Source organism: Microbacterium enclense, from assembly GCA_038182865.1.
GTDB classification, from domain to species: Bacteria; Actinomycetota; Actinomycetes; order Actinomycetales; family Microbacteriaceae; genus Microbacterium; species Microbacterium enclense_B.
The window spans coordinates 2910975-3026317 of the sequence record CP116226.1 but is presented as its reverse complement, the minus strand read 5'-3'; the positions used below and the strand labels follow the sequence as shown (position 1 = coordinate 3026317).

The following is a 115343-nucleotide window of genomic DNA, read 5'->3' as shown; positions in this document are numbered from 1 at the left end:
GCGACCACCTGGATGCCGACTCCCCAGACGAGAGTGGCGTCGCCGAGCCGCGCTTGGATGCGGGCCACCAGCAACGACACGACCGCGAAAACCACGGCGAAGGGCAGGAGGGCGAGCCCGGCCTCGAGCGAGGTCAACCCGCCGCCGTCCTCCACTGCGCGGGGGAAGACGTAGAGGATCGCCGAGTACCCCGTGAAGAACAGCGCCGCCGCGAGCAGTCCCAGCTGCAGCGGACGCAAGCGCAGCACGCTCGGTGGAAGCAGCGGCACGCGTCCGGCGCGCTCCACGGCATCCTGGTGCCGCCACATCGCCCACAGGGCGACGCCGGCGAGGACCACGGCCGCCCACACAGGCCACGCCCACCCGAGCGCGGGACCGAAGGTCAGCGCGACGGAGGCCGACAGGATGCCGACGGCCAAGGCCGCGGTCCCGACCAGGTCGATCGCGACCACCTCGTGCGCGCGGCTCCGGGGAGCCAGGGGCGCCAGCACGATCGCCGCCACGGCGACGAGCGCCACGACGACGAACACCGCGCGCCAGCCCGGCACGGGCCCGAACGACGTGGAGGCCAGCGCGCCGCCGGCGACCTGGCCGACCGCCGCACCGATGCCGCCGCTCGCCCCGAACGCGGCGATGGCCCGCGTGCGGGCCGCTCCGTTCGACGTCGCTTGGATGGTGCCGAGCACCTGCGGGGTGCACAGCGCCGCTCCGACGCCCTGGACGATGCGGGCCGCGATGAGTGTCGCCATGGACGGCGCGAGAGCACACGCGACGGCGGAGAGGAGGAAGAGTCCCATGCCCACGACGAACAAACGGTGCCGGCCGAACCGGTCACCGAGGCGTCCCCCCAGAATGAGCAGCACGGCGAAGGGGATGCCGTACCCGGCGACGACGAGTTCGAGCGTCACATCGTCGGCTCCGAACTGCGCGCGCAGCGTCGGGAGCGAGACCGTGACCGCGTTGAACGCGAAGGTGCCGACACCCGGGCCGAGGAGGAACCCCAGGTATCGCCAGGTCGGGACCACCGCGGATGCAGGCACCGCGAGGGGCACCGGCGCCGTGCCGGTGGCGGGGGTGAGCGAGGTCGTCATGGTGCCATGATGCGCGGGCTGTCATCCTGGTACCAGGAGTGTCGTCATCCTGGTACTGACAGCACTCCCCACGCCACGATCGATGTCGGCGGGTCGTCCTAAGCTCGGGCCAGGAGGGATGCCATGACCGGATCAGACGACGTGCGCGCGGAGTTCGCTGCTTTTCTGCGCAGTCGACGAGCGCGCCTGCGCCCCACCGACGTCGGTCTTCCCGAAGGCTCACGCCGCCGGGTCGCGGGACTGCGTCGAGAAGAGGTGGCGCAACTCGCCGGTGTCGGGCTCACCTGGTACACCTGGCTCGAGCAGGGACGGCCGATCGCGGCATCCGCGCAGGTGGTGTCGGCCATCGCCCGCGCTCTCCAGTTGAGCGACGACGAACGCGATCACCTCTTCGCCCTCGCCGACCTCCCTGTTCCCGATCGCGCGGCCCGCGCCTGCGTGGAGAAGGCTCATCTCGACCTGTTGACCAAACTGGCGCCCTACCCCGCCGCGGTCCAGACCTCGCGCTTCGACATCCGCGCGTACAACCGCGCCTACCGCTACCTCTTCGACGACCTCGACGAGATGCCCGTCGAGCGGCGCAACTGCGCTGTCCTGCTGTTCACCGACCCCACCTGGCAGCGCGCCCACGTCGACCTCGACCATGCGCAGCGCCGCATCGCTGCGCGCCTGCGCGCCGCGTACGGCCGGCACCACGACGAGCCGCTGTGGCAGCAGTTCGTCGCCGATCTCGAGAAGGCGTCACCGCGTTTCGGGGAGCTGTGGCGTCTGGGCGACGTGGGCAGCGAACGCGCCGCGACAAAGCACCTGGTCAATGCCCACGTCGGCGAACTCAACCTCGAGATGAGCAGCCTGTGGATCGGTGAGGGCCTCGACGCACGCGTCGTCTGGTTCGCTCCGACGGATGCCATGACGGCGGCGCGCTTGGAACGACTGGCGGCGCTCCAGCCCGACGAGGCACCGGTCAGCGCCGTCGCCTGACCACCGGGACCCCGGTCGCAAGACGCCGGCTCTGCCCCGGGGCGCAGCTCACCCGAGCGGCTTGAGCTCGAGTGTCTCGGCCGTCGTCTGGGAGGTCACCGTGGCGAACGAGGCGTACCCGTCCGCTGTGGCACGCTCCAGAAGCGCCTTCAGGTTCTTCGGACGCTGCTCCAGACGCACGCGCGCGCCGTCGGCGACGAGTCCCGCCTTCAGCCGCAGCAGCTGCGCGAGCGAGACCTCGCGATCGTGCACCAGCACGACGGAACGGTCGCCGTCGTCAGCGGCATCCTGAAGCAGGTCGACGATGCGCTCGAAGCCGATCGAGAAGCCGACAGCCGGGACGTCCTGCCCGAGGAATCGGCCGATCATGCCGTCGTAGCGGCCGCCGCCGCCGAGCGAGTAGTCGACGCGGGGGTGGGCAAGCTCGAAGATCGTGCCCGTGTAGTAGCCCATGCCGCGTACGAGGAAGGGATCGAACACGAGGGGTGCATCGGCTCCACGGGCGGCGGCGACGGTCTCCCCGAGCGCCACGAGGTCGGCGACGACGGCGTCGGGGATGCCGTTGGGCAGCGCCGCACGAATCCCTGCGTCGTCGAACGACGGCGTGCTCGCGGGCCGACCGAGGTACGCGGCGAAGGCGTCGACGGCCTCCGCATCCGTTCCGCGGTCGCGAAGCTCGGCGACGACGCCCGACGGCCCGATCTTGTCGAGCTTGTCGATCGTGATGAGCACACCGGGGCGCTCGTCGGGGGCGAAGCCGAACACGTCGAGCATGGCGTCGAGCACGCGGCGGTCGTTCACGCGGATCGACCCGCCGTCGAGTCCGAGCGCGTCGAGCACGTCCAGGCTCGCGGTCATCAGCTCGGCCTCGGCCCGCGCGGACGCATCGCCGATGATGTCGATGTCGCACTGCACGAACTGGCGGTAACGACCCTTCTGCGGGCGCTCGGCGCGCCACACCGGGGCCATCTGGATGGCACGGAACACGGTCGGCAACTGCGCACGGTTCGTCGCGTAGAAGCGGGCGAGCGGGACGGTCAGGTCGTACCGCAGTCCGAGGTCGGCCAGAGCGGCCGGGTCGTCGGCCGCGGCGCGGATCGCCTCGGCATCCATTCCGCGCTTGAGGATGCTGAACGAGAGCTTCTCGTTGTCGCCGCCGAGACCGGCGTGCAGACGCGAGTACTCCTCCATGACCGGTGTCTCGATCTCGTCGAATCCGTGCGCGCGGTAGCGCTCACGGATGACGGCGAGCACGCGCTCGCGACGGGCCTTGTCTGCGGGGAGGAAGTCGCGCATGCCGCGCGGCGGGTTCACGGATGCCACGACTCCATTGTTCCAGGGTCGCGCCGGTGCTCCGGTGCGGAGCTCGGCCCCGTTCGCGAATCGCGCGTGATGTCGACGAGCGTCAGGCCTCTGCGGCCCGCACCTCGGCACGGAGGGTGCGGAGGCGCTCGCGCAGGGCGCGCTCCGCGTCCCACCCGCGCGCTCGGGCGAGCTGGACCAGCGTCAGCAGCGCGTCACCGAGCTCGGTCTCGGTCTCGGGATCGGCCAACCGGTGCGACCCCGCGGACACCCCCACCTGCGCGGCCTTGCCGACGAGCTTCTGCGCCAGAGCCAGCGCGGGCATGTGATCACTCACCCCGTCGAGCACGCTGGTGCGCGTGTTCTTCTCGGCGGCCTTGGCCGCATTCCAGTGCACGAGGACTTCCTCGGGAGTGGAGGCCACGGCGCCGGCGAACACGTGCGGATGCCGCCGCACCATCTTCTCCGTCAGCCCCCGCGCGACGTCGTCGATGTCGAAGGGCTCCACCGGATCGCCCGCGGCGATCTCGGCGTGGAAAAGGACCTGCCACAGCAGATCGCCCAGTTCCTCCCGCAGGTCGGCGCGCGACCCCGTCTCCACCGCGTCGATGACCTCGGCACTTTCCTCCACGAGGTACGGCACGAGATCGCGATGGTCGATCGTCTGCGTCCAGACGCAGCGCTCGCGCACCGCGCGCATGGTCTCTGCAGCCTGTCGCAGCGCGTCATCGGTCACGGCGGTCTCCCTCCGCGGGCCCGGCGGCTCCGCTGTCCCGAGTATCCCCCGCGCCGATGGGCGACGAGGCGGGGGCGGGCCGAACTCCGGAAAATCTCGGATGCCACGAGGCAAGGACCGCAAGAATCCGTGGCGAGCGCGCGTTCGAGGGGCGAAAAGTCAGGAGTTCCGCCCGCGACGCGCGATCGAACATGTACCACCCGTGGCGCCGCGTCATTCGCGCGTCACATGACGCCGATAATCTGGGGCGTGTGCGAGAACTGACCCCGACCGAGGCGATCGACCTCGTGGGCCGCTTCGAAGCCGGCCAAGAGCTGCCCGAACAGATGCGCGCCGATGTGCGCCTGCTCGGGTCGCTCCTCGGCCGCGTGCTTCAAGAGAGCGGCTCCCCCGGACTGTATGACGACGTCGAGCGGCTGCGCACGGCGACGATCCAGGCCTACACCGACGAGACGCCCGAGGCGTTCGAGAGAGCCGCGGCGATCGCCGACAGTTTCTCGATCGAGCGGGCCGACGAGGTGGCTCGGGCGTTCACCGCGTACTTCCACCTGGTGAATCTCGTCGAGGAGCACCAGCGCGTGCGGGTTCTCCGTGAGCGCGGCGACCGCCCCTCGCGCGCGGGGACCCCCGACACCATCGCGACGGCGTTCGAACGCCTGTCGGGCGAGGTCGGCGAAGAGACCGCGCTCGCGCGCCTGCAGGCGCTGCGCTTCCACCCGGTCTTCACCGCGCACCCCACCGAGGCCCGTCGCCGCGCGATCTCGACGAGCATCCGCCGCCTGTCCGAGCTCCTGGGTGAGCTCGACGCCGCGGGCGACAACGCCGGTGAGACCCGTCGCACCGAGCGGCGCATGCTGGAGGAGATCGACACCCTCTGGCGCACCGCCCCGCTGCGTCGCGAGAAGCCGTCCCCGGTCGACGAGGTGCGCTCGGTCATGGCGGTGTTCGACGAGACGCTCTACACCGCCGTCCCGCGCGTGTATCGGCGCATCGACGACATCCTCCAGGGCGAGAACGCCGGATCCCGCGCCCCGATCGTGAAGCCGTTCGTCCGCGTCGGCTCCTGGGTCGGCGGCGACCGCGACGGCAATCCCTTCGTCACGGCATCCGTCACCCGCAAGGCCGCGGCGATCGCGAGCGAGCACGTCCTGCTCGGGCTCGAGCGCACGACGCAGCGCGTGGGTCGAGGGCTGACGCTGGATGCCGAGACCACCCCGCCCAGTGACACGCTCGTCGCGCTGTGGCACCGCCTGCGGGCGGCCGACGAAGACGCCGCCGCCGAGATCGCAGAGCGTTCGCCCGACGAGCCGCACCGCCGCATCATGCTGCTGCTGGCGCGCAAGATCGCCGCGACCCGTTCGCGCAATGCCGACCTGGCCTACCGCGATCCGGAGCACCTGCTCGCCGACCTGCGCACCGTGCAGGACTCCCTGGTCGCGGCCGGTGCCGCGCGCCAGGCCTACGGCGCCCTGCAGCGTCTGGTGTGGCAGGTTGAGACCTACGGCTTCCACCTGACCGAGCTCGAGGTTCGTCAGCACTCGGCGGTCCACCGCAAGGTGCTCGAGGAGCTCCGTGGCGGCGGAGAACGCAGCGAGCTCACCGACGAGGTCCTCGAGGTCTTCCGCTCGATCGCCTACGTGCAGGAGCGCTTCGGCCCGCGCGCCGCCGGCCGCTACATCGTGTCGTTCACGCAGTCCGCCGAAGACCTCGCGAACGTGCACGAGCTGGCCTCGTTCGCCATGGGACCGGGCGAGGCGCCGCCGGTGCTCGACGTGATCCCGCTCTTCGAGACCTTCGCCGATCTCCAGGCGGCCCCCGGCATCCTCGCCGAGATCGTCACGCACCCCTCGTTCGTCAGCCGACTGGATGCCACCGGCCGACGCCTCGAAGTCATGCTCGGCTACTCCGACTCGTCGAAGGACGTCGGACCTGTCGCTGCCAACCTGGCGCTGTACGAGGCTCAGGCGAAGATCTCGACCTGGGCCGAGGCCGAGGGTATCGAGCTGACGCTCTTCCACGGTCGCGGCGGCGCGCTCGGCCGCGGTGGTGGTCCCGCCAACTCCGCGATCCTCGCTCAGCCTCCGCACTCGGTCGACGGTCGATTCAAGCTCACCGAGCAGGGCGAGGTCATCTTCGCCCGCTACGGCGATCCCGACATCGCGATGCGCCACATCGACCAGGTCGCAGCGGCGGTGCTCACGGCATCCTCGCCCTCGATCGAGTGCCGCAACCGCGGGGCTGCCGAAGCGTTCGCCGATGTCGCGAGCACGATGGACGTCGCCTCGCGCGAACGCTTCTTCGCGCTCGTGAAGGCGCCGGGCTTCGCGCCGTGGTTCGCGACGGTCACCCCGATGGAAGAGCTCGGACACCTCGCCCTCGGCTCGCGTCCCGCGCGTCGCGGTCTGTCGGTCGAGTCGCTCGAGGACCTTCGCGCGATCCCGTGGGTGTTCTCATGGACGCAGGCCCGTATCAACCTCGCCGGCTGGTTCGGCCTGGGCACGGCCCTCGACGCCGTCGGCGACGAGCAGCGCCTGCGTGACGGGTACGAGCAGTGGCCGCTGTTCCGCACGATGATCGACAACGTCGCGATGAGCCTGGCGAAGGCCGATGAGCGCATCGCCCGCCGCTACCTGGCCCTCGGCGACCGCGACGACCTGGCGCAGCTCGTGATGGACGAGATGCTCCTCACGCGCTCGTGGGTCGAGCGGATCACCGGCGGCGGGCTGCTGGGCAACAAGCCCGTGCTCCAGCGCGCGGTGAAGATGCGCAGCCCGTACGTCGATGCTCTGTCCCTCCTGCAGCTGCGGGCGCTGCGCGCCCTGCGCGACGCGTCGTCGGAGTCGGAGACCCCGGATGCCGAGCACCAGCGCCTGCTGTTGCTGTCGGTGAGCGGCGTGGCGGCGGGTCTGCAGAACACCGGCTGAGCGGCATCCATGCCTGGTGGCGCGCCGGCACCTTCGGGGGTCGGCGCGCCGCCGTCTGTCGGTCGTCCCGTGTGGGCCGGTGTGCCGCCGTGCGGAGTTCCGCCCCGACACGCCGCCACCCCACGCCCCCGCACGGCGTGCCGGCCGGAGACTCCGCACGACGGCGCCGCCGTGCGTGCGAGACTCCCGGATGCCACCGAGTCGGCGAAGGCCACGCCTCGGTCGAGACGGCGGTCGTCGGTGTGCCGCGCGAAGGTCCGGCCCGCCGGGAGGCATCGGAGTCAGCCCGCGAGCAGGACCGCCTCACGCAGCCCGAATGCGGCGACGAAGCCGACGGCGATCGACAGGTGCGCCCGTCGCGTGACGACCAACAGGATGCCGGTCACCAGGGCCCCGAGAGCAGCGGCGCCGCCGTAGACACTGTCGGTCACGAGCACCGGCGTGTGTCCGAGCAAGATGTCGCGGACCACTCCCCCGCCCGTCGCGGCGACCACGCCCACGACGACCACCACCCAGAGGCTCGCGCCGTGCGCGAAGGCCTTCTGCGCGCCGATGACCGCGAACAGAGCGAGCCCGACGCCGTCGAGCGTCAGCAGCACCGTCGACGGCACCTCGTCGACGAGCCGCAACAGCACGAACGTCGCACCGGAGGCCGCGAACGCCACGATGATCCGACTCGACGACCGCAGCGCCGCCGGCGGCAGATCGCCCAACAACACGTCGCGGAGCATCCCGCCGACGACGGCGGTCACGAAGCCGACCACGAGCACACCGAGGAGATCGAAACCCGCGTGCGCGGCGAGCGCCGCGCCTTCGACGCCGCGCACGGCCGTGGCGAGGATGTCCAGAGCCGCGAAGGCGCGGGCTCCCAACGAGGGTCGTCCGGGAAGGGGCCGAGGGGCGGTCCCCACGACGCGGACGGTGAGCGTCACGTGATCCTCGGCAGCGACCAACCCCACACCACGGCCCCCAGGCGCAGCGCGAAGGTCACGGCGAAGCCGACCCCGAGCGCCAGTCGCGGACGCCGGGTCGTCACGAGGAGGATCCCGGTGAGGACCGCGCCCGCCGCGGCTGCCGAGCCGTAGATGCTCTCCGACAGCACATACGGGGTGCGCGCCAGCAGGACGTCGCGGATGACCCCGCCGCCCGTCGCGGCGAGCGTGCCGAGGATCGTCACGACCCAGAGGTTGGCTCCCGAGGCGCTCGCCTTCTGGGCACCGATCACCGCGAAGAGCGCGAGGCCCACGGCATCCAGGATCTCCACCGGCAGCTGCGGGAACGCGTCGACGATCTCGATGAACACGAACGCCGCGAGAGCACCGGCCAGCCCCGCGACGATGCGGCTCGGAGTACGCAGGGCCGCGGGCGGAAGGTCACCGAGCAGCACATCGCGCAGGACGCCTCCGGCCAGCGCCACGATAAGACCGACCACGATCACCCCGAGGAGATCGAAGCCGGCGTGCGCGGCCGCCGCCGCTCCCTCGAGACCGAACAACGCGGTGGCCGCGATGTCGAGGGCATCGAAGGCGCGAGCACCCACGGAGGGGCGATCCGGAGCCCGGTGCTCGCGCGCGACGTCGGTCATGCGCTCATTCTGGCAGCGGCGAGGGCGTCTCCCGCGCACCGGTGATCGACCGGGGCGCCCGGTCAGCCCCGCTCGACAACAGCCCGGGCGGCTCGCTGTCCGACCACGCCCGCGCGGACCGAGAAGCCGATCAGCAGGGCCACCCCGACGAGCACGGTGACGGCGATCACGGGCTCCTGCGCCGGAGGGGGCACGAGCAGCGCCGCCCAGGGCATGACGGCGGTCGCGGCCGCGCCGATCCCCGCGCGTCGAAGGTCGGCGGCGCCCGCGTGGTGCGCGGCGATCCAGGCGTCGTCGGACGCCCGCGTCGTCGCCGTGCGGATGCCGATCATGTCGTTGCGCCGAAGTGTGCCCGCCGCGGCCCGCCGCGCCGTCCAGAGCGACACGGCGGTCACGGCGAGCATCGCGACGGTGACGGTGACGAGCGCCCCGATCATGACATTCCTCCCCTCACGCCGACGCGGTCTCAGCTGTCTTCTCGACCGGCAGCGGCCACAGCGCGTCGAGCAGCTGACGCACCCACGCGATGAGGTTCGCGTCGTCGGCATCCTGCGGGAGAGGCACCACCATGGCGTCTCCGCTCGCGACGAGCTTCGCCTTCGGATAAAGGCGTTGCAGGCGCACCCGCATCGAATCGGGGAGGTTCGCGGGGGCGATCCGGAGGTTCGAGCCCATCGCGACGACGTCGGCCAACCCGGCCTGGGCAGCACGGCGCCGAAGACGCGCGACGGCGATGAGCCCCTCCACCTCGGCGGGCGGCTCGCCGTAGCGGTCTCGGAGCTCTTCGACGATGAGGTCGATCGCGTCGTCCCGGGCCGTGGCGGATGCCGCGGCCGACAGCTTCTGGTACGCCTCGAGGCGCAGTCGCTCACTGTCGATATAGAAATCGGGCAGGCGGGCATCGACCGGCAGCTCGAGGCGCAGCTCGGTGGGACCGTCGACGTCTTCGCCGCGGAACGTCGATACGGCCTCACCGATCATGCGCAGATACAGGTCGAAGCCCACGCCGGCGATGTGGCCGGCCTGTTCGGCGCCGAGGAGGTTGCCCGCGCCGCGGAGTTCGAGGTCTTTCAGCGCGACCTGCATGCCGGAGCCGAGGTCGTTGTTGACGGCGATCGTCTCGAGGCGGTCGGCTGCGGTCTCCGACAGCGGCTTCATCTCGTCGTACAGGAAGTACGCGTACGCGCGGTCGCGTCCGCGCCCCACGCGCCCGCGGAGCTGGTGCAGCTGCGACAGGCCGTACTTGTCGGCGCGGTCGATGATGATCGTGTTGGCGTTGGAGATGTCGAGGCCGGTCTCGATGATCGTCGTCGACACGAGCACGTCGGCGCGGCGCTCCCAGAAGTCGTCGACGACCTGCTCGAGAGCGTGCTCGCCCATCTGTCCGTGCGCGACGACGATGCGCGCCTCGGGGACGAGCTCGGCGAGGTGGGCGGCGACGCGCTGGATCGACGACACCCGGTTGTGCACGTAGAAGATCTGGCCCTCGCGCAACAGCTCACGGCGGATCGCCGCGGCGATCTGCTTGTCGTTGCGCGGGCCGACGTAGCTGAGGATCGGATGCCGGTCCTCGGGCGGCGTGGCCAGTGTCGACATCTCGCGGATACCGGTGACCGCCATCTCGAGCGTGCGCGGAATGGGCGTCGCGCTCATGGCGAGGATGTCGACGTTCGTCTTGAGCTTCTTCAGCTGGTCCTTGTGCTCGACACCGAAACGCTGTTCCTCGTCGATGATCATGAGCCCGAGGTCTTTGAAGACGACTTTCTCGGTCAGGATGCGGTGCGTCCCGATGACCATGTCGACGGTGCCGTCGGTGAGGCCCGCGAGCGTCGCCTTCGCCTCTTTGTCGGTCTGGAAGCGCGAGAGCGGGCGCACCGTCACGGGGAAGCCCGCGAAGCGCTCGGCGAACGTCTCGAGGTGCTGCTTGACGAGCAATGTCGTAGGCACGAGCATCGCGACCTGCTTGCCGTCCTGGATCGCCTTGAAGGCGGCGCGCACGGCGACCTCGGTCTTGCCGAAGCCCACGTCGCCCGACAGCAGTCGGTCCATCGGGATCGGCTTCTCCATGTCGGCCTTGATCTCGTCGATCGTCTGCAGCTGATCCTGCGTCTCGGCGAACGGAAAGGCCTCTTCGAGCTCGCGCTGCCACGGGGTGTCGGGGCCGAAGGCGTATCCCTTGGATGCCATGCGCGCCGAATACAGCTTCACCAGCTCGACCGCGATGTCGCGGACGGCCTTGCGCGCGCGCCCCTTCGCGGCCGCCCAGTCGCTCCCGCCCATCTTCGACAGGGTCGGGGCCTCTCCACCGACGTACTTCGACAGCAGATCGAGCTGGTCGGTGGGGACGAAGAGCTTGTCGCCCGGGTAGCCGCGCTTGGCGGGCGCGTACTCGAGGACGAGGTACTCCTTCGTCGTCTTCACGGCGTTGCGCCCGCCGCTGGACACCTCGCGCTGCGTGAGCTCGATGAACTTGCCGATGCCGTGCGTGGCGTGGACGACGACGTCGCCCGGCTTCAGCTGCAGCGGATCGACGACGTTGCGCCGACGCGAGGCGAGCTTCTTCACACCTCGGGTGTCACTGCCGACGGAGCGCCCGTAGAACTCGGTCTCGGTGATGACGGCGAAGCGCGCCTCGGTCAGCTCGAAACCGCGCTCGAGCGGGGCGCAGACGACGTGGGCGACGCCCGGCTCGGGCGGCGTGCGCACGTCGTCGACGCGCCGCGCCGCGATCCCGCGCTCGGCGAGGACGTCTCTCGCGCGGTCGACGAGACCGGGACCGGATGCCGTGACGACCACCGACCAGCCGTCGGCGAGCAACTGCCCCACGTGCGCGGTGGCGCCGTCGACGTTGCCCTGGAACGACGGGACGGGGTCGGCCTTGACGCGGTGCGCGGAGTCGTCGCCGATGACGAGCCCCTCGTCCTCGGCATCCGCCGCTCCAGAGTCGAAGGCGCTGAGCTGCCACCACACTCCTCCGCGGCCGCTGGCCTTCTCGTGCAGGTCGTGGAGGGTGACGAAGTCGCCCGACTCGAGGTCGACCGGGGTGTCGGCGCCGGCGGTGGCGGCCGACCACGCGGCTTCGAGGAACTCGCGGTTGGTGTCGCCCAGCGTGGTCGCGCGTGCGAGCGAGCGCTCCGGATCGACGAGCGAGACGGCGCTGCCCCCCGGCAGATAGTCGACGAGGGTGATGAGATCGTCGACGAGCACGGGGATGAGCGACTCCATCCCCTCGGCGGGGATTCCCTCCGCCATCTTCTCCAGCAGCTGCCGGAGTCCGGGGTAGTCGTCGCGCAGTTCGGCTGCGCGCGCGCGCACCTCGGGGGTCAGCAGCAGCTCCCGGCTGGGGACGAGCGTGACGGAGCCGACCTCTCCCGGCAGCGAACGCTGGTCGGCGACCGAGAACGCGCGGATCTGGTCGACTTCGTCGCCGAAGAACTCGACACGGTACGGGTGATCGGCCACCGGTGGGAAGACATCGAGGATGCCGCCGCGCACGGCGAACTCTCCCCGACGCGACACCATGTCGACCCGGTGATACGCCAACTCGACGAGACGAGTGGTCACCACCTCGAGTTCGTGCCCGCGGCCACCCACGGTGAGCTCGACGGGCGTGACGTCGCCCAGGCCGGGGGCGAGCGGCTGCAGAGCGCTGCGAACCGACGCCGTGACCACCAGCGGAGCCTCGCCGTCCCACGCCGCGATCCGGCGGAGCACGTCGAGGCGGCGTCCGACCGTCTCGGGACTCGGGCTCAACCGCTCGTGCGGGAGCGTCTCCCACGCGGGGAAGTGCAGGACCTGCGCTCCGGGGAGAACGGCGTCCAGAGCCGGCCCCAGCGACTCGGCGCGTCGACCGGTCGGGGCGATCACCAGCACGGCACCGGGGTCGCCGCCCGCACGGCGACGCTCGATGAGGCCCGCGATGACAGGGGCATCGAGCCCGTCGACGAGGGAGAGAGACAGATCGACGGATGCCGCGGAGGCGGCCTCACGATACGACTCAGCCTGCTCGAGGGCGCGCACGATCCCGGGAACTGTCACTCGGGAAAGTGTACGCGGGGCCACCGACACGGGCTTCGGCGTCGCGGGTCTCGTAGAGTGCGGATATGTCTTCGCCGTTCGCCGCCCCCTACGCCGCCCCCGCGGCCGGGACGCTTCTGGCCCCGCCGTCTCCGGCGAAGAAGCGACGCCCGCTGGGCACCTTCGCTCTCGTGTCCGGCATCCTCGCCGCAATCCTCGCCCCCGCGGTGGCCGGTTTCGCTGCCTTCCGCGTGGGACGAGGTGCGGGGGCCGGCATCGTCGCCCAGGGTGGACAGAACATCGACCTGCGCGTGCTCTCCCCGGTGCGCGACCTCGTCCTCGTGGTGGAAGTCGCCTTCTGGTCGGGCACGGTACTCGGCATCACCGCACTCGTGCTCGGCATCATCGCCACCGCGCGCAACGCCGGTCGCCCGATGGGCATCGTGGCCATCGTGCTCGCGGCCCTCGGTCCGGTCATCTTCGGGGTGCTCGCGGGGATCGCGGTGATCGCCGGAGCCGGAACCGTCGCGGGTCCCGCCGGAACCGTGGTCTGAGCGCGCTACCGGGTTTGCGCCCGAACGTCCAGCTCCCTCACAGAGAAGCCGCGACGTCCCTATACTCGCGGCCACGGGACGGTTCCGTCCCACGATCGAAGGAGTACCCGTGAGCAACACCACGCCGCCCCCCGAGCCGTACAACCCTCCGCCCGCGACGCGAGCCGATGCCGCCGCCTCATCGGGGTACCCCGCTCCCGCCGGATATCAGCCCCCGGCCGCCGCGCCGGTGAAGAACTCGAACCGTCTCGGCCTCATCGCCTTCGTAATCGCTCTCGCGGCCATCGTGATCGGCTCGATCATCGCCTTCATCGGCGGTATGCAGAGTGGCGCGCTCGTGTAGTACGCCACGACGAACGGCACCACCACTCAGCTGGACCCGTCGACGCTCACCGCGGCCCAGCAGCAATCGGCGGCGGCGGCCGGTCTGCTGTCGGTCGTCGGCTTCCTCGTCTTCGGCGTCCTCGGCCTGTGGGCGTTCATCCAGGGCATCATCGCCGCCGCGAAGAACCGCGGGCGCGGATGGGGCATCACGGCGATCGTGCTCGCCGTCCTCGGCGGCGTCGTGGTCGCGATCGTGTTCGGTATCGGCGCCACCGCGGGGGCCGCCCCGTACCTCGACACCGTCGGCTGACACCTCTCCACGACGACAGCCCCGGCCGAACGGTCGGGGCTGTCGCGGTCTCGGCGGTGTGCGACGACTCAGGTGCGCGGGGCGTGAAAACGCTGCTGGGCGGCGACGAGCCCGTCTTCGATGAGCAGCTCGACCGCGTCCGCGGCATCCGAGATCAGGATGGGAAGCGTCTGACGCTCGGTCGCGCCGAACGGATCGAGCACCCAATCCGCCGGGTCCTGGCGTCCCACGGGGCGGCCGATCCCCACCCGCACACGCGGGAAGTCCGCCGTGCCGAGGGCCTTGGCGACATCGCGCACACCGTTGTGCCCGCCGTGTCCGCCGCCGGTCTTCAGCTTGACGGTGTCGAAAGGGATGTCGAGTTCGTCGTGCACGACCACGATGCGCTCAGGGTCCACCCCATAGAACCGGGCCAGGCCCGCCGTCGGCCCCCCGGAGACGTTCATGAAGCTGTTGGGCTTGGCGAGCACGAGCTTCGCTCCGCCCGGCCGCACCCACGACTCCGCGACGCGCGCGTTCGCCTTGTGCGCGCGGAAGCCCTCGCGGCGGCGTGAGGCGAGCTCGTCGACGACCATCTGGCCGATGTTGTGCCGAGTCGCCTCGTAGCGCGGCCCCGGGTTGCCGAGCCCGACGATCACCCACGTGTCTGCCATGGCATCCATCCTCTCGGATCCCGACGCGGACCCGTGCTCAGAAAAAACGAGGGGGCGCGGATGATCGCGCCCCCTCGTCGACAGGCTGTGCTCAGCCCGTCCGGTGTCAGTTGTCGCCGGCCTCGGCCTCTTCGGACTGCTCCTCGGCGACCTCGGCGTCGGCCTCGGCGATCTCTTCCTCGGCGGCGAGGGTGTCCAGCGGCACGGAGACGCCCACGATGAGGGTCTCGGGCTCGGTGACCAGGCTCGCGCCGGCGGGGAGCTTCAGGTCGGCAGCGGTGATCTGCGTGCCGTCCTCGGCGCCCTCGACATCGACCTCGACGGTCTGGGGGATGTGCGTGGCCTCGACCTCGAGCGACACCGAGGTGGCGTCGAGCATCGCGATGGTGCCGGAGAAGGGCTCGCCGACGACGACGACGGGAACGTCGACCTGGACCTTCTCGCCCTTCTTCACGACGATGAGGTCGATGTGCTCGATGATCTGACGCACGGGGTCCTTCTGCACGTCCTTGACCAGGACGAGCTGGCTCTTCCCTGCGATGTCGAGGTCGAGCAGCGCGTTGGCGCGACGGATGAGCAGCGCGGTCTGGTGACCGGGCAGCGCGACGTGCTGGGGCTCGGTGCCGTGGCCGTAGATCACGGCGGGGATCTTGCCCGCGGCGCGCAGGCGTCGGGCGAAGCCCTTGCCGAAGTTCTCGCGGAGCTCCGCGACGACCTTGTTGTCTTCCGACATGTTCTTCTCCTCGCGGGCGCGCGGCCCGCAGCTTGGGGGCGGGACACGGCCCGCACCGATGTGGTCTGGATTCGACTCGAACGCGAGCGCGTGAGGAAAGCCGGGAGCCTGCATCACCGCGTCGATCACGGATGCCCCGTGCACCCGCTGGGTGCCGACGACGCATCCCTCGCCGAAGTTCACCGGAAGTCTACCAGCGCAGGAGCTTCCCCACGACCCGCCCGCGTCGAGGGGCTCCGGCGCTCCCCGGTAGGATGGGAAGCCCACCGACCCGAAGGATCATCATGGACAGCGGCTTCTTCTCCCACGTCGTGCTCTGGGTCATCGGCGGCATCGCCCTCGTCGGTGGCATCGGGGCGATCGGCGCCCTCTTCTCCATGGGTCGCAACGCGAACTACAAGAAGCACTGACCCCACCGTCGCGGCGGTTCAGCGCGTCGGTGTCCGCAACCGCAGGTCTCCCACCGCGACCTCGACCGTGACTCCGGGACGGATCGGGGATGCCGAGAACGGCGCACCCATCATGATCACGTCCCCCGGACCCAGCGTCGTCCACCTCGTCACGTAGGCGAGGCACGCGCGCATCGACATCGGGTACCGCCCCGACGACGTGTCGGCCACCGTCTCCCCGTCGACGATCAACCGCAGGGACACGTCGTCGTCGAGGTCGATCGACGTGTCGATCCACGGGCCGAGCGGGGTGTACCCCGCCCCCGACTTCGATTCGAAGTTGCGCGGATCCGCCACCGCCCGATCGGGGCTCGACAGATCGTTGACCGCGGTGATCCCGAGAACGTACTCGTGCGCCGTGTCGGCGGTCAGTCCGATGGTGTCTCGCCCGATCACGACGGCCACCTCCGCCTCGGCGACCGTCGTCCCGGCGTCGCGCCGGAGCGACACCGCCTGGTCGGGGCCGGTGACCGTGCGCGGGCTCTTCAGCCACGCCTGCACGGGCGACGGGTGCCCGGGGCCGTTCTGGGCGATCCCCACGACGACCGTGGGGACGCACGGCGCCAGGAGCGTCCCCTGCACCGCGCCACCGGCATCCGCCGGCTCCGTTCCGCGCGCGAACGCGACATACGGGTCGTCGATCGGAATGAGGGCACCACCGTCGAGACGGACGGTGCGCGTCCCCTGGGGCGTCTGCACGCGGGCGATGCGGGTCATCGGATGGTCCGGACCGTGACGGTCGTGGCATCCACGCCCTCGCCCGCCTCGTCGCGCGAGACCTTGATCGCGTCGTCGGTGCGCGTCAGGTCGCGGCGCACGGTCTCGGGCACGAGGAAGGTCGACGCGGTGGTGATGAGCGCCAGGGTTCCCATGTAGATCGCCAGCAGGAGCCAGTTCGCCCCGGACACGGCGATGATGTACGCCCCGAGCACACCGGCCAGGCCACCGGCCAGCACGGCCGAGATCTCGCGAGCCATGGCCACGCCGAGATAGCGGTGACGGTTGCCGAACAGCTCGGGGAGCATCGCGCACTGGGGTCCGAGCATGGAGTTGACGGCGACGCCGATGCCGATCGCGATCACGGCGATCGTGATCGGATAGCTCCCGAGCGAGATGAGCCACCACGCCGGGAACGTGAAGACGAGCATGAACAGCGCACCCGCGCGGTACACGGTGCGCCGCCCCATCCGGTCGGACAGCGCGCCGGTCAGCGGCACGGAGAAGATGCCGATGAGCGAACCGAGCGTGACCCCCCACGTGAGGAGACTGCGGTCGGCCTGGCCGCCCACGGAGGCCACGAAGAACGTCAGCGCGAGCGTGTTGAACATGTACGACCCGCCGTTCTCGGCCATGCGCAGACCGATGCCGACGATGATGCCCGGCAGGCCCCGCGTGAAGATGTCGCGGACCGGGCGCTCGGCGATCTGCTCGCTCTTCTCGAGCTCGATGAAGGTGGGCGTCTCACGCAGACGCATGCGGATGAACAGCGCGAGCAGGATGAGCACGAACGACGCGAGGAACGGCACGCGCCAACCCCAGCTGAGCAGCTGCTCCTCGGGCAGCAGGGAGATCAGGCTGAACACGACGGCGGCGAGCAGCGTGCCCGCCTGGATGCCGATGAAGGGCAGCGCGGAGAAGAAGCCGCGCCGCTTGACGGGGGCGTACTCGGCCATGAGGACCGTCGCGCCGGCCTGCTCGGCACCGGCGCCGAAGCCCTGCAGCAAGCGCATGACCACGAGCAGGATCGGCGCGAGGATGCCGACCGCCTCATACGTGGGCAGCAGACCGATCGCGGTCGACGCCCCGCCCATCAGCAGGATCGTGATGACGAGGACCCACTTGCGACCGAGCTTGTCGCCGAGGACGCCGAAGAAGAGTCCGCCGAACGGGCGCGCGAGGAAGCCGACGCCATAGGTTGCGAAAGCCGCGACGGTGGCGAGGGCCGGGTTGTCCTGCGAGAAGAACAGGACATTGAAGATCAGCGCCGTCGACAGCCCGTAGAGCGCGAAGTCGAAGTACTCCAGCGCGCTGCCGATGCTCGAGGCGAGGGTCGCGCGGCGCAGATTCGCGGCGTACTCGGGGTCATCCGTCGGCTGCGGCGTCGGTGTGGATGAAGTGGTCACGGCCATCTCCTTCGATCGGCTGGTGTCTGACGACACGGCGACTGTACCAACCCTGTGGACACAGTTCAATATGTTGAACAGCATTCGCACGGGCGTCCGGCTGTCGCCACGCACGTCGTGGGCGCGACCCGACGGCGGGGGCACCAGACGCCCCCGGGAACGCCGAAAGGCGCCTCGCCCTCGCGAGAGGGCGGGGCGGCACCACGGGCCGCGAGCTCAGGCCGAGCGCGTCGCGCTGAAGGGATTCGTCAGGGCGGCGGCGGCCTCGCGGAGCGCGACGCCGACCCGCTCTCTGCGCTCCGGCGTGGCCTCCGCCACCGGGATGCCCACGCCGAGAGCGAGTTGCGGGTCACCGGGGGCCCACCCCTCCAGGGGTACGGCGACGCCGACGATGCCGCGGAACGACTCCTCTTCGTCGACCGACCACCCCCGCTCTCGAGCGGCGGCCAGTTTCGCGATCACGGCCTCGACGTCGATCGTGCTCTTCTCGGTGAGTTGCGGGAGAGCACGAGCGCGGGACAGGAGCGAACGGACGGTCTCGTCGTCGTGGGTCATGAGCAGCGCACGACCCGTGGCCGAGAGGGCGGCTGGCAACCGAGAGCCGAGAGGAGTCCCCAAGCGGACCGACAGGGAGCCCTCGTGACGCGCGAGGTACAAAGCATCGGTGTCGTCGAGCACCGCGACCTGCACGAGCTCGCTCGAGAGCACCGGCGATGCCTCGCACACGGCGTAGAACTCACGGACCTGGTTGAACTGTGCCGCGAACGCCCCGCCGAGCTCCGCCGTCCGGATACCGAGGCGGTATCCGAGCGGAACGCGCTGGATCATCCGCTCTGCTTCGAGGGAGAGGCAGAGGTTCGCGGTCGACGACTTCGCCACCCCGAGGCCGGACGCGAGCTCCGTCAGCGTGAGCGCGCGGCCCGCCTCCGCCAGCAGGCCGAGAAGCCGGATGCTCCGACCGACCGCCGGAGCCGGATCACGCGCGAGCGCACCCGCGTCCTCATCGCTCATCGAGACTCCCGTCGTGGCGGCGTCGCTCGCAGCGTCATCCGCGGCGACGTATCAGTAGAACTCGACCGTATCGACAACGGCGCGCATCGGCGCGCCATCGAGCAGGCGCGTGGCGTTCTCGGCGAAGCGCCGCGCGATCCGCTCTTCCTCTTTGCTGCTGAGGGCCGCCGTGTGCGGACTGACGAGGACGTGCGGATGCCGCCACAGCGGTGAGTCCACGGGCAGCGGCTCGACCTCGAACACATCGAGGGCCGCGAACGAGACACGGCCGTCGTCGAGGGCCACCACGAGGGCGTTCTCGTCGATCACGGTCCCGCGGCCCACGCTCGCGAGGATCACCCCGGGCCTGACCGCCGCAAGGATCCCGGCGTCGATGAGGTGATGGGTCTGATCGGTTCCGGGGAGCGTGACGACGATGGCATCCACCTCCGCGACGGCCTCCGCCAGCTGATGGAGCGGGATGAGACGGTCGACACCCTCGACGGGCGCTCCGGACCGCGTCGTCCCCCACACCTCGGCACCGAGCGCCTGAAACCGGCGCGCGCACTCCGCGCCGATTCCACCCAGACCCACGACGAGCACCGTCATCTCGTCGATCTGGCGCATCTCCCAGCGGTCGGTCCACCGCTTCTCCGCCTGCTGACGCGCGAGCCGCGGCAGGCCTTTCGCGCCCGCGAGCACACCCAACACCGCGAACTCGGCCAGCGGTCCCCCGTGCACGCCCGCGCTCGTGGTGAAGACGATGCGCTCGAGGGCGTCGCCGTCGAGGCCCGCCGCCTTGATCTGTCCGCCGCCTCCGGCAGCGGTCGTCATGACCCAACGCAGACCCGGGTTCGCGCCGACAGTGCGCGCGAGCGCTGCCGGGTCGACGTCCGGGATACCGAAGAGCGCCTGGGCGGAGTCGACCATCTCGTCGAACGCCCGCTGCTCATCGGCCGTGCGTTCGTACGCGGGGTCTCCCGACCAGTCGGCCGGCCCCCTCATCGGCGGCGTGAGCGCGGCGTCCCGGACCAGCTCGATGCGGGGCTCGAGGCGCTCGATCAGTCGACAATGCTCCTCGCGGAGGGGAACCGCGACCACCGCGCGTAGGCTCTTCTGCGTCGACATCCTCGTCCATCCCTTCGTCGCGATCGGGCGCATCTCTCGCGCTCGATCAGCGTGCGTATGTTCACAATAGTGAACCCTGTTCAACCTGTTGTCCAGCCGGTACCATGGTGTCATGACTGCGCTCGATGACGAGAACACCTTCTCCCCCGACCGCCTCGGTGTGTGGGGCCTCGGCGCCATGGGCGAACCGATGGCTCGGCACCTGCTCGCCGCACGCGAGAGTCTCGTGGTCCACGCTCGCCGCGAACGCCCCGCCCTGATCGAGGCCGGAGCGCGGTGGGCGACCTCGGCTCGCGACCTCGGAGCCGAAACCGACGCCGTGCTGGTGATGCTGCCCGACCTCCCGCAATTGGAGGAGCACCTCGAGAGACCCGACGGCCTTCTCGCGGGGATCGCGGAGCGCCCCTACCTGCTCATGATCGGCTCGACCTCATCACCGGTGGGCGTGCGCGAGCTGGCGGATCGCCTGCCCGAGAACATCCGGGTCGTCGACTGTCCCGTGTCGGGTGGGGAGGACGGCGCCACGGCCGGACGACTGTCGATCATGCTCGGCGGCTCCCCCGCCGACACCGACCTCGCGGCGAGCCTCCTCGCCCCGTGCGGAACGCCCGTGCGCCTGGGCCCGCTGGGCGCCGGCGAGGTCGCCAAAGCGTGCAATCAGCTCGTCGTCGCCTCCACGATCCTCGCCCTCGGCGAGGCGACCGAACTCGCAGCGCGCTCGGGCGTCGACCCCGCCGCCCTCTGGGACCTCCTCGGCGGCGGCTATGCCGGATCACGCCTGCTCGAGAGCCGGCGCCAGCGCCTCGTCACGGGCGATGACTCCCCGAGCGGCGTCGCCGAGTACATGGTCAAGGACCTGCGCTTCGCGTCCGACGTCGCCGCGTCCACGCACACGCGTCCGGCGCTCCTGCCGGCACTGCGCTCCGCGTTCGACGAGATCGTCGCGCGCGGGCTGGGCGGCCGCGACATCGCGGTCACGCGGCGCTTCACGGCGGAGCGCAGCTCCGCACCCGAGTCGGCCTGACCCGCGTCACTCCGCCGAGACCGCCGCCGCCATCGCCTGGCCCGCTTCGCGCACGATGAGCCGCATCGCCTGAGCCGCCTCGTCCGGACGGCCCGCGGCGATCGCGAAGGCGACGTCCTGATGCCAGCGCACCGCGTGCGGATTCGCGTCGTGCGGCATGAGCTCGTGCCGCGTGCGCCCGACCAGCACCGACTCCACGACGGCCCCGAGCGCGGCGAACATCGCGTTCCCGGATGCCGCCAGCAGCGTGCGATGGAAGCGCACATCCGCCGCGAGGTACTCGGCGCCGTCGGCGTCGCGCTCGGTGCGTGCCATCTCCATCACGGCGGCCACGAGCGTCTGCCGCTGCGCGTCGCTGGCGTGGGACGCGGCAGCCCGTGCCGCCAGCGGCTCGATCGCGCCGCGCAGTTCGCTCAGCTCGCGCAGCTGGGCGTCGCGACCCGGGCCCGCCAGGCGCCACGCGATGATCTCCGGTGCGTACACGTTCCACGCCGCCGACGGCAGCACCTCGACGCCGGTCTTGCGCTGCACGCGCACGAGCCCGAGGGCCTGCAGCACGCGCACCGCCTCTCGACCCGCGCCGCGCGACGAGCCTTCCGACAGATCCGCCGTGACCAGTCGCGATCCCGGCGGCAGCTCTCCGGCCACGATGGCGGATCCGACGCGCTCGACCAGGGCGTCGTGCAGCGACGCCGTCGCCACACGCTCCCTCGTCATGCCTCGATGATGGCAGACATCAGGGCGACGTTTCACGATATTCGTCGTGCACGATCCGGCATCCTGTGGTTTTATGTACGACAAATAACCCCACGGCATTGCTGCCGCTCGCCGGAACAAGGACGCTCATGGCCCTCTCCCCCCTCCCCTCCAGGTCGGTGCTCGCCGCCGCGGAGACCGCATCGACCGCCCCCGCCGGGCAGTTGATCACCGCCGCCCTCATCGGCATCGCGCTCATCGTGGTTCTCATCACGTGGGGAAAGCTTCACCCCTTCCTCGCGCTGACCATCGGCGGGTTCACGACGGGCGTCGTCGCCGGCATGCCCATCGCCACCGCCGTGACCAGCTTCACCGGGGGATTCGGCTCGACGATGGGCGGCGTCGGCATCCTGATCGCGCTCGGAGCGATCTACGGGAAGCTGCTCGCCGACTCCGGCGGTGCCGACCGCATCGTCGACACCCTCGTCGCCCGTGCCACACCGCGCTCGCTGCCCTGGGTCATGGGACTGATCGGCGCCATCATCGGCCTGCCGATGTTCTTCGAGGTCGGTCTGGTCCTCCTGGTTCCCGTCATCATCCTCGTCGCGCGCCGGTCGGGCGTCTCGCTGATGAAGATCGCCATCCCGACCCTCGCGGGCCTCTCCGCGATGCACGGCCTCGTCCCGCCGCACCCCGGGCCCCTCGCCGCCATCGACGCCCTGGATGCCAACCTCGGCCTCACCCTCGCCTTCGGCGTGGTCATCGCGATTCCCGCCGTCATCATCGCCGGCCCGCTGTTCGCTCCCATCGCCGCCCGCTGGGCACCGGTCCCCGTGCCCGACCTGTTCGTCTCGGCCGAGGAGAAGGGCGAGGAGCCCGCTCGCCGCCCCTCGTTCGCCGCGACACTCTGCAGCATCCTGCTCCCCGTCGCCCTGATGCTCCTGAAGGCCGTCGCCGACATCGTCGCGCCGGGCTCGACCGACGCGTGGAAGGTCGTCGTCGACTTCCTCGGTCTGCCCATCATCGCGCTGCTGCTGGCCGTGCTCGTCGGCTTCGTCGTTCTCGGCCGGGGTGCGGGCTTCGACCGCGCCAAGCTGACGAGCGTCGTCGGCTCCTCGCTCGGGCCGATCGCCGGCATCCTCCTCATCGTGGGTGCGGGCGGCGGCTTCAAGCAGGTGCTCGTCGACACGGGCATCGGAAAGGTGATCGCCGATCTCGTCGCGGGCTCGAGCGTCTCCGTGCTGCTGCTGGCCTGGCTCGTCGCCGTCGTCATCCGCGTGGCCACGGGATCGGCGACGGTCGCCACCATCACCGCGGCCGGCATCCTCCAGCCGCTCACCGAGACGCTGGACGCCCCGATGACCGCGCTGCTCGTGCTCGCCATCGGTGCCGGGTCGGTGTTCCTCAGCCACGTCAACGACGCCGGCTTCTGGCTCATCAAGGAGTACTTCGGCCTGAACATCCCGCAGACCCTGAAAACATGGACGGTGCTGGAGTGCGTGATCTCCGTCACGGGCCTGGCCGGCGTCCTCGTCATCAGCGCGTTCGTCTGACCCAACGAAGGGAACCCCGACATGACATCTGCCCCGCTGGCATCGGCCCACGTCGAGGCGGAGAACTCCGCCGAACCTGCGGCATCCCCACCCATCCTCGTGTTCATGGGTCCCGCCGGGACCGGTAAGTCCACCGTGGCCGGCATGCTCGCCGGGCGTCTGGGGTGGGACTTCCAGGAGGGCGACGACCTGCACCCGGCCGAGAACGTCGCGAAGATGGCCTCCGGACACGCGCTGAACGACGACGATCGCTGGCCCTGGCTCGACCGTGTCGCCGCGTGGATCGACGGGCAGATCGCCGCCGGGCGCCCGGGCATCATCACGTGCTCGGCCCTCCGGCGCCGCTACCGCGACGTGCTGCGCCGCGACGATGTCACCTTCGTCCTTCTCATGGGCGATCCCGCCCTCGTGCTGGAACGCCTGCTGCGCCGCCAGGGGCACTACATGCCCCCGTCGCTGCTCACCTCGCAGTTCGAGACCCTCGAGATCCCGGATGCCGATGAGCAGGCGATCCGGGTAGACCTGGACCTGACCCCCCAGGAGCAGGTGCAGGAGGTCGTCGACCGCCTGCACCTCTCCCCCGCCTGAAACACGCGGGACCCGAGCCGATAAAGTGGCATCGGCAGCCCCAACGTGCGCCCTCACCCCCATTTCTCGCAGCCGATCTACGGAGCACTCAATGACGTCGACCCCCTCTCCGACCGGACCCTCGACCGACCAGGACCAGGCCCCGCACAAGGCCGCACAGGTGCACGAGGGTGCGCCCGGCATCGAAGAGGTCGAGCGCCCCACCGCCGAGGCGGACTCCCGCCCGGAGGGCGAGGGCGACGCCCGCGCGAACATCGGCGTCGTCGGGCTCGCGGTGATGGGCTCGAACCTGGCCCGCAATCTCGCCAGCCGCGAGGGCAACACCGTGGCCGTCTTCAACCGCAGCGCCGACAAGACCGAACACCTCGTCGAGACGCATCCCGAGGCGAACTTCGTCCCCTCCTTCTCCTACGAGGATTTCGCGGCGTCGCTGTCGGTCCCGCGCACCGCCATCATCATGGTCAAGGCCGGCCGACCCACCGACTTCGTCATCGACGAGCTCGTGAAGGTCTTCGAGCCCGGCGACATCATCGTCGACGGCGGCAACGCCCTGTTCACCGACACCATCCGCCGCGAGAAGGCCGTGCGCGACACCGGCATCAACTACGTCGGCATGGGTGTCTCCGGCGGCGAGGAGGGAGCCCTCCTCGGCCCTTCGCTCATGCCCGGAGGCTCGGACGAGTCGTGGATCACGCTCGGCCCGATCCTCAAGACCATCGCCGCCGTCGCCGAGGGCGAGCCCTGCGTGACGCACGTCGGCCACGACGGTGCCGGCCACTTCGTCAAGATGGTGCACAACGGCATCGAGTACGCCGACATGCAGCTCATCGCCGAGGCGTACGATCTCATCCGCCAGGCCACCGGCAAGACGCCCGCCGAGATCGCCAACGTGTTCGCCGAGTGGAACCGCGGCGAGTTGGAGTCGTACCTCATCGAGATCACCGCCGAGGTGCTGCGTCAGGTCGACGCCGAGACCGGCAAGCCGCTCGTCGACGTCATCCTCGACCAGGCCGGCGCCAAGGGCACCGGGGCGTGGACCGTGCAGACCGCTCTCGACCTGGGCGTTCCCGTCTCCGGCATCGCTGAGGCCACCTTCGCCCGTTCGCTGTCGAGCCACCCCGAGCAGCGCTCGGTCTCGCGCGACCTGCCCGGCCCCGACGACACCCTCGGTGTCGAGCACCTCACCGGTGAAGACGCCGACGCGTTCATCGAGCAGGTGCGCCTGGCCCTCTACGCGTCCAAGATCGTCGCGTACAGCCAGGGATTCGACGAGATCCGCGCGGGAGCCGCGCAGTACGGCTGGAACATCGACCTCGGTGCGGTGTCGAAGATCTGGCGCGGCGGCTGCATCATCCGCGCGCAGTTCCTGAACCGCATCGCGGAAGCCTACGATGCCGAGCCCGAGCTGCCCGTGCTGCTGACGGCACCGTACTTCGTCGAAGCCCTCGGGCGCGCGCAGGCGTCGTGGCGCAACATCGTGGCCCTCGCCGCCGCCGCCGGCATCCCGGCCCCGGCCTTCAGCTCGTCGCTGGCGTACTACGACGGCCTGCGTGCCGAGCGTCTGCCCGCGGCCCTCATCCAGGGTCAGCGCGACTTCTTCGGCGCCCACACCTACCGCCGCATCGACAAGGAGGGGACGTTCCACACCCTCTGGTCGGGCGACCGCACCGAGATCGAGGCCGAAGACACCCACTGAGGGTCAAGGGTCATCGAGCGCCGGAGCGCACCTTGACGACGCGGCGACGGGCTCTGCTCGTCGCCGCGTCGTGCGTGTATGCGTTGGGTGTGTGGTGGATGACACTGCGCCCGTCGATCTACGACGACGGGGTGGGTGGCATCCTGAACGCCGTCCTCCGCGGCCTTCGCGCGTGGCCTCCCACCGCGTGGATCACCTTCGACGTGGTGGAGTTCACCGCGAACGTGGCGATGTTCCTCCCCCTCGGCCTCCTCGCGATCGCCTGGGGAGGCCGGTGGTGGCACGGCGTCCTGATGGGCGCGCTCGTGAGCGCGACCATCGAGACGGTGCAATTGCTCTTCCTGCCGACGCGGGTCGCCGACGTCCGCGACGTCGTCGCGAACACGCTCGGCGCGGTCATCGGTGTGGCGATCGCGGGGGCTGTCAGCCGGCGACGATCCCGCTCTCAGGATTCCCATAACTCACGCCATAGAAAGCTCATAGATACGAGCGCACAATGAGTTCCATGACCGCGACCGCCGCCGCCCCCGCCTTCACCCGCCCCGACGGGAGCGCTCTGCGCGTGCTCGTCGTCGATGACGAGCAGATGCTCACCGACCTCCTGTCGATGGCGCTGCGGATGGAGGGGTGGGACGTGCGCACCGCGGGCTCGGGGTTCGACGCCCTGCAGGCCGCGCGCGATTTCGAACCGGATGCCATGGTGCTCGACATCATGATGCCCGACCTCGACGGCATGGCGGTCCTGCAGCGCCTGCGCCACTCGGGCAACGACGTGCCCGTGCTGTTCCTCACCGCGAAGGATGCCGTCGCCGACCGGGTCGCGGGTCTCACCGCCGGCGGTGACGACTACGTGACCAAGCCGTTCAGCCTCGAAGAGGTCGTGGCGCGCCTGCGTGGCCTCATGCGCCGCGCGGGCACCGCGCTGACGCGCGACTCCGAGCCGATCCTGCGGGTGGGCGACCTGTCGTTGAACGAGGACAGCCACGAGGTCGTGCGCGCGGGTCAGGAGATCGAGCTCACGGCGACGGAGTTCGAACTGCTACGCTTCCTCATGCGCAACCAGCGACGCGTGGTGTCGAAGGCGCAGATCCTCGACCGCGTCTGGAACTACGATTTCGGAGGCCGCTCGAGCGTCGTCGAGCTGTACATCTCGTACCTGCGCAAGAAGATCGACGCCGGTCACGAACCGCTCATCCACACCGTCCGCGGCGTCGGCTACATGATCAAAGCCCCGCAGTGACGATCCCTCCGCGGCCGGCTCCCCCGGCGGCGCCGCCCACCGACCCGACGAGGCCCGCCGACGTGGCATCCGGTCGCCGTCTGCGACGGCCGTGGAGTCTGCAAGCGCGACTGATGGCCACCGTCATCGGCATGGTCGCGTTCATCCTGATCATGATCGGCGTCTCCACCAGCGCGATCCTCAGCCAGGTGCTGCTGAACAACCTCGACGCGCAGGTCACCGACGTCGCCTCGGTGGCGCAACAGCGCATCTCGTTCCAGAGCACCGCGCAGCAGGTGCTGGATGCGGGCCCGTTCGACAACGGCACACTCTTGGTCATGAGCGCACGGCTCAACGGCCCGACCGGGGCGGTCGTCGACAACGGCACCTCTCGGGCCCTGGCATCCGACGAGATCGCACAGATCGTCGAGAGCCTGCGATCCTCGAACCCGAACGCGCGCACAGTGGAACTGCCGAATCTCGGCGAGTACCTCGTGAAGCCGTACTCATCCGGCGGCGATGACGTGCTGATCGTCGGGCTGCCCCTGTCCCAGGTCACCGGAACGATCGGGGCGATCCTCACCACCGTCGCCCTCGTCACCACGGGCGGACTCCTGCTTCTCGCCGTCGTGATCGCCCTCGTCATCCGTCTCGGCCTGCGGCCGCTGAAAGCCGTCGCCGAGACCGCCACACGGGTGGCCTCCATCCGCATGGATCAGGGCGACGTATCGATCACCGAGCGCGTGCCCGCCGAGCAGGTCGACGATCACACCGAGATCGGCCAGGTGGGTGCCGCCCTCAACACCCTCCTCGACCGCGTCGACGCGTCACTGTCCGCTCGCCAGCGCAATGAAGAGCTGATGCGTCGTTTCGTGGCGGATGCCAGCCATGAGCTGCGTACTCCCCTGGCATCCATCCGCGGTTTCTCGGAACTGTCCCTGCGTGCCATGCGTCAGGCGCACGACGACGAGTCGCGCCAGCGCACCACGATGGCCGTGGAGACCACCGAGCAGTCGCTCGAGCGGATCCAGGCGCAGTCGATCCGCATGACCACCCTGGTCGAGGACCTGCTCCTGCTCGCGCGACTCGACGAGGGGCAAGAGCTCGTCTACGGCACCGTCGATCTCACCCGGCTCGCCGTCGAGGCGGTGGGCGACGCCCGGCCCGCAGGTCCGGACCACGCGTGGAAGATCGATGTCGACGACCACCCCGTCGAACTGGCCGGCGATGCGTCACGGCTCCATCAGGTGGTCGCGAACCTCCTCGCGAACGCGCGCACGCACACCCCTCCCGGAAGCGAGGTGACCGTCTCCGTGGCCCGCGAAGGCGACGACGCGGTGCTCCGCGTGCACGACAACGGTCCCGGAGTCGACCCCGCCGTGGCTGCTCAGCTCTTCGAGCGCTTCGCCCGTGCCGACCGTTCGCGCGACCGGAAGACGGGCGGCACGGGGCTGGGCCTGTCGATCGCGCGCGCGATCGTGGAGGCGCACCGCGGCACCATCAGCGTGCGGAGCGAGCCCGGCGACACGACCTTCGAGGTGCGGCTTCCCGCGAAACCCGCCGATCCCACGCCACACGGGAGTGCCGAATGGACATGAAGATCGAGCTCATCCCGCAGCCTGTCGCCGACGTCCGCGACCTGGGTGGTGTCGCCTTCGCGTCGTTCCGCGACCCCGACGGCAATACGTGGGAGCTGCAGGAGATCCGCCGCTGAGCGGTCAGGTGAGGAAGACCGCCGCGTAGACACTGATCAGCGCCGCCCCGAAGACCAGGGCGAACAGGACGTGCATCCATCGCTGCCGGTTCAGGAGCGCGACGTACTCGCGGAGGAACGCGCTCGGCACGAAGTAGGCCGCGGTCCGGGCCCCGACGACGCGTGCGCCGGGGAAGGTGACCCGCGCCAGGAGGGCCGCGCGCAGCACGTGAAAGTCGCTCGTCACGATCAGCACCGGCCCCGTGACCCCCAGCTCGTCGATGATCGGACGCGAGAACTCGAGGTTCTCGCGCGTGTTGCGCGAGCGTGTCTCCGGCCGCACCAGGGCGTCCGGGATGCCGCGATCGCGGAGGTAGAGCGCCATCGCCTCACCCTCGGACCGGGGTTCGTCCGGACCCTGACCGCCGGACGGGACGAGCACCGGGGTGCCGCCGCCGGAAGCGTCGGTCTTCCGCCAGGCGGCGATCGCCCGTTCGAGACGTCCCCGTAGCAACGGCGGCACCTCGCCGCGGATGAGTCCCGAGCCCAGGACGATGATCGCGCGCGGGCGTCGCGGCACGGGGAGCGCGGCGTACAGCAGCGACGACAACAGGAAGGCGACGAACGCCGCCGCCGCGTACCCCGCGAGCAGGACGAGGACAGCGGCAACGAAGAAGCCGCCCAGCCCACCCCACGCGAGCAGTGACAGCAGGGCGATCGGGAAGACCAGCAGGCCGATGCCGGCGAGAAGCGACAGCAGGTTCGCCAGGCTCCGTCCCTCGTGCCGCAGCATCGTCACGCCGTTCGCGATGAGGAACACGGCCAGAACGAGCACGATCACCGGAACCGCGGCGGCGATGACGACCAGTGTCACCGCCGCAGCACGGGGATCGGACTGCACGAGCAGCTGCAGTCCGCCGAGCAGGGCGAAGACCACCGCGGCGACGAGCAGCGTCCCCTCGCGCAGTTGGGCGCGCTGCCGGGTGCGCGCCACGACGAAGGCGACGACGAGCAGAGCGGCGAAAGCCAGAAGGAGCATGTCGGCGACGCTATCCCGCCGCGCACGTCCCGCCCGGCACCGCGCGGGACCCGCCAGCCCTCTTCACACGCGACCTCACCCGCGTCGCCTCAATAGCCCGCGAAGGCGTCTGTCGTGAGCGACTTCGCGGTGGCGAGCGCCGGAGCGAGTGTCGAGATGAGGCGCGGCGGCCCCGACACGTACGCGGCGCGCTGCGCGATGTCGGGAACCGCGCGCAGCAGACCCTCGGCATCCACGCGATCGGGTCCCGCCCACGTCCACCCGGCCGGCAGATCCCGCGGCTCGTCCGGCGAGAAGACGACGACAGGGATGCCGCTGGCCGCGATGTCGTCGCGGAAGGCCAACTCCGCCGGATCGGACACGACGTACACCAGGACGGCGTCACGCCGTTGGCGGGTGGCGATCAGGTGACGCAGCTGCGAGACGAAGGGGGTCACCCCGATGCCCGCGGCGACCAGGAGCACCGGTGCGGTCGGGCGCGAGGGCAGGATGAAGTCGCCCCAGACGCCTGTCACGGCCAGCGTCGTCCCGGGGTCGACGGCCGCGAGGGCTTTCTTGTACGACGACTGCGAGCCGTCTTTGAACGCGATGCGCACCTCGGGCAGGTCCTCCGGTGCGGAGACGATCGAGAACTCGCGGCGCGTGCCGCGCGCATCGGGGCGGCGGTGCGGCACGTCGAGCTCGAGATACTGCCCCGGCGAGAACGAGAAGGGCCGCGACGCGTGGAACGTCAGTTCGCGCACGGTCGGCGTGAGGTCACGACGAGCCTCGACGCGCAGCCGGACCGCGGCCCGCAGGCAGAAGAGGAACGCCACGAGGTTGCCGAAGAGCAGCGCACGCTCCTGACCGAGGGTGATCGCACCGACCGCGATCGGCCAGCCCGCCAAGACACCCACCACGATCGCCACGACGTACTGCTGCACGCGCCGCGGGGGCAGGGTCAGAGGCTCGGACAGCATGAAGGCGCCGAGGAACAGGAAGGGCGACGAGAAGGCGACCTGCAACAGCACGGTCGGGACGTCGACGGGGAAGCCCGCCGACTGGAACTGGATCGTCGTCCGGATGAAGGCCACCGTCATCGCCACGACCCAGAAGGTCGCGACGATCGGAAGCTTGTCGGTGCGCAGCAGCAGGAGGACACCGAGCACGAGCACCGGGCCCGCCATCCACGGCGACCCGACCCACCAGGCGGACGAACCCAGGTCGGGTGCCCAGACGCTCACGATGGTCAGCACCGCCGCTCCCGTCGCGGCCGGGTTGAAGACATGACGTCCCCGCCACGCGAGGACGTACTTCGAGACGGATGCCACGACGCCCGCCAGCACGAGACCGACGAGACCGAGCGGCTCCAGCGTGGGCCGCAGGACGAACAGCAGGATGGCCGCGGTGATCAGGGAGGATTCCAGGCGGCGTGGTATCCGGAGCAGGCTCTGGGCGGCGAGATCCGTCGCCGCGCACGCCGCCGCGAGGACGACGGCGCTCACGACGATCTCGAGCGGCTGCGGACCGATCTGTCCCGCGAACGACAGCACGATCGCGATGACGGCGAGCAGACCCAGCGACGACATCACCAGGCGGTACATCGAGACGCGGCCGATCAGGCCGAGGACACGGGTCGAGCCCGCGGTGAGCGTGGCGCTCATGAAGTTCCCTTCCGAGGGTGGGGCGACGGGGTCACGCGAAGATCTCCCCGGCGAATCCGGGCGACCACTCCACGCGACCGTCCGTGGACATGCGGACCCAGTGCGCATTCCAGGAGGCCGCGAGTTCGGGTCCCCCGTCGAAGAACAGGGCGGTGGCGAGCGCGTCCGCACGCATCGCGGTGTCGGCCACGGCCCAGGTCGCGGCGAACGCGCGCACCGGAGCACCGGTGCGGGCATCGAGGACGTGGTGCAGGCCGTCCCCCCAGGCGCGGCGATTGATCGCCGAGGCGCACAGGGCACCGTCCGTCACGGTGACGACGCCGATCGCTCGGGTCGCGTCGTACGGGTGTTCGAGGGCGACGCGCACGGCTGCGCCGCGCAGCGCCATGTCACCCGATGCATCGACGACGATGTCGCCGTCGACGTGGTGCCGGAGCGTGTCGAGCACGAGATCCACGAGACGCCCCTTGCCCACCGCCCCGACATCGATCGTGACCGGTCGAGCCACGGCGAGCCGACCGTCACTCCACGTGAGGGTCTCGCGCCACGGCGGCACCGGCGCGGGGTCGCCCGACGGGACGAGACTCACGCGAGCGTCGTAGCCGAGACGGGCGAGGGCCTCACCGATCAGGGGGTTCACCGCCCCGGCCGTCGCCGCGTCGAGCTCGTCGTACAGCGAGAGCATCGCGTCGGCGTCGCTCGGTACGGGGACGGATGCCACGCGGCCCTCCGCGAGCGCCGAGACCGGGGAGTCGCCACGAAAGCGCGACCACTCGCGGTCGAAGCGCTCGACGACGCTCCACACCGCGTCGCGGGCGACCGAGTTCAGCGCGGACGCCGTCTCGATCGCCCACGACGTGCCGATCGCGTCGAAGGTCCAGGTCGGACCCGCGGCGAGCGGGGCGGTCATGACTCTCAGGCCTTGGCCTCGGTCTTGATGGTGTCGACGGCCTTGTTGAAGCCACCGCTGGTCAGCGACGAGCCCGCGACCTTGCTCACCGAGATCTCGTCGAGCTTCTTGCCCACGACCTCGTCCTTGATGCCGCCGATGAACTCGCTCTGGTAGCGCCGGGACTCGGCCGCCTGGGGGTCTCCGGTCACGGTCACGTCGGTGACGGTGTCACCGGCAACGGTGAGGGTGACGTCGACGGTCTCGACGCTCTCGGGGGTGGCGTACTGGCCCGTCGCCTCGTAGGTGCCGTCCTTGTACGTGCCCGACGCACTCGAACCGCCGGTGGCGGTGGTCGAGCTGGGCGCCGAGGTCGCCGCCGGAGCGGACGCGCTCTCGGCGGGAGCGGCGGCGTCGGTGGTCGCGCCGCCGGAGCACCCGGCCAGGGTCACGATGCCGGCGACGCCCAGCAGGGCGGTGCCGATGCGGACGGGACGGGGTACGGCTGTGGTGCGGATCATGAGGGTCCTCCTTCGGTCGTGCCTCGCGGCTCGTTCGTGCTCACGGTAGAGACACGACCTTGACGTCTCCCCGGTTCATTCTTTTGTGTCGGCTGTGCGAAGCACGTCGTTCCACGTGGACCGTCGCGCGGAGTTCTCGGCCGACACGCCGAGCCCGCGGCATCCCGAACCGGCGTGTCGGGCACGAACTCCGCACGATGGCACAACCCGGCGAGCCGCCCCGCGCGGTCTCGGGCCGGAAACCCCGCCCGGCCCGCGGTAGAACCCCACCCGACCCGACGGCACCACCCCCACCGTCGCGCGGAGTTCTCGGCCGGCACGCCGCCCCGCGGCATCCCGAACCGGCGTGTCGGGCACGAACTCCGCACGACGGCACAACCCGGCGAGCCGCCCCGCGCGGTCTCGGGCCGGAAACCCCGCCCGGCCCGCGGCAGAACCCAACCCGGCGAGCCGCCCCGGAAACGAGCTCAGCCGCCGCTTGAGGGCGACGGCTGAGAAGCGGGCGCCGGGTTACGCGTCGCCGCCGAACATGCTCGTGACCGAGCCGTCTTCGAAGACCTCGTGGACCGCGCGCGCGAGCAGCGGCGCGATCGGCAGGACCGTGAGGCCCGGGAAGCGGCGCTCGGGCGGAAGCGGCACGGTGTCGGTCACGACGACCTCGTCGATCGCGGGGTCCTGGAGCCGCTCGCTCGCCGGGTCGCTGAAGATCGCGTGCGTCGCCGCGACGATGACCTTGCGGGCGCCGCTCGCCTTGAGGGCCTGCGCGGCCTTCTGGATCGTTCCGCCGGTGTCGATCATGTCATCGACGAGCAGACACGTGCGGCCCTTCACGTCACCGACGATCTCGTGCACGGACACCTGGTTGGCGACCTTCGGATCGCGACGCTTGTGGATGATGGCCAGGGGTGCGCCGAGGCTGTCCGACCAGGTGTCGGCCACGCGCACGCGGCCCATGTCGGGCGAGACGACCGTGAGGGTCTCGCGGTCCTCGCCGTTGAGGCCCTGCTCGAAGTGCTCGAGCAGCACGGGCTTGGCGAAGAGGTGGTCGACGGGACCGTCGAAGAAGCCCTGGATCTGGGCGGCGTGCAGGTCGACGCTCATGATGCGGTCGGCGCCGGCCGTCTTCAACAGGTCGGCGACGAGGCGGGCGCTGATGGGCTCGCGACCGCGGCCCTTCTTGTCCTGGCGCGAGTACGGGTAGTACGGCGCGACGACGGTGATGCGCTTGGCCGAGGCGCGCTTGAGGGCATCGAGCATGATGAGCAGCTCCATGAGCCACTCGTTGACCGGCGGGCCGAACGACTGCACGACGAAGACGTCGCACCCGCGGATGGAGACCTCGAAACGCGTGTAGATCTCGCCCGAGGCGAAGGTGCGGTGCTCGGTCGGCGCGAGCTCGGTGCCGAGGTGCTCGGCGACCTGGGCGGCCAGCTCGGGGTGCGAGCGGCCGGACGCGACGACGAGGCGCTTCTTGGTCTTGGCGACGAGCCCGGGGGCGATGCCGTTGTCGCGGTCGAGGTCTACACGATTCTTCTTACGAGCCATCGGCCGCTTCCTGTTCAGCCCGAGCCCGCGCGGCCACATCGGCCGCTGCCGTACCCGGTCGGTTCTTCTCGACCCACCCCTCGATGTTGCGCTGGGGTGCCACGCTCAGGGCCAGTGCGCCGGGCGGGACATCCTTGCGGATGACTGCGCCGGCACCCGTCTTGGCGCCGTCTCCAATCGTAACCGGCGCGACGAAGACGTTGTGCGAGCCGCTGTGCACTTCGTCGCCGATCACGGTGCGGTGCTTGATGAGGTCGTCGTAGTTGGCGGTGATGGCGCCCGCGCCGAGGTTGACGCCCCGGCCGATGTCGGTGTCGCCGATGTATGACAGGTGCGGGACCTTGCTGCCCTCGCCGATCGAGGAGTTCTTCACCTCGACGAACGTGCCCACCTTGCCGTTCACGCCGACGCGGGCGTTGGCACGGAGGTAGGCGAACGGTCCGACGGTGGCGCCGGCTTCGACGACGGCCAGCGTCGCGTCGGCGCGGGTGATGGTGGCATCCTCCCCCACCTCGCAGTCGACGAGGCTCGTGTCGGGGCCGATCGTGGCACCCGACGCGATGACGGTGGCGCCGCGCACGTGCGTGTTGGGCAGGATCGTGACGTCGGGAGCCAGCGTCGCGGTGACGTCGATCCACGTGGTGGCCGGGTCGACGACGGTGACGCCCTCGAGCTGCCATCTCCGCACGGTGCGGGCGTTGAGGGTGCGCCCGGCCTCCGCCAACTGGACACGGTCGTTCACGCCGAGGGCGGCCGCGGCATCGGGGGTGACGGATGCCGCGACGCCGAGCTGCGCATCGCGGAGCAGACCCACCACGTCGGTGAGGTACTTCTCGCCCTGCGCGTTCTCGGTCCCCACGAGCGCCAGCTGGGTGCGCAGCGGCGCCGCCTGGAAGACGTAGACCCCCACGTTGATCTCGGTGACCGCGGCCTCCTCGGCCGTGGCATCCTTCTGCTCCACGATGCGACGCACGCCGTCCGCCTCGTCGCGCAGGATGCGGCCGTAGCCGAAGGGCTGGTCCACACGCGCGCTCAGCAGTGTCACGGCGGTCCCGCCGGTGCGGTGGGTGGCGAGCAGCTCGGTGAGCGTGCCGGTTTCGAGCAGCGGGACGTCGGCGCTGAGCACCAGGACATCACCCTCGAAGCCCTCGAGGGCGCCGAGAGCGGCCTCGACGGCTCGACCGGTGCCGGGGATCTCGTCCTGGTCGACGACGACGACCCCGGGTGCGAGTTCGGCGACCGTCTCGGCCACCTGCTCGCGCTCGTGGCGAACGACGACGACGATGCGGGCCGGGTCCAGGGATGCCGCGGTGTCGAGCACGTGCCCGACGAGCGGGCGTCCGCCCACGTGGTGCAGCACCTTGGGGAGGCGGGAGCGCATGCGGGTGCCCTGACCCGCAGCGAGGACGACGACGGCGAGCTCGGTCGGTGAGGTCATGCTCCGCCGCCAGGATTCGAACCTAGACCTAACAGCTCCAAAGGCTGTCGTGCTGCCGTTACACCACGGCGGATCGTGCCCGCGGGCACCGGACAAGTCTGCCAGACCCCGTCGCGTGTGTCGGCCCGGCGTGTCGGCCGGATACTCAGCCCTCGCCATAATGAGACCGTGAGCACGAACGGCGACAGCGACGAGGTGGACCGCATCGTCGACGCCTGGATGCGTCAGCGTCCCGATCTCGACTTCTCGCCGCTCGAGGTGCTCTCCCGGGTCGCGCGCCTGTCGCGCCACCTCGACATCGCCCGGAAGGAGGCGTTCCGTCGCAGCGACATCGAGTCGTGGGAATGGGACGTGCTCTCGGCGCTGCGCCGCGCGGGCGAGCCGTACCAGCTGAGTCCCAAGCAACTGCTGCAGCAGACCCTGGTCTCCAGCGGCACGATGACCAACCGCATCGACCGGCTCGTCGCCCGCCGGTTCGTGCGACGTGAATCCGACCCCGGCGACGGACGGAGCATCCTCGTGACCCTGACCGACGACGGCCGAGTACGCGTGGATGCCGCCATCACGCGCCTCGTCGATGCTGAAGCGCTGCTGTTGGACGGTTTGTCCCGCAGCGACCGCGACCGGCTCGCGACGTTGCTGCGCAAGCTCAGCATGGGATTCGACGCGTGAGCGCGACGGTGGAATCCCCGTCGGGGTGGCAGCGTGTCCGCGCGTGGTTCGACGTGCGCTTCCGTTCCCCCGCCGCGATCTACGGCCTCATCGTGTTCGCGGCGTTCGTGACGATCGCCGACGACCACGCGGAGTCGGTGTCAGACGTGCTGCTGAGCGCGTCGCTCTCACTCATCGTGTTCTTCATCGCGCATGTCTTCGCGCACACCCTCACCGAGCACGCGGAGCACGGGCTGCGGCACGCCACCCGCGAAGGGATCCGTCACGGTGCCGGCATGCTGTACGCCTCGGTGCCGTCGGTGCTCACACTGGTGATCGCCGACGCGACCGGCATGTCGGTCGACGATGCGGCGGAACTGAGCGGGTGGTCGACCTTCCTGGTCCTCGGAATCCTCGGCTACTTCGCGTACGCGAGGCGCAAGGCGAATCTGCTCGTACGCGTGCTCGGGGGATTCGCGACAGCGTGCCTCGGCCTGTTCATCGTCATCCTCGAGTACGCGGTGCACTGAGACCGGACGACGAGCGCGGCGGTGCCGCGGGCTCAGCCGATCGCCTCGGTGAGCTCGAACCACGTCGTCTCGAGCTCGTCGCGCTCGCTCTCGAGGGCGGAGATCCGCTGCATCTCCTTGCCCAGTCCCTCGTAGTCCGCCTGGTCGTGGTCGGCGAGAGCGGCCTTCGCTTTGTCGATCTGCTGCTCGAGCTTCTCGATGCGCCGCTCGGTCGCCGACGCCTCTTTCTGCGCGGCGCGCAGCTCAGCCCCCTGGAGGCCGGGAGCCGCGGAGCTGGAACCGGATGCCGCGGGGCGGGCGGGCGTGGCATCCTGGAGCGCCCGCAGTCGCAGGTACTCGTCGACTCCTCCGGGGAGGTGGCGGAGCTTCGTGTCGAGGATCGCGTACTGCTGGTCGGTGACGCGCTCGAGGAAGTACCGGTCGTGCGAGACGACGATGAGGGTGCCCGACCACGAGTCGAGCAGGTCTTCCATCGCGGCGAGCATGTCGGTGTCGAGGTCGTTGGTCGGCTCATCGAGAATCAGCACGTTCGGCTGGTCGAGGATGACGAGCAGCAGCTGCAGGCGCCGCTTCTGCCCACCGGAGAGGTCCTTGACCGGGGTGGAGAGCTGGGCGCTCGAGAATCCGAGACGCTCCAGCAGCTGCCCGGGGGTCAGCTCCTGCGCCTTCGACCCCGTCCCGAACGCGTAGGTGGTGCGGAGGTTCGAGATGACCACGCGCACCGGGTCGTTCAGGTGCTGGTCGAGTTCGTCCAACCGCTGGGTCAGCGTGGCGACCTTGACGGTCTTGCCGCGCTTCACCCGCCCACTGGTGGGCTCGAGCGAGCCGGTCACGAGGTTCAGCAGCGTCGACTTGCCGGCGCCGTTCACGCCCAGGATGCCGGTGCGCTCGCCCGGCGCAATGCGCCACTCGACGTCCTTCAGGACCGTCTTGTCGCCGTAGGCCACCCCCGCGTCGAGCAGGTCGACGACGTCCTTGCCGAGGCGCGCGACCGCGAGCGACTGGAGCGCCACCTCGTCGCGGATCTCGGGGACGTCGGCGATGAGCTCGTTGGCCGCGTCGATGCGGAACTTCGGTTTCGACGTGCGCGCCGGCGCCCCGCGGCGCAGCCACGCGAGCTCCTTGCGCGCGAGGTTCTGCCGACGCTGTTCGATGGATGCCGCCTGCCGGTCACGTTCGACACGCTGCAGGATGTACGCGGCGTATCCGCCCTCGAACGGCTCGACGATCCGGTCGTGCACCTCCCAGGTCGCGGTGCAGATCTCATCGAGGAACCACCGGTCGTGCGTCACCACGAGCAGACCGCCCGCGCTCGGCGCCCAGCGCTTCTTGAGGTGTCCGGCGAGCCACGTGATGGCCTCGACGTCGAGATGGTTGGTGGGCTCGTCGAGGAACAGCACGTCCCAGTCGCCGGAGAGCAGCTTCGCGAGAGCGACGCGGCGGCGCTGGCCGCCGGACAGGTCGCCGAGGCGTGCGTCCCAGGGCAGGTCGCCGAGGAGCCCCGCGATGACGTCGCGCGTACGGGCGTCACCCGCCCACTCGTGCTCGGCGCGATCGCCGACGACCGCGTGACCGATCGTGTCGTCGTCATCGAGGGTGTCCTGCTGGTCGAGCACGCCGACCGTCACCCCGCCGCGCACCGTGACACGCCCGCCGTCGGGCTCGCGGATGCCGGCGAGCATGCCGAGCAGGCTCGACTTGCCGTCGCCGTTGCGGCCGACGATGCCGATCCGATCACCCTCGTTGACACCGAGGGAGACGGAGTCGAAGACGACCTTGGTCGGGTATTCCAGGTGCAGGGCTTCGCCCCCGAGCAGATGTGCCATATCCATCCCAGGCTACGCGGTGCCCGGGCTCCGGCTGCGCGGTTCGGGTCACGGCATCCGGAGACGACGACGGGGCCGCCCGGCGAACCGGACGACCCCGTCGGGGAGGAAGAGACTCAGAGGCCGTTGGCCGAGAGCCATTCCTTCGCGATGTCGGCGGAGGACTCCTGGTCGACCGTCGACTTCACGTTGAGCTCGACGAGACCCTCGGGGGTGAGCTTCGCGCTGACCTCGTTCAGCACGTCGGACACCTCGGAGGCGATGCTCGAGTTGACGACCGGCACGACGTTCGACGCCAGGAACAGACCCTTGGGGTCGGTCAGGGTGACGAGGTTGTCGGTCTGGATGCGCGGGTCGGCGGTGTAGACGTTCGCGACCTGGATGGTGCCGGCGACGAGGTCGTCCACGGTGGTCTCACCGGTGGCCGAGAACTGCACGTTCACGCCGTAGGTCGACTGCAGCCCGGTGGGGCCGTAGGGACGCTCGGCGAGCTCGGCGTTGCCACCGAGGGTCAGACCCGACGTCACCTTGGCCAGGTCGGCGATCGAGGTCAGACCGTTCGCGTCGGCGAACGCCTTGGTGACGGTGTACGAGTCCTGGTCGGTCGCCGAGGACTGGTCGAGCACCTCGAGGCCCTCGGGAAGCGCGGCCGGGAGCGCCTTGTAGACGTCGTCCGAGGTGCGCGCGGTGGTGTACTTCTCGAAGAACTGGAGCAGGTTGCCGGTGTACTCCGGGAACACCGAGACGGTGCCGTCCTCGAGCAGCGGGATGTACGCATCGCGCTGGCCGATCTGGAACTGACGCGTGACGGTCTTGCCGGCGTTCTCGAGCGCCTGGGCGTAGATCTCGGCGATGATCTCGTTCGAGTAGTACGCCTGCGAGCCGACGACGATCGTGTCGGAGGAAGCGGAGGCGTCGCCGCCGCCGTTGCTGAGCGGATCGCTCGATCCGCCGCCGCAACCGGCGAGGGCGAGCGAGGCGACCGCGAGGCCGGCGAAGAGGCCGAGGCCCTTCCGGGTTCGTGCTGTGAACATGGGTGCTCTCTTTTCTGGTGATGCGGGATTCGGATGGGTCAGGAAGTCGCCGGTGGCGCGGTGGGCGCTCCGACGACGAGGGCATCGGCGCGACGCTGGCGTGCCGAGCGCCGTTGGGGCTGGGCGGCGCCGGCGACACGGATGCCGCGGGGCACGACCAGGTGCTGGAGGAGGGCGAAGAGCCCGTCGATGACGAGCGCGAGAACGGCGACGAGGATCGCGCCGCCGATCAGCATGTCGAACCGGCGGAGCGGGATCGCGGCGATGATGTACTGCCCGAGGCCGCCGAGGCCGATGTAGGCGGCGATCGTCACGGTCGCGAGCACCTGCAGGGTCGCCGCGCGGATGCCGCCGACGAGCAACGGCAGTCCGAGCGGGACCTCGATGCGCCAGAAGATCTGCATCTCGGTCATGCCCATCGACCGCCCGGCGTCGATGACGCGGCGGTCGATCGCCTCCAGACCGGTGTAGGCACCGGCGAGGAGGGAGGGGATCGCGAGGATGACGAAGGAGATGACCGCCGCCTCCGGCTTGTGCAGGACTCCCAGAAGAAGGGTCAGCAGGATGAGCAGACCGAACGACGGGATCGCGCGCGCAGCCCCCGAGATCGCGACCGCGGTCTCCCGAGCCTTGCCGGAGTGCCCGATGAACCAGCCGGCAGGAATGGCGATCGCCCCAGCGATCAGGATGGCGACGACGGTGTACAACAGCTGCACACCGACGGCCACGGGAATCGAGTCGTAGGGACTCTGGTCGCCGGAGAAGATCCAGGTGATCGCCTCGCCGATGAGGTTCATGCCTTCACCAACGTCCGGTTGGAGATGCGCGAGACCGTCCGCGTGCCGCGCGTCCACGGCATGAGCAGGCGTCCGGCGACGACGAGGAGCAGATCGATCACGAGCGCGAGCACGACGACCGCGATGACGCCGGCGAACACCTCGGGGATGATGCGCCGCTGCAGGCCGTTCGTGAACAGGTATCCGAGGTTCTGGATGCCGACCAGGATGCCGACCGTGGCGAGGGCGATCGTGCTGGCCGAGGTGACGCGAAGCCCGGCGAGGACCACGGGGCCCGCGAGCGGGAACTCCACCGCCCAGAAACGCCGGAACGAGCCGTATCCGATCGCGGTGGATGCCTGTCGAACCCCGGCATCCACCGAATCAAGCCCGTCCGCGACCGCTCGCACGAGGATCGCGACCGCGTAGATCGCCAGGGCGACGATGAGGTTCGTCTCGCTCACGATCGTGTACCAGCCCGTGACGACGGGAAGCAGGATCAGGAGCGCGAGCGACGGGATCGTATAGAGCAGCCCGGTCACGGTGATGACGCTGCTGCGCACCAGCCGATAGCGCCACGCGACCCACCCGAGCGGGATGCTCACGACGAACCCGACCACGAGGGCGATGAGGCTCTGACGCAGGTGCAACAGCGTCAGTTCCCCGATCAATTCGAGGTTGTTGCCTACCCAGTTCACGACCGGGAATCCTCCACGAGAGCACCCTGCGTGCGACCCTCGGCGTCGACCACGACCGTGCCGGTCGGAGTCTGCTTCAGGTGCAGAGCGCGCTTGCCCTTCACGGCGCCGATGAAGCTCGCCACGAAGTCGGATGCCGGGTTCTCGACGATCTCGCTCGGCGAGCCGACCTGCGCGATGTGCGCGCCCTTTTCGAGGATCACGACCTGGTCGCCCAGGAGGAACGCCTCATCGATGTCGTGCGTGACGAAGACGATCGTCTTGCCGATCTCGTCCTGGAGGCGGATGAGCTCTTGCTGGAGTTCGTCGCGCACGATCGGGTCGACGGCGCCGAAGGGCTCGTCCATCAGGAGGATGTTCGGATCGGCCGCGAGCCCTCGTGCCACACCCACACGCTGCTGCTGCCCGCCGGAGAGCTGGCTCGGGTAGCGGTCGGCCATGGCGGTGTCGAGGCCCACGGTCTCCATGAGCTCGAGCGCCCGCTTCCGCGCGGTCTTGCGGTTCTGTCCCTGGAGCACGGGGACCGTGGCGATGTTGTCGGCCACCGTGAAGTGCGGGAGCAGACCGGAGTTCTGCATGACGTAGCCGATGCTGCGGCGCAACTGCACCGCGGGCTTGCCGCCGATGTCGTCGCCGTCGATCGAGATCGTGCCGGATGAGGGCTCGACCATCCGGTTGATCATCCGCAGCAGGGTCGTCTTGCCACAGCCCGACGACCCGACGAACACGGTCGTCTGACGGGACGGGATGACGAGGCTGAACTCGTCCACGGCACGGGTGCCGTCGGGGAAGACCTTCGAGACGGTCGAGAATTCGATCATGGTGTTCCCGACCTCAGTCGGAGACCACGACCTTGCGGTCGAAGGCCACGTAGCCGGCGAAGTCTTTCCCGACACGCTCGACCGCCCCCGGGCGGAGGTCGGGGTACGACCACGCACCGTCCGTCAGCTCCGCGCCCTCGAGAGCGATGTTCCAGTACTGCGCCGCCCCCTTCCACGGGCACGTGTACGGCGTGGGGCTCTGCTGCAGGGCACCCTCGCGGACGGCCTGCGGCGGGAAGTACCAGTTGCCCTCGATCGAGGCCAGGTCGTCACGGTCGGCTTCGGCGATCACGACGCCGTCGAGCACTGCCTTCATGGGAAACCCCCTTCGTGGCGTCCCGCGGGCACGGCACCCAGCGGTGGAGCAACCACCTCGACCGAGGCTAACGGGGCTCGTGTTGCGCGAATCGAACATTGCCCTGTGTGTCGGGCTGGTCTATGGTGCGGGGCGTTCAGAGCACCCGGGCGCCACCGACGGGGCCGTGCACGTGCAAGGCGACGAGGCCCGCCGCGCTCAGGGTGACCTGGAGGTCGATCGCGGACTCTTCGTCGGCGGCGAGGAAGGCCAGCGTGGGTCCCGACCCCGAGACGAGGCCCGCGAGCGCCCCCGAGCTCTCGCCGCGCTCGAGCACGCGGGCGAGGTCGGGGCGCAGGTGCAGAGCGGGCGCCTGCAGATCGTTGCGCAGCGACGCGGCGAGCATCTCGGCGTCGCCCTGACGCAGTGCGTGGAGCACCTCGGTCGCCACCGCCGGCACGCGTGGCGCGGGGCCGATGTCGACGGCGTGGCGCTCGCGATGGGCGTCGAGCTCGCCGTACACGACGGGCGTCGACATCCCGACCTCGTTGGGCACCAGGACCCAGTCGAAACGTCCCCGCGCGAGGGCGGGGCTCAGCTCGTCTCCGCGGCCGGTGCCGACCGCGGTTCCGCCGAGCAGGGCGAAGGGCACGTCCGCACCCAGCTGAGCGGCCAGCCGCGCGAGATCGGACGTCGGCATCCCGAGTCCCCACAGCGCGTCGCACGCGACGAGTGCCGCCGCTGCGTCGGCAGAGCCCCCACCCATGCCGCCCGCGACGGGCACGGCCTTGACGACCGAGAGGTGCACGCCGCGATCGATGCCCGCGGTCTCGGCCAGCAGACGCGCCGCGCGAACGGCGAGATTGCTGTCGTCGGTGGGTACGCCGTCGATGTCGACGGGACCGCGAGCCGCGACCTCGATGGTGACGTCGTCGGCGGGCGTCGCCGTCATCTCCTCGTAGAGGGAGACGGCCTGATAGGCCGTGGCCACGTCGTGGTACCCGTCGTCCTTGACGTCGCCGACCTCGAGGAAGACGTTGATCTTGCCCGGGGCACGGACGCGGACCGAAGCAGCGGAGCTCATGATGTCGACGACGTCCGCCACAGGTCGACGTCGGCAGCCTCGGACAACGCGTCGATGCGCTCGAGCTCGTCGGCGTCGAAGGCGGGGCCGTCCAGCGCCGCGAGGTTCTCGTCGAGCTGCTGCGTGCGCGAGGCACCGATGAGAGCGGATGCCACGGTCTCGTCGCGAAGGACCCATTGCAGCGCCATCTGGGCCAGCGTCTGTCCGCGTTCCTTCGCGATGACATCGAGGCTGCGCAGCGCCGAGAGGGCGGCGTCCGTCAGCATCCGGTCGGGCAGGGAAGAACGCTTCTGGGACCGCTCGGCTTCGCCGTCACCGAGGTACTTGTCGGTGAGGAGACCCTGCGCGAGCGGGGTGAAGGCGATCGCGCCCATGCCCTCCTGCCGGAGCGTGGCCGTGAGGCCGTCCTCGACCCAGCGGTTCAGGATCGAGTACGACGGCTGATGGATGACCAGCGGCGTGCCGAGGGAGCGGGCGACGGCGGCGGCTTCGGCCGTGCGCTCCGCGCTGTACGACGAGATGCCGACATAGAGCGCTTTGCCCTGGCGCACCAGGGTGTCGAGCGCCCCGACGGTCTCTTCGATGGGCGTGACAGGGTCGACGCGGTGCGAGTAGAAGATGTCGACGTAGTCGACGCTCATGCGGGTGAGCGACTGTTCGGCGCTCGCGAGCAGATACTTCCGCGACCCCCAGTTGCCGTAAGGCCCGGGCCACATGTCGTAGCCGGCCTTGGACGAGATGATGAGCTCGTCGCGGTACCGACCGAAGTCCTCGCGCATCATGCGACCGAAGTTCGTCTCGGCGGAGCCGTAGGGCGGGCCGTAGTTGTTCGCGAGGTCGAAGTGCGTGATGCCGCGGTCGAACGCGTGTCGCAGCACTTCCCGCTGGCGGTCGAAGGGCACGTTGTCGCCGAAGTTCCACCACAGCCCCAGCGAGATCGGCGGGAGGTAGAGACCGCTCCGACCCACCTGCCGGTATGCGACACTGGAATGTCGCGCATCCCGCGCGCTGTAGGGCCGGTGAAGGTCAGGTACGTCCGGGCCGAATCGAGCGGGATCAGTCACTCTTCGACAGTAGCGCGCCCACCCCCCTGCGTCGGCACCGATGCCGAAACGCTCCCGTAACGCCGAGTATCTACGGTGGACGGATTCCCACTCGACCCCTGAGGAGGCCGCATATGCGCTCGATCGTTCCCCTTCCGATCGACACCGATCCCTGGCGGGCTCTTCTTTCGCGCTCCGATATCCGGATGCTCGACGGCATCCTGCACGTCGTCGACGATTCCGCCACGCCCTCGGATGCCGAGCGCGCCGACCTGCTGAGCGTGGCCGAGGCCATCGAGAGCGCCGGGGTGTCGGTCATGCTCGTGCGCGACGCGAACCGTCGACCCAAACTCGTCGTCGACACCCTCGACGCTGCTACCGCGCTGGCGGCCCTCCGCGACCCCGAGCTCGGACCGGTCTACCTCAAGGCGCGCGGAGAAGACCCCGTCCCCGCCCACAGCGTGGCCCCCTCCCCCGGCTCGGTCGAGGCCTACGCCGTGTTCCGTCCGCGCACCTCGACCGAGGGCTCGTACCGGTACGGATCGGCGCTGGCCCCGCGGCTGGAGTTCTGGCGCTTCGGCGAGAAGACCATCGAAGCGCCGCGCCCCAGCGCTCTGACCCGTCGCCGCTTCGCCCGAGCCGACCTCGACCTCGTCGAGGTGGAGCGCTACGGCCGCCGCTGGCAGACGGTCGCGGGCATGTTCGACCCGCACCCCAAAGAGTTCGTCGGCGACATCGACATGGTCTTCTCGTGGGTCGACGGATCCTCTAGCGAGTTCCAGCGTCAGCGCGCCGCGCGGATGCAGGGGTACGTCGTGGGCGACGGCGATGACAACGCGGCCCGCTACCGCCAGGTCGACGAACTGCGGTACGCCCTGCGGAGCGTCCACATGTACGCGCCATGGGTGCGCCGCATCTTCATCGCCACCGACTCCCCCACCCCCGAATGGCTCGCCGACCATCCGAAGGTGACGATCGTGCGCAGCGAGGAGTTCTTCGCCGACCCCTCGGTGCTGCCCACGCACAACTCGCACGCGGTCGAGGCGCAGCTGCATCGCATTCCGGGCCTCGCCGAGCACTTCCTCTACAGCAACGACGACATGTTCTTCGGCCGGCCGGTGACGCCGGAGCTGTTCTTCAGCGGCGGGGGCGTGAGCCGCTTCGTGGAGAGCGGCATCCGGATCGGCACCGGGGCGGCACACGTCGACCGTTCGGGCCACGACAACGGCCTCCGCGTGAACCGGGCCCTGCTGAAGGAGCGGTTCGGCCGGGTCATCACGCTCGACCTCGAGCACTGCGCGACGCCGCTGCGCCGCTCGGTCGCGTTCGAGCTCGAGCAGGAGTTCGCCGACGACTACGCCCGCACGGCCGCGAGCCGCTTCCGCTCCGCGACCGACATCTCGGTCACGAACAGCCTGTACCACTACTACGCACTCGCCACGGGGCGTGCGGTGGTCACGACCGAGCCGCGTACCCGCTACGTGCAGACGACGCAGCTCGACTCTCTGCGCACGATGGAACGTCTGGTCTCGCGCCGCGACACCGACATGTTCTGCCTGAACGACGGCAGCGTGCCCGAGATCCCCGAGGAGGTGCGCGTTCCCGCGCTGCGCGCGTGCCTCGAGCGGTACTTCCCCGTGGCGGCGCCGTGGGAGAAGCCCGCGGTCAGCGCAGAACCGGCAGCGGCGTCGTCGGCGGCGACACCCGCCCACTGAGCCCACGGTTCGCGGGCACGACGACGCCGGCCGCGCGCAGGCGCTCCTGCGATTCGGCGGCATCGACGTACTGCAGCTCGTCGGCGGCACCGAGGGGAACCACCGAATGCACGATCGTCTCGTCGTAGACGTGCACGAGGTTGAAGCCCTGCGCACCGTCCTGCGGGCGCGTGCCGCCCACCGGGACCATGAGGTCCTGCGTGTAGCACGTGGCCGAGGCGACCGACACCGGGATGCCGGCGAAGGTCGCGAACGTCGAGTAATGCAGGTGTCCGGCGAGGATCGCGCGCACGTCGGTGCCGCGGAGCACCGCCGCGAGGCTGCGCTGGTCGCGCAGTTCGACCGACGCGGCGAGGTCGAGCACGCTCGGCACCGGCGGGTGGTGCAACGCGAGGATCGTGCCCAGTGGCGCGGGGGTCGCGAGCACGTCGGCCAACCACTCCAGCTGTGCGGCGGACACCTCACCGTGGTGGAAGCCGGGGACCGAGGTGTCGAGCGTGACGATCCGCAGGCCGTCGAACTCGTCGACACGGTCGACCGGGGCCGTGGGGTCGGCGGTGTCGTCGGGAAGCAGGTGGGAGCGGAACGTCGCACGGTCGTCGTGGTTTCCCATGACCCACACGATCCGCGTGTCGAGACGCTCGGCGAGCGGCTCGACGAGGGCACGCACGCGGTCGTAGGCGTCTGCCTCACCGAAGTCGGCCAGGTCACCGGTGAACACGAGCGCGTCGGGACGGACCCCGGATGCCTCGATCGCGGCGACGGCCCGGGCGAGATAGCCCTCGGAGTCGACGTTGTCGTACAGCGGTGCACCACCGGCGCGAAGGTGGGTGTCGCTCAGGTGCAGAAGCACCCGTTCGGCTGCGGGGTACTCGGCGTAACGCATCTCGTTCCTCTCGGGTCGTCGGGTACGACCTCGTGACCGGCGTGATGCTCCCGGTTGCCATCGAATGTTACAGACATGTTTCGGAACGCGCGATGAACACGTCGAGAATTCGCCGAGACGCACCACCCCAGCGGTGGGCAACCGCCCCCGCGCGTCAGAGCGTGGCGCGGGGCGCGTCAGAGAGCGGCGCGGCGCGGCGTCAGAGAGCGGCGATGCGGGCGTAGTCGTCGACCGTGAGCTGCTCGCCGCGAAGCGTCGGGTCGACGCCGGCGGCCTCGAGCTGGGCCGACGCCTCGGCGGCCGTTCCGCCCAGGACGCTCGAGAGCGCCTGCCGCAGCATCTTGCGACGTTGCTGGAATGCGGCATCCACGATCCGGAAGGTGCGGCGCCGGTGCTCCTCGGTGCCGCGGGGGTCGGCATCCCTCTCGAAAGCGACGAGCGCGCTGTCGACGTTGGGCACAGGCCAGAACACCTGGCGCGACACCGTGCCCGCGAGGCGCCATGTGCCGTACCAGGCCGCTTTGACGCTCGGGGCGCCGTAGACCTTCGATCCCGGCGGGGCGGCGAGGCGCTCCCCCACCTCGGCCTGCACCATGACGACGCCACTGCGCAGGTACGGGAACGTCTCGAGGAAGTGCAGCAGCACCGGTACCGAGACGTTGTACGGCAGGTTGGCCACGAGGACGGTCGGCTCGCCCGGGAGCGCGTCGACGCGGAGGGCGTCGGCGTCGATGACCGTCAGCCGATCGGCGGGCACGTCGTGCGCGGCTGCGGTGGCGGGCAGCCGCTCGGCGAGGCGGTGGTCGATCTCGACCGCGACGACCGAGGCCCCGGTCTCGAGGATCGCGAGGGTGAGCGAGCCGAGCCCGGGACCGATCTCGACGACCCGGTCGGATGCCGAGACCCCGGCGACCTGGACGATCTTGCGCACCGTGTTGGCGTCGACGACGAAGTTCTGCCCGAGCTTCTTGGTGGGGGTGACATCGAGGTCGGCGGCGAGCCGGCGGATCTCGGCGGCACCGAGGAGCGAAACGGGCATTGTTCCACTGTAGTCAGCCTCCCGCCAGGGGCAGGGCGAGAGGAGTACCGTAGCCGGGTGAGTCAGACGCAGTCGATCCCCGCCAACGCCTTCACCCTGCGCAGTCCCTTCGGCCGACGAGCGATCGTGCTCTCGGTCGCGGCGGCGGTCGGCGGATTCCTGTTCGGCTTCGACTCCTCGGTCATCAACGGGGCCGTGCAGTCCATCGAGACCGAGTACACCAAAGTCCCGACCCTCACCGGGTTCGTGGTCGCGATCGCCCTCATCGGGTGCGCGATCGGCGCGATAGCCGCCGGCGCCCTCTCCGACCGCTTCGGCCGCCTCAAGGTCATGATGGTCGGCGCCGTCCTGTTCCTCGCCTCGTCCGTCGGCTCCGCGCTGACGTTCAGCGTGCTCGACCTCACCATCTGGCGCGTCATCGGGGGGCTCGGCATCGGCATCGCCTCGGTCGTCGCTCCGGCGTACATCGCCGAGGTCGCACCCCGGCAGATCCGCGGCAGTCTCGCGTCGCTCCAGCAGCTCGCGATCACCCTCGGCATCTTCGCGGCCCTGCTCAGCAACGCCCTGCTCGTGGGAGCCGCCGGTGGCACCGCCGACAACCAGCTCTGGTGGGGCCTCGAGGCCTGGCGATGGATGTTCCTCGTCGGCGTCATCCCCGCCGCGGTCTACGGACTCCTCGCCTTCACGATGCCCGAGTCGCCTCGTTTCCTGCTGGCGCGAGGCCGCTCCGACGAGGCCCGGGCCATCTTCGCCCGCCTCGTGCCCCCGGCCGACCTCGACAAGACCATCAACGACCTGACCACCGCGATCGAGACAGACCGCAAGAACAAGGGTGCGTCGCTGGCCGGGAAGGCCCTCGGCCTGCAGCCCATCGTCTGGATCGGCATCATCCTGTCGGTGTTCCAGCAGTTCGTCGGCATCAACGTGATCTTCTACTACTCCACCAGCCTCTGGCGCGCGGTGGGCTTCGACGAGAGCGACTCCCTGCTGATCGGCGTGATCACCTCGGTCACCAACGTCCTCGTGACCCTCATCGCCATCTGGCTGGTCGACCGGGTCGGTCGCAAGCCCCTGCTGCTCGTCGGATCGGCGCTGATGACCCTCTCCCTGGGCGCGATGGCCCTGGCCTTCTCCTTCGCGACCGGCTCGGGCACCGACGTCTCGCTACCCGGTGTCTGGGCACCGGTCGCGCTCGTCGCCGCCAACCTCTTCGTCGTCGGCTTCGGCGCCTCGTGGGGTCCGCTCGTGTGGGTCCTCCTGGGCGAGATCTTCCCGAGCCGCATCCGCGGCAAGGCGCTGGGTGTCGCCGCCGGCGCGCAGTGGCTCGCCAACTTCCTCGTCTCGTGGAGCTTCCCGCAGCTGGCCGACTGGTCGCTCGCCGTCACGTACGGCGGTTACGCGTTCTTCGCCGCGCTGTCGTTCGTCTTCGTGCTCTGGAAGATCCCCGAGACCAAGGGCATGGAGCTGGAGCAGACCGAGACCCTGTTCGTCCGGAAACCGAAGAAGCAGAAGGCCTGAAAGGACCCCGTCATGACCAACAACTCGAAGTCGCACGAAGAGATCCGCGAAGAGCGCGAGGCCGCCCAGAAGGAGAAAGACCGTCTCGAACGCGCCGAAGAGGCGCGCCTCGACGACGAGAAGCGCTGAGCGACCGCTCACGGAGGTCGGCATCCCCCGGGGTGCCGACCTCCGTCGTTCCCGGACCTACCTGGCGCGCGCACGACCTCGGCGATGACACAACCTCAGAGGCATCCGGCCCCCTCCGCCGGAGGATACGCACATCGCGGAGCGTGTGACCCGCGATCCGGGTCAGAACGCGCCGTACACCTCGATCGTGTTCGCGGCGACCTGGGCGGCGAGTTCGTCGGCGTCGACCCCCAGCTCGGCCGCGAGGAACCGCAGCGTGACGGGGATCAGATACGGAGCGTTGGGGCGACCGCGATACGGCACCGGCGTGAGGAACGGCGCATCGGTCTCGACGAGGATCCGCTCGCGCGGAGTCACCGCGAGGGCATCGCGGAGGTTCTGCGCGTTCTTGAACGTGACGTTGCCGGCGAACGAGAGGTAGTAGCCGCGATCCGCGGCGATCCGGGCCATGTCGGCATCGCCCGAGAAGCAGTGGAACACCGTCTTCTCCGGTGCCCCGACCCGCTTGAGCGTCTCGAGCACCGCCTCGTGCGCGTCGCGATCATGGATCTGCATCGCGATGTCGTGCTTCTTCGCCAGGGCGATGTGCGCTTCGAACGAGCGCATCTGCGCCGGGATGCCATCGGCCTCGGTTCGGAAGAAGTCCAGTCCCGTCTCGCCGATGGCGCGCACCCGCGGCGCGGCCGCGAGCTCGTCGATGACCGCGATCGCGGCATCCAGCTCCCCCGCCCGCTCGTAGACCGGTGCCTCGTTCGGGTGGATCGCCACCGCCGCCAGCACGCGGGGGTGCCTGTCGGCGGCCCACGCCGACCAGCGGGAGGAGTCGACGTCGCCGCCGGCCTGGACGACACCGTGCACACCGACGGCCAGGGCGCGCTCGAGCTGCTCGTCGAGCGACAGACCGGTCTCGCCGTCCTCGATCTCGAGGTGCGTGTGGTTGTCGTAGACCGGCACGCCCAGAGGCTCGGGCGCGGGCGGGTAGCTGACGTCGCGGCGCCCGTCGGCGGAGCGCTCGCGCACGTACTGGCTGGGATCGCCCTCGATCGGGCCGCGAGGGCGGGCGACGGGGGTGGAGCCGGGGGCGGACCCGTCGACGGGCTCGGGGACCGCCGCCGGATCCGGGGCCGACGTGCTCACGCCTGCTCGACGCGCGGGAACAGCGGAGACAGGCCGTTCACCGACGACCCCGGCCGCAGGACGCCCCAGTGCCCGGCCTCACGAAGGGGCTGGTCGCGCAGACGCCCGATGCTCTCGGCCGCACCCAGCGCGACCCACAGCTTCTCTGTCGAGATCGGCATGACCGGGGACAGCAGCACGGCGAGTGCGCGCAGTCCCTCGGCGGCCGTGTACAGAACCGTGCCGAGGCGCTCGCGCTTCTCCGGATCCTTCGCCAGGGCCCACGGCTCGTTGTCGGTGATGTAGCCGTTCAGGGCGTCGACGATCGTCCAGATCGCGGCGATCGCCTCGTCGATGCGGAATTTCTCGATGGCCGCGTCGGCGTTCGTCGCGGCATCCGCCACCGTCTGCTGGATCGCCGAGTCGGCCTCGGTGAAGGCGCCCGCGGGCGGCACGATCCCCTCGAAGTAACGCTCGATCATCGCGATCGTGCGGGATGCGAGGTTGCCGAAGCCGTTGGCGAGCTCGGCCTGGTAGCGCGCCGAGAGGTCTTCCCACGAGAACGAGCCGTCCTGACCGAAGGCGATCGCGGAAAGGAAGTAGAACCGGTACGCGTCGGAGCCGAAGACATCGGTGATCTCGGTCGGCGCGATGCCGGTGAGCTTCGACTTCGACATCTTCTCGCCGCCGACCAGCAGCCAGCCGTGCGCGAACACTCCGCGGGGCACTTCGAGCCCCGCGGCCATGAGCATCGCGGGCCAGATGACGGCGTGGAAGCGCAGGATGTCCTTGCCGACCACGTGGTACGCAGGCCAGCGGCGCGCGAACTGCTCGGGGTCGTTGCCATAGCCGACGGCCGTGGCGTAGTTGAGCAGCGCGTCGACCCACACGTAGATGACGTGCGCGTCATCCCACGGCACCTGGATGCCCCAATCGAAGGTCGACCGCGAGATCGAGAGGTCTTTCAAGCCGTTCTTGACGAACGAGACGACCTCGTTGCGCGCCGACTCCGGGCGGACGAAGTCGGGCTCGGTCTTGTACAGCTCGAGCAGGCGGTCCTGGAACTCGCTGAGCTTGAAGAAGTAGTTCTTCTCCTGCAGCAGTTCGAGCGGCTTGGAGTGGATCGCGCAGACCTTGAGTCCCTCGAAGGGGCCCTCGCCGTCGACGATCTCGGCCTCGGTCTTGAACTCCTCGCATCCGACGCAGTACAGCGCCTCGAACTCACCCGCGTAGATGTAGCCCCGGTCGTAGAGCGCCTGCACGAACGTGGCGACGCGCTCCTCGTGTCGGGCCTGGCTCGTGCGGATGAAGTCATCGTTGGCGACGTCGAGCGTCTTCAGCAGCGGGAACCACGACTCGCTCACGAGCTTGTCGACCCACTCCTGGGGGGTGGCACCGTTGGCGGCGGCCGCACGCATCATCTTCTGGCCGTGCTCGTCGGTGCCGGTCAGCATCCAGGTGTCGTCGCCGGCCTGCCGGTGCCAGCGCGCGAGGGCGTCCACGGCCACGGTCGTATAGCCGTGGCCGATGTGGGGGACGTCGCTCGGGTAGTAGATCGGCGTCGTGATGTAGAAGGATCGGCCGGAAGTCACCCCAGGATTCTACGGGGGCGCGCTCATGCCCGGCGGTCGCATGACGGCTCGACGGCGCGCGTCGCGCGAGGGCGGCGGTCAGGCGGAGTCGCGCGCGACGAGCGTGGTCGACAGCACCACCGGTGAGACGGGGCGCCCGGCGATGGCATCCAGGAGCAGCGTGACCATCCGCTCGCTCAGCTGCTCCCACGGCTGGCGCATGGTGGTCAGCGCAGGCTCGTGCGTGGCGGCGAGGCCCGAGTCGTCGAATCCGGCGACGGCCACATCGTCGGGAACGCGTCGCCCCGCCCGGCGGAGCGTCTGCACCGCGCCGGCGGCCATGGAGTCGGAGGCCGCGAAGACGGCGTCGACATCCGGCGCGCGCTCCAGCAGCCGAGCCATCGCGGCAGCCCCGGAGTCGAAGGAGTAGTCGCCGATCTCGACGAGGGCGGGGTCGAAGTCCGCGCCCATCTCCTTCCGGAATCCCACGAGCCGGAACCGCCCTCCGGGAGTGTCGTCGGGACCGGCGATCATCGCGATGCGTCGATGCCCGCGGGATCGGAGGTAGGCGGTCATCTCGCGCGCGGACCCGCTCTCATCGACCGACACGCTGAGCACTTCGGCCCGGTGTCCGAGAGGGACGCCGCACGAGACGGTGGGGATGCCGGCCTCCAGCAACGACTCCAGCAGGGGGTCGGCCTCGTGCGAGGAGATGAGCAGCACGCCGTCGACGTGCCCGGCGCTGACGTAGTGCTCGACGTTGGCTCGTTCGGCCGGCGTGCCCGCGATGAGGAGCACGAGGGTCATCCCCCGCTGCGACAGCGCCTCGGCCGCGCCCCGCAGGAGCAGCGCGAACGTCGGGTCGTCGAAGAGGAGGTGCTGCGGCTCGGTCATGAGGAACGCGAGGGAGCCGGACCGACCGGTCGCGAGGCTGCGCGCGGCGTGGTTCGCGGTGTACCCCGTTCGTTCGATCGCCTCTTCGACAGCGGCGCGCGCGTCGGGAGACACCCAATGACCGCCGTTGATGACCCGCGATACGGTGCCCCGCGACACTCCGGCAGCGGCGGCGACGTCGCGGATCGTCGGCTTGCGACGAACGGTCGGGGTCTGCTCCATGCGGGAATGCTATCGGCCTGCGGGCGGCGGAGCGCCCGCAGGACACGACTGAACTGGGACCGGTCACAGTTGCATAACGAACCAGGCCTCGACGTTGCGCGCGACGGCCGGAGCCGCAGAAGCTGTGACCGGTCCCAGTCCGGGCCGCTCGAAGATCCGATGGAGTGTCATGACCCGCGTTCCCCCCTGGCCCGCTCTCGACGGCATCGCCTACGGCGGTGACTACAACCCCGAGCAATGGCCGCGCGAGGTCTGGGACGAGGACGTGCGCCTCATGCGCGAGGCGGGCGTCAACCTCGTGAGCGTCGGCATCTTCTCGTGGGCCCTCCTCGAGCGCAGCGAGGGCGTCTTCGACTTCGCCTGGCTCGACGATCTCCTCGACCTCCTGCACGCCCACGGCATCTCCGTCGACCTCGGCACACCCACCGCCTCCCCGCCTGCGTGGTTCTTCCATGCCCACCCCGAAGCACGCGTCATCACCCGCGACGGCCGCACGATGGGCTTCGGCTCGCGGGGCATGGCATCCCCCTCCTCCCCCGCGTACCGCGCCGCGATCGCACGGATCGCCGACGCCCTCGCCGCGCGCTACGCCGCGCACCCCGCGGTCGTCCTGTGGCACGTGCACAACGAGTACGGCGTACCGGTGGGCGAGGACTACTCCCCCGCCTCGGTCGCCGCCTTCCGTGACTGGCTGCGAGAGCGGTACGGCTCGCTCGACGGCCTCAACGCGGCCTGGGGCACCGCCTTCTGGGGCCAGCACTACGGCGACTGGGAGCACGTGGGCGCGCCCGCCGATGCCCCGAGCGTCGTCAACCCCGCGCAGCGCCTCGATTTCGCACGGTTCACCGACCACCAGCTGCGCGCGTGCTTCCGCATCGAGCGGGATGCCATCCGCGCCCACGCCCCGCAGCCGGTCACGACCAACTTCATGGCGAACCAGAGCTGGACCACCGACCTGTGGGCGTGGGGCAAAGAGGTCGACATCGTCTCGGACGACCACTATCTGTGGGCTGCCGACCCCGACGGCCACGTCGGTCTCGCCATCGCCGCCGACCTCTCGCGCTCCGTGGGCGCGGGGGCTCCGTGGATCCTCATGGAGCACTCCACCTCGGCCGTGAACTGGCAGCCGCGCAACGTTGCCAAGCGCCCGGGCGAGATGGCCCGCAACTCGCTGACGCACCTGGCGCGCGGCGCCGACGCGATCCTCTTCTTCCAGTGGCGTGCCTCGCGCTCCGGCGCGGAGAAGTTCCACTCGGCGATGCTCCCCCACGCGGGCACCGACTCCCGCGTCTGGCGCGAGGTCGTCGACCTCGGCGACGCGCTCGGCCGCCTCGGCGAGGTGCGCGGCGCGCGCGTGCAGGCCGAGGCCGCGGTCCTGTGGGATTTCGAGTCGTTCTGGGCGCAAGATCTCGAGTGGCGCCCCTCGGTCGACGTCACGCACCAGGCGCAGGTGCGCGCCTACTACGAGCAGCTCTGGCGCGACGGCATCACCGCCGACTTCGCGCTGCCCGGCAACGACCTCTCGGGGTACCGCCTTGTCGTCGTGCCGGCGCAGTACCTGCTGACGCAGAAGGACGCCGACAATCTCGCCGCCTACGTGTACGGGGGCGGCACGCTCGTGGTCTCGTTCTTCTCGGGCATCGTCGACGAGAACGACGCCGTCCACCCCGGCGGCTACCTGGCTCCCCTGGCCGACGTGCTCGGCGTGCGCGTAGAGGAGTTCCTGCCGCTGCGCGAGGGCGAGACGACGACGCTCGAGAACGCCGACGGCACCGCCCTGACCGCCCGAGCGTGGGCCGAGGACCTCCTCGTCGACGATGCCGAGACCGTCGCCCGCTACGTCGACGGTCCGGCCGCCGGGCGCGCCGCCCTCACCCGCCGTTCCCACGGCGCCGGGACGGGGTGGTACATCTCGACGAGCCTGGATGCCGACAGCCTCGCCCGCGTGATGGCCGCCGCCTACGCCGATGCGGGCGTCTCGGCATCCGGTGTCCCTGCCGGGTGCGAGGTCGTCGTCCGCCGCTCGCAACGGCACGACTTCACGTTCGTGATCAACCACCGCGACGACGCCGTGGACCTCGCGATCGACGGGACGGAGCTGCTCACCGGCGCCCCCACGTCAGGATCGCTCACCGTCCCCGCCGGGGGCATCGCGGTCGTCCGCACCGATCGCGAAGGGGGCGACCGCCGCTGACGGCTCGGCACCGCCCCTCCGGCGTGACCGCACCGACGCGGTCACACCCGGGTCGCCGCCCGGCGACCCCGCTCGACCCGACCGCGACGACCGCGGCCGACCACTCCGACCGCAATGGCTGCGGTCGCACAGAAAGGGACCTCTCATGCGCATGACAGCACCCCGGCGCACGCTCCTCGGCTCGGCGGCGATGCTCGCCGTCTCGGCCCTCGCCCTGACCGGCTGCTCCGGCGGCGGAGCCGGCGACGACACCGCCGCGGGCGGCGACGGCCCCGAGATCGTCGTCTGGACCGACGCCGAGCGCGAGCAGGCCATCGGCGACGCCGCGAAGGCGTTCGAGGAGGAGACGGGCGCGACCGTGCGTCTCGTGCAGAAGAACTTCGAAGACCTGCGCAACGACTTCATCGCCCAGGTCCCCACCGGCGAAGGCCCCGACATCACCGTCGGCGCGCACGACTGGCTCGGCGCGCTCGTCGCCGCCGGCGTCGTCGACACGATCGACCTCGGCGACACCGCGTCGAACTTCGAGCCCGTCGCCCTCGAGGCGATGACGTACGACGGGCAGCTGTACGCCCTGCCGTACTCCCTCGAGACGGTGGCGCTGGTGCAGAACACCGCGCTGGTCGGCGCCGAGGCGCCCGCGACGTGGGACGACATGATCCAGCGGGGGCTGGCATCCGGGGCCGAGCGGCCCTTCGTCATCAACACCGCGGGCGAGACCGGCGACGGCTACACGATGTACGGTCTGCAGACCTCGTTCGGGGCCCCCGTCTTCGTGCAGGATGCCAGCGGTTCGTACACGTCCGAGGTGGGCATGGGTGGGGCGCCCGGCGAAGCCTTCGCCCAGTGGCTCTCGACCAACGGCCAGGCCGGCTACCTCTCGACCACGATCGACTACGACATCAACAACGAGCTCTTCGCGAGCGGCAAGGCGCCGTACACGGTCCAAGGTCCGTGGGCCATCAGCTCGTTCGACGGCATCGACGTCGCGGTGAACCCGATCCCCAGCGCCGGGGGCCAGACGGCTGCGCCGTTCGTGGGCGTACAGGGCTTCTACCTCAGCGCGCAGAGCAAGAACGCCCTGCTCGCGACCGAGTTCCTCGTCAACTACCTCGGCACGGAAGACGCGCAGCGCGCGCTCTACGAGGCCGACCCGCGCATCCCCGCGTACACCTCGCTCGGCCAGGAGGTCGCCTCCGACCCGATCATCGCCGGATTCCTCGCCTCCGCGCAGAACGGCGTGCCCATGCCCTCGATCCCGGAGATGGGATCGGTGTGGGACCTCTGGAACGCCGCCGAGGCGCAGATCATCTCGGGCGCCGAGCCCGTCTCGACGTGGAACCAGATGATCACCGACCTGCAGAGCACCCTGGCCGGTTGACGACTCCGCGGGCGGTCGCGATCGTTCGCGGCCGCCCGCGGTACCACCCCGACGAATCCGGAGCACCCATGTCGGTCACCCCACCCGTCGCGCCCCCGGGCGCGGCCCCCACCGCCCCCGCGCCGCTTCCCTCGCCGCGCGGCGAGTCGCACGCCCGCAGCTTCCGCGGCATCGGCGTCGGCTTCCTCGTGAAACTCGTGATCATGGCGGTCGTCAACGCCTTCGGCATCCTGACGATCCTCACCGCCGTCGGTGCCGACTCCTGGCTGCTGGCCTCGATCACCGCCGTGCTGCTGATCGTCGCCGACGTCGTCTACTTCACCCGCCGCGCACTGCCGTTGAAGTACCTGCTGCCGGGGCTCATCTTCCTCTTCGCCTTCCAGGTCTTCATCTTCGGATACACCGCGTACATCGCCTTCACCAACTACGGCACCGGTCATGCGGGCTCGCAGGCGCAGGCGGTCGATGCCACCCTCATCCAGGGCGAGCGCCGAGTCGACGACTCCGCCACGTATGCGATGTCCGTGGTCGAACGCCTCGGCACCTACGGCCTCGCGATCGCCGACGACGACGTCGTGCGCGTGGGCACGCCCGACGAGCCCCTGACCACGGTCGACGGCGAGATCGGCGCGAGTGGCGCCCCCACCGAGGTGTCGGGCTGGACGGTCGTGCCCCGCGCCGAGGTGCTCACCGACCCCTCGGTGCAGCAGGCGGCCGCTGCTCTCCGCGTCCCGCTGTCCGACGATCCCAACGACGGCGCGCTGCGTACGCGCGACGGATCGACCGCGACGGTCTACACCTCGACCCTCGTGTGGGACGAGCAGGCCCAGACGATCACCGACACCACCACCGGAACCGTCTACACCGCAACCGACCGCGGCACCTTCACCTCCGCCGACGGGGAGAGCCTGCCCACCGGGTGGTACGTCAACGTGGGGTTCGAGAACTTCCTGCGCGTCTTCACCGACGGCGCCCTGCTGCAACCGCTGCTGTCGGTCACGGGCTGGACGTTCGCGTTCGCGATCCTCTCGGTCGTGGTGAGCTTCGGCCTCGGACTGCTGTTCGCGCTCATCTTCAACGATCCACGCGTGCGGGCGCGCAAGTTCCTGCGGACCCTGTTCATCCTCCCGTACGCGTTCCCCGCCTTCATGTCGGCGCTGCTGTTCCGCGGCATGTTCAACTCCGAGTTCGGCGTCATCAACGACGTCTTCTTCTTCGGCCTGCCGATCAACTGGCTCGGCGACCCCGTGCTCGCGAAGCTCGCGGTGCTGTGGGTGAACGTGTGGCTCAGCTACCCGTACTGGTTCCTCGTGTGCACGGGCGCTCTGCAGGCCCTCCCCTCCGACACCCTCGAAGCCGCTCAGCTCGACGGCGCCGGCCGGTGGCGCTCGTTCCGCTCGATCGTGCTGCCCCTGCTGCTCGTGTCGACCGCGCCGCTGGCGATCTCGTCGTTCGCCTTCAGCTTCAACAATTTCACCGTCATCTACATGTTCAACAACGGCGGCCCCGCGATACCCGGCGCGCCCTACGCGCTGGGCTCGACCGACATTCTCATCTCGGCCATCTACGACATCTCCGGCGTCTCGGGCGGAGCAGCCGACTACGGCCTCGCCAGCGCCCTGTCGATCGTCGTGTTCGTCGTCGTCGGCGCCATCTCGGCGCTGGCTTTCCGTCAGACCCGCAAGCTGGAGGAGTTCGCATGACCGTCACCGCACGCGGCACCGGGCGCGACGCCGCCCGCACCACCCCGGCGAAGAAGCGCCGCTGGCTCGCCGAGGTCGGCTGGAAGTACCCCGTCGCCGCCCTCATCGCCTTCTACGCGCTGTTCCCGCTCGTCTACGTGCTCTCGGCCTCGCTCAACCCGCGCGGCAGCCTCGCCTCCTCGAACGCGCTCTTCTCGTCGGTGGACGTCGCCAACTACGCCGCCCTGTCAGGGACGAGCTACTGGACGTGGGTGGGCAACACGCTCTTCATCGGGGGCGTCGCCTCGGTCGGCGCCGTGCTGATGGGCGCAGCGGGAGCGTATGCGTTCTCGCGCTTCCGCTTCTCGGGGCGACGCGCGAGCCTCACCGGCCTGCTCATCGTGCAGATGTTCCCGCAGGCGCTGGCGTTCGTGGCCATCTTCCTCATGCTGCTGACCATCGGCGAGGTCGTTCCCGCGCTCGGCATCAACTCCAAGCTCGCGCTCATCTGCGTCTACCTCGGCGGCGCGCTCGGGGCGAACACGTTCCTCATGTACGGCTTCTTCAACACCATCCCGATCGAGATCGACGAGTCGGCGAAGATCGACGGCGCGACGCACGCGCAGATCTTCTGGCGCCTGATCATGCCGCTCGTGACCCCGATCCTCGCGGTCGTGGCACTGCTCGCCTTCATCGCCGCCTTCGGCGACTACATCCTCGCGCGCATCATCCTCGTGTCCGAAGACAACTGGACCCTCGCCGTCGGCATGTACCAGTGGGTCTCGAACCAGCTCACCTCCCGGTGGGGCCTGTTCGCCGCGGGGTCCGTGCTCGCGTCGATCCCGGTGCTCGCCCTCTTCCTGTCGCTGCAGCGCTACATCGTCGGCGGCCTCACCCAGGGGTCGGTCAAGGGCTGAGCCCCGACCGCCCCGTTCCCCGATCGATGGAGATCCGGATGCCGAAACACCCCCGCCCCACGGCCCTCGCGGCCCTGACCCTCGGCGTCGCCCTTGCGGCGGCGCCCGTCACCGCGGCTCAGGCCGCACCCGACGACGGACCGGTCGACGCGGGGATCACCGTTCCGCGCGTCGAGAACCTGGCATCCGACTTCGCCCTCGGCGTGGACGTGTCATCGGTGCTGTCGCTCGAAGAGTCCGGCGTGGTGTTCCGCGACGACGACGGCACCCCGGCCGACCTGTTCGCCGTGCTCTCCGACCACGGCGTGACAGACGTGCGCGTGCGGGTGTGGAACGACCCGTTCGACGCCGAGGGCCGCGGGTACGGCGGCGGCAACGTCGGGGTGGATCGCGCCGTCGAGATCGGCGAGCGCGCGACCGCCGCGGGTCTGGGCGTCGCCGTCGACTTCCACTATTCCGACTTCTGGGCCGATCCCGCCAAGCAGACGGCGCCGAAGGCGTGGGCCGGAATGGATGCCGCCGAGACCTCCGCCGCGGTCGAGGACTTCACGCGCGACGCGCTGTCGGCGTTCGTCGCCGCCGGCGTCGACGTGCAGCTCGTGCAGGTGGGCAACGAGACCAACGGCGGCGTCGCGGGGGTGACCGGCTGGCCCGACATGGCGCGCGTGTTCTCGGCGGGATCCGCCGCGGTGCGCGCGGTGACGCCCGACGCCCTCGTCGCCGTGCACGTCACGAACCCCGAGCGTCCTGGCCACTACGCCGCGTACGCCGCACAGCTCGCGGCGAACGCCGTCGACTACGACGTGTTCGCCTCGTCGTACTACCCGTTCTGGCACGGCACGACCGAGAATCTCACGACCGTGCTGCGCGAGGTCGCCGACACCTACGACAAGAAGGTCATGGTCGTCGAGACCTCGTGGGTGCGCACCCTGGATGACGCCGACGGCCACCCCGATGTGATCGACAGTGCCGCGGAGGCCGAGGCGTACCCCGTCAGCGTCCAGGGCCAGGCGACCGCGCTGCGCGAGGTCGTGCAGGCCGTCGCCGACGTAGGCGAGGCCGGCATCGGCGCGTACTACTGGGAGCCCGCCTGGCTGCCCGTGGGCTCCGCCGACGAGCTGGAGCAGAACCGCGTGCTCTGGGAGCGCGACGGCTCGGGCTGGGCCACGAGCTTCGCGGGTGAGTACGACCCGGAGGATGCCGGCGAGTACTTCGGCGGGTCGGCGTGGGACAACCAGTCGCTGTTCGACGTCGACGGCACGCCGCTCGAGTCGCTGCGCACGTTCGAGTACGTCCGCACCGGCGCGGTCGCACCCCGGGAAGTCACCGGCGTCGACACCGTGCGCGTCGCGATGACCGCGGGCGAGGAGCTCCTCCTCCCCGAGAGAGTGACCGTGCGCTTCAGCGACGGCACGAGCGAAGACAGCCCCGTGACCTGGGAGGCTGCTCCCGACCTCGCGAAGCCCGGCGCCTACGAGATCGTCGGCACGACCGCCGACGGCTACGCGGCGCTCGCCGTGGTGACGGTCGCCGCCGAGAACCTGCTGCGCAACCCCGGCTTCGAAGATCCCGACGTCTCGATGTGGACCGTCGAGGGTCCGCTGTCGCTGCGCGCGACGGACGACCCTCGCACGGGCGAGCGCTCGGCCCACTTCTACGCCGCCTCGGCGACGTCGTTCGCCCTCGAGCAGCGCGTCGACGACCTCCCGGCGGGACGCTACGTCGCGACAGGATCGCTGCAGGGCGGCGCGTTCGGTGACGGCACCGCCGCCATCGAGCTGATCTCGGATGCCGCCACCGCCACCGTCCCCTTCACCGCGGGCGGGTGGCGGGTGTGGTCGGAGCCACGCACCGACGAGATCGAGGTCGCGGAGGGAGAGAGTCTGACGGTCCGCGTGATCGCCGACCTGCCGACCGGGGCGTGGGGCACGATCGACGACCTCGGCCTCGAGAAGGTCGGTGCCGTCGCTCCGCCGCCCGGGGAGCCGACGCCCTCGCCCACGGAGCCGACCCCGACGCCGGAGCCCTCGCCGGGTGAGCCGACCCCGGGGCCCACCCCCGGTCAGCCCACGCCCGGCGCGCCGACGGCGGAGCCGTCCACGCCCGCGACGCCCGCGCCCACCACGCCGGCGCTCTCGACCCCGGCGCCTTCGACGCCGGGCGGTCTCGCCGCGACGGGCACCAGCGTGCCGTTCGGGCTCGCTGCCGCCGGCCTGCTCGCCCTCGCCGCCGGCGTGGGACTGATCTGGCGTCACCGCCGTCGGTGAAGCTCGACGCGGGGCGGACCGCTCGGTCCGCCCCGCGCTCAGCGCTTGACCGCGAGACCCGCCTGATACAGCTCGCGCGACGGGTGACCGGTGAGCGACGCCACCTCGGACGCCGCGTCCTTGAGCCGCATACCGCCCCGCACGAGTTCGAGCACCTGGGTCACGGCATCCGGGAACGCCACCTCTCGTGCCGTGGCTCCGCCGACGACGATCGCGATCTCGCCCCGCACCCCCTCGGCCGCCCATGCAGCGAGCTCGGCGAGGGTGCCGCGCTTGACCTCCTCGTAGAGCTTCGTCAGCTCCCGACAGACCGCGGCGGGCCGATCGGCGCCGAAGGTGGCGGCGAGGTCGTCGAGGGTGGATGCCAGCCTCGACGGCGACTCGAAGAACACCAGAGTCCGCTCCTCCGATGCCAGCTGCGCGAAGGCTTTGCGCCGTTCACCGGGCTTACGGCGGGGAAAGCCCTCGAAAGCGAAGCGATCGGTGGGAAGCCCCGCCACGGCGAGCGCGGTCACGACGGCGCTCGGACCGGGGAGGGCGGTGACCGTGACGCCCGCGGCGGCGGCCGCGGCAACCAGCCCGTACCCGGGGTCGCTGACGGTCGGCATGCCGGCGTCGCTCAGTACCAGGAGGTCGTCCTCGCGCGCCAGCTCGACGAGCTCGGCGGCGCGTTCCTTCTCATTGTGGTCGTGCAGGGCGATGAGCCGCGGGCGGTTCTCGACACCGAGCCCCGCGAGCAGGCGCTGGGTGGTGCGGGTGTCCTCCGCGGCGACGACCGTGGCGTTCTCCAACGCGTCGACCAGGCGACGCGAGGCGTCCCCCAGATTGCCGATGGGGGTCGCCGCGAGGATGATCACCGTTCCACCTTAGGCTGGGGGCCGTGAGCACCGACGTCTCCCCTCTGCTCCCCCCGATCGAGCGCACGCGCCTCGACCGGTGGCGTGACGCGCTGCTCGGCGACCCCCGGGGTCTGCGCCTGTGGCGCTGGCTCGCCCCGGCGCTCGTGACCCTCGTCGCGGCTGTGCTGCGCCTCATCGACATCGGTAACCCGCACCAGCTCGTCTTCGACGAGACCTACTACGTCAAAGACGCGTGGAGCCAATGGGTGCTCGGGTACCCCTCGACCTGGCCGACCGACTTCACCGATACGCAGTTCGCCGCCGGCGACACCGACGCCTTCACCGGCATCGGGAGCTACGTGGTCCATCCCCCGCTCGGACGCATCCTCATCGGTGCCGGCATGGCCGTGTTCGGCGCCGACTCGGCGACGGGCTGGCGGATCGCCGCCGCCGTGTTCGGCACGGCCACCGTCCTGCTGATCTACCTGTTCGCGCGCACGCTCACGCGATCCCTTCCGCTGGCGACCGTGGCATCCGGTCTCTTCGCGATCGACGGCCTGGGGATCGTGCTGAGCCGCATCGCGCTGCTCGACATCTTCCTCACGTTCTTCGTGGTGCTGACATTCTGGTTCGTCGCCCTGGATCATCGGCGCACCGGCGATCGACTCGCGGCGCTCCTGGCGGCCCGCGAGGGCGACCCGCCGATGTGGGGGCCCATCCTGTGGAACCGCCCGTGGCTTCTCGCCGCCGGCGCCGCCGCGGGCGCCGCGACGGCGGTGAAGTGGTCGGGCCTGTACGTCCTCGCGGCCGTCGGCATCTACGCCGTCGTGACCGACGCGCTCGCTCGCCGTCGCGCCGGCATCGGTCAGTGGCCGATGGATGCCGTCCGCCAAGGCCTCGCCTCGTTCGTCCTTCTGGTGCCGGTTGCGGCGGTCGTCTACCTGGCCAGCTGGTCGGGGTGGCTGTTCACCGCCGGGGGCTACATGCGCAGGACCCCCGGGCCGGAGACCGGATTCTGGTCGTGGGTGCCGCAGCCCCTGCAGAGCCTCTGGATGTACCACGAGGCGATGTACAGATTCCACGTCGGCCTGGTCACTCCGCACAGCTACGCGAGCCCCGCGTGGCAGTGGCCGTTCCTCATCCGTCCGACCTCGATGTACTGGCACCAGGACGACTACGGCGTCAACGGCTGCGGTCTGCCGAGCGGCTGCACGGAAGCGATCTCCAGCCTCGCGAACCCCCTCATCTGGTGGGCCGGGATCGCGGCATCCCTCTATCTGCTGGTGCGCGTCGTGCTCGTGCGGGACGGGCGTTACGCGCTCGTGCTGACGGGCCTCGCCGCGACCTACGTGCCCTGGCTGCTGTACCCCGAGCGCACGATCTTCCAGTTCTACACGGTGACGATGCTGCCGTTCCTCGTGCTCGCCCTCGCGTTCGCCGTGCGCGACATCGCCCGCGGCATACGAGGCATGACGCGGGCGAACGGGCAAGGGATCGTCATCGTCTTCCTCGCCGTCTGCCTGCTGATCTCCGCTTTCTGGTACCCCGTGTGGGCGGGGCTCCCGGTGCCATACGAGTTCTGGCGCCTCCACAACTGGCTGCCCACCTGGATCTGACGACGTGACGCGCGGCGACGAGTGGCTCCACGACCCGCGTCCGGTGCAGCGGGTGAAGCTGTTCCGCGACGCTCCCGTCGAGCAGGGTGCGTGGCCGGCGAGCATCCCGGCGGTCGCGCAGTTCCTCGAGGTCGCGGCCGGCGACGGGTGGGAGTTCGGCCCCGGGGTGACCTTCCTCGTCGGCGAGAACGGCTCCGGCAAATCGACGCTGATCGAGGGCATCGCGGAAGCGGCCGGACTCCCGGCCGAGGGCGGGTCGACGAACGGCGGGGGCGAGACCCGGCGCACCGAGAGCCCGCTGGGCGAGTGGCTGCGCATCGAGCGGAGTCCCCGCGCCCCGCGATGGGGCTTCTTCCTCCGCGCAGAGACGATGCACAGCTACTACTCGTGGCGCGACGATCTCGGCGGCCCGGCGCCCAGCCTGCACGAGATGAGTCACGGCGAGTCGTTCAACAGCCTCCTCGACGAGGTGCTCGACCACGAGCGCTACGTCGCCGGCCTGGCGTGCCTCGACGAGCCCGAGGCCGCGCTGTCGTTCTCGTCCACCCTGCGCTGGCTGGCATCCCTCGATCGCATGCGCTCCCGCGGCACGCAGGTGATCTGCGCCACGCACTCCCCCGTGCTGGCCGCGCTGCCGGGGGCCGCGATCCTCGAGCTCGGCGAGTGGGGCATCCGCGAGAGCGCCTGGGAGGATCTGGATCTGGTGCGGTTGCACCGCGGCTTCCTGGAGGCCCCGGGGAGGTATCTGCGGCACCTGCTGGAGTGAGCGGATCCGGAGACGGGAGTCGGATCCGGACCGATTCACGTCGTGGCTCCGGATCTGCGGCCGTTCTCCGGATCCGTAACCACCGGAAGGCGCTCAGACCAGCCGCGCGGGATCCGTCGTCGGCAGCGCACACGTGAATGCGCGGCAGTCGTAGGCGGTGGCCTCCCCGCTCAGCGCGGTCTTTCCCGCGAACAGCTCGAAGCCGGCGTCGGCGAACGCGACAGCCTGGTCGGGTGACACCACCGCGACCACGTCGGCGGCGACGCGGCGCGCGGCGTCGGCGATCTCGGCATCCGGTTCGCCCACGACGACGACCTGACGGGGGGCGGATGCCAGCCCCACCGCCACCTCGAGGATCGCGCCGTGCGCGAGCGGCGCCGACAGCGCCGAGCCCGCCGCCGCGCGCACGAGCACCTCTGCCGCGGCGCGATACCGCTCACCCGCCCCGAGCCGCCACAGATCGAGAGCCGCGGCGGCGAAGGCCGAGGGACCGGAAGGCGACGCGCCGTCGCTCGGGACGCCGTGCGGCTGCATCCCCTGCGCGACGAGCACCGGGTCGCCACCGCCCGGAGGATGGATGCCGTCGTCACCGAGGCAGAGATCGATCAGCGCCCGGGCGCGCTCGGCGTAGGCGACCTCGCCGGTGGCGCGCGCGAGGGCGAGGAGGCCGCGAGCGAGTCCGCCGTAATCCTCGAGCGTGGCGGGAGCCGTGGAGCGGATCTCGTCGAGAGACGCGCGACGGAGCGTGCCGTCGTCGGCGACGTTGCTCTCGAGCACCGCGTCGGCGACCCACCGCGCGGCTTCGAGGAAGCGCGGGTCGGTGGGGGTTCCGGCGGCGGCGAGCGCCGCGATCGCGTGGCCGTTCCAGCCGGTCACCACCTTCGCGTCGAGGGCCGGAGGCTGCAGCCCCGATCGGTCGGCGACGCGGTAGTACCCGCCCTCGTTGCGCACGCCGTGGATGATCGACTCGGAGTCTTGCGCGGCGGCGATCCCGCCGGAGGGGAGCTGCAGCACGTCGACGAGGAAGCGGGCCGCGTCGGTGGCGGTCGCCTCGTCGCCGGCGGCGAGGGCGACCTCGACGAGGCCGGCGTTGTCGGTGAGCATGCGCTCGTAGTGCGGAACGCTCCAGTCGCGGCGGGTCGCGTAGCGGAAGAAGCCGCCCTCGACGGTGTCGTGCAGGTCGGACGCCACCATGGCGGCGAGGGCTCGGGATGCCACGGCCGCGGCCTCCGGGGCCTCCGCCGCCAGCGCGGGGTGCTGGAGGAACCGCAGGACCGGGGTGTTGGGGAACTTCGGGGTCTCGAACGCCGGGCCCGCGGCGAACCCCGCGTACTCGCGGTCCTCGCGGGCGGCGACCGTCCGGGCAGCGTCAGCGAGCTGGTCGAGGGTCGGCGAGGTGTCGGCGGACGAGGTGACCGCCGCGGCGAGGGCGTCGCGGAGCGAGGAGCCCGTGGCGTGCACCTCGTCGCGGCGCTCGGTCCACGCCTCGCGGACGGCGGCGAGCACCTGCCGGAACGACGCCTGCGGCGGGCGCGGCGTCGGCGGGAAGTACGTGCCGGCGTAGAACACGCGCCCCTCGGGCGTCGCGAACACCGTCAGCGGCCACCCGAGGTGCGGCGTGAACGCGGACGCGGCGTCGAGGTAGGCGGCATCCACGTCGGGATGCTCCTCGCGGTCGACCTTGATCGACACGAAGCCCTCGTTCAGGATGCCGGCGGTCTCGGCATCCTGGAACGACTCGCGCGCCATGACGTGACACCAGTGGCAGGTGCTGTAGCCGATCGAGACCATCACGGGGACGTCTCGCTCGGCCGCGAGCGCGAACGCCTCGGCCCCCCACGGGAACCACGCGACGGGGTTGTCGGCGTGGGCCCGGAGGTAGGGGCTCGAGGCGTTCGCGAGGCGGTTCATGCGCGCGTGCGCTGGGGTCAGTTCAGGTCGTCGGGGTGCGTACCCACGCGACCGGAGTCGTCGCCCGGGTCGACGGCATCGATCGCGGCCATTTCGTCGGCGGTCAGCTCGAAGTCGAAGAGGGCGAAGTTCTCCTCGAGACGCTCGCGACGCACCGACTTGGGGAAGACGATGAAGCCGTGCTGGATGTGCCAGCGCAGCACCGCCTGGGCCGGGCTCTTGCCGTGGGCCTCGGCGGCATCCTTCACCGCGGGGATCTCGAACAGGTCGTACTTGCCCTGGCCGAGCGGGCCCCACGACTCGATGTGCATGTCGTGCTCGGCGCCCCAGGCGGCGATCTCGCGCTGGCTGAGGGCAGGGTGCAGCTCGACCTGGTTCACCGCGGGGGTGACACCGGTCTCGGCGACGATCCGCTCGAGGTGCGGCACGAGGAAGTTCGAGACGCCGATCGAGCGGGTCTTGCCTGCGTCGCGGATCTCGATCAGCTTCTGCCACGCGTGGACGTAGTTGTCCTTCTTCGGCGTCGGCCAGTGGACGAGGTACAGGTCGACGGCGTCGAGCTGCAGCTTCTGCAGGCTCTCATCGATCGCCGCGAGCGGCTCGTCGCCGTCGTGCCGGTCGTTCCAGAGCTTCGTGGTCACGAAGAGCTCGTCGCGCGGGATGCCGCTGGCGGCGATCGCGCGGCCGACACCCTCTTCGTTCTTGTAGATGGCGGCGGTGTCGATGTGGCGGTAGCCGACCTCGAGCGCCTCGGACACGGCGCGCTCGGCGTCGTCGGCGGGCACGAGGAACACGCCGTAGCCGAGCTGGGGGATGGAGTTTCCGTCGTTGAGCTGAACAGAAGGAACGGTCATGCATCCAGCGTAGAAGCCACTCGGGAGTCCGGCGCCGGGGTTGACGAGTCCCGGGACGGTCACGAAACAGGCGCGGCGACGGCCGCTCGCGCGAGCGCCTCGGCGACGAGGCGCACGTTCTCGACCACCGATCCCCCGGTGACCCGGACCCACCCGCCGACACTCGCTCCACCGTCCGCGACGCCCGCCTCTGTCGGCACGTCCACGACGAACGGGGTCCCGGCAGCCACCGCGATCCCCTCGGCCGCGAGGTGCACGAGGGCGGCGCGTTCGTCGCGTACCGGCATCCACAGGTTGATGCCGTCCGGCTCGCCGACGTCGACACCCAGGCGGCGGAGCCCCGCGGCGAGGCGGTCGAGGCGGTCCCGGTAGATCAGACGGGCGGTGCGCACCGGCGCGATCGAGCGCGGGTCCGTGAGCAACTCGAGCAGGATCGCCTGCAGCAGTCGCGACGTCCACCCCGGGCCCAGCATGCGGCGGCGGATGATGCGTTCGACGATCTCCGCGGGGCCGCCGAGGGCGGCGATCCGCAGATCGGGTCCGTGCGACTTGGAGAATCCGCGCACGTGTACGACCTGCCCGGGGATCCAGAGTGCGAGCGTCACGGGTGGAGCCGAAGCGATGAGCGCGGAGTGGTCGTCTTCGATCACCGTCACCCGGGTACCGCCGGGCACCGTGAGCAACACGTCGGCGAGGCGCCGCGCGCGCTCGAACGACATCGACGCCCCCGTCGGGTTCTGCGCGCGCGGCTGGAGTACGAGCGTCGAGGGCCGCTGGGCCAGGGCGCGGGCGAGGGAGGAGGGAAGGACGCCGTCCCGGTCGCTCTCGAGCGGGAGCGGCACCCCTCCGGTCGCCTCGACGAGGTCGAAGATGTAGGGGAACCCGGGCGACTCCACCGCCACCCGGTCGCCGAACCGCACGACCTGCTCGACGGCGCGGGAGATCCCGTCGAACGCCCCGTCCACCACGGTGATCGCCTCGACCCCCCGCACGGGCCACTGCTCCCGCAGGAGCTCGTGCAACTCGGGCAGCACCGGCAGATCGTGGTAACGCCCGGTGTCGGCGCGGGGACGCGCGTGGGCGAGCGCCCGTTCGAGCGAGGGGAGCATCGCGGGGTCGGGCGTCCCCAGAGACAGGTCCAGACCGGCGGATGCCGGACCCCGCCGTCCGTCTCCAAGCCCCGGCGGGACGGACACCGGGGCGCCGACGGCGGGGGCGGAGAGTCCTCGGACGCGCGGGCTCAGCCACTCCCGCCGCTCCGACCGGACGAACGTTCCCGCCCTCCCGCGTGAAGTGACGACCCCGGCATCCGCGAGGGCACGCCACGCGGTCGCGACGGTGCCGGTCGAGACCTCGAGGGCGGCGGCGACCTGACGCACGGTGGGGAGCCGGTCACCGGGCGGGAGCGTGCCCTCGCTGACCAATCGCGCGATCTCCGCGGCGAGTCCCGCGGCGGTGCGTTCGACGAGGGTGTCGGGCGCCAGCATCCGGACCTCCAATTAACGGGGGTGTCACTCGTGGAAATCGTCGGGAAATGTTCAGGCGCGACAGTAACAGAACACGACACGACCGGACAGTGGCCGGTCGAGAGCGGGAGGAACCCCATGACGACGGTGCGAGCGGCCATCACGCAGACGACGTGGACCGGCGACAAGGAATCGATGCTCGACAAGCACGAGCAGTTCGCGCGCGACGCAGCCGCCGCGGGGGCGCAGGTCGTCTGCTTCCAGGAGCTGTTCTACGGCCCCTACTTCGGCATCACGCAGGACCAGAAGTACTACCGCTATGCCGAGCCGGTCGACGGGCCCATCGTGCAGCGCTTCGCGGCGCTCGCGAAAGAGCTCGGTCTCGTGTCGGTGCTGCCCATCTACGAAGAGGCCCAGACGGGCGTCTACTACAACACCTCGGTGCTCGTCGACGCCGACGGCACGGTGCTCGGCAGCTACCGCAAGAACCACATCCCCCACCTCGAGAAGTTCTGGGAGAAGTTCTACTTCCGCCCCGGCAACCTCGGCTACCCCGTCTTCGACACGGCCGTCGGCAAGGTGGGCATGTACATCTGCTACGACCGCCACTTCCCCGAGGGGTGGCGCGAGCTGGGCCTCAACGGCGCGCACATGGTCTTCAACCCCAATGCGACCAAGCCCGGCCTCTCGAACCGGCTGTGGGAGGTCGAGGGTCCCTGCGCCGCCGTCGCCAACGGCTACTTCGTGCTGCAGCCCAACCGCGTGGGCCGCGAGGACAACGAATACGGCGACGACGCCGTGTCGTTCTACGGCACGAGCCAGGTCATCGACCCCCGCGGCAACCACGTCGGTGCCGTCGGCTCGTCCGAGCACGAGGACGTGCTCATCCGCGACCTCGACATGGATCTCGTGCAGCAGATGCGCGACGACTGGCAGTTCTACCGCGACCGTCGGCCCGACACCTACGGCGAGATCGTGGAGGCCTGAGCATGGGCACCACCCTCATCACCGGCGGAACCGTCGTCAACGCCACGGGAACGGGAGCGGCAGACGTCCTCATCGACGGGGAGACGATCGTCGCCGTGCTGCAGCCGGGTTCCACCCTGCTCGGGCATGACCTCGCCGCCTCCGTCGACACCGTCGTGGATGCCACGGGGAAGTACGTCATCCCCGGCGGCATCGACGCGCACACGCACATGCAGATGCCGTTCGGGGGGACCGAGGCATCCGACACGTTCGAGACCGGCACGCGCGCCGCCGCGATCGGCGGGACGACGAGCATCGTCGACTTCGTCGTGCAGTACCCGGAGGAGAACATCCTCGACCGCTACCAGGCGTGGCAGGACAAGGCCGCGGGCGAGTGTGCGATCGACTACGGCTTCCACCAGATCCTCTCCGACGTGCAGGAGAGCTCGCTCACCGCGATGGACGAGCTCATCGCCGAGGGCGTGACGAGCTTCAAACTGTTCATGGCGTACAAGGGCGTGTTCCTCTCCGACGACGGGCAGATCCTCCGCGCCTTTCAGAAGGGCGCCGACACCGGCGCGATGATGATGATGCACGCCGAGAACGGCGCGATCATCGACGTGCTCGTGCAGCAGTCCCTCGCCCGCGGCGATGCGAGCCCGTACTTCCACGGCACCACCCGGCCGTGGCAGGCCGAGGAGGAGGCCACGCACCGCGCGATCATGATCGCCGACATCACCGGCGCTCCGCTGTACGTCGTGCACGTCAGCGCCAAGCAGGCGGTCGAGCAGATCGCCGAGGCCCGCGACCGGGGCATGAACGTGTTCGGCGAGACGTGCCCGCAGTACCTCTACCTGTCGCTCGAGGACCAGCTCGGCGCCTCGAGTGAGGAGTGGGGCGACTTCGAGGGCGCGAAGTGGGTGTGCTCCACGCCGTTGCGCTCGAAGCACGAGGGTCACCAGCACCACATGTGGCAGTCGCTGCGCACCAACGACATCCAGATGGTCTCGACCGACCACTGCCCCTTCTGCATGAAGGGCCAGAAGGACATGGGAATCGGCGACTTCTCCCAGATCCCCAACGGCATCGGCTCGGTCGAACACCGCATGGACCTCATGTATCAGGGCGTCGTCACCGGACAGATCACGCTGCCGCGCTGGGTGGAGCTGACCAGCACCACTCCCGCTCGCATGTTCGGCATGTACGGCAAGAAGGGCGTCATCCAACCCGGCGCCGACGGCGACGTCGTCGTCTACGACCCGAACGGTCACACCTCGATCGGCATCGGCGAAGGGCGCTCTCACCACATGAACATGGACTATTCGGCGTGGCAGGGCTACGAGATCGACGGTCGCGTCGACACGGTCCTCTCGCGCGGTCGTGTCGTCGTGGACGGCTCGGGGTACGTCGGCTCGAAGGGCCACGGCCGCTACATCGCCCGCGGCCTCAGCCAGTACCTGGTGTGAAAGGAACGACCATGGATTTCGGCGTCGTCCTGCAGACCAACCCGCCCGCCGCCCGCACGATCCAGCTGTCGCAGCTGGCCGAGGCGCACGGCTTCAGCCACGTGTGGACCTTCGACTCCCACCTGCTGTGGGAGGAGCCCTACGTCGTGCACTCGGCGATCCTGGCCGCCACCCGCCGGGTGACGGTGGGACCCTTCGTGACGAACCCGGCCACCCGCGACTGGACGGTCACGGCCTCCACCTTCGCCACGCTCAACGAGATGTACGGCAACCGCACGATCTGCGGCATCGGTCGCGGCGATTCCGCGGTGCGCGTCACCAACGGTCGCCCGACGACGCTGAAAGCGCTGCGCGAGTCGATCCATGTCATCCGCGAGCTCGGCAACTCGCGGGCGGTCGAGTACAACGGCGCCACCCTGCAGTTCCCCTGGAGCCGCGGCTCGAAGCTCGACGTGTGGGTCGCCGCCTACGGACCCCTCGCGCTCAAGCTCACCGGTGAGGTCGGCGACGGCTTCATCCTCCAGCTCGCCGACCTCGACATCGCCGAATGGATGATCGCGACCGTCCGCCGCGCGGCCGAGGATGCCGGACGCGACCCCGACGAGATCGCCTTCTGCGTGGCCGCGCCCATGTACATCGGCGAGGACACCCCCGAGAGCCGCGCGCACATGCGAGAGCAGTGCCGCTGGTTCGGCGGAATGGTCGGCAACCACGTCGCCGACATCGTCGCGAAGTACGGCGGCGACTCCGACGTCCCGGCCGCACTGACCGACTACATCGCCGGCCGCACCGGCTACGACTACAACTCCCACGGCAAGAGCGACAACGATCACGTCGACTTCGTGCCCGACGAGATCGTCGACCGGTTCTGCGTCCTCGGCACCGCCGAGGAGCACATCGCCAAGCTCGAGAAGCTGCGCGCCCTGGGGGTGACGCAGTTCGCCGGGTACCTCCAGCACGACAACAAGGAGGAGACGATGCGCGTGTACGGCGAGACGGTCATCCCCGCGCTGTCCGCGCACGTGGCGGCGAAACGGTGACCCGCTCGTGACGGACCAGGTCCTCACTCCCGGCAGCACCGAGGTCGTCGGCGAGGAGCGGATGCCACGGGCACCCCGCGCCACGCGCGGGCGCGCCGCGGCGGTCCGGGTCGGCTGGGGGGTCGCGGGCGTGGCCGCTGTCATCGCGATCTGGGAGCTGTACAAACTGCTCGGACCCGCTGACGGCGTGACCGTCGGCAGCGACGGCTCCGCCGGATCGGGCGTGATCCTGCTCCCCCGCACCCACGATCGCGCGATGCCGCACGTGTGGGACATGGTCGCGCGGATGTTCGCTCCGACCAGCGGGGGCGACACCCCCGCACTGATCGTCTCGGTCGGCGAGGCGGCCGCCACGACGCTGGGCCTCGCCGCACTGGGCTGGCTCATCGGGGTCATCGTGGGCTCGCTGCTCGGGATCGCGATGCAGCGCTGGCGGCTCGTCGAGGCGGGGCTCCTGCCCTGGATCATCGTCAGCCAGATCGTGCCGCTGATCGCTTTCGCGCCCGTCGTCAATGCGCTGGGCACGCAGATCGACCGTTCGGGCTTCCCCTGGCCGCAGTGGTTCTCGGTCGCTCTCATCGCGTCGTACCTGGCGTTCTTCCCCGTCGCGGTGGGCATGCTCCGCGGACTCGAGACTCCCGACCAGCTCCACCTCGACCTCCTGCGTGCGAGCTCCGCCGGGTGGTGGCAGACGCTCGTCCGCCTACGCCTTCCCGCCGCGGTACCGCACCTGCTTCCGGCACTCCGGCTCGCCGCGGCATCCGCCGTCGTCGGCGCCGTCGTCGCCGAGGTGTCGATCGGTCCCCGGGGCGGTATCGGCCGCATGCTCATCCAACTCGCGGGTCAGGCGTCGTCCGATCCCGCCGCCCCCTGGGCTCCCACCTTCGGCACCGTCGTCATGGGACTCGTCGCCGCCGGGGGCGTCGCGCTCGTGGGCGTCGCCCTTCATCGTTTCCGTCGCGGGGAGGACACCGCATGACCACCGACACCATCACGACCGCCGTTCGCGCCCGCGGCCTGGGCAAGGTGTTCCCCAGCGCCGGCGGCGAGGTCGTCGCGCTGACCGGCGTCGACCTCGACATCGCCTCCGGCGAGTTCGTCTCGCTGATCGGCCCCTCGGGATGCGGCAAATCGACGTTGCTCCGTCTCATCGCCGACCTCGACACCGCGACCAGCGGCGACCTGACGCTCTCGGGCAAGACAGCCCGCCAGGCTCGTCTCGACCAGGACTACGGGATCGCCTTCCAACAGGCGGGGCTCCTCCCGTGGCGGACGGTCGCGGCGAACATCGCCCTCCCGCTCGAGCTTCATCGGTGGTCCCGCGCCCGCCGCGACGCGCGCGTCGCGGACCTCGCCGAGCTGGTCGGGCTCACCGACTTCGTCGCACGCTACCCCGACCAACTCTCCGGCGGCATGCAGCAGCGCGTCGCGATCGCCCGCGCCCTCGCGGCCTCGCCGAGACTGCTGCTGATGGACGAGCCGTTCGGCGCCCTCGACGAGATGACCCGCGAGCGCTTGCAGTCCGAGCTCGCGCGGATCGCCGCCGAAACCGGGGCGACGGTCGTCTTCGTCACGCACTCGATCCCCGAGGCCGTCTTCCTCTCGGACCGCGTCGTCGTGATGAGCCCGCGCCCGGGACGCATCACCGACATCATCGACACCCGGCCCGGCAGAGCGCGCGATGAGCTCCTGCGCGAGTCGCCCGAGTACTTCTCCCGCGTCACCGCGGTTCGCGAAGCGCTGCACGGCTCCCCCGTGAACCGGGCGAACGAGCGATGACGGCCGCTCGACTGCCCGGGTGGGCGCGCCTGGCCGCGCCGGTGGTCGTCGGCATCGCCGGGCTCGCCGCCTGGTACGCCTTCGTCGCCTCCGGGAACGCACCGAGGATGCTGCCCGACCCGTTCGCGGTGGCCGCCGAGTTCGGCGAGCGCTTTGGCCTCATCGCGGAAGCCGCGGGGATCACGGGAACGAACGCCCTCGTCGGACTCGTCGCCGGCAGCCTCATCGCGGTCCTGCTGGCCGCCCTGGCCGCCACCTGGCGGCCCGTCGACGGCATGACCGCTCCCCTGGTGGCGGCCCTCGCGGTCGTGCCGATCGTCGCGCTCACGCCCATCTTCAACACCATGTTCGGAGCGTCGAGCCAGTTCGGTCGCCAAGCCGTCGCCGGCATCGCCGCGTTCGTCCCGGTGTTCGTCAACACTCTTCGGGGCCTGCGGCAGACCCGCCCCGTCCAGCGCGACTTCTTCCGCGCGACCGCGGCGAGCGGCGGCCAGACCTTTCTCCGGCTCACGCTCCCCACCGCGCTGCCCTACCTCGTCACGGGCGTGCGGGTCGCGGCATCCCTCGCGGTCATCTCGGCCCTCGTCGCCGAATACTTCGGAGGGCCGGCCGACGGGATCGGCACCGCGATCGCCACCTACGCCAAGTCGGGACGCGCCGCCCTCGCCTGGGCCTTCGTGGGCGGCGGCATCGTGATCGGCCTCCTCTTCTTCCTCGTCACCTCGGTTCTCGAACGCGTCGTCGCGCGCCGGCTCGGCGCCGGACGCCCGTCGAGCTGAACGGCATCCCTCCGACGAAAGAGCCTGCACCACCCGACATCGCACCACCCGATCCGGAAGGACCATCCATGAGACACAGCACCAGACGCGCCCTCGGCGCCGTCGCCGGCGTCGCCGTCGCGGCCCTCGCGCTCTCCGCCTGCTCGGGCGGCGGAAGCTCCGAGCCCGCCGCCTCCGACGGCGACTTCACGCCCCTGACGTCGGTGAAGCTGCAGCTGCAGTGGCTCCCGCAAGCGCAGTTCGCCGGCTACTACGTCGCGCTCGACAAGGGCTACTTCCAGGAGGAGGGCTTCGACTCGGTCGACGTCATCCCCTCCGGTGGAGACATCGTGCCCCAGGATGCTCTCGTCGCCGGAGACGTGGACTTCGCCGTCGCCTGGGTTCCGAAGGTGCTCGGCACGCTCGAGAATCAGGGCGTCGAGCTCACCGACATCGCGCAGGTCTTCCAGAAGTCGGGCACGACCCAGGTGTCGTGGAAGGACTCGAACATCACCAGCGTCGACGACTTCGAGGGCAAGCGCATCGGCTCGTGGGGCTTCGGCAACGAGTGGGAGATCTTCGCCGCGATGGCCGACAAAGGCCTCGACGCCTCGAGCGTGCAGATCACGACGCAGGATTTCTCGATGAACGCCCTGCTCGACAAGGACGTGGATGCCGCCCAGGCGATGACCTACAACGAGCTGGCCCAGCTGTTCGAGACCGTCAACCCCGCCACCGGGAAGCTCTACACGATGGACGACGTCAACGTCATCTCGTACGAGGACACCGCCGGAGCCATGCTGCAGGATGCGATCTGGGCCGACACGAAGCGCCTGTCCGACGACCCGGCCTACGCCGACGCCGCCACCCGCTTCCTCAAGGCCGTCGTGAAGGGCTGGGTCTTCGCCCGGGACAATCCCACCGAGGCCGCGGACATCACCTACAAGGCGGCGACCGCTCCCGGCGTCAACGCCTTCCCGGTCGGACCGACCCACCAGCTGTGGCAGATGAACGAGGTCAACAAGCTCATCTGGACGGGGGGCGACTTCGGCACGATCGACTCCGCCGCGTGGGACAAGACGGTCCAGGGCGCGCTGAAGGCCGTGAACCAGGACGGCCTCAACCTCATCACCACCGAGCCCGCCAAGTCGGCGCACTCGAACGAGTACATCGAGAAGGCGCTCACCGCGCTGAAGGAGGAGGGGGTCACGGTCGACGGCACGTACACGCCGATCGACGTGACCCTCACCGAGGGCGGCCAGTAGGAGCAGGCACACACGGGGCGGTCGGGATGCCACCGGCCGCCCCGTCGCGCGCGTTCGGTGTTCTCGCCGGGTGGCGTGCTTTACTGACGCCGTGCCCACCGAACCCCCCGCCGCTCACGCGCACCGTCGTCCCGTCTCGGGGTGGCGTCGCGCTCTGAAGCTCGTCGCGATCGCGCTCACCGTGGCGGTCGTCGCCGGGGTCGCCGTGGGCGGCTTCTACGCCTGGTCACTGTCGCAACGTCTCCAGGAGGCGGCGGTGCCCCTGCGCGATGCACCGACCCAGGCGCCGACCCTGAGCGAGTACGCGGGCGCGTTCGATGTCCTCATCGTCGGCACCGACGAGTGCGACGACCAGGTCAAGGAGGCCTTCGGCGAGCGCTGCAGCGACCCGGGCGCCGAGGGCGACCGGAACGACGTCAACCTCCTCGTGCACGTGTCGGACGCCCCGCGACGGGCGACCGTGGTGTCGTTCCCGCGCGACCTGCAGCTGGAGATCCCCGCGTGCACGAACGAGGACGGATCCGTGTCGTCGGGAACGGGGAAGGCGTCGATCAACACGGCGTACGAGGCCGGGGGCCTCACGTGCGTCGCCGACACGGTGTCCAACCTGACCGGGCAGAGCATCCCCTTCGCCGCGAAGGTCAGCTTCGGCAACGTCGTGAACATCACGGACGCGGTGGGCGGGGTCGAGGTGTGCATCGGCGGCGACGGCATCGACGACTACGACGCCGGCATCGACTGGGAGCCCGGACCGCGCGTCGTGCAGGGCTACGACGCCCTGGCGTTCCTGCGCACCCGCAAGGGCATCGGCGACGGCAGCGACCTCGCCCGTATCGGCAACCAGCAGCAGTACATGTCGCGCCTGCTGAACAAGGTGCGCAGCGACGAAGTGCTCACCAACCCCGCCACGCTGCTCGGCTTGGCCAACACTGCGGTGGACAACGTCACCCCGAGCGAGAGCCTGGCCGATCCCGTCCGCATCGCGCAGCTGGCCTACACGCTCAAAGACGTCCCGCTCAGCGACACCACCTTCGTGCAGTATCCGGTCACCGACGACCCCGACGACCCCAACCGCGTCGTGCCCGACCTCGACGCCGCAGCCGTCCTGTGGGACGCGCTCGCGCGCAACGCACCGATCGCCCTCACCGGCGAGCTCGGCGCGAACGACGGGGTGACGCTGGACCCTTCGGCTCCCACCGCCGAACCCACGACTCCCGAGACCCCCACGCCGGGCGCGACGGATGCCACACCGGCACCCGAGGTCGTCGAGCTGCCGCAGAACGTCAGCGGCAGCAAGGCCGACCAGGCGACGTGCTCGGTGGGACGCGGCTGATCCCGACCGCCGCGCCGCGCCGCAAGGGGCGCGGCTTCGCGCCACCGGTACGAGAGCATCGGAGGGTGAAGACCGCCCCCCGCACCTCGGCCCTGCTGCTCCTCGCTGCCCTCACCCTGACCGGGTGCGTGCCTCCCCCGGCGCCGGCACCGAGTCCGACGGCATCCCCCACCCCGTCTCCGACCGTCACGCCGACGCCCACGCCGACCGCCGACCCCCTGGCCGGGATGAGCCTCGACGACAAGGTCGGGCAGATGTTCATGGTGGGGACCTCCGTCGACGGGGCCGACCAGACGACGCTGTCCGCCGTCGGTGACGACCACATCGGGGGGATCTTCCTGCACGGCAGATCGGATGCCGGCACCCAGGCGACGGCCTCCCTCGTCTCGACCTTCACCTCGGCGCAGGCGGCGGGGCAGCCCCTGTTGTGGGTGGCGACCGACCAGGAGGGCGGCGAGGTGCAGGTGCTCTCAGGTCCTGGCTTCGACGAGATCCCCTCGGCCGTCGACCAGGGCCAGCAGGACGATGCCACCCTCCGAAGCAACGCGGCGACGTGGGGCGGACAGCTCTCGCAAGCCGGTGTGAACATGAACCTCGCCCCCGTGGCCGACATCGTCACCAGCGCCGAGACGGCGCAGAGCAACCCGCCGATCGGCGAGCTCGCGCGCGAGTACGGCTACGACGGAGCGACGGTGGCGGCCAAGGCGGGCGCGTTCGCCGCCGGGATGCGCGACGGCGGGGTGCTCCCGACGTTCAAGCACTTCCCCGGTCTCGGTCACGTCGGCGACAACACCGACACCACCGCCGGGGTCACCGACGACTTCGTGACCCCCGACGGCGCCGACGTGGGCGTCTACTCGACCGTCCTGCCGCAGGGGCCGGCCGTCGTCATGCTGTCGACGGCGATCTACGACAAGATCGATCCGAACGCCCCCGCCGCCTTCTCCCCCACCGTGGTCGGCGTTCTTCGCGACACGGTGGGCTTCGACGGCGTCGTCACCACCGACGATCTCTCGGCCGCTCAGCAGGTGCAGGCGTGGTCGCCGGGCGACCGGGCGACCCTCGCCGTCGAGGCGGGCATCGACCTGCTCCTGGTGTCGGCGGATTCGTCGGTCTACCCCGAGATGCATCAGGCGGTGCTGGCGAAGGCGCAGAGCGACAGCGACTTCGCCGCGAAGGTGGATGCCGCCGTGACCCGCATCCTCGCCGCGAAGGCGTCGATGCCCTGAGCGCGCACGCCCGGGCGCTCGGCAGAGCGGCCCCGCCGTGAGACGGGGCCGCTCCGTCACTCGCCGGGTAGCGGTATCGGGAGGGGCTCGGTCGGCGGAAGGGTGAGCGCCCCGGGCGTGACCGCGGAATCGCCGGTCACGGTGCGTCGTCCACGACGGTGGTCGTGATCGCCGTGAGCTCGATGATCTCGTCGGGTGTGGACCAGCCGAAGGTCTGCGCACCCGCGACCGTGCGTTCTCCGATGACGAGACCCGTGGCGGGGTCGATGATGATCTCCTGGCGCTCGCCCCACCGGACGGGTTCCACGCGGCCGATCGCGATACCCGGTACCCCGTCGAGGTTCTCCACGCCGTCGACCGACGCCACACCGGGGATGCGCGAGAGGGCATCCAGGAGCGCGGCTCTCTGCGGTGCGGGGACGAGGCCCGAGCGCAGGATGTCAGTGATCCGCACGAAGTTGTCTTCGTCGCGCGAAGCGGATCCTCCCCGGTACTGGCTGTCGACCCACGCATAGGCCTCGGCTCCGTCGAGAGGAATGGCCGTCACGTCACCCTGCTGCCACGAGGACTCCGGGCCGTAGAAGAAGCCCCCCGCGGCGCGGTTGGTCTCCACCGACGCGCCCGTGAGTCCCGGAAGGTCACCCCAGTCGCGTACGAGCACCCACTCCGTGTCCGGATCGACCGGCTTGTACACGTCGAGGAACTGGTCGTTCGGCGCGCACACCATCTGATCCGGACCGTCCGCATCGGTGGAGCCCGAGCAGTTCATCCACCGCGCGTGAGTGAGCGAACGCAGGTACTGGCCGGGAGCGATCCCGGCATCCGTGGTGCTGAGGGTCGCGGCCGCGGCCTGCCGCAACACCTCGCTCGCCTGCGCGGACTGCACGCCGAGGTTGATGTTGCCCGCCAGGAGGACGCCGGTGAGCGCCGTCACGGTTCCGGCGGCGATCCACGTGGCCCGGCGGAGGGGGCGGCGGCGACGCTTCCGAGGCGCGACGTGCGCCGTCGGGGCAGCCGGGGCGGCGATCCGGGCCAGCAAGGCCGCGCGCCCGGCATCCAGGGTCTGCTCGCTGGGCGCGAGAGTGTCGTCACGCGTGCTGCGGAGCAACGTCAGTTCGTCCATGGTCCGTCTCCTGTTCGAGGGTGTCGGTTCCCGCGGCGCGACGGAGGATCCGCCGTGCCCGATTGAGTCGTGAGCGCACCGTGCCGATCGGCACCTCGGTGGCGGCCGCGATCGCGGCGTAGTCGAGGTGACCCCACGCGTACAGCAGCAGCGTGTCGCGGTCGGCGTCCGAGAGTTTTCGCAGCGCCGCAGTGAGCCGGCGCGTCAGGCGCTCGGCATCCACGCGGGCGCCCGCTCTCTCGATGAGGTCGGGCGCCACCTGTGCCGCCATGTCGGCGGCCATGCCCTTCCACGCCACGGCTTCGAGTCGTGCATGCTTGCGCATGAGACGCGTCGCGATGCCCAACAGCCACGGACGGGCGTCGACCACCTCCCGGTCGTAGGCGTCACGCCGCTCGAACGCCACGAGGAACGTCTCGCTCATCACATCGTCGGCTGCGTGGTTGCCCAGCCGCTGTGCGAGATAGCGGTACACCGCCGGGGCGTGGCGGTCGTACAGCGTCGCGAAGACGGCCGGGTCGACATGCGACCGGGCGATCAGTTCGTTGTCTGTGCTCACACTCGTATTGCTCGACTCCCCCGTTCGAGTTCACGGTTTCTCACTGATCCTCTCGCGAACGTCGAACGAGGCGCCGTACCGTCCCGCGACGGGGACGCCACACAGCGATAAGCTGAAAGGCTGTGTCTGTCGAACCCGTCATCGTCTACCCGCCCGAGCTGCCCGTCAGCGCCGCGCGGGACGAGATCGCGCGCGCGATCCGCGACCACCAGGTCGTGATCGTCGCCGGAGCGACCGGGTCCGGGAAGACGACGCAGCTGCCGAAGATCTGCCTCGAGCTCGGCCGCACCTCCATTGCGCACACGCAACCCCGCCGCATCGCCGCCCGCACCATCGCGGAGCGCATCGCCGAGGAGATGCAGGTCCCCCTCGGCTCCACCGTCGGCTACAAGGTGCGTTTCACCGACAAGGTGTCGGCCGACACGCGCGTGGCGCTGGTCACCGACGGCATCCTGCTCAACGAGATCCACCGCGACCGGCTCCTCCGCCGCTACGACACGATCATCGTCGACGAGGCGCACGAGCGCTCCCTCAACATCGACTTCCTGCTCGGTTACCTTCGCCGCATCCTGCCGAAGCGCCCCGACCTCAAGGTCATCGTCACCTCGGCCACGATCGACCCGGAGAGCTTCGCGCGCCACTTCGCCGCCGCCCCGTCTCAGCCCGGCGGCGAGCCGGTTCCCGCGCCCGTGATCGAGGTGTCGGGCCGCACGTACCCCGTCGAGATCCGCTACCGACCGCTCGACGGCGCGGACGGGCCGGGCGAAACTCCTGAGAATCCGGACGCCGACAGCCCCGAGCCCCCGTCCTCCCGCGGCCGCGCCGCCGCGGCGTCGCAGAGAGTCAGGAGTTCTGCACGGCACGGGGGCAAGACCGGCCGCCCCGACGACGACGCGGACGAGGTCGGAGCCGTCGTCGCGGCCCTGCGCGAGCTCGACCGCGAGCCCGCGGGCGACGTGCTCGTCTTCTTCCCCGGCGAGGCCGAGATCCGCGATGCCGCGGACGCGATCCGCGGGGCATACCAGAAGGACGCCGCCCCCACCGAGGTCCTCCCCCTCTACGGGCGCCTCTCCGCGGCCGAGCAGCACCGCGTGTTCGAGCGGTCCACCGTCGCCGGAGTTCGCCGACGCATCATCCTCGCCACGAACGTCGCGGAGACGAGCCTCACGGTCCCTGGCATCCGGTACGTCGTCGACACCGGCACCGCGCGCATCTCGCGCTACAGCAACCGGTCGAAGATCCAGCGCCTGCCGATCGAGGCCGTGTCGCAGGCGTCGGCGCAGCAGCGTTCGGGGCGCGCGGGCCGCACCTCTCCGGGTGTGGCGATCCGGCTCTACTCCGAAAACGATTTCACGCGTCGTCCGGAGTACACCGAACCCGAGATCCTGCGGACGTCGCTGGCATCCGTGATCCTGCAGATGCTGTCGCTCGGGTTCGGCGATATCCAGGCGTTCCCCTTCCTCACGCCGCCGGACTCGCGCGGCGTCAAGGCGGCGTTCGATCTGCTCGTCGAGCTCGGCGCGGTGAAGCTGCCGGCGCCGGGCGTGGGAGCGCGCGATGACCGCCCCGACCGCGATCCGTCGCGGGGGCGCGGCAGACGGGACGGGCACGATGACGACCGCGGCCCCCGGCTGACCGAGATCGGCCGCGAGATCGCGCGCCTGCCGATCGACCCGCGTTTCGCCCGCATGCTCATCGAGGCGCGTCGGACAGGCGTGCAGAGCGAGGTGCTCGCGATCGTGTCGGGCATGTCGATCCAAGACGTTCGCGAACGGCCCGAGGACCGCCGCGAAGAGGCGGACCGGTTCCACGCGCGGTTCACCGACCCGTCGAGCGATTTCCTGTCGCTGCTGAACCTGTGGGACTACCTGCAGGAGAAGCAGGCCGAGCTCGGCTCGAGCGCCTTCCGGCGCCTCTGCCGCAGCGAGCACCTCAATTACGTGCGCGTGCGCGAGTGGGTCGACGTGCACCGGCAGCTGCGCTCACTGGGGGCCGAGCGGAGCGACGGCGCTCGCGGCGACGCGCGTGCCGCCGGGCGTGGCGTGGAGAACCGCGTCCCGCATATGGCCGGTTCGGGCGGCTCCAGGCCACGACAACGGGGACAGACGGAGACACCCGAGGGCCACGCGCAGGGCGACGCGATCCACCGCGCGATCCTGTCGGGACTCCTGTCTCACATCGGCATCCTGGATCCGCGCACGATGGCGCAGACCAAAGACCGCAAAGCCCCCGGCGACGCGCGAGCGACCAGAGGCGAGTACACCGGCGCGCGCGGCGCGCGGTTCGCGATCTTCCCCGGCTCGGGCTTGAAGAAGAAGCGTCCCTCCGCCGTCATGGCCGCCGAGCTCGTCGAGACCTCGCGACTGTTCGCCCGCACGGTCGCCGCCGTCGATCCGGCGTGGGCCGAAGAGCTCGCCCCCGACCTCGTGAAACGCTCGCTCAGCGAGCCACACTGGTCGAAGGACGCCGGCTCCGCCGCCGCCTACGAGAAGGTCACGCTGTTCGGGGTCGAGCTCGTCGGCCGCCGTCGCGTGCAGCTCGCGCGGTTCGACCGGCCGCTGGCGCGCGAGATGTTCGTGCGACACGCGCTGGTCGAAGGCGAGTGGGACCCCTCGGTGCTCGACAAGCGGCTCACGGCGTTCCTCCGCCGCAACGTCGAGCAGCGCCGCCTGCTCGAGAAGATCGAGGAGCGCGAGCGCCGCCGCGACATCCTCATCGGCGACGAGGCGGTGTTCGCGTTCTACAACGCGCGTATCCCCGCCGACGTCACCGACGTGCGCTCGTTCGAGGCCTGGTGGAAGGATGCCGTCCACCGCACGCCGAACCTTCTCGACCTGCGCGAGTCCGACCTCACCGGCGACCGCGCCCAGGGCGATGACCGGGCCTTCCCCGCGCGCTGGCGACAGGGCGATCAGACGCTCAACCTCGCGTACCGCTTCGAGCCGGGCGCGCCCGACGACGGCGTGACCGTGGTCGTGCCGCTGCCGCTGCTGGCGCAGCTGCGCCCCGACGGCTTCGACTGGCAGGTGCCGGGGATGCGCGACGAGCTGGTGACGGCGCTGTTGCGCGCGCTGCCGAAGACGATCCGCCGCAACGTCGTCCCCGCCGCCGACTGGGCCGAGAAGTTCAGCGCCGAGTTGGCGGAGAAGGGACCCGAGCACACGAACGGGCTCCCGAAGACGACCCTCGTCGACGCCCTCGCCGCCCTCGTGCAGCGCGTGGCGAACCAGCGCGTGAGCGCCGCCGACTTCGAGCTCGAGCGTGTTCCCGGTCATCTGATGCCCTCGTTCCGCGCGGTCGACGCCCGGGGTCGGGCCGTCGGAAGCGATCGCGACCTGCCGACCCTGCAACGGCGACTGGCTGAGAGAGCACGGTCGAGCGTCGAGTCGACGATCGCGCGACCGGCGCAGAAGGCGGCGAAGGTCGCCGAAGCCTCCCCCGCGTTCGCCTCGCGCACGAAGCTCACGACCTGGGATCTCGACGAACTCACCGAGGTCGTCGACACCCCGGTCGCCGGTGGTGTCGTGCGGGGGTACCCTGCGCTCGTCGACGAGGGCGACAGCGTGGCCCTGCGCGTCGAGGCGACCCCCGAGGATGCCGGGAAGCACACGCGCGCCGGCATCCGTCGCCTGATGCTCCTCGCCGTCCCCTCGCCGGCGACGTACGTGCTCGACCACCTCACCGCCAACGAGAAGCTCGCCCTCGCGGCGTCTCCTTACCAGAACGCGAAAGCACTCATCGAGGATGCTCGCGTGGCCCTGGCCGACGACGTGCTGCTGCGCGAGAGCCCGAGCGGTGCGGTGCGCACGAAAGCCGACTTCGAGCGCGTGCGCAATGCGTTCTCGGCCGCCTCCGTGGACCGCACGTTCCAGACCGTCTCCCTCGCGGCGAAGATCCTGCTCGCGCAGCGCGAAGTCGACCGGGCGATGAAGGATGCCTCGTCGATCACGTTGCTCGGCGCCCTCAACGACGTGCGCGGTCAGGTGAAGGGCCTCCTCTTCCCCGGGTTTCTCTCGCGCACGGGGCTGCCCCGCCTGCAGCACTACCCCCGGTATCTCGCGGGCGCTCGGGAGCGCGTGACGACGTTGTCCGACAACCCCGGCCGCGACCGCCAGCGCATGACCGAGTACGAGCGCGCGGCCGCCGGTTTCGTCGAGGCCGGGGGCACCATCCCCCTGCGCGCCGACGCTCCTGCGAACCTCGTGCAGACGCGCTGGTTGCTCGAGGAGCTGCGCGTGAGCCTGTTCGCGCAACGCCTCGGCACCGCCGAGCCGGTGTCGCCGCAGCGCATCGCGAAGGCGCTGAAAGGCTGAGCGTCCCCGTCGGGCACGGCGTGCGCGACACGGGGGCCTGAAACCCGCCGACCACCCGCGGGCGAGAGGGCGATCACACGCCGAGCGCGGAACCCCACTCGCGCAGCAGGGACTCGAGCGTGCGACGGTCGGCGGGGCTCAGCGCCGCCAGCAACCTCTCCTCGTTGGCCACGTGGGCGACGAGCGCCTCGTCGATCACCCGTCGTCCGGCATCGGTCAGCGAGACCACGCGCCCACGACCGTCGTCGTCGCTCGGGCTCCGCGCGACGAGACCGGATGCCACGAGCCGGTCGACGCGTTTGGTCACCGCCCCGGTGGTCACCATCGTGTGACGCGCGAGTTCGCCCGGGGCGCACGCGTACGGCTCGCCGCGGCGGCGGAGGGTCGCCAGAATGTCGAACTCCCCCTCGCCGAGACCGAAGCCGCGGAAGACCTCGAGCAGTTCGGCCTCGATGTGGTCGACGATCCGACTGAGGCGGCCGACGATCTGCATCGGCGAGGCGTCGACATCCGGACGCTCGGTGGCCCACTGTGCGACCAGGGCGTCGACGTGGTCTGTCTTCGTCATGACACCCATGATACCTTCCACGGAAGCTATAGTTCCTTCCATGGAAGATAAATGGCGCCTCATCCTCATCACCGCCGTGGCGCCGATCGCGTGGGGAGCGACCTACGTCGTCACGCGGCATCTTTTGCCGCCCGACGCTCCCCTGTGGGGGGCCGCGTGGCGAGCCCTGCCCGCGGGACTGCTCCTCTGGGCCCTCGCGCGTCGGCGTCCCCGCGGTGCCTGGTGGTGGAAAGCGCCCGTGCTGGGACTGCTGAACTTCAGCGCGTTCTTCGTCCTCATCTACCTTGCCGCCCAGCTCCTTCCCTCCTCCGTCGCCGCGTCGATCATGGCGCTCGCGCCGGTGGCTCTCGCGGGACTCGCGTGGCCCCTCCTCGCGCAACGACCGACCGCACGATGGGCGGCGGGTGTCGTCCTCGGCATCGCCGGCGTGCTCCTCGTCGTGGGGCTCGGGGCAGGGGCCGTCTCTCCGGCCGGGGTCGTGGCATCCGTCGTGGCCCTCGTCGCCTCATCGCTGGGCGCGATCCTCACCACCCGGTGGCGGGACGACACGCCCCTCCTCGCCACCACCGCGTGGCAGCTCACCGCGGGTGGGATCGTGCTCGTCATCGCCGCCGCGATCGTCGAGGGACCGCCGCCCCGCGTCGAAGGGGTCGCCGTGGCCGCCTACGCGGGGATCGCGGTCGTCGCGACAGCGCTCGCGTTCGTCTGCTGGTTCACCGGACTCCGCTCGCTGCCGGCGGGGACGGTGGGCCTCATCGGCCTGCTCAACCCTGTGACGGGCGTGGTGCTCGGCGTCCTCGTCGGCGGCGAGGCCATCACGCCCGCACAGGTGCTCGGCATCGCGCTCGTGCTCGCGTCGCTGGTGATCGCCCGACCCCGCGTCACTCGACCCACCCCGCGACGAACATCATCGTCGCGCTCCCCGTCATGAGAAGGGCGTGCACGCGCGGGCCGGCGTCTCGGAGGGCACGAATCCCGAGCACGCTCACCCCGGCGTAGAGCACGAAGAGGAGAGTGACGAGGGTCGACAGCCCGTCGACGGACGCGTGATGGTGCGCCGCGTCGGTCGCCCCCGCCGACATCCGGGCCATGATCGCCGCCATGAGCAGCAGCGCCACCGTCTCGGGGACGGTCGTCGACGACGCGCGCGCCCGACGGGCGCCGGCCGCGATCCTCGTCCCCACCGCGATGAGCACGGCGACGAGGATCTGCGCCGACACCCACCAGACGGGATCGATCCGGTGCCACAGCATCGCATCCGCCATCGCCGCCGTCATCAGCGAGGCGGCGACCAGGGCTCCCCCCTGATCCCGGCGCAGCCGCACCACGAGGAGGCCCGTGGCGACCGTGGATGCGGCGAGCGCACCACCGTGCAGAGCGTCGGCGAACACCCGCTCAGCTCGCCGCGACGCGGCGCCACGACAGCCCGTCGATGTCGGCGGGCGCCCCGGCGGCGAACTCCAGCGCCGCTGTCTCGACGTCGATCGCGACGGTCAGCTTCGTCTCCCACCGCAGGTGCTCCGGTTCGTCGGCGCGCGCCCGCACCGAGATCCCGGGACCGGACACCGCTCCGAACGCGCGGGCGCGCTCGCGCGCATCGGCGATCCGAGCGGATGCCGCGTTGTCGACGAGGCAGTCGTACCGCGGCCCGCTCGTCGTCGGGTACGGCGAGTACTCCCCCGCCGCGAGTTCGGGAGCGAGGAAGTGATTCGTGTGCGCGAAGGTCTCGCCTGCGCGCACGGGAAGGACCGCGATCGCCGCGGGCGTGACCTCCAGGGCGGCCGCCGCCCCCCGCACGACGACGGTGAGGACGCTGGAGGCGGCCAGAGGAACGGACCGCGCGATGTCGACGGCTTCGTCGAGGGTGCCGGCACGGTCCAGGATCATCCGGGAGAGCACGTGCACAGGCACCCCGTCCTGCGACCCGTCGGAGCGGTGATGGAGGATGTTGAAGTGCACCCCGAGACCCCGGTCGTTGACACCGATCTTCGCCGGCTGACCGAACTCGCAGAACGCCGCCACCCGTGTGCCCTCGGTCGTCCGCCAGCGCCGGACGAGGGTCTCGTTCGAGAGCGTCTCGTGCCAGTCCCAGGTCTGCAGGGTGCGGGGCGCCGCTCCGGCGTCGGGGACGTGGACGATCGTGGAGCACTCCGGAGAGGGCGTCATCCGGGCGAGCACCTCGGTGCGGGCCGTCAGCAGCAGGACGTCGTCGTGGTCGAGGCCGCTCCCCTCCGCGACTCCGCGGAACTCCGCGGCCACCTCGGGCGCGAACCCCTCCGTCGCCTCCCCGCACGCGCGAGCGACCTCGCGGGCGACCTGCGCCGAGACGCCCGACTGCGCGAACAGGTTCCGATACGACGAGACGGCCGCGTGCAGCTGGGGAGCCCACGCCCTTCCGAGACGGCGGCCCTCGGTCTCGGCATCCGCCGTGCCCGCCGACCACTCGTGCACGATCATGCGTTTCCTCCCACGCGTTCGACGAGACTCGCCACATCGCCGTAGCGATCACCCCGTGCGCGAGCGGCCGCCACGACACGCGACCGCACGTCGGCGGGCTTGTCCTGGCTCAGTTTGAACACCGCCTTCTGCTCGATCACGTCGAAGCGGAACGACACGACACCACCGACGATCCGCTCGAAAGTCGCCAGGGATGACGTCGGATCCCACGCCGTGGGCTCGAGGGCTTCGAGCTCCTGCACCGTACGGGTCACCACGTGCATGCTCGCGTCACGGTCGTCGAGCACCGTCACCCGCGCGGTCAGGTGCACGGCGGCGTAGTCCCAGGTCGGCACGTTCGGGTCGTCGGCGTACGCGGTGGGCGAGACGTACCCGTGGGGCCCCGAGAAGACGAGGAGGACGGGCTGGCCGTCACGGAGCGACGTCCACTGGGGATTCTTCCGCGCGATGTGTCCGAGCAGCTCGGCCCCCACGAGGGTGGTGTCGTCGGGGACGTCTTCGACGACCACCGGGGTGTGGGTCGCAGTCGGAGCGGCGTCGGCACCTCCGCCGGAGATCACCAGGGCGAACGGATGCTGACGCACGAGGTCGATGACCTCCACCGGCGAGGGAGCGCGGTAGGCGGGGAACTCGTGCATCGCTCAGCCCGCCGCGCAGAGGATCGCGTCCCACGCCGTCTCCCCGGCGAGGGTGGCGACGGCTGTGGGGTTCAGCGACAGCCGGCCCCGTGAGGTCGCCGGATCGACGGGCAGATCGACCTCGTCGGTGGTGAGGGCGAACAACGTGTCGCCGTCCATCGAGGTGTGGAAGGGCTGGATGCCACGGTGCATCGAGCTGTGCACCTGGAGCGCGAACTGCTGGAGATCGGTGTCGCTCAAGCGCACGTTCGTCACCACCGCGGTGATGGTCGTGTTCCCCGACACCGGGGCCACCAGCCGCGCCTCGGCGATCGCCTCCTCGTAGTCGGAGGAGGGATGCCGGCGCTCGCCCGTGCGCTCGTCGTAGTTGCCGCGGACGATCCGCCCGTCGCGGTCGACGATCACGCCGTACGGGTTCAGCACTGTGACGACCAGGACTTTCACATCACCGACCTGCCGGAACGCCGCCCCCTGGCCGGTGAACTCCACCCGCGCCGGGTCGACCTTCCCCGCCGAGGCCGAGGCTCCGCCGCCCACTCGGCCCACCTCGACGACTCCCGGACGAGCTGCGGCGAAGGCGGCCCGGCCGAGAGCGGCATCCGGGAACACGCCGTTCTCGCGCACGGAGTAGTCGTAGATGATGGCTCCCGACACCAGCTGCAGCTCGTCGAAGCCGGCCCGATGACCCACGACGTCGAAGAGAGCCTCGGACACCCCGGCGACCGCCGACAAGCCGTACACCGAGCCACCCGCGAGACAGATCGCATGATTGAACCCGTACAGTCCGCTCGCGCCGACCGCTCCGCCGCGGCGGTCCGCGTAGGTGCGGGCCCCCGACGGGATCGATAGCACCGTCGCCCCCGTCGGCCCCTCCGCGTACTCGGCCGTGCCGACGAGCACCCCCGGGAAGTCGTAGGAGATCTGACCGCGGTCGACGCCGTGCGCCGCCTGGAGGGCGAAGTCGGCGTTGGACAGGCGGGCACCGTGCGCCCGTACGGGTGCGAGACGGGGAGAAGGGGTCATGACGAGAGCTCCTGGAACAGGTGACGCGAGTAGGGATGAGCGGGTGAGTCGTAGAAGACGCTCGTCGGGGCGAGCTCCACGATCCGACCGAGCCGCATGACGGCGACGCGGTGGGAGATGTAGCGGACCGCGGCGAGATCGTGAGAGATGAACAGCGCCGCGAAGGCATGTTCTCGCTGCAGGTCCTGCACGAGATTCAGGATCTGTGCCTGCACCGAGACATCGAGCGCGCTGACCGCCTCATCGAACACCACGAAGGCGGGGCGTGTGACGAGAGCGCGCGCGACGCTCACGCGCTGCAGTTGGCCTCCGGAGAGCTGATGCGGGCGCCGTTCATCGAAGGACGCGGGCAGGCCCACGGCGTCGAGCATCTGCCGCGCCCGCGCCACCACGGTCGGAGAGCGGCGTTCGTGCACGAGCAGAGGTTCGAGGACGGCGTCGATCACGCTCGAGCGGGGATCGATGGCCCAGCGCGGATGCTGCAGGACCGCCTGGATGCGCCCCGCCCGGCTGCGCAGGTCGCGCGCGAGCGGCGCTCCCTCGAAACGGACGGCGCCCGCATCGGGGCGCTGGAGACCCAGGACGACCGCGCCGGTGGTGGATTTGCCGGACCCCGACTCGCCCACGAGACCGAGCGTCTCCCCCGCCGGGATGTCGAAAGAGACGCGGTCCATGGCGAGAACCGTGCGCCGTGTCGGGCCGAATCCCGAAGAGAACCGGACGGACACCTCGTCGAGGGAGACGACCGGGGCGCTCATACCGGCACCTCGGTCGTGTGCGTCGCTCCGAGGAGTTCATCGGTGCGGATGCACAGGCTCGCGCGCACGAGCGTCGGTTCCGGCCGGGAGCGGGCGCACGCCTCGATCCGCACCGGACAGCGGGGCTCGAACGCACAGCCCGTGGATTCCGCGTGCAACACCGGGGGCGCGCCGGGAATGCTCGCGAGGCGCTCCCCTTCACGGACGCGGGACGGGTCGGTTGCGGCGAGCGCGCGGGAGTAGGGGTGCACGGGCGCCCCGAGCACATCCGCGGCGCGCCCGCGTTCGACGACGCGACCGGCGTACATGACCGCGACGTCGTCGCACCATCGGGCCACGGCGGGGAGGTCGTGGCTCAGCCACAGGATGGTGGTCCCGAGCGACCGCGCCTGATCGAACATGAGACGCACCACTTCCTCGCGCACCTGCGAGTCGAGGGCGGCGGTCGGCTCGTCGGCGATGAGCAGACGCGGTCGGCGGCACAGCGCCAGCGCGATCGCGACGCGCTGGGCCATCCCTCCCCACACCTGATGCGGGAACAACCGCAGAACGCGGCCGGGATCGGTGATGCGCATGGCCTCGAGCAGGTCGACGCGCCGCGCGAGGGAGGCATCCTGGCCGGTGCTGCGCAGCACGAGCTGCAGCTGTCGACCGATGCGCATCGTGGGGTCGAGCGAACCGATGGGATCCTGGGCGACGTAGGCGAGCTCGTCGCGACGGAACCGGCGCAACGCCGGAGCGTCCAGGGCGAGCACGTCGATACCCGCTACCCGGACCTCTCCGCGGACGATCCGGGCCGACCGCGGCTGGAGCCGGCCGAGGACCGAGGCGAGCGTGGACTTGCCCGAGCCGGACTCCCCCACCAGGGCCAGAGACGAGCCCTCCGCGATCTCGAGGTCGACACCGTCGAGGGCGCGAACGGTCGGAGACCCGTCGAAGTCGAGGGCGAGATCGCGGATGGTGACGGCGCTCATGTGAGAGACCTCGTTTCGCGGGGTTCGAGGCGATCGCGCAGGCTGTCGCCGATGAGGTTGATGCAGAGGATCGCGACGACGAGCACCGCGCCCGGCACGATGAGCAGGTGCGGCGCGAAGGTCATCGCGAGCATCCCCTGCTGGATGAGGAGCCCCAGCGATGCCTCCGGCACCTGCACGCCGAAGCCGAGGAAGCTCAGCCCGCCCTCGACGAGGATCGCGACCGACAGCGCGTAGCTGGCCTGGACCACCACGGTCCCGGCGATGTTGGGCAGGAGCCGGCGGGCGAAGATGACCGGGGTGCGTACCCCGCTGATCCGCGCCGAAACGATGAAGTCGCGCTCGGCGACCGTCCGGGTCGCCACGCGGACGACCCTCGTCATGAGCGGGATCGTGATGGCGACGATGCTGATGATGGCGGCCGGTCGGCCCGGTCCCAGGAGGGCGGAGACGAGGATCGCGAGCACGAGGGCGGGGAACGCGTAGAGCACGTCGACGATGCGCATCACGAGCTCGCTCGTCGCACCGCCGAAGTACCCCGCGACCATGCCGATGAGCGTGCTGATGGCCGCGGAGCAGAGCACGGCGACGATCGAGACCACCAACGTGGTCGCGATGCCCTCGAACAGGCGTGGCAGGAACGAACGTCCGAGATTGTCGGTGCCGAGCGGCGCTGTCGGGCTCGGCGGTTCGAAGCGTCCCCCGATCGTCGCGCTCGTGGAGCCGGCGATACCGGTCAGGACGGCGACGACGGTGAGCACGACCAGCACCCCGAGGACGAGGATGGCCGTGCGCGCGAGACCGTCGAGACCGCGCCACGCTCTGAAGGTGCGGGTGCGCGCGGTGACCAGGCGCTGTGTCGCGGTGGGAGTGATGGTCATCGTCGGCTCCCCCCGGTCAGGCGCAGACGCGGATCGATGGCGTTGGAGACGAGATCGACCACGAGAGCGGTGATGATGAACACCGCGGCAGCCAAGAGGACGGCGGTCTGGATGATCCCGTAGTCGCGGCGGCCGAGAGCCGTCTGCAGGTACGACCCCATCCCCGGCACGTTGAACACGAACTCGACGATGACGGTCCCACCCAGCAGCACCGCGACGAGCGCGCCGACGATGGTCAGGATGGGCACGGCCGCGTTGCGCAGCACGTGGTGTCGCACGATGAACATCGGTGTCTCTCCTCGCGCGACGCTCGCGTTCACGTGCGGGTCGATGAGCACGTTCAGCACCGCGTCGCGGGTGTTGCGGGCGACCACCGCGACGCATCCCACGGACAGGACGACGATGGGCAGGACCAGCGCGCCGAAGAAGCGGGCTGGGTCCTCGGCGAACGAGGAGTACTGCCCGACCGAGATGCCCAGCCCCAGGGTCGACACGGCGAACACCAGGAGCCCGGCGAGCAGGAATTCCGGAACGCTGATGCCCAGGGCGCTCACGAACCTTCCCGCGGCACCCGCGGAACCCTCGGCGCGCAGCGCCGACACGAACCCGAGAGGGATGCCGACGAGCAGGGTGACCACCACGGTGATCGCCGCGATGGTCGCGGTGACGGGCAGGCGAGCGGCGAACTCGTCGGTCACCGACACGTTCGAGACGAAGGAGTACCCGAGATCGCCCGTGAGGACGCCGCCGATCCAGCGGAAGTACTGCTCGGGGAGGGGCAGATCCAATCCCGACGCGGCCACGGCCTGGGCCCGCTGCGCCTCGGTGGCGAGCGGACCCAGGACGAGGTCGGTGTAGTCACCGGGCATCAACCGCACGGAGGCGAAGATGAGCACGGAGACCCCCACGAGCGTGGCGAGGGCCGCCAGCACCCGTCGGATCGACCAGAGGACGACGGTCATGTCAGCCGACGCGGAACTCGGTGATGTGCCGCAGCACGTTGCCGTACCCCTCGTCGGCGGCGAGGGTGGGGCTGAGCTCGGCCGTGTTCCAGCCGATCGTCGAGGGCCGCAGCACCAGCGGCACCATCTCGCTCTGCTGGTCGGCCAGGTCGCACACCTCGGCGAGCGCGGCCGCACGGTCGCTCCCCGCCGGCGTCGATGCACCCGCGGCGATGGCGGCGTTCAGCTCCGGCGAGCCGGTCATGTACACGGAGGAGAACCCCGCGAGCGACGGGTTCCACCAGGTCGTGACCATGGCGGGATCGGCGTAGCCGGCGAACCAGCTGAGAGCGAGGTCGAAGTCGGACGGGTCGGCGTACACCTTGCCGGAATACGTGGCGTAGTCGACCTGCTCGATCGAGACCTTCACGCCGATCTCGGCGAGGTTCTGCTGGATGACCTGCGCGATCTGCGCGAGAACGGGTTCGTCGGTGTAGACGAGCAGGTTCAGGTCGAGTCCGCCGACGGCGTCGATGGCGCTCTTGGCCGCGGCGACGTCGCGCATCGACGACGCCAGTCCCGACGGATCGCACGCGTCGGGGAGCCCTGCCGGGGTGACGCCGGTCACGGCCGTCGACCCGCCGAAGACGAGCGCGTTGATCGCCTCGCGGTCGATCGCCTCGTTCACCGCGAAACGCACCTTCTCGTCCGCGAGCGCCGGGTCTCCTCCGATCGAATTGATCATCAGGTAGTGGAAGTCGGTGTTGCGCTGCGTCGCGACACGCACGTCGGCGGCCCCCGCCAGCAGGGAGGCGGAGTCGGTGGAGTTGAGGACGGCGAGGTCGGCCGACCCGTCGCGCAGGGCGGCGGCTCGCGTCGCCTCGTCCCCGACGATGTCCACCGTCAGGGTGGAGAACCCCAGGGTGGCGGCATCCGGGTGGTGTTCGTTGGGAACGAACGTCCACTGCTCGTCCTGGCGGTGGGCGGAGGCGACGAGCGGACCGGTGCCGAGCATCTCGGTCGCGATGTCGACCGTGCCGGCCTCCATCTCGGCGATCGGCAGGATCGCGGCCGGGGTGTTCGCGAGGGCGGCCAGGAACGGGGTGTACGGCTCCGAGAGCGTCACGGTGACCTCGCGGTCGCCGGTCGCCTCGATTGAGGAGATCGGCCCGAGCTGGCCGGTCCAGGTCACCGGGGTGTCGCGCAGGCGCTGGAGACTGCCGACGACATCGGCGGCGGTCATCGCCCGCCCGTTGGAGAACACGGCGTCGTCCGCGAGGGTGAAGACGTATTCGGTGTCGGACGGCGTCTCCCACGAGGTGGCCAGCCCGGGGGCGACCGCGAGGTTCTCGTCGATGGTCGTCAGGGTCTCGTACACGAGCCCCTCGAGCATCCACGACCGTGCGGTCGCGGCGCTCTGCGGATCCAATCCGCCGGCTTCGGCGGTGTCGTAGTCCACCTGGACGACGAGCTCTCCCCCGGCGGGGGCGGAGGCGTCGGCCACGGCGAGGAAGCCCGGGGAGACTTCCTCCGAGGTGGCGGCGGGGGCGGGACCGGACGCTCCGGTGCACCCGGTCAGGGCGAGCAGGGCGATCGCGGCGACCGCGCCTCCCGCGAGTGTGCGTGTTCTCATGGCGGTTCCTCTCGAGGTGCCGGCCCGCGGATCAGGGTGCGGGGCTCGACGGCGAAACGGGGAGGTGGTGCGAGTGATGCGAGTGGGGCGGGTGGTGCGGGGTCGTCTGGTGGGCGGGCGCCTCGTGGGCGCACGCGCAGGACGACGCGGACGCCGGGACGTCCAGGGTCGGGTTCCGGTCGAAGAAGTCGTGCGGGGTGAGGACGAAGCCGCAGGAATCGACCGGCATGATCGGCCAGTCCTCCAGGCGGGGGAAGTGCGTGAGGCCGAAGGTGTGCCACAGCACGAGATCGGCCGGCTCCAGCGACGCATCGTCGGCGATGAAGGCAGGAAGGCCCTGCTCGCCGGCGCTCTGGTTCACGATCGCGCCGGCGGGGTACCGCTCCTCGGGGTCGTAGGCGGTGACCCACAGGTCCGAGGTCGCGAAGCGGGCGCGGGACGCGATCACGGACTCGGGATGCGCCTGCAGGACGGGCCTCCCCTCGGGCCGGAGCACGTACGACACGGGGCGTCCGAAGCGATTCGTCGCGCCCGCACTGCTGACCCGCCATGTGCGGTCGACGGCGGCGTCGGCTCGGCGGACGGCGTCGCTCTCTCGGGCGAGACGCGTCGAACGGAAGCCGATGGCGGTGCCGTGCGGGTTGCCGTCGTCGATCGGAACGGTCGCGACGTCGATCTCGTCGATCACGGCCGGCCCCTCGTCCACCGCCATGTCCAGTCGGGCGCAGAAGAGGTGCTGGTGGTACGGAGCGGCCAGACCCGGCGCGAGCTCGCTCGCGAACCGGGCCGTGCGCTCGTCGTAGGCCGCGGTGAAGACCAGCCCCGTCGCCTTCGCCTCGAAGGCGATCTTCCCGTCGAGGTACAGGTACCAGTAGAAGCCGTAGTCGTAATTGCCGACCGTGACGAAGAACGACACCACGAGGCGCCGCTGGCGGCGGACGTCGCTCGTGCCGGTGAACTGCTCGGTGTGCTTCCACAGCACCCCCGCGTCTTCCTCGTGGATGCAGATGGCGTTCGCCAAGACCTTCACGTCGCCTCGCGCATCGGCGATCGGGACGTCCAGATAGGTGATGTCACCGACGCAGTCGCATCCGAGTTCGAGACTGTTCACCAGGCGCCCCAGGAGGTACTCACCCGTGTCGAAGTAGTTCTGCCAGAAACGCACGGGGCCCGGATCGCCGTAGGGCACGAGCATCTCCGCGATCGAGGCGCGGTGGACGACGGGGCGGGTCCGACCGGCATCCTCGAACCCGATCCCGTGGAGGACGAGTCCTTCGCGCATGTCGTATCCGATACGCAGCGACCACTTCTCCCAGGTCAGGACGTCGCCCTCGAAGGAGAAGCTCGGCCCCTCGGGCTGCTGGATCACGATGGGACGCTGGGTGGTGCGCTCTGGGCCGAAGGTGCCCGGGATGTGGTAATCGGCGCTCTCCTGCGGGATCGGCATGACGCCGACATCGATCACCTGCGCGACGCGACGGGCGCCGAGATCGACATAGGCCACGAGTCCGTCGATCGGATGGGCCCACGGCATCGTCTGCGGGGTGGGCTGATGATGGGCGAGCACGCGGGCGAGCCGGCGGCCCTCCTCCCCCTCGATCGGGTACCGGCCAGCCGAGAGACCCGCCAGCGCGACCGTGGCGGGATCGGTGATCCCGCGCAGGCGGAGGGCGGCGAGCCACTCGTCGTCGACGGCGAGCAGGTCGCGGATGACGGCGTGCTCCTCCTGCAGCAGCGGCACCTGTCCGCTGACCTCGTGCTCGATGGGCGCGTCGGAGGCGAGCGTGCCCGCATCGAGGTCGACCGAGATGTCACGGGCGAGACCGGTGCCCACGTCGAGCAGATGCACGCGAGCCCTGCGGGCCACGGGCCGCCCCGCCTCGACCTCGCGTCGATCGGGCTCGTCGAGACCCAGGTAGGCAATGCGGTGGTCGGCGTCGAGGGCACCGTTCGCGCGCAGGATCTCGGCGGCGCGGCGCAGCTCCCCCTCGGAGAGCGTCGCGTACGCGGCGCCGGACTCGTCGCCGAGTCGGCGCGAGCGCGAGGTGTGCGGGGTCGGGGTGCAGGTGCAGGTCATCGCATCTCCAGTCGGGCGGCAGCAGTCGTGCCGGAACGTTCCGGCAAAAGTATGCGAGAGACCTGTTTCGGCACAAGACCCGAAATGTTTCGAGGAGATGACGCTCCCGGCGGTGTGGTTAGACTCTGCGGCATGCACGAGACCGGCCGAGCGCGCCTGATCGATGTCGCCCGCCGCGCCGGGGTCGGCAAGACCACGGCGTCGGACGCTCTCAGCGGAAGCGGTCGCGTCTCCCCCGCGACGCGCGAAGCCGTCCTCGCCGCCGCAGCCGCCCTCGGCTACACCGCCAACACCGCCGCGCGGCAGCTGCGCAGCGGCTCCGTGGGGACCATCGGCATCGTGCTCCCCGAGGTGGTGTCGCGCTCGTCGTACTACATGGCGTTCACGTTCGGCATCGTCACCCACGCCGCCGCACACGACGTCGACGTCACGATCGTGAGCCCGTCGGTCTCATCGGGCCGTTCACGCCCGTTGCGTGCCGACGGCCTCGTCATCGGCGACCCGCTCGCGGGAGACCCCGCCCTCCCCGCGCTGTTCGCCTCGGGCATCCCGATCGTGACCCAGGAGCACCTGCCCGCCGAGGTCGAGGGAGACCCGGTCGGCGTGGTGTGGTCGTCGCACGAGACCGCGATGCTGCGTCTCTTCGACGAGATCGATCGCACCGGCGCACGCCACCCCGCCCTCCTCGTCGCGCCGGACTCCTCCGACTGGGGGCGGCAGCTGGTCGCCGGCTACCGCCGCGCCTGCGACGAGCGCGGGCTCGACCCTGCGCTCGCGGCGGTGTCCTTCGAAGCGCCGTGGGTCGAGATCCGCAGCCGCACGGAGCGTCTGCTCGACGAACGCCCCGAGACCGACGTCATCGTCTGCGGGCCCGACTCGAGCGCGATCGAGGTGGTCGCCACCCTCGAACGGCTCGGCCGGACGGTCGGCGACGACATCACGGTCGTCTCGTGCGTCGACCACCCCTCGCTGCCGTTCCTGCGCCCCGCGATCACCTCGATCGACCTGCGCCCGCGCGCCTCGGGCGTGGCCTGCGCCGCCCTCCTGCTCGACGTCCTCGAGGGCCGCAAGCCCCGCGGGACCGACGTCGAGTTCCCCATCGACGTCGTGGCGCGCGCCTCGACCGCGCACGCCCTGGCGGGGGTGCACGCGTGAGCGCTCCCCTCGAGGGCGTGGTCGTCGCCGATTTCTCCCGCGTGCTCGCGGGACCCCTGGCCACGATGATGCTCGCCGATCTCGGCGCACGGGTGGTCAAGATCGAGCGCCCCGGAAGCGGCGACGACACCCGCGCATGGGGCCCTCCCTACGCGTCGTCGGGCATGACCACGTACTTCGAGGCCGCCAACCGCGGGAAGTCCTCCGTCGCGCTCGACCTCACCCTTCCGGACGACCGTGCGCGCGCAGAGCAGCTCATCGCGCGCAGCGACGTCGTCATCGAGAACTTCCGGCCCGGTCAGTTCGCACGACTCGGTTTCGACTGGGCGACACTGTCCGAGCGGCATCCGCGCCTCGTCTACGCCTCGGTGAGCGGCTTCGGACTCGACGGCGGAGCCGAACTCCCCGGCTACGACTTCGTCGCTCAAGCGGTCGGCGGCCTGATGCACATCACCGGAGATCACGACGGCGCCGCGATGAAGGCCGGCGTCGCCCTCGTCGACGTGCTCACCGGCAAGGACGCGGTGATCGGCATCCTCGCCGCGTTGCGTCGTCGAGAACTCACCGGGCGCGGCTCGCGGATCGACGTGAACCTGCTCTCGAGCCTCCAGGCCGCTCTGGTCAACCAGGTCTCGGCCCACCTCGGTGCCGGCACCGAGCCGGTGCGACTGGGAAACCGGCATCCCTCCATCGCCCCGTACGAGGTCCTTCATTGCGGCGACGGACCCCTCGCCGTGGCGTGCGGCAACGACGCGCAGTTCCGACGCATGACCGAGGTGCTCGGTGTCGGCCATCTCGCCGAGCACGAGGCGTTCGCGACGAACGCGGCGCGGGTGGGCCATCGCGACGACCTCGCCGTCGCCCTCGAAGAACCGCTGGCGCGCGACACCGCCGCCGCGTGGGCCGAACGCCTCAACGCCGTCGGCGTCGCCGCGGGCGTGGTCAACACCATCGGCGAGGGGCTCGCCCTCGCCTCGCGCCTGGGACTCGACCCCGTCTACGAGACGACCGGCGCCGACGGGCGCACGTCGCGGCAGGTGCGCTCGCCCATCGCGTGGTCACCCCCGGTGCCGAGCGCCGCGTCTGCTCCCCCACGACTCGGCGAGCACACCGACGACGTCTTCGCGTGGCTGGCGGGCGTCAGCGGCTGACCCGACGCAGCCTCATCCACAGTTCCGCGGCGACGTCAGGGTCGGTCAGGACGACGCCCATCGCTCGCTCGGCGGCGGCGATCCGCTGGCGGGCGGTGTTGCGGTGCACCCCGAGAGCGCGCGCGGTCTGCTCCACGCGCAGCCCTCCGGCCAGGTGCGCGCGGACCGCGTCACGCAGACCCGGCGTCGGTGCGAGGGCGCCGAGCCAGACGCCGGCGCGGTCGGCGGGCTCGACGACCGCGGGCACGGCACCCGCGTCGTCGGCGAGGGAGGCGAACCAGAGCGCGAGAGCGCGGTCGGCCGCCGCGGGGACGTCTTCCCAGGCGACGGGTGCGCCGACCGCGCCCGCCGTCGGCACGTCGTCGCCGGAACGCAGCGCGATGCGCCGGGACCCGTCGACGACCGAGAGCGGCAGCGGCTCCGTCGCGAGGTCGCCGATGTGCACGCGCACGACGGGAGGCAGCTCGATTCCGCTGGAGTGAGCCAGCGCACGGGCTGCGTCGGCGCGCCCGTCCAGAGCGAGACGCACGATCCACGGTCCGGCGGATGAAGGCCCGATGGCGGGAGGGGGCGCCGCGAGGGAGCGCAGCAGAGCGATCGCCGTGCGGGCGAGCTGGCGATCGGCGGGGGTGAGCGGGCGGCCCGCGCCGATGGCCAGAGCGCCGACCCGGCCCGATCCGTTCGTGACGGGCAACGCCAGCGCGACCGAGCCGTGTGCCGAGAACGACGCCGCGCCCGCTCCGGAGCGCCCCAGCGACGCGTCGATGTCGGCGACGACCGAGGGCAGGAGGCCCGCGAGCGCCGGCGGATGCAGGAGCGCCGCGTCGTGGCTCGGGGCCGCGGGGACCCACGCAGCCCACCCCCCGACGGCTTCGGCGATCGCCCTCACGACACCGGCCTTGCCGTCGTCTCCCGCCGCCGCTTCGGCGAGTCGCGTGTGTGCGGACGCGGCGCGGATCCCCGCGTCGCGCTCGACTCGGCGCTCCAGGGTGACGAGCGCCCGCGACACGTCGAGGAACGGCACACCGTCGGGTACGACGAACAGAGGCACCCCGGCGCGCGCGCACCGGTCCGCGAAGCCCGGCGGCGGGGCGTCCCACCCCTCACCGAGACCCAAGCCCAGCGCCCCGACGTCGTGAGCGGCGAGGGATGCCACGTACCCCTCGTCGCTCTCGCGACCGGTGAGAGGGATGCCGGTGGTCAGCAGCAGTTCCCCGCCGGCGAGGTAACGCCCGGGGCCGGCCAGCTCCGACACGTGGACTCCGCTGACCAGGCGCGACGGCGGGAAGGGGGTCACGGGAACGAGGGCGTGTCCGGCCGCCTCGGCCAGGGCGGAAAGGGTGGGCATCGGCCTATTGTGCATCATGCACAGGAGAGGAACGCACCCCGAGCGAAGTGCCCTCCCCGGCTGAGGGATGGCGCCGTACAGTCGGCGCATGACCGTTCCCCGCCTCGTCACCGAGATTCCCGGACCTCTCTCGCGTCGCCTGCACGACGAACGGACACAGGCTGTGCCGTCCGGATTCGGCGTCACCCTGCCCGTGTTCGTCGCCCGTGCCACCTCGTCGACCCTCGAGGACGTCGATGGCAACGAGCTGATCGACCTCGCCTCGGGCATCGCCGTGACCAGCGTCGGCGCGGCGAACCCGCGTGTGGCCGAGCGCGTCGCCGCTCAGGCGGAGCGCGTGACCCACACCTGCTTCATGGTCACCGAGTACGAGGGATACGTCCGCGTCGCGCAGTGGCTCAACGCGCACACCCCCGGCGCGCACGACAAGCGCACCGGCCTGTTCACCACGGGCGCCGAGGCTGTCGAGAACGCGGTGAAGATCGCCCGCGCGCACACCGGACGGGCCGGCATCCTCGTCGTCGACGAGGCCTACCACGGACGGTCGCTGCTCACCCTCGGCATGACCGCGAAGGAGCACCCGTACAAGACCTCGTTCGGGCCGTTCCCAGACGACATCGTCCGCCTGCCCAACGCGAACCCCCTGCGCGGACGCCCCGTCGCCGAGGTGCTGAACGAGATCGAGAGGCTGCTCGACGAGCACGGCGCCTCGACGTTCGCCGCGCTGGTGGTGGAACCGATCCAGGGCGAAGGCGGCTTCGTCGTCCCCGCTCCCGGCTTCCTGCCCGGGCTTCGCGAGATCGCCGACCGGCACGGCATCCTGCTCGTGATCGACGAGATCCAGAGCGGGCTCGGACGGACGGGCCGGCTGTTCGCAAGCGAGCACGAGGGCGTCGTGGCCGATCTCCTCCTGACGGCGAAGGCCCTCGGCGGCGGGCTCCCCCTGAGCGCGGTGACGGGACGGGCGGAGATCATGGATGCCGTGCACCCCGGCGGGCTGGGCGGCACCTACGCCGGAAACCCCGTCGCGTGCGAGGCCGCCCTCGCGGTGTTCGAGGTGCTCGATGACCCCGAGCTCCTCCCGCGCGTCGAACGGATCGAGCGCGCCGTGCGCGCGCGCCTGGAGCCCCTCGTCGACGAGATCCCCGTCGTGGCAGAGGTCCGCGGACGCGGGGCGATGATGGCGATCGAGTTCGCCGATCCCGGCACCCTGGCCCCTCGCCCCGATCTGGCGCAGCGCATCTCCGCCGCGTGCCACGCGGCCGGCGTCCTGACCCTCACGTGCGGCACGTACGGCAACGTCATCCGGCTGCTGCCGCCCTTGGTCATCGAGGAGGGGATCCTCGATACGGGCCTGCGTATCCTGGCCGACGCGGTCCGGACCGCGACGGCGACCCTGACGACGACGGAGGATGCCGCATGAGCACCGTTCCCGACCTGCTCGACTTCGACGATCTCCTCGACGACGACGAACGCGAGGTCCGCGCCCGCGTGCGGAGCTTCGTCGAGGAGCGCGTGAAGCCCTCGATCGCCGACTGGTACGACCGCGCGCACTTCCCGGTCGAACTGGTGCCGGAGCTCGCCGCGCTCGGTGTGCTCGGTATGCACCTCGACGGATACGGCTGCCCCGGACGCAGCCCCGTCGAGTACGGCCTGGCCGCCATGGAGCTCGAGGCGGGCGACTCGGGCCTGCGCACATTCGTCTCGGTGCAGGGCTCACTCGCGATGAGCGCCATCCACAAGCACGGCAGCGAGGAACAGAAGCAGCACTGGCTTCCGAGAATGGCGCGGGGCGAGGCGATCGGATGCTTCGGGCTCACCGAGCCGAACTCGGGTTCGGACCCGTCGAGCATGACCACGTTCGCTCGTCGCGACGGTGATGACTGGGTGCTCAACGGCACGAAGCGGTGGATCGGTCTCGCCTCGATCGCCGACATCGCCGTGGTCTGGGCGCAGACAGATGACGGCGTCCGCGGATTCCTCGTGCCCACCGACACCGCCGGCTTCACCGCGGTCCCGATCGCGCCGAAGATGTCGATGCGCGCCTCGATCCAGTGCGACATCACCCTCTCGGACGTGCGCCTTCCCGCTGACGCGCAGCTTCCCGGCGCCCGCGGTCTGCGCGCCCCCTTCTCCTGTCTGAACGAGGCCCGGTACGGCATCGGATGGGGCGTCATCGGCGCCGCGCGCGACAGCTACGAGACCGCCCTGACCTACGCGGGTCAGCGCATGCAGTTCAACCAGCCGATCGCGTCGTTCCAGCTCACCCAGAGCAAGCTCGTCGACATGGCCCTCGAGATCGAGAAGGCCCAGCTCGTCGCGCTCCGCCTGGGGCGGCTGAAGGATGCCGGCCGGCTCGCGCCGCACCAGATCTCGGTCGCCAAGCTCAGCAACACGCGCGCGGCGATCGCCGTCGCCCGGGAAGCGCGCACCATCCTCGGCGGCAACGGCGTGACCGCCGAGTATTCCCCGATGCGTCACGCCGCCAACCTGGAGTCGGTGCGGACGTACGAGGGCACCGACGAGATCCACACCCTCGTGCTCGGCGCCCACCTCACCGGCATCCCCGCCTTCCGTTCCGCCACCGATGAGGACAAGCGATGACCGACACGACTCTCCTCCAGCACCTCATCGATGGTCGGTGGGTCACGGGCCGCGGCGACGAGCTCGTCGACGTCAACCCGAGTCGTCCGTCGGACGTCGTGGCCACGGGCCCGGGTGCCGACCGCGCCGACGTCGACCGAGCGGTCGAGGCCGCCCGTACCGCTTTCCCAGGGTGGAGCCGGACCCCCGCGCGCTCGCGCGCCGCCGTGCTCCGCGGAGCCGCCGACATCGCCGCCGCGCACGCCGAGGAGTGGGGTGCCGAACTCGCGCGCGAAGAGGGCAAGACCCGCGCCGAGGCCGTCGCCGAAGTGGCGCACGGCGCGAACATCCTGCGCTATCACGCACAGGAGGTCGAACGTCTCTCCGGCGAGGTGTACGAGTCGCCCACACCGGGCGAGCGCATCCTCGTCGTCCGACGGCCCGTCGGGGTCATCGGGGCGATCACGCCGTTCAACTTCCCCTTCTCGATCCCGGCGTGGAAGCTCGCCCCGGCACTGGTCTGGGGGAACACGATCGTATGGAAGCCCGCGACGTTCGTGCCGGTCCTGGCGATGAGATTCGCGCAGGCGCTGCAGCAGGCCGGCCTCCCCGACGGCGTGCTCAACCTCGTCAACGGCACCGCGGCGGTGGGCGAGGCGATCGTGGCGCACCCCGGCGTCGACGCCGTCACCTTCACCGGATCCACGCGCGTCGGCCGTGCGATCGCGTCGCAATTGGCGGCACGCGGCATCCCGTTCCAGGGCGAACTCGGGGGCAAGAACGCCGCCCTCGTCCTCGACGACGCCGACCTCGACCTCGCCGTCGAGCAGGTCGCGATCGGCGCTTTCCGCGCGGCCGGCCAGAAGTGCACCGCGACCTCGCGTGTCATCGTGGACGAGGCCGTGGCCGACCGGTTCCTCGCGGCGCTCGCGGAACGCACCGCGACCGCTCGGGTGGGCGACGCGCTCGGCGAGGGCGTCGAGGTCGGTCCGCTCGTCGACGCGGGGGCCCGCGACAGGGTCAACGCGGCGCTCGAGAGGGCGACGACGTCTGCGCGGGCGATCGTCGCCCCGGGTCCCTACCGCGACGGGGCATTGGCCGAGGGATTCTTCGTCCCGCCGTCGGTGTTCGAAGTGCCGGAGTCGGACCCCGGCGAACTGTGGCGGGAGGAGCTTTTCGGTCCGGTCGTGGCGGTGCGACGTGTGAGGAGCGCGGCCGAGGGCTTCCGTCTCGTCAACGACAGTGAGTACGGCCTGTCGGCGGCGATCTTCACGACCGACCTCGGACGTGCCCTCGCCGCGATCGACGACGTCCGCGTGGGCGTCGTCCATGTCAACTCCGCCTCGGCCGGTGCCGACCTCCATGTGCCGTTCGGAGGGAACCGCGGCAGCGCTCTCGGCCCGAAAGAGCAGGGCCAGGTGGCCCGCGACTTCTTCACCGAGACGGCGACGGTCTACCTGCGCGGCTGATCACGCGCCCGCGCGGCGAGAACGAGGTGCCCGCCGTCGTGACCCGAGGGATCGGGGGCGACGGCGGGCACCTCGCGTGTGCTGCTCAGGACGACAGGGACACGTGGCCCAGGGCGGCCTCGACCTGCACCACCGCGGTTGCGGACCCCGAGGTGCGCAGCGAGTTGTCGACGGAGCCGACGCCATCGGTCGACACGCGATAGGTGTCGTCGGGAAGCACGATGTCAGCCGATCCCCCCGTCACCGAGACCGTCGTGCGGGAGGGCGTCGTGCCGCTCAGGTCGACCGAGAGCTCGCCACCGGCGACCTCGAACGCCGCCGTGTCGACGTCCTCGAGTTCCGTGGACGCGGAGCCGCCGGCGACGGTCAGGTTCAGGGAGCGCGCACCACCGGCGAGAGTGACCTCTCCCCCGGCCAGCTCGACGCGCAGGTCGTCGAAGGTGGCGTCGAGGTCGAGGCTGCCACCGGTGACCTGGAGCTTCGCGTCGATGTCGGTGCGAGCGAGTTCGCGCGGGAGGGTGAGCGTCGCGGAGTGACGCCCGCTCCCCCACGCCGACAGGACGCCCCGGTCGGGAGACGCGACCCGCAGCGTGTCGCCGCGCCGCTCGAACGTCCACCCGCCGGGTCCCCCGACGCGGGCCGCGAGCTCGGCGTCGGTGACGTCGCCGTAGGCGATGGTCAGCGAACCGGCTGCGAGATCCAGGTCGAGGCCGGTCAGCCCTCGGGTCGAGACCTGCGCATCGAGGCCGCGGTAGCCGCTGTCGCTGAGGGTCGCCGCCGCCGAGATCGCGGTTCCCCCCACCGTGCCCAGGAAAGCCAGCGATCCGACGACGATGGTGACGATCGAGACGGCCAGTGCCGCCGTTCGCCGGGGCGGCCGGGTGACCGGTGCGGGTGTCGAGGGGTCGAGGGGGGTCTGCGTGGTCATGAGGGAGCTCCGGGGTGGTCATGGCCCAGGTGGACCAGGGCGGCGATGACGCGACGGTTGCCCGTCTCGTCGGGCTCGAGGCCGAGCTTGGTGAAGATGGCGGTGATGTACTTCTCGACACTCGCCGGTGAGACGAAGAGCGTCTGGGCGATCGACTGGTTCGAGCGCCCCTCCGCGATGAGCGCGAGGACGGCTCGCTCGCGTTCGGTGAGGCTCTGCAGCCGCTCGTCGCGACGACGCCGGGTCAGCAGCTGCGACACGACCTCCGGGTCGAGGACGGTGGCCCCGTCGGCGATGCGTCCCACCGCCTCGAAAAAACCGCGCACGTCGGCCACCCGATCTTTGAGGAGGTAACCGAGCGAGCCCTGCCCGTCGGCGATGAGGTCGCTCGCGTACCGCTCTTCGACGTACTGCGACAGGACCAGGACGGCCAGCCCCGGATGCCGGGACCTCAGCGCGATCGCCGCGCGGATGCCCTCGTCGGTCCACGTCGGCGGCAGCCGCACATCGAGGATGCACAGATCGGGCGCGGATTCGGTGACCGCGGCCTCCAGGCCCTCGGCGTCGGGGAGGGCGGCGACGACCTCGTGACCGTCGTCGGCGAGGAGGCGAACGAGACCTTCGCGCAGGAGGACCGAGTCCTCGCAGATCACGACGCGCATGGCACGCTCACCTCGACCGTGGTGGGCCCGCCCTGCGGGCTGTCGATCCGCGCGGTGCCGCCGGCGGCGGTCACGCGATTGACGATGCCGTCGAGCCCGCCGCCGGGGACGACGCGCGCGCCTCCCAGACCGTCGTCCTCGACGCGCGCCCAGAGGGTGCCGTCCTCGCGCACGCGGACGTGCACGCGGCACGCGGTGGCCCGCGAGTGCTTCGCCGCGTTGGTCAACGCCTCCGCGATCGAGAAGTACACCGACGCTTCGGCCGGCCGGCTGCAACGCCGGGACAACCGCACGTCGAGGGTCACCGGGATGTGCGAGCGCGATGCGAGCGCGGAGAGGGCGGCATCCAGGCCCCGATCCTCGAGCACCGAGGCGTGGATGCCACGCGCCAGCTGTCGAAGCTCGGTGATGGCCGACTTGGTCGAGGCGTGCGCCTCGGCCACGAGGGCCTTCGCGGCCTCGGGGTCGTCGTCGATCTTCGTCTGCGCGAGACCGAGCGTCATGCCGATGGACACCAGCCGTGGCTGGACACCGTCGTGGAGGTCGCGTTCGATGCGCGTGCGCTCGACCTCGGCGGCGCGGACCGCCCCGGCCCGACGCGTGTCGGAGGTGCGCGCGGCCTCCTCGAGCTGCGCTTCGCGTGACGGCACGAAGATCGCGCGGACGATGACGCCGTGCAGCAGAGCGGTCCCGATGATCGCGGCGACCGCGACGATGATCGTGAGCACACCGACCACGGGCACCAGCGCCCCCTCGAAGGGGAAGATCCCGAACAGGCGCGTGTTCGACCAGCCGAACAGCGGACTCACGCTCAGTGCGACTCCCCACGCGAGGGCGCCGGCCGCGGTGACCGTGACCAGCCCGATGACGGTGGCGATGGCGAACGAGGCGACCGCGCGCCACTGAGCGGGGTCGATCGCCTGCAGCCAGATCGTGTGCAGCACGCCGACGAAACCGGAGCGGGTGCTGCGCCGCGCCCGCAGGGCGGGAAGACCGATGCCGTAGAGCCCGTCGACGCGGGCCCGCTCGAACCACGCGACACCGAAGAGCGCGTAGACGAGTCCCGCGAGGAGCACGACACCGAAAAGCAGGGCGAACAGCATGCCGACGCCGGCGCCGAGAAGCCCGAACAGCGCTCCGAAGATCGTTGGTCCCACGAGCCCGAGGGCGACGAGCTGGGCGGCTGCTCCGGCCACGCGTCCGGGCGAGGCGATGCGCACGCGCGGGCTGAGAGCGGCGGTCGAACCGGTCGAGGACGTCGAGGGCGTGTCGCCCGACGGCTCGGCCGGTGGCGGGGGCGGGAGAACGGATGCCGTGGTCATGGGTTCCACGCTAGAGCGCGGCCCCGGCGGGGACAGCCGGGTCAGCCCCCGCTGCGTTTCGGGTTTTCCCGAATTCTCGGGGCCCTTGCCACGGCTGCCGCTGCCTTCGTGGGGAGGCTTCGGCGGTTCCCTGTCAGCGCGTGCCGCCGTCCTGAAGGTCGCGCGCCCGGTCCGCCTCGGACGCGCGCACCGTGAGCGGCGACGAGACGAACGCGGGCACATCGAGGAGTCCCGCGAGCGCGCTCCCGTCGCCCTCGGGGACCTCGCCGTCGAGGAGAGCCTCGACCGCGTCGGCGGCGGCGGCGGCGAGCGCTCGCACGTCGACGATCACCGTCGCGGAGAGCGCACCGTCCCGAAGCGCGGAGACCGTGTCGTCGTCGGCTCCGGACCCGACCGCGAGCAGCGGTGCCGCGGCCGCCGCGCCGGTGGCGGAGCCCGACGGACTCGGGGTCGCGGAGGCGGACGGACTCGGGGTCGCTTCGTCCGCCGCGGGTGCCGTCAGCGCCCGCACCGTCCCGCGCGTGACAGCGTCGCCGAGAGCGAGCACCGCCGTCGGAGGGGCATCCTCGGCTCGGAGATCGTCGATCCGCTGCGCGGCCAGCGCCTCGATGTCGGCGACGTCATCCGCGACCGCCGCGGACTCCAGCGTGGCGCCCGACACGATGTCGATCGTCCCCGCGTCGGCCGCCGCCGACAAGACGTCCAGAGCCGCCCGGTGGAGCCGCCCGGTGCCCCCGTCGGCGGCGACGCCGGCGAGGACGGCGACGCGCGGCGTCGCCGCCGCGGCCATCGGTGACGTCGTCGCATCCGTGCTCGCGTCGCTGTCGCCGGACGTGGGGCCGGGCTGTTCGGCGGCGATCGCCTCTAACAGCGCCTCCGCCTGGGCGCGGCCGACCGCGTCCGAATCCGCCGTCGCCACGAAGCGGGCGCCGGGCACGTCATGGTCGAGGCCGAACACGACCACCGGCACGCCGTCATCGGCGGCCGTCTGCGCGGGCCCGGCGGCGGCGTCGCCGGCCAGCGGTGCGAGGACGATGGCGTCCGTCCCCTTCGTGAGCATGTTCTGCATCTGCGACGCCTGGGTACGCGCGTCATCCGCCGCGAACTGCAGGTCGACCCGGAAACCGCGCGCACGCAGCTCTTCGGCGAGAGCCGCTCCGGCATCGTCCCAGGTCGCATCGTCGGCGGAGGGAAGGGCGACGCCCACGACTCCGGCACCGTCGCTGCTGTCCGCCGTGTGCACGGACGTCGCCGTGCACCCGGCGAGACCCAGTACGACGGAGCCCGCGAGGACTCCGGCGAGGATGCCGGCACGGATGACGGCGCGGTGGCGCAGCGTGCGGGGGGTCACCGCTCCATCCTGCCGGATGCGGCCGCGGGCGCGCCCGCCCCGCGACCGCCGGCCGTCTACGCCTCGTGCTCTTCCGCTCGCGCCGCGCGACGCTCGGCGCGGCGAAGCGCCCGCCGGTCTCGGCCCCGCTCGACGAACGTGTACAGGGTCGGGACGAGGACGAGCGTCAACAGCGTCGACGACACCAGACCGCCGATGACCACGACGGCGAGCGGCTGCGAGATGAACACGCCTCCGCCGGTGAGCCCGAGTGACATGGGGATGAGGGCGAACACCGTCGCCGCCGCGGTCATCAGGATGGGCCGCAGACGCAGGCGCGTCCCCTGCTCGACAGCCTCCTCGAGCGGCACTCCCGCGGAGCGGAGATGCCGGATCAGATCGAGCAGCACGATGGCGTTGGTCACGACGATCCCGATGAGCATCAGCAGGCCGATCAGAGCGGGAAGCCCCAGAGGCGTTCCCGTCAGCCACAGCGCACCGATCGCCCCCGTGGCGGCGAACGGGATCGAGACGAGCAGGACGAGCGGCTCACGGAAGGTACGGAAGGTCGCCACCATCACCAGCAGCACGAGCATGATCGCGGCGAGCATCGCGATCCCCAGCTGCCCGAACGCGTCATCCCGCTCGGAGAGCGACCCGTCCTGCACGAACGACACACCCGCGGGCAGGTTCGCATCGGACGTCGCCCGGTGGATCGCGTCGCTCACCGCGTCGAGTCGACCCTCGTCGGCATCCACGGTGAGTGTGACCTGCCGCTCGCCGCCGGCGCGAGTGATCGAGGGAGCGGTGAGCTCGCGCGTCACGGTGGCCACGGCCGACAGCGGGATCGCCGTGCCCGTCACCTCGGCGGCGGCCTTCTGCGCCGCGGCGGCGGCCTCCGCGTCCTCCTGCTGCTTCTCGGCGTCGGAACGCGCTTGCTGCAGGCTCGTGATCTGCTCGTCCATGCCGGTGACGCCCGCACGGGCGCCCTCGAGCGCTTCGCGCAGACCGGCGATCTGCTGCTCCCTCTCCTGCTGGGCACGCAACGCCGCCTCCGTCTCCGGGGTGAGAGGCTGGCCGGGCTCGATCGGAGCGGTGGAGAGGGCACCGAGTTGCTTCTGCAGCTCGGGGATCTGTGCGGCGTACGCGGCGCGCTTCTCGGCGGCGTCGGCGATCTGATCGTCGACCTTCTTCTCGGCGTCCGCCTTGGCCCGGTCCGATTCCTCTTTCGCTTTCTGCTCGAGCGCGTCGAGGGCGGCCTTGCGTGCCTCGGCCGTCTGCTGAGAGGTCACCGGCAGCATGATGTCCCCCAGGGTGTCGGCCGTCGCCGCCGCTCCGGCCGTGCGAACCACCACGTCGCGTTTCTGCCCCTCCAGCGTGAGCGACCCGACCGTCACCCCCTCGAGCGCGGCGCGGATGGCCGAGGCCACGGTCGCCCGATCGAAGCCGAGGGTCGCCGCCCGGGCCTCGTCGATCGCCACCCGCATCACGGGCTGCTCACCGTCGATCTCGCTCGTGACGGCGCTGACGCCGTCCGCGCCCGCGAGCTCCTTCGCCAGCTGATCGCTCGCCGCGCGCAGCGCCCCGGCGTCGTCGCCCTGGATGCGCAGCAACACCGACTCCGCGCCGTCACCGGCGACGGCATCCTGCGACGCGATCGCCAATCGACCCGCGTCCGTCATCCCGTCGAGGACGCCCTGCACCGCTGTCTGCACCGCCGTCGTGTCGGCGTCGTCGTCGAGCAGGAGGTCGTACGTGAGCGCGTCGGCCTCCCCGCCCGCGGCCAGAGGCACCGTCGTCAGCACGGCCTTCACACCGGCGACGCCCTCGAGGGCGCGCTCGACGGGCTCAGCGGCGGCCACGGGGTCACCGCCCCCGGGCGGGGTCTGCGTCACCTGGAGGCTGCCGCGACCGGACGACCCCAGGAAGTCGGTCGGCAGGGATGCCGCCATCCCGACGGTGACGATCAACAGGACCGCCGCGACGGCGATCGACACCACGGGATGCCGTCGCGTCGACGCCAGCGCGGGCATCACCGCACGATGGAGACGATCGGGTCTCGTCGTGACCTCGTCTTCGTCGGCCGCGGTGGTGGGGATGACAGCGGTGACGTCGGGCGTGACTTCGGCCGGACGGGCCGCGACCCGTTGGAGGAACCAGTACGCACAGACGGGCACGATCGTCAGGGCCACGACCAGGGAGGCGAGGAGGGCGATCGTCATGGTCACCGCGAAGGGACGGAAGAGCTGTCCGGTCACCCCCGAGACGAAAGCGATCGGCAGGAAGACCGCCACGGTCGTCAGCGTGGATGCCGAGATCGCCCCGGCCACCTGACGCACCGAGGCGACGACCATCTCGGGAGTCAACGGGCCCGTCCCCCGCCGTCGGGTGATGTTCTCGATCACGACGATCGAGTCGTCGACGACGCGCCCGACGGCGATGGTCAGCGCACCCAGCGACAGGATGTTGAGCGAGTACCCGCTCCACCACAGCCCAATGAGGGTGATGAGCAACGAGAGGGGAATGGAGATCGCCGCGATCACGGTGGATCGCCACGATCGGAGGAAGGCGAGGATCACCAGCACGGCGAACAACAGACCGAGACCGCCCTCGACCGAGAGGTCGTGAACCGACTGCTCGATGTAGGGCGCCTTGTCGAGCACGGCGACGAACTGCGCGCCGAGTCCCGGCGCGACGCGGTCGAGCTCGCCGTTCACGGCGTGCGACAGGTCGACGAGGTTGGCATCGTTCGTGGGGAAGATCTTGAGGGTCTGCATGGTGCGGCCGTTCATGCGCGCGATCGTGGTCGCCGGCACCGTCTCGACGGAGACGTCGGCGAAATCCGAGACGAGCACGGCTCCGTCGGCCGTCGGAACCACGAGCGCCGCGATGTCGTCCACGCTCGCGGACGCGGAGCCGACCGTGATCGACACGGTGCCGTCGGCGGAGGGGGCTTGGCCCGCGGGCGTGGCATCCTCGTGGGCCTTGACGATCGCGCCCAGTGAGCTGAGGTCGATCTTCAGGCGCGTCACATCGGCGGCCCGCGGAGCGATGACGATCCGGTGCGCCTGGACCCCGGCGAGCTGAACGTCGCGCACCCCGGGGATCCCCCGCAGGCTCGGAACCACACTCTGCGACAGCCTCTGCCCGAAGGCGTCCTCGTCGCCGGTCGAGGTCGCGGTGATGATCAGCGCCGGCGTGTTGAGCGTGCCCCAGACCGCCACCTCGACGGTCGTGCCCGCAGGGAGGGCCGAGGTCAGTCCGTCGGTCGCCGCGCGGATCGACCGAACCGTCTCGTCATCGTCCGCCCCGAACGCCCACTGGGCGGTGATCTGCGCGGATCCGCTGGAGGTCGTCGAGGTGATGTCCGTCACGCCCTGCACGGTGCGGATCGCCTGCTCGATCGGCTCGGTCACGAGATCGGCCATCTCCTCGGGGGCGAGCCCCGGGGAGTCGACACTGACGGTGGCGGCGGGTGGGGTGACCGAGGGCGTCAGCTCCTGTTTGAGCGATCCCATCGCCAGAACACCGAGCACGGTGACGGCCAGGGCCACGAGGGCGACGACGAGTCTGTTATTGAGGCTGAGGCGCGAAAGAAGAGACAATCCTGCGGATCCTTCGGGTCGGTATCGCAACCCGCGTGGGGGGACCGCGGACTCGAGAGGGGTGCGCCTCGTGCGCCGGTGGCGCGAAGAGGACGCTGGGAAAGAGCAGCGGCGCCCAGGAGAGCGGCCGACTCTTCAGAATCGCATCGGGTCGCGTCGCCCGACCGCGGTCGGCGGGCGAAGTTCGGCGAGGTCCGGACGGTCTTCTTTCTCGTCTCAGGGTGAGTCCGGGTGAAGCCCCGGAGGGTGACCACGCACGCGACCCCGCGCACGAGCCATGATGCCCGGCCACGCGAAACGCCCCGCCGCGGAAGCGACGGGGCGTTTCGGATGAGCCGGGCTCAACCGCGCGTGCGGTTCTTGTTCCAGACGTCGAAGGCCACGGCCAGCAGCAGCACGAGTCCCTTGATGAACTGCTGCACGTCGGTCGAGATGCCCATGAGCGACATGCCGTTGTTGAGCACACCCATGACCAGACCACCGGCGATGGCACCGACCACGCGGCCGACACCGCCCTGCACGGCCGCGCCACCGATGAAGGCGGCGGCGATGGCATCCAGCTCGAACAGGTTTCCGGCACCGGGACCGGCGGAGTTCAGGCGGCCGGTGAACACGATGCCCGCGAGGGCCGCGAGCACACCCATGTTCACGAAGAGCAGGAAGTCGACGCGGCGGGTGTTGATGCCCGACAGCTTCGCGGCGGTGCGGTTGCCGCCGATCGCATAGATGTGACGACCGAAGACGCTGCGGCTCATGACGGTGGAGTACCCGATGATGAGCACCGCGAGCACGACCAGCACGATGGGCGTTCCGCGCGAGCCGGGCGCGACACCGAGCAGGTAGGTGAGGTACGCGATGAGGGCGCCCCCACCGATGACCTTGAACAGGAACCACACCGTCGGCTCGTTGTGCAGTTCCAGCGCCGCGCGCTTCGCCCGCTGACGCACCTGCGAGAAGACGAAGAGCACGAGGGTCAGCGCACCGAGAGCGACCGTGATCCATTCCGCGGGCGAGGACGCCGCGGGGAAGAGATCGGGGAAGAGGTACCCCCCGCCGAGTTGGCGGTACTCGGTCGGGAACGGCGTGATCTGCGTGTTGCCGAGCGTCATCTGCGTCAGGCCGCGGAACAGGAGCATGCCCGCCAGCGTCACGATGAACGCCGGGATCCCGATGTAGGCCACCCAGAATCCCTGCCACATGCCCACGACGGCGCCGAGGAGGAGCGAGAGCAGGATGCCGAGCCACCAGGGCAGGCCCCACTGCACGATGAGCACACCCGAGACGGCTCCGACGAAGGCGGCGACCGACCCCACGGAGAGGTCGATGTGCCCGGCGATGATGATCATCACCATGCCGATCGCGAGGATCAGGATGTAGCTGTTCTGGACGATGATGTTCGACACGTTGCCCGCGGTGAGCAGACGGCCGCCCGTCAGAGCCTGGAACAGCAGGACGATCACGATCAGCGCGATGAAGATGCCGATCTCGCGCAGTCGCGAGGTGAAGAACTGAACGATGCTGCCGGCTCCCCCGGCGGCGCCACCGACGGGCCCCCGCGGGGTTCCGCCCGGGCCCGCCTGGGTCGCGGTGTTGTCAAGCGCTGACATGGTCGGCTTCCTTCTCCTTCGTCATGAGCACCATGAGGGCCTCCGGGGTGGCCTCTTCGATGGCCAGCTGGCCGGTGATGTGGCCTTCGCTGAGGGTGTAGATGCGGTCGCAGATGCCGAGCAGCTCGGGGAGCTCCGAAGAGATCACCAGCACGCCCTTCCCCTGGGCCGCGAGGGAATTGATGATCGTGTAGATCTCGTACTTGGCGCCCACATCGATACCGCGCGTGGGCTCGTCGAGGATGAGGACCTCGGGGTCGGAGAAGAGCCACTGCGACAGCACGACCTTCTGCTGGTTGCCGCCGGACAGCTTGCCGACGACGACATCGACGCTGGGCGCCTTGATGTTCATCGAGGTGCGATACCGATTGGCGACCAGGTACTCTTCATCGCCGTCGACCCAGCCACCCTTGACGAGCTTGCGCATCCCGGCGAGCGAGATGTTGCGCTTGATCGTGTCGATGAGGTTCAGCCCGGCACCCTTGCGGTCCTCGGTCACATAGGCGAGGCCGCTGCGGATGGCGGCGGGCACCGTGGAGGTGTCGGCCTTCTGCCCGCGGATGTAGACAGTGCCCGAGATGCGCGAGCCGAAGCTCTTGCCGAACACGCTCATCGCGAGCTCGGTGCGACCTGCCCCCATGAGCCCGGCGATGCCGACGACCTCTCCCGCGCGCACGTTCAGGTTGGCGTTGTGGATGATCGTGCGCGTGGCATCCGTGGGGTGGCTGACGTTCCAGTCCTCGATGCGCAGGACCTCCTCGCCGATCTCGACGTCGCGGTCGGGGTAGCGGTTCTCGAGCTCACGGCCGACCATCCCGCGGATGATGCGGTCTTCGCTCGTCCCCCCGGTGGCCACGTCCAGGGTCTCGATCGTGCGACCGTCGCGGATGATCGTGACCTCGTCGGCGATCGCGCGGATCTCGTTCAGCTTGTGGCTGATGATGATGCACGTGATGCCCTGCCCCTTGAGGTGGCGGATCAGGTCGAGCAGGTGCTCGGAGTCGTCGTCATTGAGAGCTGCCGTGGGCTCGTCGAGGATGAGGAGCTTGACGTCCTTCGACAGCGCCTTGGCGATCTCGACGAGCTGCTGCTTGCCGACGCCGATCTCGTTGACGGGCACGTCGGGGCTGTCGCCGAGACCCACGCGGGCGAGGAGCTTGGACGCCTCGCGGTTCGTGGCATCCCAGTCGATGAGACCGCGGTGCGTGATCTCGTTG

General features: G+C 70.6%; 98 protein-coding genes and 1 tRNA gene (2 of these 99 cut by a window edge). 40 read left to right on the top strand and 59 right to left on the bottom strand.

All coding sequences use genetic code 11. The features are described 5' to 3' along the window. Positions 1 to 1091, bottom strand: the 5' portion of a protein-coding gene (locus tag PIR02_14205) for an MFS transporter (GenBank protein WZH35909.1). The gene continues 391 nt to the left of window position 1, outside the view; the window shows 1091 of its 1482 coding nt (coding positions 1-1091); the start codon lies at positions 1089 to 1091; its stop codon lies beyond the left edge, outside the window. A 123-nt stretch (positions 1092 to 1214) separates the two neighbouring features. Between PIR02_14205 and PIR02_14200 the strand changes: the two genes are divergently transcribed. After that, entirely contained in the window at positions 1215 to 2072 is an 858-nt protein-coding gene (locus PIR02_14200; GenBank protein ID WZH35908.1) for a helix-turn-helix transcriptional regulator, read from the top strand. A gap of 48 nt (positions 2073 to 2120) precedes the next feature. Here the strand turns inward: PIR02_14200 and hisS are convergent, their stop codons facing one another. Both hisS and PIR02_14190 read right to left on the bottom strand, forming a co-directional pair. Further along, entirely contained in the window at positions 2121 to 3368 is a 1248-nt protein-coding gene (gene hisS / locus PIR02_14195; protein ID WZH39017.1) for a histidine--tRNA ligase, read from the bottom strand. 109 nt (positions 3369 to 3477) lie between these two features. After that, positions 3478 to 4074 carry a MazG family protein gene (locus PIR02_14190; GenBank protein ID WZH39016.1) on the bottom strand — a complete coding sequence of 199 codons (597 nt, stop codon included), beginning with the start codon at positions 4072 to 4074 and terminating at the stop codon, positions 3478 to 3480. Between the two features lie 287 nt (positions 4075 to 4361). Here PIR02_14190 and PIR02_14185 point away from each other — a divergent pair, with 287 nt between their 5' ends. After that, entirely contained in the window at positions 4362 to 7034 is a 2673-nt protein-coding gene (locus tag PIR02_14185; GenBank protein ID WZH35907.1) for a phosphoenolpyruvate carboxylase, read from the top strand. A 281-nt stretch (positions 7035 to 7315) separates the two neighbouring features. Here the strand turns inward: PIR02_14185 and PIR02_14180 are convergent, their stop codons facing one another. The 4 genes from PIR02_14180 to mfd all read right to left on the bottom strand — a co-directional run bounded on the left by PIR02_14180 (position 7316) and on the right by mfd (position 12657). Further along, positions 7316 to 7966 carry a TRIC cation channel family protein gene (locus PIR02_14180; GenBank protein WZH35906.1) on the bottom strand — a complete coding sequence of 217 codons (651 nt, stop codon included), beginning with the start codon at positions 7964 to 7966 and terminating at the stop codon, positions 7316 to 7318. Further along, complete coding sequence (locus PIR02_14175) at positions 7963 to 8619, bottom strand: TRIC cation channel family protein (protein WZH35905.1); 657 nt, start codon at positions 8617 to 8619, stop codon at positions 7963 to 7965. Before PIR02_14175 ends, PIR02_14180 begins: the two co-directional genes overlap by 4 nt. A gap of 62 nt (positions 8620 to 8681) precedes the next feature. Continuing rightward, the gene (locus tag PIR02_14170) at positions 8682 to 9056 is read right to left on the bottom strand and encodes an SdpI family protein (protein WZH35904.1); all 375 of its coding nucleotides are present in this window, start codon (positions 9054 to 9056) and stop codon (positions 8682 to 8684) included. A 13-nt stretch (positions 9057 to 9069) separates the two neighbouring features. Next, complete coding sequence (gene mfd, locus PIR02_14165; protein ID WZH35903.1) at positions 9070 to 12657, bottom strand: transcription-repair coupling factor; 3588 nt, start codon at positions 12655 to 12657, stop codon at positions 9070 to 9072. Between the two features lie 65 nt (positions 12658 to 12722). Here mfd and PIR02_14160 point away from each other — a divergent pair, with 65 nt between their 5' ends. Further along, positions 12723 to 13190, top strand: coding sequence for a hypothetical protein (locus PIR02_14160; GenBank protein WZH35902.1), 468 nt, complete (start codon positions 12723 to 12725; stop codon positions 13188 to 13190). A gap of 109 nt (positions 13191 to 13299) precedes the next feature. Next, positions 13300 to 13533, top strand: a complete 234-nt coding sequence (locus PIR02_14155) for a hypothetical protein (GenBank protein WZH35901.1) — start codon at positions 13300 to 13302, stop codon at positions 13531 to 13533. Between the two features lie 359 nt (positions 13534 to 13892). Here PIR02_14155 and pth read toward each other — a convergent pair whose 3' ends face one another. Continuing rightward, a complete protein-coding gene (gene pth / locus PIR02_14150; GenBank protein WZH35900.1) occupies positions 13893 to 14477 on the bottom strand; it encodes an aminoacyl-tRNA hydrolase in 585 nt (194 codons plus the stop codon). A 106-nt stretch (positions 14478 to 14583) separates the two neighbouring features. Next, complete coding sequence (locus PIR02_14145) at positions 14584 to 15210, bottom strand: 50S ribosomal protein L25/general stress protein Ctc (protein ID WZH39015.1); 627 nt, start codon at positions 15208 to 15210, stop codon at positions 14584 to 14586. A 284-nt stretch (positions 15211 to 15494) separates the two neighbouring features. Between PIR02_14145 and PIR02_14140 the strand changes: the two genes are divergently transcribed. Then, the gene (locus PIR02_14140) at positions 15495 to 15620 is read left to right on the top strand and encodes a hypothetical protein (GenBank protein ID WZH35899.1); all 126 of its coding nucleotides are present in this window, start codon (positions 15495 to 15497) and stop codon (positions 15618 to 15620) included. 18 nt (positions 15621 to 15638) lie between these two features. Here PIR02_14140 and PIR02_14135 read toward each other — a convergent pair whose 3' ends face one another. The 4 genes from PIR02_14135 to PIR02_14120 all read right to left on the bottom strand — a co-directional run bounded on the left by PIR02_14135 (position 15639) and on the right by PIR02_14120 (position 19900). Further along, entirely contained in the window at positions 15639 to 16376 is a 738-nt protein-coding gene (locus PIR02_14135; protein WZH35898.1) for a fumarylacetoacetate hydrolase family protein, read from the bottom strand. After that, entirely contained in the window at positions 16373 to 17788 is a 1416-nt protein-coding gene (locus PIR02_14130; GenBank protein WZH39014.1) for an MFS transporter, read from the bottom strand. The genes PIR02_14135 and PIR02_14130 overlap by 4 nt, the downstream gene beginning before the upstream one ends. 210 nt (positions 17789 to 17998) lie before the next feature. Beyond that, positions 17999 to 18793, bottom strand: a complete 795-nt coding sequence (locus tag PIR02_14125; protein WZH35897.1) for an IclR family transcriptional regulator — start codon at positions 18791 to 18793, stop codon at positions 17999 to 18001. Between the two features lie 51 nt (positions 18794 to 18844). Then, the gene (locus PIR02_14120) at positions 18845 to 19900 is read right to left on the bottom strand and encodes a D-2-hydroxyacid dehydrogenase (protein WZH35896.1); all 1056 of its coding nucleotides are present in this window, start codon (positions 19898 to 19900) and stop codon (positions 18845 to 18847) included. 112 nt (positions 19901 to 20012) lie between these two features. On the opposite strand from PIR02_14120, the gene PIR02_14115 reads away from it, so the two are divergent. Continuing rightward, positions 20013 to 20924: an NAD(P)-dependent oxidoreductase gene (locus PIR02_14115; GenBank protein WZH35895.1), complete on the top strand. Its 912-nt coding sequence runs from the start codon at positions 20013 to 20015 to the stop codon at positions 20922 to 20924. Positions 20925 to 20930: 6 nt separating this feature from the next. Here the strand turns inward: PIR02_14115 and PIR02_14110 are convergent, their stop codons facing one another. Further along, positions 20931 to 21641, bottom strand: a complete 711-nt coding sequence (locus PIR02_14110) for an FCD domain-containing protein (protein ID WZH35894.1) — start codon at positions 21639 to 21641, stop codon at positions 20931 to 20933. A 128-nt stretch (positions 21642 to 21769) separates the two neighbouring features. Between PIR02_14110 and PIR02_14105 the strand changes: the two genes are divergently transcribed. The 7 genes from PIR02_14105 (at position 21770) to PIR02_14075 (ending at position 28390) form a co-directional block, all read left to right on the top strand. Beyond that, positions 21770 to 23173: a gluconate:H+ symporter gene (locus PIR02_14105; protein ID WZH35893.1), complete on the top strand. Its 1404-nt coding sequence runs from the start codon at positions 21770 to 21772 to the stop codon at positions 23171 to 23173. Positions 23174 to 23194: 21 nt separating this feature from the next. Then, positions 23195 to 23761: a gluconokinase gene (locus tag PIR02_14100; GenBank protein ID WZH35892.1), complete on the top strand. Its 567-nt coding sequence runs from the start codon at positions 23195 to 23197 to the stop codon at positions 23759 to 23761. A gap of 91 nt (positions 23762 to 23852) precedes the next feature. Beyond that, positions 23853 to 25457: an NADP-dependent phosphogluconate dehydrogenase gene (gndA, locus tag PIR02_14095; GenBank protein ID WZH35891.1), complete on the top strand. Its 1605-nt coding sequence runs from the start codon at positions 23853 to 23855 to the stop codon at positions 25455 to 25457. Between the two features lie 74 nt (positions 25458 to 25531). Further along, positions 25532 to 25957 (top strand): VanZ family protein, encoded by a 426-nt coding sequence (locus tag PIR02_14090; GenBank protein WZH39013.1) that lies wholly within the window; start codon positions 25532 to 25534, stop codon positions 25955 to 25957. Positions 25958 to 25962: 5 nt separating this feature from the next. Next, complete coding sequence (locus PIR02_14085; protein WZH35890.1) at positions 25963 to 26697, top strand: response regulator transcription factor; 735 nt, start codon at positions 25963 to 25965, stop codon at positions 26695 to 26697. A gap of 113 nt (positions 26698 to 26810) precedes the next feature. After that, positions 26811 to 28274, top strand: a complete 1464-nt coding sequence (locus PIR02_14080; GenBank protein WZH35889.1) for an ATP-binding protein — start codon at positions 26811 to 26813, stop codon at positions 28272 to 28274. Then, a complete protein-coding gene (locus tag PIR02_14075; GenBank protein ID WZH35888.1) occupies positions 28265 to 28390 on the top strand; it encodes a hypothetical protein in 126 nt (41 codons plus the stop codon). The genes PIR02_14080 and PIR02_14075 overlap by 10 nt, the downstream gene beginning before the upstream one ends. A 4-nt stretch (positions 28391 to 28394) precedes the next feature. Here the strand turns inward: PIR02_14075 and PIR02_14070 are convergent, their stop codons facing one another. The 7 genes from PIR02_14070 to PIR02_14040 all read right to left on the bottom strand — a co-directional run bounded on the left by PIR02_14070 (position 28395) and on the right by PIR02_14040 (position 35517). Next, entirely contained in the window at positions 28395 to 29408 is a 1014-nt protein-coding gene (locus tag PIR02_14070; GenBank protein ID WZH35887.1) for a YdcF family protein, read from the bottom strand. 89 nt (positions 29409 to 29497) lie between these two features. Beyond that, the gene (locus PIR02_14065; protein WZH35886.1) at positions 29498 to 31051 is read right to left on the bottom strand and encodes a flavodoxin reductase; all 1554 of its coding nucleotides are present in this window, start codon (positions 31049 to 31051) and stop codon (positions 29498 to 29500) included. A gap of 31 nt (positions 31052 to 31082) precedes the next feature. Then, a complete protein-coding gene (locus PIR02_14060; protein WZH35885.1) occupies positions 31083 to 31961 on the bottom strand; it encodes an FAD:protein FMN transferase in 879 nt (292 codons plus the stop codon). Positions 31962 to 31966: 5 nt separating this feature from the next. Beyond that, positions 31967 to 32461: a hypothetical protein gene (locus PIR02_14055; GenBank protein ID WZH35884.1), complete on the bottom strand. Its 495-nt coding sequence runs from the start codon at positions 32459 to 32461 to the stop codon at positions 31967 to 31969. 510 nt (positions 32462 to 32971) lie between these two features. Continuing rightward, on the bottom strand, positions 32972 to 34006 hold the full coding sequence (locus PIR02_14050) for a ribose-phosphate diphosphokinase (protein ID WZH35883.1): 1035 nt from the start codon (positions 34004 to 34006) through the stop codon (positions 32972 to 32974). Beyond that, the gene (gene glmU, locus PIR02_14045; protein WZH35882.1) at positions 33996 to 35444 is read right to left on the bottom strand and encodes a bifunctional UDP-N-acetylglucosamine diphosphorylase/glucosamine-1-phosphate N-acetyltransferase GlmU; all 1449 of its coding nucleotides are present in this window, start codon (positions 35442 to 35444) and stop codon (positions 33996 to 33998) included. Before glmU ends, PIR02_14050 begins: the two co-directional genes overlap by 11 nt. A gap of 1 nt (position 35445) precedes the next feature. After that, positions 35446 to 35517: transfer RNA gene (locus PIR02_14040), tRNA-Gln, on the bottom strand. 146 nt (positions 35518 to 35663) lie between these two features. Between PIR02_14040 and PIR02_14035 the strand changes: the two genes are divergently transcribed. Both PIR02_14035 and PIR02_14030 read left to right on the top strand, forming a co-directional pair. After that, positions 35664 to 36116: a MarR family transcriptional regulator gene (locus tag PIR02_14035; protein WZH39012.1), complete on the top strand. Its 453-nt coding sequence runs from the start codon at positions 35664 to 35666 to the stop codon at positions 36114 to 36116. After that, positions 36113 to 36625 (top strand): hypothetical protein, encoded by a 513-nt coding sequence (locus PIR02_14030; protein ID WZH35881.1) that lies wholly within the window; start codon positions 36113 to 36115, stop codon positions 36623 to 36625. Before PIR02_14035 ends, PIR02_14030 begins: the two co-directional genes overlap by 4 nt. 32 nt (positions 36626 to 36657) lie before the next feature. Here the strand turns inward: PIR02_14030 and PIR02_14025 are convergent, their stop codons facing one another. The 8 genes from PIR02_14025 to mgrA all read right to left on the bottom strand — a co-directional run bounded on the left by PIR02_14025 (position 36658) and on the right by mgrA (position 44223). Then, on the bottom strand, positions 36658 to 38451 hold the full coding sequence (locus tag PIR02_14025) for an ABC-F family ATP-binding cassette domain-containing protein (protein ID WZH35880.1): 1794 nt from the start codon (positions 38449 to 38451) through the stop codon (positions 36658 to 36660). A 116-nt stretch (positions 38452 to 38567) separates the two neighbouring features. Beyond that, a complete protein-coding gene (locus tag PIR02_14020) occupies positions 38568 to 39485 on the bottom strand; it encodes an ABC transporter substrate-binding protein (protein WZH35879.1) in 918 nt (305 codons plus the stop codon). Between the two features lie 38 nt (positions 39486 to 39523). Next, positions 39524 to 40282 carry an ABC transporter permease subunit gene (locus tag PIR02_14015; GenBank protein ID WZH35878.1) on the bottom strand — a complete coding sequence of 253 codons (759 nt, stop codon included), beginning with the start codon at positions 40280 to 40282 and terminating at the stop codon, positions 39524 to 39526. Further along, entirely contained in the window at positions 40279 to 40959 is a 681-nt protein-coding gene (locus PIR02_14010; GenBank protein WZH35877.1) for an ABC transporter permease, read from the bottom strand. The genes PIR02_14015 and PIR02_14010 overlap by 4 nt, the downstream gene beginning before the upstream one ends. Then, on the bottom strand, positions 40956 to 41780 hold the full coding sequence (locus PIR02_14005; GenBank protein ID WZH35876.1) for an ATP-binding cassette domain-containing protein: 825 nt from the start codon (positions 41778 to 41780) through the stop codon (positions 40956 to 40958). Before PIR02_14005 ends, PIR02_14010 begins: the two co-directional genes overlap by 4 nt. Positions 41781 to 41793: 13 nt before the next feature. Then, positions 41794 to 42096 carry a DUF427 domain-containing protein gene (locus PIR02_14000; GenBank protein ID WZH35875.1) on the bottom strand — a complete coding sequence of 101 codons (303 nt, stop codon included), beginning with the start codon at positions 42094 to 42096 and terminating at the stop codon, positions 41794 to 41796. Positions 42097 to 42232: 136 nt separating this feature from the next. Further along, a complete protein-coding gene (locus tag PIR02_13995) occupies positions 42233 to 43159 on the bottom strand; it encodes a 4-(cytidine 5'-diphospho)-2-C-methyl-D-erythritol kinase (GenBank protein WZH35874.1) in 927 nt (308 codons plus the stop codon). Next, positions 43156 to 44223 carry an L-glyceraldehyde 3-phosphate reductase gene (gene mgrA, locus PIR02_13990; protein WZH35873.1) on the bottom strand — a complete coding sequence of 356 codons (1068 nt, stop codon included), beginning with the start codon at positions 44221 to 44223 and terminating at the stop codon, positions 43156 to 43158. The genes PIR02_13995 and mgrA overlap by 4 nt, the downstream gene beginning before the upstream one ends. Positions 44224 to 44336: 113 nt before the next feature. Here mgrA and PIR02_13985 point away from each other — a divergent pair, with 113 nt between their 5' ends. Then, positions 44337 to 45917 carry a stealth family protein gene (locus tag PIR02_13985; protein ID WZH35872.1) on the top strand — a complete coding sequence of 527 codons (1581 nt, stop codon included), beginning with the start codon at positions 44337 to 44339 and terminating at the stop codon, positions 45915 to 45917. Here PIR02_13985 and PIR02_13980 read toward each other — a convergent pair. Together PIR02_13980 and rsmA are read right to left on the bottom strand one after the other, a co-directional pair. After that, entirely contained in the window at positions 45868 to 46803 is a 936-nt protein-coding gene (locus tag PIR02_13980) for a phosphodiesterase (protein ID WZH35871.1), read from the bottom strand. The two genes, PIR02_13985 and PIR02_13980, sit on opposite strands and share 50 nt — an antisense overlap. 199 nt (positions 46804 to 47002) lie before the next feature. Then, the gene (gene rsmA, locus PIR02_13975) at positions 47003 to 47842 is read right to left on the bottom strand and encodes a 16S rRNA (adenine(1518)-N(6)/adenine(1519)-N(6))-dimethyltransferase RsmA (protein WZH35870.1); all 840 of its coding nucleotides are present in this window, start codon (positions 47840 to 47842) and stop codon (positions 47003 to 47005) included. 57 nt (positions 47843 to 47899) lie between these two features. Between rsmA and PIR02_13970 the strand changes: the two genes are divergently transcribed. Continuing rightward, a complete protein-coding gene (locus PIR02_13970; GenBank protein WZH35869.1) occupies positions 47900 to 49360 on the top strand; it encodes a sugar porter family MFS transporter in 1461 nt (486 codons plus the stop codon). 291 nt (positions 49361 to 49651) lie between these two features. Here PIR02_13970 and PIR02_13965 read toward each other — a convergent pair whose 3' ends face one another. The 3 genes from PIR02_13965 to PIR02_13955 form a co-directional block, all read right to left on the bottom strand. Continuing rightward, positions 49652 to 50533: a TatD family hydrolase gene (locus PIR02_13965; GenBank protein ID WZH39011.1), complete on the bottom strand. Its 882-nt coding sequence runs from the start codon at positions 50531 to 50533 to the stop codon at positions 49652 to 49654. Positions 50534 to 50622: 89 nt separating this feature from the next. Continuing rightward, positions 50623 to 52197, bottom strand: a complete 1575-nt coding sequence (metG, locus tag PIR02_13960; protein ID WZH35868.1) for a methionine--tRNA ligase — start codon at positions 52195 to 52197, stop codon at positions 50623 to 50625. 78 nt (positions 52198 to 52275) lie between these two features. After that, entirely contained in the window at positions 52276 to 53292 is a 1017-nt protein-coding gene (locus PIR02_13955) for a LacI family DNA-binding transcriptional regulator (protein ID WZH35867.1), read from the bottom strand. A 169-nt stretch (positions 53293 to 53461) separates the two neighbouring features. On the opposite strand from PIR02_13955, the gene PIR02_13950 reads away from it, so the two are divergent. The 5 genes from PIR02_13950 to PIR02_13930 all read left to right on the top strand — a co-directional run bounded on the left by PIR02_13950 (position 53462) and on the right by PIR02_13930 (position 61733). Continuing rightward, positions 53462 to 55486: a beta-galactosidase gene (locus PIR02_13950; GenBank protein ID WZH35866.1), complete on the top strand. Its 2025-nt coding sequence runs from the start codon at positions 53462 to 53464 to the stop codon at positions 55484 to 55486. A 145-nt stretch (positions 55487 to 55631) separates the two neighbouring features. After that, positions 55632 to 56867 carry a maltose ABC transporter substrate-binding protein gene (locus PIR02_13945; GenBank protein WZH35865.1) on the top strand — a complete coding sequence of 412 codons (1236 nt, stop codon included), beginning with the start codon at positions 55632 to 55634 and terminating at the stop codon, positions 56865 to 56867. A 68-nt stretch (positions 56868 to 56935) separates the two neighbouring features. Continuing rightward, positions 56936 to 58570 (top strand): ABC transporter permease subunit, encoded by a 1635-nt coding sequence (locus tag PIR02_13940; GenBank protein WZH35864.1) that lies wholly within the window; start codon positions 56936 to 56938, stop codon positions 58568 to 58570. Beyond that, complete coding sequence (locus PIR02_13935; protein WZH35863.1) at positions 58567 to 59466, top strand: sugar ABC transporter permease; 900 nt, start codon at positions 58567 to 58569, stop codon at positions 59464 to 59466. The genes PIR02_13940 and PIR02_13935 overlap by 4 nt, the downstream gene beginning before the upstream one ends. 38 nt (positions 59467 to 59504) lie before the next feature. Beyond that, complete coding sequence (locus PIR02_13930) at positions 59505 to 61733, top strand: glycosyl hydrolase 53 family protein (GenBank protein ID WZH35862.1); 2229 nt, start codon at positions 59505 to 59507, stop codon at positions 61731 to 61733. A gap of 38 nt (positions 61734 to 61771) precedes the next feature. On the opposite strand, the gene rsmI is transcribed toward PIR02_13930, so the two are convergent. Next, positions 61772 to 62590 carry a 16S rRNA (cytidine(1402)-2'-O)-methyltransferase gene (gene rsmI, locus PIR02_13925; protein ID WZH35861.1) on the bottom strand — a complete coding sequence of 273 codons (819 nt, stop codon included), beginning with the start codon at positions 62588 to 62590 and terminating at the stop codon, positions 61772 to 61774. Positions 62591 to 62613: 23 nt separating this feature from the next. Here rsmI and PIR02_13920 point away from each other — a divergent pair, with 23 nt between their 5' ends. Continuing rightward, positions 62614 to 64188 (top strand): phospholipid carrier-dependent glycosyltransferase, encoded by a 1575-nt coding sequence (locus PIR02_13920; GenBank protein ID WZH35860.1) that lies wholly within the window; start codon positions 62614 to 62616, stop codon positions 64186 to 64188. A gap of 4 nt (positions 64189 to 64192) precedes the next feature. Next, positions 64193 to 64954 carry an AAA family ATPase gene (locus PIR02_13915; protein ID WZH35859.1) on the top strand — a complete coding sequence of 254 codons (762 nt, stop codon included), beginning with the start codon at positions 64193 to 64195 and terminating at the stop codon, positions 64952 to 64954. Between the two features lie 93 nt (positions 64955 to 65047). On the opposite strand, the gene PIR02_13910 is transcribed toward PIR02_13915, so the two are convergent. The 3 genes from PIR02_13910 to PIR02_13900 are packed head-to-tail and all read right to left on the bottom strand — an operon-like array spanning position 65048 to position 69206. Continuing rightward, positions 65048 to 66865 carry a DUF255 domain-containing protein gene (locus PIR02_13910; GenBank protein WZH35858.1) on the bottom strand — a complete coding sequence of 606 codons (1818 nt, stop codon included), beginning with the start codon at positions 66863 to 66865 and terminating at the stop codon, positions 65048 to 65050. A 17-nt stretch (positions 66866 to 66882) separates the two neighbouring features. Continuing rightward, positions 66883 to 67719 (bottom strand): aldo/keto reductase, encoded by an 837-nt coding sequence (locus PIR02_13905; protein WZH35857.1) that lies wholly within the window; start codon positions 67717 to 67719, stop codon positions 66883 to 66885. A gap of 59 nt (positions 67720 to 67778) precedes the next feature. After that, positions 67779 to 69206 carry an aminotransferase class I/II-fold pyridoxal phosphate-dependent enzyme gene (locus PIR02_13900; GenBank protein ID WZH35856.1) on the bottom strand — a complete coding sequence of 476 codons (1428 nt, stop codon included), beginning with the start codon at positions 69204 to 69206 and terminating at the stop codon, positions 67779 to 67781. 117 nt (positions 69207 to 69323) lie between these two features. On the opposite strand from PIR02_13900, the gene PIR02_13895 reads away from it, so the two are divergent. From PIR02_13895 to PIR02_13855, 9 genes are all read left to right on the top strand, one after another. Beyond that, the gene (locus tag PIR02_13895) at positions 69324 to 70172 is read left to right on the top strand and encodes an acyltransferase (protein ID WZH35855.1); all 849 of its coding nucleotides are present in this window, start codon (positions 69324 to 69326) and stop codon (positions 70170 to 70172) included. 2 nt (positions 70173 to 70174) lie between these two features. Next, positions 70175 to 71617: a dihydropyrimidinase gene (hydA, locus tag PIR02_13890; protein WZH35854.1), complete on the top strand. Its 1443-nt coding sequence runs from the start codon at positions 70175 to 70177 to the stop codon at positions 71615 to 71617. An 11-nt stretch (positions 71618 to 71628) separates the two neighbouring features. Beyond that, positions 71629 to 72657: a TIGR03842 family LLM class F420-dependent oxidoreductase gene (locus PIR02_13885; GenBank protein ID WZH35853.1), complete on the top strand. Its 1029-nt coding sequence runs from the start codon at positions 71629 to 71631 to the stop codon at positions 72655 to 72657. Positions 72658 to 72664: 7 nt separating this feature from the next. Then, the gene (locus PIR02_13880) at positions 72665 to 73636 is read left to right on the top strand and encodes an ABC transporter permease subunit (protein ID WZH35852.1); all 972 of its coding nucleotides are present in this window, start codon (positions 72665 to 72667) and stop codon (positions 73634 to 73636) included. Next, the gene (locus PIR02_13875) at positions 73633 to 74436 is read left to right on the top strand and encodes an ABC transporter ATP-binding protein (protein WZH35851.1); all 804 of its coding nucleotides are present in this window, start codon (positions 73633 to 73635) and stop codon (positions 74434 to 74436) included. The genes PIR02_13880 and PIR02_13875 overlap by 4 nt, the downstream gene beginning before the upstream one ends. Continuing rightward, positions 74433 to 75215 carry an ABC transporter permease subunit gene (locus PIR02_13870; protein WZH35850.1) on the top strand — a complete coding sequence of 261 codons (783 nt, stop codon included), beginning with the start codon at positions 74433 to 74435 and terminating at the stop codon, positions 75213 to 75215. The genes PIR02_13875 and PIR02_13870 overlap by 4 nt, the downstream gene beginning before the upstream one ends. Positions 75216 to 75283: 68 nt before the next feature. Further along, positions 75284 to 76459 (top strand): ABC transporter substrate-binding protein, encoded by a 1176-nt coding sequence (locus PIR02_13865; protein ID WZH35849.1) that lies wholly within the window; start codon positions 75284 to 75286, stop codon positions 76457 to 76459. A gap of 91 nt (positions 76460 to 76550) precedes the next feature. Continuing rightward, positions 76551 to 77792: an LCP family protein gene (locus tag PIR02_13860; protein WZH35848.1), complete on the top strand. Its 1242-nt coding sequence runs from the start codon at positions 76551 to 76553 to the stop codon at positions 77790 to 77792. Between the two features lie 65 nt (positions 77793 to 77857). Beyond that, positions 77858 to 79021 (top strand): glycoside hydrolase family 3 N-terminal domain-containing protein, encoded by a 1164-nt coding sequence (locus PIR02_13855; protein WZH35847.1) that lies wholly within the window; start codon positions 77858 to 77860, stop codon positions 79019 to 79021. A gap of 136 nt (positions 79022 to 79157) precedes the next feature. Here PIR02_13855 and PIR02_13850 read toward each other — a convergent pair whose 3' ends face one another. Both PIR02_13850 and PIR02_13845 read right to left on the bottom strand, forming a co-directional pair. Beyond that, the gene (locus PIR02_13850) at positions 79158 to 80144 is read right to left on the bottom strand and encodes a hypothetical protein (protein ID WZH35846.1); all 987 of its coding nucleotides are present in this window, start codon (positions 80142 to 80144) and stop codon (positions 79158 to 79160) included. After that, positions 80110 to 80703: a sigma-70 family RNA polymerase sigma factor gene (locus tag PIR02_13845; GenBank protein WZH35845.1), complete on the bottom strand. Its 594-nt coding sequence runs from the start codon at positions 80701 to 80703 to the stop codon at positions 80110 to 80112. The genes PIR02_13850 and PIR02_13845 overlap by 35 nt, the downstream gene beginning before the upstream one ends. 122 nt (positions 80704 to 80825) lie before the next feature. Between PIR02_13845 and PIR02_13840 the strand changes: the two genes are divergently transcribed. Beyond that, the gene (locus tag PIR02_13840) at positions 80826 to 85016 is read left to right on the top strand and encodes a DUF3418 domain-containing protein (protein WZH35844.1); all 4191 of its coding nucleotides are present in this window, start codon (positions 80826 to 80828) and stop codon (positions 85014 to 85016) included. Positions 85017 to 85089: 73 nt separating this feature from the next. Here PIR02_13840 and PIR02_13835 read toward each other — a convergent pair whose 3' ends face one another. Next, positions 85090 to 85584 (bottom strand): MarR family transcriptional regulator, encoded by a 495-nt coding sequence (locus tag PIR02_13835; protein WZH35843.1) that lies wholly within the window; start codon positions 85582 to 85584, stop codon positions 85090 to 85092. Positions 85585 to 85624: 40 nt separating this feature from the next. Here PIR02_13835 and PIR02_13830 point away from each other — a divergent pair, with 40 nt between their 5' ends. Next, positions 85625 to 86515, top strand: coding sequence for an EamA family transporter (locus PIR02_13830; GenBank protein WZH35842.1), 891 nt, complete (start codon positions 85625 to 85627; stop codon positions 86513 to 86515). Here PIR02_13830 and PIR02_13825 read toward each other — a convergent pair. The 10 genes from PIR02_13825 to PIR02_13780 are packed head-to-tail and all read right to left on the bottom strand — an operon-like array spanning position 86466 to position 96966. Then, complete coding sequence (locus tag PIR02_13825; GenBank protein WZH35841.1) at positions 86466 to 86975, bottom strand: hypothetical protein; 510 nt, start codon at positions 86973 to 86975, stop codon at positions 86466 to 86468. The two genes, PIR02_13830 and PIR02_13825, sit on opposite strands and share 50 nt — an antisense overlap. Before the next feature lie 4 nt (positions 86976 to 86979). Further along, positions 86980 to 88041, bottom strand: a complete 1062-nt coding sequence (locus tag PIR02_13820; protein WZH35840.1) for a C45 family autoproteolytic acyltransferase/hydrolase — start codon at positions 88039 to 88041, stop codon at positions 86980 to 86982. Beyond that, positions 88038 to 88679 carry an FMN-binding negative transcriptional regulator gene (locus PIR02_13815; GenBank protein WZH35839.1) on the bottom strand — a complete coding sequence of 214 codons (642 nt, stop codon included), beginning with the start codon at positions 88677 to 88679 and terminating at the stop codon, positions 88038 to 88040. The genes PIR02_13820 and PIR02_13815 overlap by 4 nt, the downstream gene beginning before the upstream one ends. A gap of 3 nt (positions 88680 to 88682) precedes the next feature. Continuing rightward, the gene (locus PIR02_13810; protein WZH35838.1) at positions 88683 to 89702 is read right to left on the bottom strand and encodes a P1 family peptidase; all 1020 of its coding nucleotides are present in this window, start codon (positions 89700 to 89702) and stop codon (positions 88683 to 88685) included. Continuing rightward, the gene (locus tag PIR02_13805) at positions 89699 to 90460 is read right to left on the bottom strand and encodes an ATP-binding cassette domain-containing protein (GenBank protein ID WZH35837.1); all 762 of its coding nucleotides are present in this window, start codon (positions 90458 to 90460) and stop codon (positions 89699 to 89701) included. The genes PIR02_13810 and PIR02_13805 overlap by 4 nt, the downstream gene beginning before the upstream one ends. Continuing rightward, entirely contained in the window at positions 90457 to 91434 is a 978-nt protein-coding gene (locus PIR02_13800; protein ID WZH35836.1) for an ABC transporter ATP-binding protein, read from the bottom strand. The genes PIR02_13805 and PIR02_13800 overlap by 4 nt, the downstream gene beginning before the upstream one ends. Continuing rightward, positions 91431 to 92315 (bottom strand): ABC transporter permease, encoded by an 885-nt coding sequence (locus tag PIR02_13795; GenBank protein WZH35835.1) that lies wholly within the window; start codon positions 92313 to 92315, stop codon positions 91431 to 91433. The genes PIR02_13800 and PIR02_13795 overlap by 4 nt, the downstream gene beginning before the upstream one ends. After that, entirely contained in the window at positions 92312 to 93277 is a 966-nt protein-coding gene (locus tag PIR02_13790) for an ABC transporter permease (protein WZH35834.1), read from the bottom strand. The genes PIR02_13795 and PIR02_13790 overlap by 4 nt, the downstream gene beginning before the upstream one ends. A 1-nt stretch (position 93278) precedes the next feature. Then, positions 93279 to 94889 carry an ABC transporter substrate-binding protein gene (locus tag PIR02_13785; GenBank protein ID WZH35833.1) on the bottom strand — a complete coding sequence of 537 codons (1611 nt, stop codon included), beginning with the start codon at positions 94887 to 94889 and terminating at the stop codon, positions 93279 to 93281. Positions 94890 to 94920: 31 nt separating this feature from the next. Further along, positions 94921 to 96966: a primary-amine oxidase gene (locus PIR02_13780; protein WZH35832.1), complete on the bottom strand. Its 2046-nt coding sequence runs from the start codon at positions 96964 to 96966 to the stop codon at positions 94921 to 94923. A 132-nt stretch (positions 96967 to 97098) separates the two neighbouring features. Here PIR02_13780 and PIR02_13775 point away from each other — a divergent pair, with 132 nt between their 5' ends. Both PIR02_13775 and PIR02_13770 read left to right on the top strand, forming a co-directional pair. Continuing rightward, positions 97099 to 98121, top strand: a complete 1023-nt coding sequence (locus PIR02_13775; GenBank protein ID WZH35831.1) for a LacI family DNA-binding transcriptional regulator — start codon at positions 97099 to 97101, stop codon at positions 98119 to 98121. Continuing rightward, on the top strand, positions 98118 to 99272 hold the full coding sequence (locus PIR02_13770; GenBank protein ID WZH35830.1) for a CoA transferase: 1155 nt from the start codon (positions 98118 to 98120) through the stop codon (positions 99270 to 99272). Before PIR02_13775 ends, PIR02_13770 begins: the two co-directional genes overlap by 4 nt. Here PIR02_13770 and PIR02_13765 read toward each other — a convergent pair. Next, the gene (locus PIR02_13765; protein WZH35829.1) at positions 99262 to 100620 is read right to left on the bottom strand and encodes a PucR family transcriptional regulator ligand-binding domain-containing protein; all 1359 of its coding nucleotides are present in this window, start codon (positions 100618 to 100620) and stop codon (positions 99262 to 99264) included. The genes PIR02_13770 and PIR02_13765 overlap by 11 nt on opposite strands. Positions 100621 to 100708: 88 nt before the next feature. On the opposite strand from PIR02_13765, the gene gabT reads away from it, so the two are divergent. From gabT to PIR02_13750, 3 genes are read left to right on the top strand one after another with little or no spacing between them, the layout of a single operon-like run. After that, the gene (gabT, locus tag PIR02_13760) at positions 100709 to 102043 is read left to right on the top strand and encodes a 4-aminobutyrate--2-oxoglutarate transaminase (protein WZH35828.1); all 1335 of its coding nucleotides are present in this window, start codon (positions 100709 to 100711) and stop codon (positions 102041 to 102043) included. Further along, the gene (locus PIR02_13755) at positions 102040 to 103224 is read left to right on the top strand and encodes an acyl-CoA dehydrogenase family protein (GenBank protein WZH35827.1); all 1185 of its coding nucleotides are present in this window, start codon (positions 102040 to 102042) and stop codon (positions 103222 to 103224) included. Before gabT ends, PIR02_13755 begins: the two co-directional genes overlap by 4 nt. Continuing rightward, the gene (locus PIR02_13750) at positions 103221 to 104672 is read left to right on the top strand and encodes an aldehyde dehydrogenase family protein (protein WZH35826.1); all 1452 of its coding nucleotides are present in this window, start codon (positions 103221 to 103223) and stop codon (positions 104670 to 104672) included. Before PIR02_13755 ends, PIR02_13750 begins: the two co-directional genes overlap by 4 nt. 85 nt (positions 104673 to 104757) lie before the next feature. On the opposite strand, the gene PIR02_13745 is transcribed toward PIR02_13750, so the two are convergent. The 7 genes from PIR02_13745 to gguA form a co-directional block, all read right to left on the bottom strand. After that, the gene (locus tag PIR02_13745; protein WZH35825.1) at positions 104758 to 105600 is read right to left on the bottom strand and encodes a hypothetical protein; all 843 of its coding nucleotides are present in this window, start codon (positions 105598 to 105600) and stop codon (positions 104758 to 104760) included. Then, entirely contained in the window at positions 105597 to 106262 is a 666-nt protein-coding gene (locus PIR02_13740) for a response regulator transcription factor (GenBank protein ID WZH35824.1), read from the bottom strand. The genes PIR02_13745 and PIR02_13740 overlap by 4 nt, the downstream gene beginning before the upstream one ends. Continuing rightward, positions 106250 to 107584 carry a histidine kinase gene (locus tag PIR02_13735; GenBank protein WZH35823.1) on the bottom strand — a complete coding sequence of 445 codons (1335 nt, stop codon included), beginning with the start codon at positions 107582 to 107584 and terminating at the stop codon, positions 106250 to 106252. The genes PIR02_13740 and PIR02_13735 overlap by 13 nt, the downstream gene beginning before the upstream one ends. Before the next feature lie 133 nt (positions 107585 to 107717). Further along, positions 107718 to 108935: a substrate-binding domain-containing protein gene (locus tag PIR02_13730; GenBank protein ID WZH35822.1), complete on the bottom strand. Its 1218-nt coding sequence runs from the start codon at positions 108933 to 108935 to the stop codon at positions 107718 to 107720. A gap of 56 nt (positions 108936 to 108991) precedes the next feature. Continuing rightward, positions 108992 to 112519: an efflux RND transporter permease subunit gene (locus tag PIR02_13725; GenBank protein ID WZH35821.1), complete on the bottom strand. Its 3528-nt coding sequence runs from the start codon at positions 112517 to 112519 to the stop codon at positions 108992 to 108994. A 341-nt stretch (positions 112520 to 112860) separates the two neighbouring features. Next, positions 112861 to 114126 (bottom strand): sugar ABC transporter permease, encoded by a 1266-nt coding sequence (gene gguB / locus PIR02_13720; protein WZH35820.1) that lies wholly within the window; start codon positions 114124 to 114126, stop codon positions 112861 to 112863. After that, positions 114113 to 115343, bottom strand: partial view of a sugar ABC transporter ATP-binding protein gene (gene gguA / locus PIR02_13715; protein ID WZH39010.1) — the 3' portion only. It continues 296 nt past the right edge of the window; 1231 of the gene's 1527 nt are visible here — the last part of the coding sequence; the start codon falls outside the window, past its right edge; the stop codon is at positions 114113 to 114115. The genes gguB and gguA overlap by 14 nt, the downstream gene beginning before the upstream one ends.

What these genes read in the sequence shown, in the direction of transcription:
- PIR02_14200 (WZH35908.1), top strand. Translation starts at nt 1,215, where the DNA reads ATGACCGGATCAGACGACGTGCGCGCGGAGTTCGCTGCTTTTCTGCGC.
- hisS (WZH39017.1), bottom strand. Translation starts at nt 3,368, where the DNA reads ATGCGCGACTTCCTCCCCGCAGACAAGGCCCGTCGCGAGCGCGTGCTC.
- PIR02_14190 (WZH39016.1), bottom strand. Translation starts at nt 4,074, where the DNA reads ATGCGCGCGGTGCGCGAGCGCTGCGTCTGGACGCAGACGATCGACCAT.
- PIR02_14175 (WZH35905.1), bottom strand. Translation starts at nt 8,619, where the DNA reads ATGACCGACGTCGCGCGCGAGCACCGGGCTCCGGATCGCCCCTCCGTG.
- PIR02_14170 (WZH35904.1), bottom strand. Translation starts at nt 9,056, where the DNA reads ATGATCGGGGCGCTCGTCACCGTCACCGTCGCGATGCTCGCCGTGACC.
- PIR02_14160 (WZH35902.1), top strand. Translation starts at nt 12,723, where the DNA reads ATGTCTTCGCCGTTCGCCGCCCCCTACGCCGCCCCCGCGGCCGGGACG.
- pth (WZH35900.1), bottom strand. Translation starts at nt 14,477, where the DNA reads ATGGCAGACACGTGGGTGATCGTCGGGCTCGGCAACCCGGGGCCGCGC.
- PIR02_14145 (WZH39015.1), bottom strand. Translation starts at nt 15,210, where the DNA reads ATGTCGGAAGACAACAAGGTCGTCGCGGAGCTCCGCGAGAACTTCGGC.
- PIR02_14140 (WZH35899.1), top strand. Translation starts at nt 15,495, where the DNA reads ATGGACAGCGGCTTCTTCTCCCACGTCGTGCTCTGGGTCATCGGCGGC.
- PIR02_14135 (WZH35898.1), bottom strand. Translation starts at nt 16,376, where the DNA reads ATGACCCGCATCGCCCGCGTGCAGACGCCCCAGGGGACGCGCACCGTC.
- PIR02_14130 (WZH39014.1), bottom strand. Translation starts at nt 17,788, where the DNA reads ATGGCCGTGACCACTTCATCCACACCGACGCCGCAGCCGACGGATGAC.
- PIR02_14125 (WZH35897.1), bottom strand. Translation starts at nt 18,793, where the DNA reads ATGAGCGATGAGGACGCGGGTGCGCTCGCGCGTGATCCGGCTCCGGCG.
- PIR02_14120 (WZH35896.1), bottom strand. Translation starts at nt 19,900, where the DNA reads ATGTCGACGCAGAAGAGCCTACGCGCGGTGGTCGCGGTTCCCCTCCGC.
- PIR02_14115 (WZH35895.1), top strand. Translation starts at nt 20,013, where the DNA reads ATGACTGCGCTCGATGACGAGAACACCTTCTCCCCCGACCGCCTCGGT.
- PIR02_14110 (WZH35894.1), bottom strand. Translation starts at nt 21,641, where the DNA reads ATGACGAGGGAGCGTGTGGCGACGGCGTCGCTGCACGACGCCCTGGTC.
- PIR02_14105 (WZH35893.1), top strand. Translation starts at nt 21,770, where the DNA reads ATGGCCCTCTCCCCCCTCCCCTCCAGGTCGGTGCTCGCCGCCGCGGAG.
- PIR02_14100 (WZH35892.1), top strand. Translation starts at nt 23,195, where the DNA reads ATGACATCTGCCCCGCTGGCATCGGCCCACGTCGAGGCGGAGAACTCC.
- gndA (WZH35891.1), top strand. Translation starts at nt 23,853, where the DNA reads ATGACGTCGACCCCCTCTCCGACCGGACCCTCGACCGACCAGGACCAG.
- PIR02_14085 (WZH35890.1), top strand. Translation starts at nt 25,963, where the DNA reads ATGACCGCGACCGCCGCCGCCCCCGCCTTCACCCGCCCCGACGGGAGC.
- PIR02_14080 (WZH35889.1), top strand. Translation starts at nt 26,811, where the DNA reads ATGGCCACCGTCATCGGCATGGTCGCGTTCATCCTGATCATGATCGGC.
- PIR02_14075 (WZH35888.1), top strand. Translation starts at nt 28,265, where the DNA reads ATGGACATGAAGATCGAGCTCATCCCGCAGCCTGTCGCCGACGTCCGC.
- PIR02_14070 (WZH35887.1), bottom strand. Translation starts at nt 29,408, where the DNA reads ATGCTCCTTCTGGCTTTCGCCGCTCTGCTCGTCGTCGCCTTCGTCGTG.
- PIR02_14065 (WZH35886.1), bottom strand. Translation starts at nt 31,051, where the DNA reads ATGAGCGCCACGCTCACCGCGGGCTCGACCCGTGTCCTCGGCCTGATC.
- PIR02_14060 (WZH35885.1), bottom strand. Translation starts at nt 31,961, where the DNA reads ATGACCGCCCCGCTCGCCGCGGGTCCGACCTGGACCTTCGACGCGATC.
- PIR02_14055 (WZH35884.1), bottom strand. Translation starts at nt 32,461, where the DNA reads ATGATCCGCACCACAGCCGTACCCCGTCCCGTCCGCATCGGCACCGCC.
- PIR02_14050 (WZH35883.1), bottom strand. Translation starts at nt 34,006, where the DNA reads ATGGCTCGTAAGAAGAATCGTGTAGACCTCGACCGCGACAACGGCATC.
- glmU (WZH35882.1), bottom strand. Translation starts at nt 35,444, where the DNA reads ATGACCTCACCGACCGAGCTCGCCGTCGTCGTCCTCGCTGCGGGTCAG.
- PIR02_14035 (WZH39012.1), top strand. Translation starts at nt 35,664, where the DNA reads ATGCGTCAGCGTCCCGATCTCGACTTCTCGCCGCTCGAGGTGCTCTCC.
- PIR02_14025 (WZH35880.1), bottom strand. Translation starts at nt 38,451, where the DNA reads ATGGCACATCTGCTCGGGGGCGAAGCCCTGCACCTGGAATACCCGACC.
- PIR02_14020 (WZH35879.1), bottom strand. Translation starts at nt 39,485, where the DNA reads ATGTTCACAGCACGAACCCGGAAGGGCCTCGGCCTCTTCGCCGGCCTC.
- PIR02_14015 (WZH35878.1), bottom strand. Translation starts at nt 40,282, where the DNA reads ATGAACCTCATCGGCGAGGCGATCACCTGGATCTTCTCCGGCGACCAG.
- PIR02_14005 (WZH35876.1), bottom strand. Translation starts at nt 41,780, where the DNA reads ATGATCGAATTCTCGACCGTCTCGAAGGTCTTCCCCGACGGCACCCGT.
- PIR02_14000 (WZH35875.1), bottom strand. Translation starts at nt 42,096, where the DNA reads ATGAAGGCAGTGCTCGACGGCGTCGTGATCGCCGAAGCCGACCGTGAC.
- PIR02_13995 (WZH35874.1), bottom strand. Translation starts at nt 43,159, where the DNA reads ATGAGCTCCGCTGCTTCGGTCCGCGTCCGTGCCCCGGGCAAGATCAAC.
- PIR02_13985 (WZH35872.1), top strand. Translation starts at nt 44,337, where the DNA reads ATGCGCTCGATCGTTCCCCTTCCGATCGACACCGATCCCTGGCGGGCT.
- PIR02_13980 (WZH35871.1), bottom strand. Translation starts at nt 46,803, where the DNA reads ATGCGTTACGCCGAGTACCCCGCAGCCGAACGGGTGCTTCTGCACCTG.
- rsmA (WZH35870.1), bottom strand. Translation starts at nt 47,842, where the DNA reads ATGCCCGTTTCGCTCCTCGGTGCCGCCGAGATCCGCCGGCTCGCCGCC.
- PIR02_13955 (WZH35867.1), bottom strand. Translation starts at nt 53,292, where the DNA reads ATGGAGCAGACCCCGACCGTTCGTCGCAAGCCGACGATCCGCGACGTC.
- PIR02_13950 (WZH35866.1), top strand. Translation starts at nt 53,462, where the DNA reads ATGACCCGCGTTCCCCCCTGGCCCGCTCTCGACGGCATCGCCTACGGC.
- PIR02_13945 (WZH35865.1), top strand. Translation starts at nt 55,632, where the DNA reads ATGCGCATGACAGCACCCCGGCGCACGCTCCTCGGCTCGGCGGCGATG.
- PIR02_13940 (WZH35864.1), top strand. Translation starts at nt 56,936, where the DNA reads ATGTCGGTCACCCCACCCGTCGCGCCCCCGGGCGCGGCCCCCACCGCC.
- PIR02_13935 (WZH35863.1), top strand. Translation starts at nt 58,567, where the DNA reads ATGACCGTCACCGCACGCGGCACCGGGCGCGACGCCGCCCGCACCACC.
- PIR02_13930 (WZH35862.1), top strand. Translation starts at nt 59,505, where the DNA reads ATGCCGAAACACCCCCGCCCCACGGCCCTCGCGGCCCTGACCCTCGGC.
- PIR02_13910 (WZH35858.1), bottom strand. Translation starts at nt 66,865, where the DNA reads ATGAACCGCCTCGCGAACGCCTCGAGCCCCTACCTCCGGGCCCACGCC.
- PIR02_13905 (WZH35857.1), bottom strand. Translation starts at nt 67,719, where the DNA reads ATGACCGTTCCTTCTGTTCAGCTCAACGACGGAAACTCCATCCCCCAG.
- PIR02_13900 (WZH35856.1), bottom strand. Translation starts at nt 69,206, where the DNA reads ATGCTGGCGCCCGACACCCTCGTCGAACGCACCGCCGCGGGACTCGCC.
- PIR02_13895 (WZH35855.1), top strand. Translation starts at nt 69,324, where the DNA reads ATGACGACGGTGCGAGCGGCCATCACGCAGACGACGTGGACCGGCGAC.
- hydA (WZH35854.1), top strand. Translation starts at nt 70,175, where the DNA reads ATGGGCACCACCCTCATCACCGGCGGAACCGTCGTCAACGCCACGGGA.
- PIR02_13885 (WZH35853.1), top strand. Translation starts at nt 71,629, where the DNA reads ATGGATTTCGGCGTCGTCCTGCAGACCAACCCGCCCGCCGCCCGCACG.
- PIR02_13875 (WZH35851.1), top strand. Translation starts at nt 73,633, where the DNA reads ATGACCACCGACACCATCACGACCGCCGTTCGCGCCCGCGGCCTGGGC.
- PIR02_13870 (WZH35850.1), top strand. Translation starts at nt 74,433, where the DNA reads ATGACGGCCGCTCGACTGCCCGGGTGGGCGCGCCTGGCCGCGCCGGTG.
- PIR02_13865 (WZH35849.1), top strand. Translation starts at nt 75,284, where the DNA reads ATGAGACACAGCACCAGACGCGCCCTCGGCGCCGTCGCCGGCGTCGCC.
- PIR02_13850 (WZH35846.1), bottom strand. Translation starts at nt 80,144, where the DNA reads ATGGACGAACTGACGTTGCTCCGCAGCACGCGTGACGACACTCTCGCG.
- PIR02_13835 (WZH35843.1), bottom strand. Translation starts at nt 85,584, where the DNA reads ATGACGAAGACAGACCACGTCGACGCCCTGGTCGCACAGTGGGCCACC.
- PIR02_13830 (WZH35842.1), top strand. Translation starts at nt 85,625, where the DNA reads ATGGAAGATAAATGGCGCCTCATCCTCATCACCGCCGTGGCGCCGATC.
- PIR02_13820 (WZH35840.1), bottom strand. Translation starts at nt 88,041, where the DNA reads ATGATCGTGCACGAGTGGTCGGCGGGCACGGCGGATGCCGAGACCGAG.
- PIR02_13815 (WZH35839.1), bottom strand. Translation starts at nt 88,679, where the DNA reads ATGCACGAGTTCCCCGCCTACCGCGCTCCCTCGCCGGTGGAGGTCATC.
- PIR02_13810 (WZH35838.1), bottom strand. Translation starts at nt 89,702, where the DNA reads ATGACCCCTTCTCCCCGTCTCGCACCCGTACGGGCGCACGGTGCCCGC.
- PIR02_13805 (WZH35837.1), bottom strand. Translation starts at nt 90,460, where the DNA reads ATGAGCGCCCCGGTCGTCTCCCTCGACGAGGTGTCCGTCCGGTTCTCT.
- PIR02_13800 (WZH35836.1), bottom strand. Translation starts at nt 91,434, where the DNA reads ATGAGCGCCGTCACCATCCGCGATCTCGCCCTCGACTTCGACGGGTCT.
- PIR02_13795 (WZH35835.1), bottom strand. Translation starts at nt 92,315, where the DNA reads ATGACCATCACTCCCACCGCGACACAGCGCCTGGTCACCGCGCGCACC.
- PIR02_13790 (WZH35834.1), bottom strand. Translation starts at nt 93,277, where the DNA reads ATGACCGTCGTCCTCTGGTCGATCCGACGGGTGCTGGCGGCCCTCGCC.
- PIR02_13785 (WZH35833.1), bottom strand. Translation starts at nt 94,889, where the DNA reads ATGAGAACACGCACACTCGCGGGAGGCGCGGTCGCCGCGATCGCCCTG.
- PIR02_13780 (WZH35832.1), bottom strand. Translation starts at nt 96,966, where the DNA reads ATGACCTGCACCTGCACCCCGACCCCGCACACCTCGCGCTCGCGCCGA.
- PIR02_13775 (WZH35831.1), top strand. Translation starts at nt 97,099, where the DNA reads ATGCACGAGACCGGCCGAGCGCGCCTGATCGATGTCGCCCGCCGCGCC.
- PIR02_13765 (WZH35829.1), bottom strand. Translation starts at nt 100,620, where the DNA reads ATGCCCACCCTTTCCGCCCTGGCCGAGGCGGCCGGACACGCCCTCGTT.
- gabT (WZH35828.1), top strand. Translation starts at nt 100,709, where the DNA reads ATGACCGTTCCCCGCCTCGTCACCGAGATTCCCGGACCTCTCTCGCGT.
- PIR02_13755 (WZH35827.1), top strand. Translation starts at nt 102,040, where the DNA reads ATGAGCACCGTTCCCGACCTGCTCGACTTCGACGATCTCCTCGACGAC.
- PIR02_13750 (WZH35826.1), top strand. Translation starts at nt 103,221, where the DNA reads ATGACCGACACGACTCTCCTCCAGCACCTCATCGATGGTCGGTGGGTC.
- PIR02_13745 (WZH35825.1), bottom strand. Translation starts at nt 105,600, where the DNA reads ATGACCACGCAGACCCCCCTCGACCCCTCGACACCCGCACCGGTCACC.
- PIR02_13740 (WZH35824.1), bottom strand. Translation starts at nt 106,262, where the DNA reads ATGCGCGTCGTGATCTGCGAGGACTCGGTCCTCCTGCGCGAAGGTCTC.
- PIR02_13735 (WZH35823.1), bottom strand. Translation starts at nt 107,584, where the DNA reads ATGACCACGGCATCCGTTCTCCCGCCCCCGCCACCGGCCGAGCCGTCG.
- gguB (WZH35820.1), bottom strand. Translation starts at nt 114,126, where the DNA reads ATGTCAGCGCTTGACAACACCGCGACCCAGGCGGGCCCGGGCGGAACC.